Below are 113,052 nucleotides of genomic sequence, written 5' to 3' on the forward strand. Positions count from 1 at the left end.
ATCCCCGATGACGCCATACTCATCGAGAGCGCCGAGGATGGTGATCGGCAGCCCCCGCTCTTTGGCCTCGTTTAAAATCCTCTCTGCATCCGCACGCACCTTGGGAAGCCCCCGATCATCGAGATTGACAAGATACGTGATATCCGCATCCGGGGCGACCTCATGAAGCGCGAGGAGGGCATCAATGAACATATAAGCCGTCTCTTTCTTGGCATTCATCACCGCCATCCCCTTCTTCCCGCTCCGTGCAAGGGTGAGGAGAGCATTTGCGGCGATATGTTTGAGATCACCGCGCTCAGGCTCAATATACCGCTTTGAGGCGGCGCCCCTGAGTTTCTCGACCTGGTTTGCCCCTGCAAGCAGCACCTGCTGGCGTGCAAGCTCCTCCTCGGAGATCCAGCCGGCACGCGCAGCAGGCTCAAGTGCCGCGATGACCCCGTCGATATTCTCAGAGAAGCCTGCATGGATATCCATCGGTATCGTCGGTGTTGATACGTCGGATGCGTCGATTGCCGCCTGCATATCCTCACCGATGATCATCGAGACACAGGTCCCGATGACCGCCATACGACCGGGTTTGAAGGTCTCTTCGGCATACTTCAGGAGATCCTCAAGGATCGGCTGCCCGCCGAAGATAAATTCATCATCCGAGAGTGAGGTGGTGACGACACGCAGTCCATCCTCTTCGAGGAGGCGTGCATGTTTAAAGGAGCAGCCCGATGGGCCGTGTAATATTGCAACATCGACGCCGAGATCACGGGCTGTGTACAGGGCGGCGACGATGGAACTTGGTCGTGGCTGTATGTAGTGCACTTCTGTTACCTCCATGTCTTGACTGCAAGGAGAATGATGGTATCTGCTCTCTTTTCTGTAGTGGCGATTGCCGCCTCAAGAGATGCTGCCCTCCGGCACGCAGGATAGCGGGAGAGGAGGTCTGATGGCTCATCAGGGGTGACGAGGGTGAGATCATCCGGAGCAACAGCCTCGATGGCCGCGATGATAGCATCCTCAGCGAAGTTTTCGCAGACGGCATGTGCATCCTGGCCGATGATGAGATGAAGGTCTTTTCCGCTCTCTATCTTCCGTGCATACCGTGCCGCCTCGATGGTTGTATCTTTGGTTGTTCCGCTGTTTGCGGCATCAACGATGAGGCAGCCGTTCTCATATCTCGTCTGCATCCTGCCGGGGAGGGCCTCAAAACTCTGAAGCGGGGCGGGGTCGATCCCAAGGAGGCAGCCTGCGGCAGTTGCCATCAGGAGGGGGTGGCGGTACCCCTCCAGCAGAAGGAGGGGATGATCAAACGATCCCTCGATCCCGTCAAACGAGTAAGAGATGGTGGTCCCCCGGGAAGAGGCGATATCTCCAACAGTATGGGCATCCGGGTGATCGACGCAGATCCCCTCAGGGAGGAGGATCTGCGAACATGTACTGAGATGGCAAAGTTTCGCCTCAAGGGCCGACCGCTTCCCGGCGGCGATCCGGTAGTCGCCGGGCGAGGTGAGGATCCCGAGATCCCCCCTCCCGGAGACCCCAAGCGAGGACTCTGCAATACACCACCCATGCAGTCGCCGTGCCTCCTGTACCGGCCGAATAATGTTTGCCGGGGTGATACTGTATCTCCCAAGCAACGTCTTCTCAGGATACCGGATATCCCCGGATGATGTATGCAGGATACCCGCCCCCCCCATCAGGTGGGCGAGGGCATACGCCGTGGTCGTCTTCCCGCGCTCCCCGGTTATCTCGATAAAAGGTGTTGGAAGATCCCCTCCCAGAAGAAGTCCTGCCGCCTGGTGATGGGTGATCACAGGAAGGCCGCGATGGAGCAGCGGATATGCCGGATCAAGGTGGACAGGCGCAATACATGCGTTATACAATCGCGTGCGGGCTGCTTCGGAGGGGATGCCATCCCTCCCGTAATAGATATCCACGCAGTCCACGATATGCCCTTCTTCGGCAAGGGCGGTGGCGAGGGTCCCCCCGCCATGGGTGGTATCGAGCACCAGGAGGCGCATCGGAGGTTCAGAGGTGATCGCGGATCGCGTTCTCTGCATTCTTCAGCATCAGTTCGGCAAGGAGTGGATCTCCGCCGATGGGGTCGGCATACAGGAGCGGGATCTCCTTTCCGTTCATCCTGAAGACGCCCTTCTTCTCCCCTTCTCCAAGACCGAGGATGCCGGGGATATCCTTCAGGATATGCACACCCTTTGCAAGGAAGAGCGGGACGACGACGAGGAGATCGATATCCTCACTCTCAAAAGCCTTCAGCGACTCCTCGACCGTCGGTTCATTCAGGCTCATAAAACCGGATTTGACAATATACTGGTCGCTTTTTGCTGCCATGATGGTGGCGGTATTGTCGATGAGTGCCTTGTTATGGGGGAGTTTGCTGCCATGTCCAACAAGGAGTAATCCTTTCTTTGTCATAAGAAGAGTTGTACTTTTCTACCAGAAAAGTGTTATTAATTTGCTTCCGGACGAAGCGATCCAAAGTGCTATACGCTATCATTTCTAATTTATATGAATCTATGATGGAGGCTTATGAACGATTTGAGCTCCTGATGAACCAGCAGATCGTCAGGACGCCTATTGCACTTGCATCAATGGCAGGGGTTGTGGATGCCGGATATGTGCTACAACGGGCAGGACATGTGGGTGCTGCGTTCCTTGGGGGCTTCTCCATCGATGAAGAGACGATTCTTGCAAGCCATGATCTTGCCGAGGCCGGGAGAACCGAGTTCTTCTTTGATGATCCGGCAAAAGGGATACGCGCTGAAGTGGAGAAGCTGAAGGGATCGGATGTTGTCCCCGGCATCAATCTGCGGGGGCGAAAACCGGCCGCATTTGCTGCACTTGCAGATGAGATCGGCGATACCGTCATCTATGAGATCGATGCCCATTGCCGCCAGAAGCCGATGATCGATGCCGGGACCGGCGAACATCTCCTGACGCACCACCATGATCTCTGTGCTATCGTCCGGGCGCTCAAGACGATGGATACCTGCGTCTCGGTGAAGATGCGGGTGGGGCTTACCGATGAGCGGGCACTGGCACGAGCACTCTGGAAGGCGGGTGCGGACATCATCCATATCGACCTGATGGATCTGGGCCACCAGAAGATCCGCCAGATCCGCAATGCCGTCCCCCTCCAGATCATCGCCAATAACTCGATGCACTCCTATGATCGGGTGATGGACCAGTTCTCCCACGGAGCTGATCTCGTCTCCCTCGCCCGGCGGGCGGATCTCCATACCCTCAAGGGCCTTGATGCCGCTATCAGGCGGTATGCCGATGAGGTCGGGTGGTATAATGCACCGAAGCAGCTCTGCCGGGGGGGTGACCTCCGCTCCCTTGCCTTCTGCTGTATGCCGGTGAAGGAGTGCCCGCTTCTCCCTGCGATAAAAGGGCTTGATATGACTCGTGATGAGTATCTGACCCTGAAGAAGAGGGTGACGAAGGAGACGGTGCTGGAAGGGGGATCACATACCTGTTTTGGGAGCCTTGCCTGGTGCTGTAAGTCATCAACCCCCTGTATGTTCCGCGATATGACGCTGCAGAACCTCGGGATCTCGAAGGTGGCATACATGAAGGAGAAGCGGCATCTTGGCCAGAAGATCATGGAGGAGATATTTCATGAAGGACCCGGGGAGATCCCGTGCTGAGCGTGCCCAGCTCGCAATGATGCTTGAGGTGACGGCGTATCCAAAGCCGGGGAACGTCGACCGCTGCCACGATTACCATGATACCCGGCTTGAGCACTTCCTCGCATCCGTCCTTGCCGCCCGGCCCGCCCTTGATGACGCCGAGGCAGGCAGGACCGGGATCGGCGAGGCTATCCGGCAGGCGGTCATCCTGACAAACAGCCACTCCGGTGGAAATACGCATTTTGGCGCATATATCCTCCTCTTCCCCCTCATCATGGGAGGGGGGATTCCTGGCGCTCTCCGGCGGATCGAGGAGACGACCATCGATGATGCGGTTGCCTTCTATGAAGCCTTCTCGCTGACGGAGGTCCGTGTCCTCGAATCAGACGGGCTTGATGTGAAGGACCCGGAGTCGATCCGCCGCATCCGCGAGGAAGGGATGACACTCCGCGATGTGATGGCATACTCTGCCCCCCGCGACATGGTCTGCCGTGAATGGATCGACGGCTACCCTCTCACCCGGCAGTTCGCCGACCGGCTCCATGAGGCAAGGGGCGGCCCCGGTGTCATCAGCCGGCTCTTCATCGCGCTGATGGCAGAGGAGCCGGATACCTTCATCGCCAAGAAGTTCGGTGAGAAGGCCGCCCTCGAGGCGATGGCGATGGCGCAGGACGTCCTTGCCGGACGGCGGACGATCCAGGAGATGGATGAGGAGTGCATCCGCCGGGGCATCAACCCGGGATCGCTCGCCGACATCGCCATCGCCGGGATCTACCTTGCCCTGACCGAGGGGTGGCAGTGGGACTGAACCACCCCCCGCTCCTCCGGGAGGGTATCAACGAGGTGATCGGGACAACCCGGTTCAACGCCGCCCCGATGGGGGTCATCTCCCGCGGCGGCCGGTATACCCTTGCCCTCTTCAAGGGGAGCCATACCGCAGAGAATGTCGTCCGGGACGGCTGGTTCGTCGCCAATATCGTCCATGACCCCCTCCTCTTCGTCGAGACGACCTTTGGGGATCTCCCGGAAGAGGCATTCGTCTCCGAGCAGGTCGATGGGATTCCCATGCACCGGCTCGCCGCCGCCGATGCCTGGGCCGCCTTCTCTGCCCGCGTCATCGGGGAGAGCAGCGAGGCATACAGCATCGAGCTGATGCCTATTGAGGAGAGAGTCCTTGTGGATCCGATCCACCGCCCGGTGAACCGGGGGTTCAACGCCATCATCGAGGCGGCGGTCCATACGACCCGGTATCTCCGGAACCATGATCCTGAGCTGGAGTGGTTGATCAGGCATCACCTGGTGCTTGCGAGGAAGTGCGGGGGCGAGCGGGAGAGGGAAGCGGCGGGGGTTATTGAGGCGCTCATCCTGCAAGAATCTTTGTAGCAGAGAGATTATCTATACCCGATACAAAAACTATTATGGTGGAAAACCCGGGTGTCCCGCTACCATACCCCGGAGATGATCATGACATACAGGAATTATCGTATTCTGCTCCGTAAAGAACCCGAAGGTGGATTTACCGTCACTGTTCCGACACTACCCGGCTGTATTACCTTTGGCGAAACGATAGATGACGCAATAGATATGGCAAAAGAAGCAATAGAGCTCTATATTGAGCATCTTCTGGAGAAGGGAGAGGAGGTGCCGACAGATGGAGGACTCCTCGAATATACCATAACCATAGATGCATATGCCTAAATTACCGGTACTCACACCCCAAAAGGTTATCAAAATTATCCAGAAGAGAGGGTTTTTGCTGGATCGAATAAAGGGAAGCCATCAGATTTTTCAACCCTGAAACAAAGCGCAGGGTCATTATTCCTTTTCATAAACGTGAACTACCAACTGGCACTCTGATAGAGATACTGAAACAGGCTGGTATTGATCGTGATGAGATAGAAGACCCATCGTAATACCTTCTTAAACCGGGTATTCAACGCCATCATCGAGGCGGCGGTTCATATGACCCGGTACCTCCGGACCCATGATCCCGATCTGGGGTGGCTGATCCGCCATCACCTGGTGCTTGCGAGGAAGTGCGGGGGGAAATGGCTTGATAGAAAAAATGCAAATAAAAAAGGGTTTTAGTATTAGAACCGCCGGTCGTAGATGACCTGTGATGCACCATCTTCAAATGTTGCGGTTATAACGACCCTGTCGCCAGCCTTCATTTGTATTGGCCAAACAGACCCAACAGATGGGTCGCCTTCCTTACCAAGAATACCATCTTCCTCGAAATCATATTTTTCATTGAAATCATCATCTTGAGCAGGGCTGGTTACATTCCAATATGCAATATCCCGGATATCCGCTCCACCCTGCCATGTGATATTACCAATATTCTCACCTGTCTGTGCAACAGTCACACCAACAACCTTCGTCGCTGTCGTCCCGCCGACCAGCCCGAACACAAACGCCGCAATAATTGCAGCGAGGATCACCGTGATGGCGACCATCAGGATGACACCGATGACCGGTGAGACTGCATCGTCATTTCTCTTCATCGTCATAATCATTCACCTCACGTCCCCATCACCGGAATCTTTGGATCCTTGAAAGAGTCCCGCATCTTCCGGGCAGGGTGCGGATATACAATGATTGTGATAAGATCTACATATATATATTGGATGTGGATTACCAGGAGAAGAAAATGTAGACAAAACCCGGTTTATGAAATATCATTTCCTATTCAGATGGAAAAGACTTGTTTGTTTCCCTCTTCCGGCACCTAATCTCCTCGTCCGTCTCGATCCTCTCCCAGCTCTCAAGAACAGCGGCGAGGAAGCCGGTCAGGTACGAGGAGGCAATCAGGGGGCAGCAGAGGCCGCTATCGACCGATGCGGTGAAATCCTTTTTTATAATAATGGCATTATCGCCCTTCCTCTCATAGGGCACCCCCGCCGTCAGCAGGAAGCTCTCGACGATGAGGAGAACCTCCCCCTCGGGGACACGCCGCCGGAACCCTGCCCCCTCTTCAGCCCCGAGAGCCGAGGCATGCCGGGCGACCGCCTCCCGAACTGCTTCTGATGGATCTGCGGCAAGACGTTTAAGGAGGGGATCGGCAATTCTGTTCTTGCCAAAGAACCTCGATGTCTTGCTGATCGTCCAGTCGCGTGCGAATGAGGCGCCAAATCCCATAGCCTGTACCCTCCTACCGGAAGACCCCCGTGATCATACACCCGATTCCTGCAATCTGGAGGAGGCGGGCGGTGACGATGGACCAGTACGATATCACGCCCTCCCCGGAGATCATCGCGACGATATCCGAGAAGACGATCCCGATGACGAGGAGGAAGAGACCCAGATTGAAGAGGAGGAGTGTCTTGTCCTTCACCCGTTTATAGGAGAGGTACATCAGGACGATCAGTGCCGCCCCCATGATGAGGGTGATGATCGCGAGGATCCCATACAGCATCTCAAATGCCATTGCCGCCTCCATACACAGAACCATTATCCAACATATGTCTGCTCTTTGATCTTTCTGACTGCAAGGATTGTATTCACCTCACGGACGCCCGGCAATGCCGATATCGGGTGGATGAGCTCATTCTTCAGCTCAGAGATATCCGATGTCACCGCCTTGACCAGGTAGTCATTTGGTTCGAGTACTTCAAAGACCTCCCTGACGATCTGCCGCTCCCTGAGAAGAGTGATCAGATCGTCGGCCGCCTCGGGATCAACCTTGATCGAAAGAAATGAAACAAGGCGGCGCGGGAAAAATTCAGGATTCACGGCAATAGTAAACCGCGCGATCACACCTTCCTGTTTCAATCGCTCGATCCGTTTGAATACTGTCGAAGGGGCAATAGAGAGCCGCTTCCCGAGATCAGCCAGCGGTACTTTGGCATCACTCATCAACGCATCAAGGATGGCATGATCGGTCGCATCCATTACTCTGATGGTTGTATCACAAAGAGATATATCAATCGATCTCGATCCGGCGCATCTCCCAGAAGGGATCAGGGACCGCCCCACCGGAGTCAAACCTGATCGCATGCCGGATGGCGCCATCGATGAACCGTTTTGCATCAGGAAATGCGGATCGCAGGTCAGCACCAAGCGCAATCTCCGCCGCAATTGCGGAGGCGAAGGAACACCCGGATCCATGCACCTCGTACGGGTACCTCGGACGGGAGAGGGCGACCTCCCCCTCGCTATCCAGCAGAATATCGGTCGCCTCCGTATCTGTCCCATGCCCTCCCTTGATGATGACCGCCTCGGCCCCGAGCGAGCGGATCACCGCTGCCGCCTCCCGAACATCTTCAAGTGACAGGATCGGGGAGATCCCGGTGATCATCTCCGCCTCCGGGATATTCGGGGTGACGACGGTCGCAAGCGGTACCAACCCGTCGATGAGGAGCGTCAGGGCATCAGATGAGAGAAGGCGGTGACCGCTCGTTGAGACGATGACCGGATCAAGGACGAGCGATGCCCCGTCCGGAAGCGAATCGATGACCGCATCGATCACCTCCACATTCCCAAGCATCCCGGTCTTCCATGCGCCAATGGTAAACTCCTCGCAGAGCGTGGTGATCTGTGCCGCAACCGAATCTCCCGACTGTATCCAGGAACCGGCGACACGCCGGGTATTCTGTGCGGTCGTCGCGGTGATGACGGTGAGGCCGTAGACGCCATACGCTGAGAAGACCTTGAGATCAGCCTGGATGCCCGCCCCCGCGCTTGAGTCGGATCCCGCAATGGTGCATGCGGTCGGAATCGGATCGATGGCCATAGCAGATGATCACTCTTGCCATACCAGAACATCAGTCTTCTGGTTTTGCGCGTCATCGGATGGATGGGGAGAGATCTCCCCGGATCGTAGCGCAGTAGATCACGCATTTATTGCCGCACACGATCAACACCTCGGTATATGGATATTGAAGGATATGTGCGGAGGCATATGCATTCCGGTATCAGCGATGATGACCTTGCAGCCCGCCTCCGTGACCGGATCCTTGAGATTAAAGAGGTCCCGTCAGACTATGCAGAAGCATTCGCACGAGCGGCGATAGAAGAGGTCAGGATCACCAGCAACCTCAGCGGCGATCTCTTCACGTACGAGAAGGCCGGTATCTCCATGGGAGCATTCGGCGTCGGATCAAGGGGGACCGGTGATTTTTATGCGCACCGGAAGATTGCAGAGATCATCGGGGAGACCGGCGCATCCGTCGGGGTCTCCGAGATGGATGACGGCGGGGTTGTCCCGGCAGGCGGACAGTTCATCATCACAACCGTCGATGGGATGCACTCCCGCCTCTCCGACTACCCCTTCCTCGCAGGATTCCATGCGACCCGCGCCACCCTCCGTGATGTATATGTGATGGGCGCACGGCCGGTCGGGCTCATCTCCGACATCCATGTCGCAGATGACGGCGATGTCGCCAGGATCTTCGACTATACCGCAGGGATCACCGCCGTCGGAGAAGCACTTAATGTCCCCCTCATCGCCGGTTCCACCCTCAGAATCGGTGGCGATATGGTCATCGGCGACCGGATGACCGGATGTGTCGGGGTTGTCGGGGTTGCCGATCATATCACCGCCCGCCGCCAGATTCAGCCAGGCGACCTCTTTCTGATGACCGAAGGAGCTGGCGGAGGAACCATCGCTACCGCAGCGATCTACTCCGGCAATGCAGAAGTCGTCGAAGAGACGATCAACCTCCATTTCCTCCATGCCTGCGACGCCCTCATCCGGGATGCCGTATTCCCGGAGATCCATGCGATGACCGATGTCACCAACGGGGGTCTCCGTGGCGATGTCTTTGAGATGGCAGAGACCGCAGGATGCCGGATCATCATCGAAGAGGAGAAGCTCCGTAGTCTTGTCAATCCCCGTGTCCTCGCACTCCTCGACAAACTTGGTATCGACTATCTTGGCGTCTCGCTCGACTCGCTCCTTGTTGTTGTGCCACCTGACGCGGCAGACCGGGTGCTTGAGGTCATCAGGAACCAGGGTGTCGCTGTTGAGATCATCGGCATTGCAGAAGAGGGAGAGGCGGAATCTGTCCTTAAGAGCGGCGGGAAGGAGGTCGATTTCTCCCCGAAGTTCAGGGAGGCTCCCTATACCCCACTGAAAAAGGTCGTCGATACACGAACCGGGGACTTTGAGGCGATGAAGAAAGAGGTGGATCGTGCGGCTGCAGCGGCACGGATGAAGAAAGAGAGGATCCTGAAACGGTTGAGATAGACTCTCCCTACTCTTTTCTTCCACTCACACAGACATTGAAGGCGAGGGAGGGGAGATGCTCCTCGATGAACGGCTCTGCCCTCTGTGCCATCGAGAAGATCCGGGGGGAGAGGGTGTAGTGGGCAAATGAACACCGCCGGGACTCCACATCAACGAACCCGGCTTCCCTGAACATCGCCTCCATCTCACCGCCGGTATAGTAGTTCTCACCAAAATCCCCGACACCGATCTTCCTGTACCCGATCCGCTCGCCCATCCGGTAAAAGAAGGGGACAAGGAGGGTCATCATATTTCTGCCGAGCGTGCAGACTGCAATCTTCCCGCCCGGCTTCAGGATACGGTATGCCTCATCAAGCATCAGATCCGGTTCCCGCAGATAGGTAAATGCGAGCAGGCTTGCGATACTCTCAAAACTCTCATCCTCAAACGGGAGGATATCGGCGGTTCCGACAATAAAGTCGCTCTCAGGACACCGCAGGCGGCCCATCCTGACCATCCCGGGCGAGATGTCAAGGCCAACCGCCCGCCCGCCATTCTTCTGATAATGCTCAATAAAAAGTCCGGTTCCACATCCGAGATCGAGGAGAGGCCCGTCTGCCGAAACCCGATCAAGGACGGTCTGGCTTAAGTGGTGGTGATAGAGCCTCCCCTGCCGGAGATCATACCGCTGATCATAGACCTCTGCCACCTCATCATAATGTGCCTGTACCTTTATCCTGCTCATATCTTCATCTCCGCAAGCCTCGCAAGGAAAGCATTCACCTGGATATATTCATTCCCGGCCTTCCCAAGGAGCGAGTCGGTCTCAGCCAGAAGGAGTGAGAGTGCCGGAGTTGTGCAGCAGACCCCAAGGACCTTCCTCATCCTTGAGAGGAGATCACGCCCTGAGAGGCCATACTCGATCATCAGCGTCTCGGCACTCTTCTGGGCAGCGGTATGATCGCCGCGCCGGATCGCCTCAAGGATCACCTCTGCCACCCTGAGTGTCTCGGTATCGTCAATATCGCCCGGATCGATCATCTCCCCGGTCTCAACCCCGACCTGAAGGGTCATGATCGCCTTGCGGAGATCCCCACGGACAGAGAAGGCGAGGAGGTCGAGATCTTCATCCGATATGACTCCGGTCTTCCCTTCCATCGCAAGGATGGCACGAAGCCGCTCTCCGATGAGCGACGGTTCAACCGGGAGGAAGGAGAGGGGGAGACACCTGGACTGCAGGGGATCGATGAGCGCGGCAGGGCGGGTCGTCACAAAGATGAACCGGCAGGTAGCGCTGTACCGCTCCATCGTCCTCCTGAGGGCATTCTGTGCCTCCCTGGAGAGGGCGTCCGCCTCATCGAAGATGATTACCCGGAAGGCAGTATTCAATGGCTTGATCGAGGCATGCCACCGGACGATATGCTTGAAGTTCGCAAGGACCCCCAGTTCTTTCTTATACAGCGATGTAAACCGGGGATTGGACTCAAGATACGCCCTCCCCTGTGAGAAGAGGGGGCCGGACTGTATCACCGTCACATTCTCAGAGAAGCGATCCCCATAGAAACCCCGCATGAAGGCATCAAGCATCGTCGTCTTCCCGACACCCCGTGGACCGGATACGAGCATATGGGGGAATGATCCTTTATCTGCAAATGACCCAAGCTGCCGCCTGACATGATCCTGGCCGGCTATCTCATCCAGCTCCTGCGGCCGGTACTTCTCAATCCAGAGCATCTGCCAGCCTCCGTCTCATTGCTTCCTTCGCCTCTCTAAGAAACTTCGTGTTATCGATTAAAAGAGCCATCTCTTCGGGATCCCCCGGAGTCACCAAACGGCATGCCTCCGTCATCGCAGGCAATGCCCTCGTCAGCTCATCAACGATGGTGAGGGTCGCCATCCGGGCTGTCCGGGAGAGGGGGTTGAGATCGATGGTGATGACGATCTTCCCCATCCTCCGGAGCGCCTCACAACGGTCCCCATCCTCAAGCGGAACAAGAACGACATCTGCCGCACCGATACCCTTCGGAAGGCAGAGCCCCCGGCCATGCGAGAGGGGGACGAGCCTTTCGTACTCCCCGGAGAGGACCTCGATCCCATGGCCGGAGAGGTAGGTGGAGATCCGATGTATCCTCTCATCGGTTCTGTGGAAGAGGTTGACCTCAACAGCAGCGCCGGATGCCTCCTGGAGATCCCGGATGGCGGGTGCTGCAAGCGCGGCGGTATTCCCGTTCACCGAGATGACAGCCCGCCGTGCCGAGATGAGAAGACGGGCAGCAAGCTCTTCCGCTTCTGCCGCGGCCGGAGTCGTCCTCTCCCCGATGAGATAGTCGAATGCCTCACCCCGCCCGTGGGCCGTCAGCCCTTCAAGGGATGCGATCCCCTCCCGTGCAGCATCTGCAAGCCTCTCCCGTGCGACAAGGGAGCGGTATCGCGGGTGATCTGCGGGTATCATTCCCGGACCTCCAGAACCGCCGGTCCTGCTTCTGCAATCCCGGTCGGGTATACCTTCCCAAACCCGGAGAGGACCGCCTCTGCATCATCTCCGATGGCAAATACACCCTCGCCGAGCATCGTCATACTTGCCGGAACAGAAGCGTCATCACATGCCTGAAGTACCTCCCCGACGACGGGGGTGATCAGCCCGGACGCCTCGGCAAACCGGCGTGAGAGGGAGAGGAAGTCAGGGAGATCGACCGGGCACCTTCCGGGATAGGCACCGGCGATCTGATTCATCACCCCCGGTGACCCAAGGATACCGTCAGTCGGTATCGGGCCTGCACAGAGGCACCAGATAGTATCATCCAGCCCGACCATCCGGTGTACCTCGGTATCGATCCCCGGTCTGGTCCTGCAGACGAGCCCGCCCCCGACCTCGGCGGCCACATCTCCGAGCCCATGGCTGTACTTCACCTCGATCTCATGGGCGAGGAGGGCTATCTCATGGCAGCTCATCGAGAGGGCGAAGAGCTCATTGAGACCGGTCAGTGTCGCAAGCAGTGAGGCGGCCGAGAGGCCGAATCCTGATCCTATCGGGAGTTTTGACTCTGTGGTGATTGATGCAGTAAGATCAAGGCGCTCAAGGGCATATTCGATGGGGGGGGATCCGGTATTCTCGACACCATCCGAGAGGACAAAGATCTCCGTCTCGACAGCGTCGGCGACCGTGGCAGTGACACCCTGACTGGTGACGATCCCTGCACCGACACTTCCCGTGTCCCGGAAGGTCTCCCCGGTGATCCTCCGGAAATATCCGGATATATGGCCGGGTGCCCAGACTACGACAGATGGCGGCATATCGCCTGCGCGACCTCCTCTTTTGTATGAACCGTGTACTCCCTCTCCCCAGTCATCAGAAGAAATGGTGCCGTCTCCGATCCCATCGCTGACGGGGGATTGGCGACCACAAGTGATGCACCCCGTCTGATGAGATCCCGGCCTCCGATGGCGGCATCATCCCCGAGTTTAAACCCGATCGTCCTGATTGAGGGGATGGCAAGGGCGTACTCGATCACCTTCGGAAGGGGAAGGAGGTGGATATCCTGCTCTGTTCCGGATGGTATCTTTCCAAAGATCCGTTCAGGAGCATAGTCTGAGATGGCGGCTGCGCTGATATAGACGGTGATCCCCTTGTCTATCATCCCGATGACGGCATCTTTCATCTCTGCCGCCGTCTCTATCCGGATATTCCGGACCGCAGGAAAGTGATCGTTATGGATGACGGTGACATCCGCGCCAAGCCGGAAGGCTTCATACGCGATGGCGCGGCCCATCTGCCCGGTTGATCGGGTGGTGAGGACCCGGACATCATCGAGCGGCTCCCTGCAGGGGCCGCTTGTGATCACTATCTTCTCTCCGGCAAGGGGTCGTCCGAGGACCGCCCGCTCAGCATAGAGGACGATCTCATCGATGGTAGCGATCTTTGCCTTCCCCTCCTCGATACGGGGAGGGACGAGATCGACCCCAAACTCCTCGAGGGTTTTGAGATTCCGGGTGACAGCGGGGTGGCGGTACATCGAATGGTGCATGGCAGGGACGAGGACGACCGGCTGGCCGCTCCCCAGTGCGGTTGTGGCAAATGTCGTCACCGTGGTGTCATCGATCCCGGTCGCTATCTTTCCGATGGTATTTGCCGTACACGGTGCAATCAGGAGGAGGGAGGCCGCCATCTCATCACCGGAGTAGATGACATGCTCGACATGGCCGGAGATTGTAACAATCGTCTCACGCCCAGTCGCATAGGTGAGAGACGCAGGGTTCAGGATGCCCGCTGCCGCCTCCGACATCACCGCCTGGACGGTTGCACCTTTCCTCCTCAGTTCATGAGCAAGCTTCACCGTCTCGACAGCAGCGATACTCCCCGTCACCGCAAGGACGATCATCTTCCCTTCAAGTGTCCGCCTCATATCAGAACCACATCCAGAACACAATGGCAGATTTGTGGCGCATATTTCTTTACTCTATGCACGGTGACCTCGGCATCATACCCATGCGCTCCGATGATCTCCATAACCATCTCCTCATCAGGACTGAGGGTGTGCAGATGGATGACGGTCCCGGGAGCCGTATGGGGGAGGGCAGATGAGAGATACTCCCCTGAGTCGAAATGCCCCATCATGATACGATCATAGATACCGGAGAGGAGATCGCGGCAGTCTCCGCATTCTGCATGGACTGATGCTCCAAGATGATTGGAACCGATGTTCTTCTCCAGGTAAAAGAAAGAGTCGGGATTGATCTCCATCGCATGGACCACCCCCCCTGCAGTTGCAGCAGGGAGGGTGAAATACCCGATCCCGGCAAACATATCCGCAATCCGCTCACCAGGACGGATCAGGGAGGCAATCCGGCGTTTCTCTTCCCGGTTCCCCTGGGAGAACATCACCTTCGTCGGATCAAGATGATAGAGAATCCCGCTCTCCCGGTGCAGAACCTCCCGGGGAGTCCCGGAGAGGACCTCGTATGACGGAACCCTGCAATCCCCGGTATGTGTCGGAATAAAGAGGATGAACGCTGATGCTTCCCTGGTTGCCACATCATCGATCTCCTCTGCGGTAGGGCGCCTCCCATGGAAGATCACCCCGTCACCAAGCCGCTGGTATCCACGTCCCTTTCGGATGCGGACTGGAAGAACTGCATCACAGGGATACCCGTCCTTCACAGGAACATACACATGATCACCCTCCTTGAATACCCGGCGGCTCCGATCAACCCAGTCGAGGTGATTGAGTGCCCGGAGGGTTTCCAGGGGGACGATCCGTGCGCGCATCAGTATCCGACCACAAAGAGCGTATCGCCGTCCCGGAGGAGATGAACAATACCACCGGGAGGGACCCGGCACCCGTCCGGAGCAGCTATCTCAGCCGGCATCTGTGTCTCTGGATCAAGGACTCCGATGACGGCGCCCTCATGATGCGTCACCATCGCCTCCATCGCATCCCGGGCATGGGCGATGACCCGGACAGATGACTCGTCACGGAAGGTTCGCGGGCCTGAGGTGAGGAGATCCCGTGTCCTGAGGGTATGGCCATCAGATCCCGACACCTGGTAGTACCGCCCCTGGATCTCGACGATATCCCCCCGGATGATACGCGGCAGCCTGATCAGCCAGGTGACCCGGTATAGCCGCTTCCCTTCCTTCTCCCCGACCAGCTTTGGATGCGAGGTGGTCTTTGCACCAAAGAGTGATGTGATATCATTCACAATCGACTGGCCAAACCCGAGGGAGGAGACGATGATATCAAGTCCGTCACGTGATGTCTCCATCGACGAGACGAAGGCAAGCCGCTCACCCCCCTGCTGAGCCATATCCTCGGCCTGGTACGCGATCTCGGCACTCCTCCGGATCTCCCATTCTGACGGCTTTCTTCCCTCGGCCCTCACCTGGATGGTGCCTTCATAATAACTTCCGCTTATCCGGCAGCACCGGTCACACTGCTCCTTCCCCCAGACGATGAGAACTCTCTCCTCTCTGCTCACCGGAAGGCCATAACAGCGGGCAGTAATCGTCAGGATTGCCTGTGTCCGGTTGGAGCTGATATCACGGAGATCTATTTCAATTTCCGGACTTTTCACATCAGGATGGAGTGAAATCCCTGATAATACAAGTGAACGCCCAAGGTCTTCACGTTCCTCCAGACAGTCAGACCAGGTGCTCCCGACTTTTCGTGATCCGCAGGTCGGACAGAGGATCGTCTGAACCCGTGGCGAGATGGTCACCCATTCGATCTCATGAAGCTGGCAGACGCCGCAGAGCCCATCCTCTGATGGTTCACCGCAGCGTGGACAGATTGTCTGTTGTATACTCATAATTCCGGTTATACTATCTGGGCGTGTGGAATGGAATCGATCATCAGACACGAGGAGATCTCAACAAGTCCGAGGGAGATGGCTATATTCACGACCTTCCAGCCGATGATATTCGCATTCGTCGCATGCCTTAGGGCGGCCCTGACCTCATCTTCTGTTGCCGGTTCGCCCCCATAGAAGTCTTCTGTTATGGTGATCTCAAGATCACCCTCTCTAAGCGTCCTGCCAAGAAGTTCACGATCGCAGATTGCAACGACCTTCCCTCCCCCCGGCGCATCATGAATCCTGAGAAACATTTGAGTATAAATGGGTCGTCATGATGCAAAAAGGATCGTGTATCAGAGGGTGATCTCCACACCATAGACCCGTTCCGGGACCTCGGCATGGATGCGCCAGACCGCCTCTTCAGAGAGCCGGCCGGCCTCAAGGTGGCGGAGTGTGAACCGGGGGACGGAGCGTGGACCCAGAACCGAACCGGGGCGGTCCCGTTCATCAATATAGTCACTCTCCATCGTAAACACCTTCCCTTCCTCTGCAGCCTCCGGGATCGACTCATGATTTGCGATAAAGGAAGGGTGAAGCGGGGTGTCGGGGGTTGCAAAATGTTTCACAACCCTGTCGACGGGCATCCCGATACCTTCAGCCATTCCGACGACATCGGCGCAAGGCCCGCTCTCGGCATGCAGCTGGACAGCACAGCCACATTCGGCCGAGAACTGAAGGGCAGAAGCGAGGACCCGGTTGGATGCGGCCCAGACCTCAGCATCCACCTCATAATGCGGCCTGCCGCTTTTGAGGGCGACTGCCTCCCCATTCATCGCATACTCCGCCGCAACACGGAGTGCTCCGATCATCAGTGCCTCAGCATCAGCAAGGCTCATCCGTGCGGTAAGCCGCGAGATCTCCGCCGGATGGACGCCGAGGATGGGAAAGGCAGTTACGCCTGCCTCCCTGCACTCGACAGCAAGGGCAATCGTCTTCTCAAAGACCGGGCGAAAATCATCAGGCCTCACCGCATCAATGCCAAATGACCAGGACGGCTTCGTCACAAGGAAGATATGCGTCCCACCTGAGCGGGCAAACTCCTTCACTGCATTGATACCGATCCCGTTCACCGGGTCGATATGCATATGATCATCGGTGATCGGAAAACGCGGCTTCTGCATATTAATCGATGATGGACATCATGGGATACCCGTTCTCATACCGGAGGGCTGCTGTACAGGTGGCCTCCCCGACTTTCGTCGATATCGTGACATCAAACATCCGCCCCGAGACCTCGGAGTACCCGAAGGGGTTTTCAAGCATGACGGAGCGATCGAGCCGGACCGTTACATCGGTCACATACGGCTGAAGCCGGACAGCCGACTCGATTGCATCTTCAATCGTCTCTGCGGTCTCTGGTGAGACAGGGGTTCCGACGAACTGGTGGTAAAGTGCACCAAGTTTGATCGCCGCTTCAAATACTGCTTGTTCTCTCTCTGTTGGCATATAATCACCTAAATCAGTTTAATCAGACCATGTTTTGGCTCAAAGGCCTCGCCGCCCTGTCGAAGCTTCTCGACCGCCTTCTCGATGGCATCGCGTGAGAATCCTTTCTGGATGAGGGTCTCAACCACCTGATCAACACGGGCGGTGCCGGTATCATCACCGGACTGCCGGATCGTCTCTTTGATACTCCGGATAAGATCCCTGCTCTGCTTCGATACCCCGGTTGCGATCTTATCGATATCAAATGATCCGGTCTGCGGATCATATGCAACCTTCCGGAGGCAGTTGTCCACAATTTTGATCACCCGGATGGCATCATCACGTTCAATCGAGTTGCCAAGACGGGTTCGTGCACTCGCCTCTGCCAGTCGGACGAGCGCTTCAAGCTGCCGGGCGGTCACCGGGACCGGTTTGTCGGGGGAGGCGAGGTTTCTCAGTTTCATATAATAATCGACGAGCGCCTCCCGTGCCTCCTGGGTGATGATCGGAAACGAGTTCCGTTTTGCATATGCGATATATTTCCGAAACATCACCGGGTCAATCTCAGGGGTGACCGGGGCAAGCTCTTTTGTAATATACTCCTCATCAACCCCCTCGATGGGGTGTTTCCGGTGCTGCATGATCAGTTCACCGACCGAGTGCGCCTTGAGGATATGTTGTGCAATCGCCTCATCGCGCTGCTTCTCAGGCTTGTCTGTCATGATGAAGATGAGATCAAACCGGGAGAGGAGGGACGGGGGCATATTGATCTGTTCGGATATGCCGACATACTCATCGAATCGTCCAAGCTTCGGATTGGCCGCACCAAGGAGTGCGCATCGCGTCTTCAGGGTCGCTGTGATCCCTGCCTTGGCAATGGATATCGTCTGTTGCTCCATCGCTTCATGGAGAGAGGAGCGATCATCCTTCTGCATCTTATCCATCTCATCGACTGCGGCGATCCCCATATCCGCAAGGACGAGCGCCCCGGCCTCAAGGGTCCATCTCCCATCCCCGAATTCATCCTTGACGGCTGCGGCGGTGAGACCGGCGGATGTAGCGGACTTCCCCGATGTATAGATGCCGCGGGGTGAGAGTTTCACCACATACCGGAGGAGCTGGGACTTTGCAATACCGGGATCTCCGACCAGCAGAATATGAATATCCCCGCGGAGTGTACTGCCGTCCGGCATCTCCTTGGCAATACCACTGAAGAGCTGGAGCGAGACCGCCTCTTTCACATCATCGTTCCCATAGATCGTCGGTGCGATGGAATGGGCAATCTTTCGGTACAGGTTTGGATCCTTTGAGAGTTCGAGGATTGCCGCCTCATCCTCCTCGGTGATATTCACCTCCTCAAACTCCTTCTCACCAAACTCGATGGAGTTGCATTCAAGATAGATATCAAAGATGGTACTCTTTGCTCCCATCGTCACCCGCTGGATCGATTTCAGGATTCCGTTGATGACGACCCGGTCACCGGGTGCTGCAAGGCCTGCGAGATCATCAGTGACATCGACATCAAGGGTCTGGGGCTGTTCACCACCTCTGAGCCCTTCCGGCGTCTCCTGAATGCGGATCTTCTCGGCATCGATGAACTTTGACCGCATGGGGATAAGTTCCAGTTTCTTCTGGGTGCAGTCTGCCATCCCACAGGCATCAGGCTCGACGAATCGTCCATACGATTGTTCACGGATGGTCATATGCCCTGCCGGACACCGGAAGACCGCCTCAACGAGGCGTGGACGGACCTCTGTGGTCTTCCTGATGATCCCATCAACCGAGACGAAGGTGTTGAGCTGGTCGGATCTGATATCACGGACGAGGGTCTTTCGGGGGAGATTGATGAACCTGATGTTCATTCTGGGGATGATCTCATGTGCATCCTTCCTGGCAAGGAGATTATGCGTCCGAAGGGCATCCCGAACCTCTGCAAAGACCTTGTTCGGATAGCCGAGGAGCTCATCGGCCAGCTTTACACCGGACCTTCCAAACTTCTGGAGTGTCTCGTAATTGATGATAAGAGAGCGTTTATATGGAAACTCCCTCCCGATTGTACGAAGTTCCTGCTTATATTTTTTTGAGAGGAAATCGGCCCATTCCTTTGATTTATCAACGACTTCGATGTCGTATTCCTCATCAGAACTCAATGTTGATCCATCCCTCGTCTCTTCATCGCAGAGAGGACGAATCTGGCGATGAGCGCCTCCATCTGAAGATCACTGTGAGCCCCCTCCGAGATCCGGTAATCGGCTTCACCAAGGTGATCGATCAGCTCCACCTTCAGCATCCGGTCTATCTCCAACGTCAGAATATGTCGGTAGCACTGGCCAAGAAGTTCAGTCGGAGCAATCCCCCGATCGCGAAGGAGGGAGGAGAGATGGCGTTCGGCCCCTTCAAAATCCCCGTCAAGTGAGAGGGAGACGAGCGCCTCTATCTCTTCAGGCCGTGCATTCGAGGTGATCTCATAGATCCGCTCAGCAGTGATATCCGGGGTGATGATGGCAGCGCCCTGGAGTGCATTAATCGCTTTGCGCATATCTCCCTGGGCGATGTAGACGATGGCCGCCGTTGCCTCGGGTGTCACCGTGAGGCCCTCACGTGCGGCGATCCGCCTGACCTCCTCACCGACATCCTCTGCTGTGAGAGGGCGGAACCGGTAGATGGCACATCTGCTCTGGATAGGATCAATGATCTTTGATGAGTAGTTGCATGAAAGGATGAAACGACAGCTCTGGGCATAGTTCTCCATCGTCCTTCTCAGGGCGGCCTGCGCATCGGTCGTCAGTGCATCCGCCTCATCAAGGAAGAGAACCTTGAACGTCGATGCCCCCATCGGGGTCGTCCTGGCAAACTGTTTGATCTGATTGCGGACGACATCGATCCCCCGTTCATCCGAAGCATTCAGCTCACGGAAGTTCATCCCATAATCCTCGCCAAAGAGTTCGCGTGCAAGAGCGACTGCAGCCGTCGTCTTCCCGACACCAGGACTTCCTGTGAAGAGCAGATGCGGGAGGGTTCCCTGCCGGACATAGCTTGAGAGACGCTCAACGATATCCTTGTGGCCGACCATCTCTGAAAGCCGGGAAGGGCGGTACTTCTCGATCCAGATCCCGTGGATATCCTCCATACATGATCATTGGATCCGGAGGCTGAAAATGGATCTGTTCAATCGATACCATCTTGTCCGCCAGAAGCAAATATTTCTCTGATGGAACAAGCGGCCGAACCGATCAGCTGGGTCTTTGCCGGGGAATGTCATGCGGCGATCCGTAAGGGAGACCGCTTCATCACCCCGACGGGAGCACACATCCGCCGACTGTTTATGGTCGGTGTCCTGACCGGGCTGCATGTACTGAGCAGTCGTTCTGTTGAAGGCAGGATCAGCGATCCGACCGGGGGGATCAGCATAACCGTGAACAGATCCTACCCTCTGGTCGCAGATCACCTCGCATCCACCGAGCCCCCGGCATTCATCGCCGTTGCGGGTGAACTCTCCCAGAAAGGGTCCGATGAGATACGCCTGATCGTCGATGCATGCCGGACCGTCACACGGGAGGAGCGCGACCGTTTCCTGCAACTCTGTGCAGAAGATACACTCTGCCGGCTTGAAGAACAGGAGGACCTCTCACCATCCCAGAGAGAGATCGCCGGAATGGTGCAGACTGCTCTTGTGGTTATCAGTGATGCCGAAGAGCAGGAAACCCCTGATAGAAATGAGGCGATGATAGAGATCATCTCATCTGTCTCAGGGCCGAAAGGGGCATCGCTTGAGGATATTATGCGGTTGGCAGGAGATGCCGGGATTGGTGAGGATGAGGTGAAGGCGATTCTCACCACCCTTCTTGAGGAGGGGGAGTGTTATATGCCGACGAATGGAGTCATTCGTCTTTTATGAAGCCACGGTTCCTCCCCGAGGGGCCTGCAGTTCTGATCAGCCGCAGCCGCTCGATCCTTGTGATAGCAGATCTCCATCTCGGGGTCGAGAGCGCACTATCCCGGAAAGGGTGGCATTTCCGGAGCAGAACCGACGATCGCCTCTCCCGGATCATCACCTGCATTGATGATGCTGACCCCGATCTCCTCCTTATCCTTGGCGATCTGAAGCATTCGGTCCCGCAGGTGACATGGCAGGAAGCCCGCGAGCTCCCCCGCGTCCTCGATACAATACGGAGGCGGGTGGATCTCGCACTCCTCCCCGGCAACCACGACGTCGGGATCGAGCGGTATATGGAAGAGGGCGAGCTCCTCCCGAAGAATGGAGTCCTCATCGATGGGACGGGCTATCTTCACGGCCACACCTATCCGTCACCTGATCTTGCAGGCCATTTGATCCTTGCAGGCCATCACCACCCGGTCATCCATCTCTATGATGAGGTCGGCTGCTCCCTCCGGGGGAGCCCGGCGTACCTCCTCGGCGAGGTTGATGAAGAGATTCTCCAGATCCCATCGGTCGATCACCCGACCCGCCTCCTCCTTGTGCCAGCATTTTATGAGTATGCAGGGGGTATTGACATCAGGACGATCCCGGAGAGCGGGATATCCCCCCTCGCAAAGAGTGTCAGAATCGAGACCGCGGAGGTGTTTCTCTCAGATGGAACCTATATCGACACCCTCGGAGCCCTCAGATCCGAATGCAATTTTTGATCAGCTGGATGAAAGGGTACAACAGACCCTCCGGAGAAGAGGTTTCTCTGATTTATCAGAGATTCAGCTCCGGGCAATCCCTCCGCTCCTGAGAGGAGAAGACCAGATACTGATCGCACCGACCGGCACTGGGAAGACAGAGAGTGCCATGCTCCCGGTTTTTCATGCCATTCTGAGAGAAGGGAAATCCGGCGGCTTTCAGGCACTCTATATCACACCCCTCCGATCCTTAAATCGTGATATGCTCTCACGCCTCCGGTGGTGGTGTGGTGAGCTCGGGCTCTCCGTCGGTGTCCGGCATGGCGATACACCAATGGCCGAGCGGCGCAAACAGGCTCTCCATCCGCCGGATCTCCTGATCACAACACCGGAGACGATCCAGTCGATGCTGATGGGGTCACGGCTCAGAAAACACCTTGCCAATGTCAGGCATGTCGTCGTCGATGAGATTCATGAGCTTGCGGATGGAAAACGGGGTGCACAACTCTCAGTCGCACTCGAACGGATAGTTGAGTATGCAGGTGAGTTCCAGAGGATCGGGATATCCGCAACAGTCGGCAATCCAGTGGAGGTTGGTACGTTCCTCTGTGGATCACGATCGTTTGGTATCGTTGAAGTCCCGGTTGCCAGCAGGCTCTCACTCACGGTCCGGTTCGGCGGTGATCGGTTCGACTCCCAGGTGAAGCTGATCGAAGAGAGTATCGATGCTCACCAGGCCAGCCTCATCTTTGTCAATACCCGGTCGGTCGCCGAAGCGATAGGCCACCACCTCATCGGGCGGGGGGATGTCGAGATTCATCATGGCTCTCTCTCAAAAGAGGTACGGATCGATGCAGAGGAGCGCTTTGCACAGGGGGAGATCCGGGGGCTCGTCTGCACAAGCTCAATGGAGCTTGGGATCGATATCGGCCATATCGGGCATGTTGTCCAGTTCGGATCCCCGCGTGAGGTCGCCCGGCTGATACAGCGGGTCGGCAGGGCAGGACACCGGCTTGATCAGATCTCACGGGGCACGATCATCGCAACCGGATTTGATGATCTCCTCGAGTCGCTTGTCATTGCTCACCGGGCGCTTGATAACAGGACCGAGCCGGTCATCCCGCCACGCTGCTCTGCCGATGTGATGGCAAACCAGGTTGCCGCCATCGCAGTTGAACGTGGTGAGGTTGAGACAGAAACGATACAACGGATCCTCAACAAGGCATCCTCCTTCTCCGGATGTGACGATCTCCTTGATACCTGCATCAGCCAGATGGAGGAGCACCGGCTGATCCGCCGGGACGGCGATCTGGTGATCCGAACCGGACGCGCCCGGAAGTACCTCACCACGAACCTCTCGATGATCGTTGATGAGAGGAAGTTTCCGATCATCGATTATGTGACACGGAGGATAATCGGGACCCTTGATGAGTCCTTTGTCATTGGCTGGATCCATATCGGCGCTGTTTTTATTACACGCGGCCGCCTCTGGCGGGTGCTTGAGATCGAGGACGAGAAGATCACCGTCGAACCTGCGCCTAAGAGTGTCGGAGAGCTCCCGTCATGGGAGGGGGAACAGATCCCGGTCCCGTTTGAGGTTGCCAAAGAGGTCGGCCGGCTCCGACGACTCCGGAACTTCTCCGAGTACAATGCGGATGAAGCATCCCTGGCATATATTGGAAGGGTTCTCGGTGAGATGGAGAAGAACCGGACACCCGTTCCAACAGACAGACTGGTCATGGTCGAGCATACGAAAGAGGGGGTTATCATCAATATCTGTGGCGGCCATAAGGCGAACGAGGCACTTGGGCGGGCCCTCTCCATTCTTATATCCGCCAGGTTTGGAACAAGTGTCGGAATCGAGATTAATGCCTACCGGATCTTCCTTCGGCTCCCACGGAACGTCGGGGCGCGTGAGATAGCAGATCTCCTTCATTCTCTCGAAGGAGATCATATTGAGGGGATTCTGAGGATTGCAATGAAGCGGACCGCACTGTATAAATGGAAACTCGTAGCGGTTGCAAAGAAGTTTGGAGCAATCGATGCCGATGCAGAGTATGAAAAGATCAGCCTCCATCGCCTCAGTGAACAGTTTGACGACACCATCGTTGCACAGGAGGTGTACCGCGAGCTATTCAGCAGGTATATGGATGTCAGGGCCGCTGGTGAACTGATAGCAGGAATCAGAAACAATGAGATGGAGGTCCGGATCGGCCCCCTCTCAATTATCGGATCAGAGGGGCTCTTCACATCACAGGATCTCATCACTCCGGCTGAAGGCGACCAGGCGATCATCGGGGCGGTGAAGCGGCGGCTGGACGGACAGGAGATCATCCTCGCCTGCATGCATTGCAGGAACTGGAAACAGAGGACCATCCTCTCCAGAGTCCCGGAGCAGCCAGAATGCCCGAAGTGCAGGGCCCGCCTCATCGCCGCTCTGAAACCATATGAAGAGGAGAATTACCGGCTCGTCCGAAAGAAGAAGAAGTCGGCTGAAGAGAAGGAGATTGAGGCGAAGATGCTCAGGTCAGCCAACATCGTCCTTTCAAGCGGAAAGAAGGCGATGACTGCCCTTGCGGGCAGGGGGGTCGGTCCCGAGGTGGCTTCGCGCATCCTCGCAACCCACACAACCGGGGATGCCTTTTATAAGGAGATTCTCAAAGCCGAGAAGAAGTTCATCGCCACTCATCGTTTCTGGTAAATGATCAGAGAATATCTGCCAGATGCTGTTCAAGGACACCAAGACCGGCCCTGACATCATGGAGATTCTTTCCACCCGTCAGGATGATCTTTCCTGATGAAAAGAGGAGTGCGACGATCTTTGGATCTGCAATCCGGTACACAAGTCCCGGGAACTGTTCAGGTTCGTACTCAATATTTTCGAGTTGCAGGGTGATGACAACTTTATTCAGATTGATGGATTTTCCCATGTCATAGGAGCAGACGATATTCGTCACATTAACATCCGGGATCTCATGTGTCACCACACCGGCATCCTTCAGTGATGAGATGATGATCTCAAGACCACGGTCCATATCCTCCTCATTCTTGATCCCGGTGAGGACAACCTTGCCAGATGAGAAGATCAGTGATGCCATCTTCGGATCCTTGATCCGGTAGACCGCCCCTGGGAATCTCTTGGTATTGAGTTCGCACCCCTCGATATGGTCGGCAATTGCCAGGAGATCGATCGAATCGGCGATGACACCGGAAGCGACGATATTTTCGATCTTCAATGAGTCGTACTGTTGATCTGCCATCCTCGTATAATTGAAGCTTTCCAGACCATAATGGTGTTGGCGAAGATTTATGGGATCCGTGACGTAGAAGGTGATAGCTACCTTCAGTGAAGAGATGACCAGGTACGCGGGTCTTCGGTACCAGAGAAGAAGGAGAGGGTCGATGATACACGGCGATCAGGTTTTCGGAGGGCTACCACCCCTGCATATCTTCCCCCTTCTTCCGGTCAATGATCTTCTTCATCTTCTTAAGCCGGTAGAGATCCTCACGCTCACGCTCCTCGATGGCGATCTTAATGAATTTCGCCTGTTTTTTCAGGTCAGGGATCATTATCTGTTCAAGGGCATTGACTCTCCGCCTGTTCTTCTGAATCTCCTCACCGAGCCGGCGAAGTGCGGTCTCTGTCTCTGCCAGTTCGATGATCAGATCCAGCTCGGCCTCAAAATGTTCTGCAACCTCGTCAATCCTGCCGCTTACACCCAGAATACCATAGCCCCGTTCGAAAGAACGCCGTGAAAACTTACGTTTTTCAATGACCGGGACAGGAACGCCCATGATATTCTTTCCAGAGATATCAAGGGCGATGCCACTCCGTGTGGCAAGGGCAGCAGACTTGAGAGCAACCGAGTCATCGACTGCATGGGCAAGGTGTAAGGAGTGCCTGGCAGCCTCATCGACCCGCTCCAGCTTCTCCCGGGACTCGGATACACCCCGCATTATCTGAAAGAACTCTGCAATCAGGGCATCCATCTTCTGCCTGAGAAGCTCCTTTCCCTGTTCGGCAAGCTTAATCTGTGTCTTAATTCTGATGAGCTCCATCCTCGTCGGGTGAACCTGCTCCATCTACACGGCCTCCCTGTATGCGGGATGGTATCTGGTGATATAGTCAACAGGAATCCTCTTGAGCTCCTCCTCAGGCAGTATCGAGAGGAGATCCCAGCCGATCCCGAGGGTCGCTTCAATCGACCGATCCTCGTCGCCCTGGCTGATGAACCGCTTCTCAAATGCATCGGCCAGGGTAAGATACATCCTGTCAAGCTCGGTCAGTGCCTCCTCACCGACAATGGCAACGAGCCTTCTGAGATCCCGCCCGTACGCATACGAGGCGTAGAGCTGATCTGCAACATTGCGGTGATCCTCTCGTGTCTTCCCCTCACCGATCCCCGAGTTCATCAGCCGTGAGAGGCAGGGGAGGATATCTATCGGCGGATCACCTCCTCTCCGGAAGAGATCACGGGAGAGGACGATCTGGCCTTCGGTGATATATCCTGTAAGATCAGGGACAGGATGGGTGATATCATCGTCCGGCATGGTCAGGATAGGGATCTGGGTTATCGATCCCTTCCTCCCCTTGATCTTTCCTGCCCTCTCATAAATTGAGGAGAGATCGGTATACATGTACCCCGGATAGCCACGTCGTCCAGGCACCTCCTCGCGTGCAGTCGATATCTCCCTGAGGGCCTCGCAATAATTGATCATATCTGTCAGAATGACAAGGACATGGAGGCCGTGGGTATATGCAAGGTATTCTGCCACGGTAAGGGCACATCTTGGTGTTGCAAGACGTTCGATGATGGGATCATCAGTCAGGTTCATAAAGATGACAGCACGCCCCAGTGCCCCGGTCTTCTCAAAAGCCTTCATGAAGAATGACGCCTCCTTGAAGGTGATACCCATCGCCGCAAAGACGACGGCGAAATCCTCTCCCTCGCCAAGGACACGGGCCTGTCTCCCAATCTGGGCGGCAAGCTTGTTTGCCGGAAGACCGGCTCCGGAGAATATCGGAAGCTTCTGCCCACGAACCAGGGTATTTAAGCCATCAATTGCGGATATACCTGTCTGAATGAAATCGGATGGCTTATCCCGGGCAACCGGGTTGATCGGCATCCCATTGACATCAAGACTCAGCTCCTCGATCACATCGGGCCCTCCGTCACGCGGATGGCCGATTCCATTAAAGATCCGCCCCGTCATATCGGGGGCGAGTTTCATAAGGAGTGGTTCACCGGTGAACCTCACCCTGGTCCTGAGATTATCAATGCCACTCGTCCCTTCAAAGACCTGAACGACCGCAACATCCTTTGCTATTTCAAGGACCTGGCCGGATCGCTCCTCCCCATTCGGGAGGGTGATGCGGACAATCTCATTATATGAGACGTTTTTTACATTCCTGATGAATATCAGCGGACCTGACACATAGCTGATCGATGTGTACTCCCTGGTAACAAGATCTCCCGGCATCACTCTTCCTCCATCAGTTCTGAGATCCCCTGCTCTATCTCATCAATAAGATTCAGAATACTCCCGGTATCCGGCCGTTCTTTCATTCTTCCGATATCCTTTCTCGCCTGGATTTTCAGAATGGCATCGATTGGAACGCCAATGGTCATGGCACGGAGTGATCGGTCGTGATAAACGAGGATCGCCCGTAGCATCCAGTACTGTTTCTCAAGTGAGCAGAACGAATCGATATCATGGAACGCGCTCTGCTGCAGGTAGTCCTCACGTATCATCCGCGTCACCTCCAGTATGATCTTTTCGCTGTCCGGAAGTGCATCCGGGCCGACGAGCTGGACGATCTCCTGAAGTTCAACCTCCTTCTGAAGAAGGTACATTGCCCTGTCCCGGATCTCGCGCCAGTCCTCTGCCACATGTTCGGCAAACCACCCCCCGATACTGTCAAGGTAGAGCGAATAGCTCTTGATCCAGTTGACAGAGGGGTAGTGACGGCGGTATGCAAGGCTGGTGTCAAGCGCCCAGAAAGTTCCCGCAACACGGAGTGTGTTCTGGGTTATCGGCTCTGAGAAGTCCCCGCCAGGTGGAGATACCGCACCGATGACGGTGACGGATCCAATCCGATCTCCGGATCCGGCACAGATGACCCTGCCTGCCCGTTCATAAAATGCTGCGAGGCGCGTCGCAAGATACGCAGGATAGCCCTCCTCACCGGGCATCTCCTCAAGCCTTCCTGAGATCTCACGGAGCGCCTCGCCCCAGCGCGAGGTCGAGTCTGCCATAAGGGCGACATCATACCCCATGTCACGATAATATTCTGCGATGGTGATCCCGGTGTAGATGGATGCTTCCCTGGCGGCAACAGGCATATTGGATGTATTGGCGATGAGAACCGTCCGCTCGATGAGAGGGAGCCCGGTCACCGGATCGATCAGTTCAGGAAACTCATAGAGGACATCGGTCATCTCGTTTCCACGCTCCCCGCAACCAATGTAGATGACAACCTGAGTATCAGACCATCGTGCAAGCGTCTGCTCGGCGACGGTCTTGCCGGTTCCAAAGCCGCCGGGAATCATGGCTGTCCCCCCTTTTGCGACCGGGAAGAAGGTATCGAAGATGCGCTGGCCTGTTATAAGGAGGGTGTCAGGATCGAGCTTCTTCCTGTACGGGCGTGGTCTCCGTGCAGGCCATATCTGCATCAGGGGTATCTCAGTGCCGTTATCCAGTGTACAGACCGGTTCGGAGACGGTGAATGACCCTTCATGGATCTCCTTTATCGTGCCGGAAATATGTGGCGGCACCATCACCCGGTGCTCAAGATGAAACTCTGACACGGTCCCGATGAGATCGCCCGACATCACGTTCTGGCCCGGCAGGGCTGAAGGGTGAAACTCCCATCTCCGTGAGAGATCAAGACCTGGCGGGAAGACGCCCCGGGAGATGAGATCTCCGCTCATCTCATAGAGAACCGGGAGGGGGCGCTGAATACCATCATAAATCGATGACAAAAGACCTGGTCCAAGTGCCACGGAGTACGGAGATCCGGTACTCGCCACCCTCTCCCCGATCCGCAGGCCCGATGTATCCTCATATACCTGGATGACAGCTTCGTTGCGGTCAAGGCGGATGATCTCCCCGAACAGTTCGTCACTGCCGACCCGGACAACCTCATACATCTGTGATCCACGCAGGCCCTCTGCTGTAACAACAGGGCCTGAGATCCTTGAAATAACCCCTTCTGTCATCGTTTACTGCCTCACCACAATGTTGTAGCCGATGGCCTTGCGGAGAAGGCGATCGATATAATTCTCCTGCTCACCCGTACTCTTCCCTGAAGGAATGGGGAGAACGATCGGCCGGTACGTCTTCTCCACACGCTCCATGATCTTCCCGTCAAGTGCGGCGATAAAATCTTCATTGATGGCAATGATCCCGGTATCATCCCGGTACAGGAGTGATGAGAGGAGGGCGGAGGCTTCTCCCGGATCGGTGAGTTCTATCACCTCAAGACCGGCAAGCCGAAACCCGATGGCCGTCTCCGGATCGGTAACAACCATGCATTTATACATATGATAACGCCCTCCGCAGTTCGGACTCAGGAACATCCCCGATGATCGAATGGGCGATGATTCTGAGGTTAATCACCTCATTCTGCTTTGCCCATATATAAGCAACGGGGATCGCAATGCTGAGGGGTTCCCTGAGGAAATTCTTACAGCCCTTCTCTATCATGAACCGTTCAAGTTCCCGCTCTATCACGGAAATCCTTCCTGCAGATATACATTCAGGCTGGATCCCACCGAGAAACCCATATGGCGTGGTGCCAAGCTCCACAAGAATATCGGGAATGCTCCCCGATGATGCGAGGGATTCCAGCCGCTCGATACTGAGGTAACGGCCACCATCGATGAGATAGTCGCGTATCGTCTCATCCTGCATCTTCTCTCTGGTGATCCTGAGGAGGGTTCTGATGTTGGTGATATCAATCTCGGTGGTGATCATATCCAGTATGATCTGCTGATCATAGTGCTCAGGATTATCAAGGAGGGAAAGAGCCCGCTCATAATAGTACCGATCAAGGGGAAGCTCGAGTACAGCGAGATCCCGTGTATCAAGATATGCAGGCAGGTTGCGGGTGAGGGGACGGGAGTAGTCAATCCTCCATGTTGCAAGGAGATCAATGATAGCCCGGACATCCGGCTGTTTTGAGAGTTCGAGGAGGGCGGCCATATCCAGCTCGCCCGCCGGCAGAAGACAGTCACGGATCTCGTTTGTGGGGGCATTGATCTTCTTCCCGCGAAGGAGGGTCTTGATGTTCTGGATATCCCATCTGTTGAGGATAATCCTGATATAGACCTCCTCCCTCTCTCCGGCAAAGAGGGAGAGTACCTTCTGAAACGCCCGGATAAGATCCCGTCTCAGGGCAACCTCGATACGCTCCAGGCCTGCAGATTCTATACCGGCTTTCTGAAGCTCTTCACGATAGGCCGTCTCTTCAAGAGATGAGATGAAGGCATCAAGATCCGGCTTATTTGTAAGTTCATCGAGATCATGGGTGGTAAGGAGACGGCTCTTCATCCCCTTGATTCGTGCATTCACGTACCCGTACTCCATCCTAACCACCATTCAGTATTCGAAAGACCTCGGATCTGAGAGCCTCCTTTGATCGCTGTAGCCTGGATTCAAGGGTATTTTGTACTGTGAGGGATCCATCTGATGAGCGTGCGATAATCCCGCCCATACAGGTAATATCTGGAATAATGGAGATATCAAGCCCATGAGATGCGACAATATCCTCGCAGAGGTCAAGATCCCGCTCATCGATATGCAGGGTAAACGAACCCTCCATCTCCCCGGTGAGGCCGTTTATGGCCTTTTCGAGAAAACTCCGGTACCGTGGATCTTCCCTGATGGTTTCAAGCTCTCTCTCAGCCTCCAAAAACGCCGTATGAAAGATCTCATCCCTGGTCCGGAGAATATCAAGCTTGTTCTTCTCCCTGGCGGTAAGGATTGCAGATCGCTCCATAGCAATAGCTCTCTGTGCAGATGCAAGGTGCTGGTCACGTATCTTCTCTCCTTCGCGTCCCGCCTCTTCCCTGATCCGCTCTACCAGACCTTCGGCTGCCTGCTGTATCTCTCGAATCTTCTCCTCTGCACTCAGTTCTACCGTTTCGATCAGGTGCTCATACATACGCAGTCACATCCTCCTCTATCAGGCATAGGTGAACAGATCTCCTCTTCCCCGTATCCGGAGGGGAGAGGGTACGCAATGATACACCCTATATCATGACCAGGATCATTGCAGCAATCACAAATCCAAGGATTGCAATCGTCTCGGGAATAGCAAGAAATATCAGCATATACCCGAATGTCTCGGGCCGTTCTGCCACAGTTCCTGCTCCTGCAGAGCCTATTCGTGCCATCGCAATTCCGGCACCGAGCGCTCCGAGGCCAAATGCAATTGCCGCTCCGATTGGTATATACCAGTCCATATCCATTACCTGCATGTACCGCCGTTTTCGGCGTGTATTCTCAACTCGCTCTCCGGTATGATCTCTCTTCTCCGGTGACCGGCAACACCGGAAGAGTGATCTCCATCATATCATGCCACCAACCCCGAAACCATGAACTGCTGTTCTTCTCATCTTCGATCCCTCCTGCCAAAGGGCTTGTATAATTTTCCTCCTCCCTCCATGAATTTGGGACTGAACTCGACGATATGCAGACGAAATGAATGGAGGGAACCGATGAACATCTTCAGTCCGATGTTGAGGAGATGGATGATGGCTGCGATCAGAACACCTATCAGCGCAACCTCCATGGTTCCCCCAAGCTCGTTAGCCACCAGGGCGAGGATGACCGATGCCGTCCCGATCGCCATGATACGAGCATATGAGAGGATATTACCGACGATACTGATGACCTCAAGGCTTGCAATGAATCCGCCTCCATAGATGATCAGGGCAAGTGCGATGACCATCATCAGAAGGCCGGGATAGAGGACGATATCAGGAAGTATCCGGGTTGCCGCTCCGAGGAGGACCAGGATACTGATGATCACCACGATCATCCCAACCTTCTCACAGATATGCTTCCTGCTTGCACAGAGGTACTTTGAGCACCTCATCTTCGCTCTCTGGTTGACAATGCCGATGAAGAGTCCAAGGAGAACATGGAAGATTCCTATCGCGATTGCCAGGACGAGCATCGGTACCATCGCATCAACCCGGTGCCAGGTCACCCCCATTATCTCCATCGGATGGAGCCAGCCCATCTGCTCTCCGAAGTCGCCGAAGAACTCCCCGAAGATATACCCGAATATGATCGTCGGAAAGGCGGCGATGATCATCAGGTTCATCAGGGGTTTGAGCCAGTCAATATCAGGGAACTTCTTCTTCATGATGAGTGCAAACCCAAGAATAACCAGTCCATACCCGATATCTCCGACGATCAGCCCGAAGAAGATTGGAAAGAAGAGGGCGAGAAGCGGGGCTGGGTCCACCTCATTGTACTTCGGGGAGGTGATTAGCCGCACGAGGTACTCAAATGGCTTGATGAACTCAGGGCTGTCATAAAACGTCGGGGCCTCATCCATCGACTCGGGGGTCTCCGGCAGCTCGTTAATGATGACCGCCTCCCCATACTCCTTCAGGAGAAGATCGCGGGTGCGTGGGAGATATTTCCTTGGAATCCAGCCAAGAACGATGAAGGTGTAATCTGTCCGTGCAAACTTATTGTACTCCTTCAACTCCTCAAACCGATCATGGAGCAGTTGCCGAAGTACTGTCAGCTCATCATGCCACTCCGATGAGAGGGCGGCAAGTTCCTCATCAATTGATCTGGCTTCAGAGATTGCCTCCTTCTTCCTCTCGGCATTGAGTTTCAGAACTTCGGCAAGCGGACGGCCCATGTACTGGGCCGGCAGCCGTAGCTCATTGACATTCTGGGAATAGATGAACGAGTGAACCTGCTCGGAGTATTTTCTGTTGAATATGGCGACGGTAGCAATGCTCTTTTCATCAACTGCGGCTGATATCAGTTCACACTGATTATTGGTGATCTCCATGAGGGCATCTCTGATCACCGGAAGAGCGGTCTCAAACTCTTTTTCAATGAGGATGATGGTGATCTCAAACCTCTCAAGTGTTGGAATCTGGCTTTCAATAGGGAGGATCTTCTCGATGACCCCCTGATACCGGGTGAGGTTTGCAATTGTAAATTCGAGATCACTTCTTCGTGTTATAAGGGACCGGGTCCTCTGCTCAAGAGCTGATAGTGCCTCTGTTGCCCGGTTCAGGAGAACGTCATGTCCCTCTGCCCGAAATGATCGCATAAGCTCCTTCTGCTTCTGCTGATCAGGCGTGGTCTTTGGAAATATGAGCTGGATACCCTCAATCTTTGAGATGAGACCGGAGAGTGTATCACTCTCCCCGACCTCGACCCTGCTGAGTATGGCATCACCAATCGAGATATCCCTGGAATAGTCCTCAAGATGAATGGTGCCTGCAGTATAGAGGGTATCCACGATACGGTGGAGGTCTTTTGCAGGTCCGATGACCTGTACTTTCACCATTCTCTGAAGCATCGTTCCATCTCATCCCGATAGTACTTCCTCGATGATCCGGCAAACAGCCTGAGGGAGGTTTGCTTCCCAGCTCTTCCGGAGGTCTTCTTTTATCCTTAGGGTCTCCCGATGCATTTCTTCAATCTCAAACTGAATCGACTCCATCTCAGCTGTATAATACTTCCTTGCCTCCAGCTTCCCCTCAGCATCGAACCGCTCGATAATCTCCCCGGCTTCCTGCTGTGCCTGCTCGACACGTGCGTTGGACTGGGATCGGATCGCTTCAACTCGTGCGCTGATCTCCAGTTCCTTCTCCCGTATCTTCTGTAACACTGATTGTTCCGGGGACATGAGACACCATCCGGGGTTATAGTCCATGACTGGATCGCAATAGTGAGGTCAGGCCATGTGATGGTGGCCGGGGTGAGGCTCGCTTCTTCGGTCGCTTCGTCGCCTCCTCAATCCTGTCATTACACCGGGCCATGGCTATGAGTTTCAGCCGTTCGATCACACGTGACTCGCCGCCACACCCATATTCTGGTGCCTGGTGCATAAAGGATCAGATCCCATGTTGCGATATCCCTGAGTATACCGGATAATATACAGCCCGTTATTTATAGTTATCTCAGAATGATAATAGAGAGAAGAAGAGGGTGTTGCGTCAGGTTTGCAAGCCTGCTCATTTATGTGAAGAGAGGAGCCGTGAAATCTCTTCAATGGCCGCCTTCTCCTGTATCCTCCCCTCTAAGACAGATCTCCCCGTCTGGATGATGATCCCGATCTCATGGCACGTCAGCCTGGAGAAGGAGAACTGTTCCCAGGTGGTGCGATCGATATAGACCCAGAGATCACCAAGCATCCTTCGCATGTAATGGATATCTTCTTCAGTGAGCGATCGCCACTCCTGTGCGATACTATTTCGTATGATCGCAAGAGCCTCCTCGACGCTTTTTTCCTTCTTCAGTTGAAATACCCTCCGTCCGATCTCTCCCCTTGCAACATCCGGCATACACTCTCCTCGACACTTCGGGTATATGATAGTATTGTTATTCTGGCGATGGAACATTCTATGATGGATATAATTATTGCTTCCACTCCTTTTGGATCATGCAAGGATGGAGCTCCTGCAAACAGGAGGATTAGAGGCTCGTATACATTTCGGATCAAATAAATGGGTTGAAAGACTAACCTCCGATGTTTTATGATCGCAAGAGATAGTGCCATCCGGGTATATGAGGACGCCGGGGATGACTTCAGGATTGATCTTCCTGAGTTCTTCAACTTCGCCTTTGATGTCGTTGATGCCTGGGCTGAAAAGGATAGAAACAAGCTCGCTCTCATATGGGTGAACCAGAAGGGGGAAGAGAAGAAGTACAGTTTCTGGGATCTGAAGACCCTCTCAAATGAAGCGGCGAATATTCTCCTGAAGTTTGGGATCAACAAGGGTGACCGTGTCTTTGTGATGCTTCCGCGTATCCCCGAGTGGTGGATTCTGACACTTGCCCTGATGAAGCTTGGGGCGGTCTTTGCACCATCTCCGACGATGCTGACGAAAAAGGACATCATCTATCGGATTAATGAAGGCGACTTCAAGATGGTCATCACCGATATGGAGAATGCACCGAAGTTTGAGGGGCTGCAGGACTCCTGCCCGTCACTTGCCCAGAAGATGGTCGTTGACGGGGAACGGGAGGACTGGATCAGCTATCCATTCGAACTGGCATACCCTGCTCCCGTTGCACGGACGCTGGTCCATTTCAGGAGCCTCAGAAGGACAAAGCCGACCGATCCGCTCCTGATCTTCTTCACATCCGGCACGACCGGGGAGGCGAAGATGGTGCTGCATGAACAGAGCTATGCTCTGGGTCATATCATAACGGCACAATTCTGGCAAGATCTCAAGGAGAATGATCTCCATTTCACGGTCTCTGATACCGGGTGGGCAAAGGCGGCCTGGGGGAAGTACTTCGGCCAGTGGATCTGCGGTTCCGCCATCTTCGTCTATGATATACGGGGCCGGTTCAAGGCGACCGAGCTTCTCCCCCTGATCGAGCGGTACGGGATCACCACCTTCTGTGCCCCGCCGACGATCTACCGGATGCTGATCATCGCAGACCTCCGGAAGTTTGATTTCTCTGAACTCCGCCACTGTTGCTCTGCAGGGGAGCCGCTTAACCCTGAGGTTATCCGGATCTGGAGGGAAGGAACCGGGCACGATATTTATGAAGGGTACGGCCAGACCGAGACGGTCTGCTGCATTGCGACCTTCCCGGGGATGAAGTGCAAGTACGGCTCGATGGGGAAGCCATCGCCGGGCTGGCAGATTGAACTGCATGATGAGGAGGGGAAGCCGGTCCCTGATGGCGAGGCCGGCAGGATTGCCATAAGTCTCAATCCCCGCCCGGTCGGTCTCTTCCGGGAGTACCTCTATAATCCCGAGGCGAATGCCGAGTCATTCGTCGATGGGTTCTACTACACAGGTGATAAGGCATACAGGGATGATGACGGGTATCTTTGGTTCGTCGGCCGGGATGATGATGTCATCAAGAGCTCCGGCTATAGGATTGGTCCCTTCGAGGTCGAGTCGGCACTCCTTGAGCACCCGGCTGTCCAGGAGGCGGCGGTCATCGGGACACCGGATATGATCCGGGGGATGGTGGTGAAGGCATTCGTCGTCCTCCATGAGAAATGCACGCCATCAGAGAAGCTGATCAAGGAGATCCAGAACCACGTGAAGCAGACGACCGCTCCGTATAAGTATCCGAGGGCGATTGAGTTTGTGGCCGAGCTTCCAAAGACGATCTCAGGAAAGATCAAGCGGGCAGAGCTTCGGGAGCGAGAGATGGCAAAAGCGGCAGGCCAGAGTGGCGATGATGATGGCTCTGGCAGCAGGAGAGGTCTGAGGAGACCTGTTGAAGAGTAGATGGATGAGATCATGATGAAGGGTGTACCCCCTTTCGTGCATCCCCTTTTTCCCTGGTTTTTTGGAATCGAAGTGCACATATTTATACCTCAGAAGAGCAAAGATTAAAGAGCAACGGCGCGAGGGTTGCCGAGCCAGGTCAAAGGCGATAGGTTCAGGGCCTATTCATGTAGGTGTTCGCCGGTTCGAATCCGGTCCCTCGCATTTTCTTATTCTATTATTCTCTATCAATTGATAGTATTCTCGCCTTCGGGTCATTTCCTCATCAGGAGCATCTGATCAATAATCTCGTCTTGATGAATAGAAGGTTTTATAAATAAGTCCATTATATTTAGACATATTAGGGAATGATATGGATAAAAAGATTTTATTATCGCTTTTCAATAGGTCTTATCGAACTATTCGAGACTATATGGGATCCCTTTCCTTATATAAATTTTATAATTTCAAAAAAAAGACGAAATCATGTGATCAGGCAGACCTGCCGGATGTGATACGTCTTTATCAACAAAATTTTGATGGTGGTCACGAAGCCAGCATTGAGAGGTATCAGAGGTTATTCAAACATACTTTTTATATAATAAAAAATGAAGAGGGTGAAATGATGGGTTATTGTTTATATACCATCCATTTTTCCATTCAGAACCAAAATATCATTCGATATGCTACAATTTACTCCTTTGCGGTCGATGACAGGTTTCAAGGAGAGGGTATAGGCGGCACCTTATTATCAGAAAGTATTACTGAATTAAAGAATAATAATATATATGTCATTCGATTATTTGTGGATATGCTGAATTCTCCCGCGGTTCATTTATATAAAAAATTTAACTTCAATATACAGGGAACTATTGAGAATAGATGTGGGCAAGGAAAGAAATGTTATAGTATGGAATTATTACTCTAAATGAAACCCATGGAAAGAATGCTCTTTTATCATGAGTCATTTCTTCATAATAGCCAAATATTCACAGCGGGCTTTCTTATTCTGGTATCTCTCCTTATCTTCGTTCTTATAACCGCAATCTCGGTTCGCTGGCAGGGGGGCATTGATCCTGAGGCGCTGAAACGGGAGGATCTGCGGATCGAGTACAAAGACTGGATCAGCAACGGCCGCTATACGGGGCTGAGGAATACCGAAATGATCGAGCTTGCATCACTGGAAGATCTCGTTGCTGCGGCGGTCGATATGAACCAGCGTGTCATCTATGATGAGAAGAGCGGGATCTACTTCTTTGTTGTCAATAATCTGATGTATCAGTATTTGGAAAACTGATACCAGGGTATCCCCTTCCCAACTTTTTTACAAAACCCGACCCGATACCCTGATTCATTCCGGGTATTCAGCTCTCTTTTTCAGGATCGCCGCTCTTCTTCCCCCCACTTCCGGGAGCCAGGTACTCCCTGTACGCGGCAATAGCAAACTTCTCCAGCCGGTCGATCCGCTTCTCCTGCCTTTTGACCATCTCCCGCAACTCCTGCAGCTCTTTCTGTATTTCCTCTTCGTTCATCCTATCACTCTGTATATCATCTGCTCCGGGGTTTATTGATACCCACCCCGGAGAGTCGGTTCCCTCCCCCCTCCCCCCGGTATCCCGATGAGGAGAGCAGAGCGGGGTGAGGACGCATCCAATACCTTAAATACAATTCTTCCATAGTATCCCTATGCGCAGATGCATGCTGCTTCTTATCATTCCACTCCTCCTTTTCGCCGGGTGCCTCACGGCAGCTCCGCCCGAAGAGGAAGGGGGAGCGGAGATACTGGTGATCGAACCCATGGACCCCTTCCCCATCTTTGAAGGGCAGGCACTATATTCTCACCTTGTCACCACCGATACACCCATTCCCCCGATGAACTACAACCTTGGCCACGTCACCATCAGTCCGGGGAATGCAACCGATCCCCACCGTCTCCTCGGCACCAGCGAGATCGTTTTTGTGCTTGATGGAATCGCGGAAATACACTGCGACGAGACCATCATTACTGCCGGAAAAGGGGAACTCATCCTCCTGCCGGAGGGCGTCCTCCAGTCGATTGTCAGCGTTGGAGAGACCGACCTCCGGTACCTCTCGGCAAATCAGCCACCTTACCGGGACGCCATCGATATCCGGGGGGATGAACTCGCATCCTATGAGATGATGGCAAGTCAAACGCCGATAGTGATCTCTGATCCCGAGGAAGGGATCGAATGGGATTACGAGACGGGGACGATGATCTACACCCTCATCAACCCGGTTCTTATGCCGGAGCTGGATCTTCCAATCGATTACAGCGTCGCCTATGCCGAAATCCTCCCCGGCGGCCGGATCGTGAGCAACAAGGTGACAGGAGCAGTTGATCTCATTTATGTGATCGAAGGCAGTGTGGATTTTAGCACACCGGAGGGGGTAACGATCACCGTCCGGACAGGAGATGCCGCATACTTCCCACCAGGCCAGGCAAAGGAGATACGAAACTCCGGTGATACACCGGCAATACTCCTGAGTATCGTGGATCCGGCATGGAGACCAGCGTTCTTCGAGACCGGATAAATCAAAGGGATATCAGGAAAAAAGCAACTGATGGTGGAAAGAGCCACCAGTTCCACCTTTTCCCTTCCTAAACGACCGATCAGATCCGAATTACCTGCAAAAAGGGGAGAAGATAATACCCGATCAGCAGGATATGGACGGCGAGGAAGAGGTAGACGAGCTTGAACTTGATCTTCTGCGTCTTATGCCGTAACAATTTCATCGCGGCCATCGCCCCAAGCGGACCGATCATTGCATATATCAGAAGCCGCTTCTCGCTCGTCCTCCACTGGTTCGATTTTGCGTTTGCCTTATCGTCAGCAAACGTCAGGAACGAGAAGATATTCAGAATCAGGTAGAGAGCCCCGTGAATGAGGAGATCCTGAGGAAGAGGTACTGTCATATGGAAATATGTGCTCTCTTCAGAAATAAGGGGAGGTGATGGATCCTCCAATCATCTGTTCGGTTTTACGTCCTTCCCCAACCGGATCTTCCGATCAGAGCCGGTCAGAATCTTCGCTTTCTGAAGCTCGCTGACTATCATCTTTGTTACCAGCGGATCAAGAGCAATTGAGTATCCATCTGTCTCTCCGCCGGGTGGATCTGCATAGTCCTTCATCGCACGAACAAGCTCCTCCAGCGAGATGGGCGCTTTCGTCCCGATCACCTCCATCATCGCATTCAGGACCTTTCGCTTCGTCAGGTAGTTCTTATAAAACTGATCAAACGAATCCGGATCGAGATTCATCTCCTCAAGATCATCAATGAGATAGTCATAGGGATCACACAAGTAGAGGCGTGGATCGGTGACGACGACACATTCCGGTTCCAGATAGTAATGTGTCGAGAAGACCGGGTTATAAGCCGATCCCGACTCCCTGAATGCTATCTCTTCGGAGAGCGACCTGATCTCATAAAGAAGGGAGCCCGCATTCTCGACTTCCTTCTTCAACAGAAAGCCATTTTGAGTCTCTTCGACGATATCATTATCCTTCATGATGATCGTTATCGCAACCCAGGTGTCATCATAGGTTTCAGGATTTGGATCATCAGTATGCATCGCCTGAATCCTCCCGAAAAGGGAGAGCATCCCCTGCCTTGCTTCATCATGAGTATATATCAGATCACCCGGTTTTTTGCCATCCAGAAGAAGATGGAGTTTCTTCTGAATTCGGATCATCAGATCACGCTGAAATGCGAATTTTCCACGAATTGAGGATTCTTCAGACTCCGGATTATCATCAGACCCTTCCATGGCAAGATCAGAGAACCAGGCGATAAATCCATCAATACTGCAGGTGACAAGGTCTTCTGAGAAGGCCGAACTTCGGTATATCTTCTTCCCTGACGCACCGAGAATACGCAGGTTTTTCAGGAAGAGATCTGCTTCCTCCTCAGAGTTGAAGATGAGTGATTCTTGGAGGATCATACAGCACTATTGGCTGGTGCGACTATGAAGCTGGCGGTTTTGTTCGTAAAAAAAGGAAAAGCGGCGTCAGGTGAGAGATCCTACCTCCCACCAGCCCCACCACCGCCGAAACCGCCTCCGGCACCAAATCCACCCCCGCCCCCGCCCTGGGATGGAGGGCTGAAGGTACTGATGGAATAGAATCCTGCAAACCAGACGTATGTCGGGACATAGTACCCGGACTGTGAGATGTCCACTTTTAGTTCCTTCATCGCCTTCTGGACATTCTCCCCGACACCGAGTGCTGTTCCATAGATGAGCCAGATCCCCCACATATTCATGTCATCCGGGCTGTATTTTTTGATCATGCTCATATCTGTGAGGAACCGTCGGAACGAACTCCATTCAAGTTTCAGTCTGTAATAATCCTCCTTCCAGTGACCAAAGACCGTTGAGGGGAGAGCGACCGCGATGCCTGCCTGCACAGCAACGACCACAAAAAGGAGCATGGCAGCCAGAAGGGTCCGCTCGATATCAATCGTGAGGAGAAAGGCAAGTATGCCGACGAGAGTCAGGCTCATCGCTCCGGCAAGTATGATGGCGGGCTTCTCCCGTCCGCTTACAGCATATCTGCCGGATATCCGCTCATCAGACCAGCTCATCAGGTCGTTGAGATTATCCTTGAGCGCAATGGCAATCTGTTCATCAGCCGATGAGGTCTTCGCCCGTTTGGCAACCTCCTCAAAGTATCCGGTGTCAAGAATCCCCGACTCATCCGAGTTCAGATGAATGAAGTTGATCACCCTCTGCTCATACGGGTCATCCCCTTCCACCTTGAGGAGACGGATTGTCACACCCTTCTCATCCGGATTCTCGCGGATCTCGATCTTCTTCTTCCTGTGAAGATCAAGGAGTGTCGCATAGAAACCATTCTCATCGGCAGTAAACGCATCCTTATTGAAGACGAGGTTTACCTGCCAGGGCGGCATCGTCTCATCAGGAACGGTGCTGAGATATTCCGGGACGGTGAACTCCTTCTCTCTTCCATATAGATAATAAAGAAGGAGCAACAAGAACGGCGTTATAACAACAAGGATCTTCCCGATGATGAGAAGAAGATCGGCGATCAGAAACCCAAGAAGATACCTGTTGTTTGCAGACTCAGTCTTCTCCCGGACCCCCTCGACCTGCCGTTTAACTCCGGCGACCTGGTCGAGGGCATCAGGGGTCATCAGGAATTCGACCCCGATCCTCTCATTTGAAGGGGATCTCCCGGTAATAACAACCATCCCTTCCCGAGTCTCCACCTCATATGAGGGGGGATGGGTAAATACGTCCGTGATCCGGTCAGAGATGAGCGTGATGGTAACTGATTCATAGGGGATATGTTCATCTGCAAGCATCAGGTTGATATGCACCGCATCACGGTCATACTCAACCGGGGGAACCATCTGATAGACATACTCAACGGTATACAGACCCGGTGTAAAGTAATCGGGATTGATGATCCCGACCTCATTTGGATAGGCGAGATCAGAAACGAGCGACCGGGCCCGTGGATCATCGCCGTTGAAGAGGTGAACACCACCATCCTCAGTCTTCAGGTACGCAGTTGAACCTGCCGGAGCTGATGCAGAGATCAGGCGGATATGCGGCTCGCCGGAGATCATATCCCCGTGGATGAGGGGGGCTTTCCAGGCACGATACAGCATCCGGTATTCCCCGGCCGAGCGGACAGAGTAGATATACCGCTCGATAAGGTCGCCATCCTCCTGCCAGCTCACCTCATACGATGTGACGATAAGGTCCCCGCCATAATCGAGTGCCTCCCTGGGATAGATCTCCATCAGGCCGACGGCGGAGAGGCCAAGGATGAGGGTCCCCAGAACCAGGAGTCCGATCAGTCTCTTCTCTTCCATGCAGAAGACCTCAGAACTCTATCTTTGGAGCCTTTGCAAGGTTCTCATCTTCGAACTCAAGATACTCAAGTTTCTGCATCCCGATCATATTTCCGACGATATTTGAGGGGATCGTCTGGAGCATGGTATTGAACTGCTGGGAGATATTGTTGAATGTATACCGGTGGCGGGCGATCTCATCCTCAAGACCCTTGATCGAACCCATCAGATCCTTCACCGTCTCCGAGGTCTTCAGATCCGGATAATTCTCCATCACAGCAAAGAGGCGTCCAAGAACGCTGCGGGACTCCGCCTCAATTGCGTTAAGATCTCCCGCACCCGCAGACCCGACGCTCGCCCGCATCTTTGTGACAGATTCAAGTGTGCTCTTCTCAAATTCCGCATAACTCTTCACAGATCCGAGAAGCTGATCGATCATATCAAGCCGCTTCTTCATGGCGACCTTTATCTGGCCAAGTGTCGCCTCTGATCCGTTCTTCAGACGATAGTACCGGTTGTAGACACTGACAAACCAGAGAATAATCCCTATGACGAGAAGGAGAAGAATCCCGCCGATTATAAGATCCAGCATTGCTATTCACCAGGTACAGATAACGCTCACATGAGATAAAAACCTCTGATCCAGGAGAGCATCATCTGTTCCCGATCCTTTATCACCTGGCGTTCCCTTCTCATCTCTATGACAGAGATACCTGCAGGGCCGTTCTGCCAGAGTTGCGGGATGCCGATGCACCGTGATGAGCATTTCGGAACAGAATCTGATGGTTCACCCGCAGCTGACTACTGTGTCTACTGCTACCAGAACGGGGAGTTTCTGGATGGAGGGATCACCCTCGAGGAGATGATCGGGTTCTGTTCGCAGAAGATGGAGGAGCTTGGGGCAATGCCCTATGATGAGGCGAAGAAGATGAATGAACGATTCCTCCCGGAACTGAAGCGATGGAAGAGATAGTCATCATCAAAAGCCATTCATTTTTTCGACCGCCTCATCAATCCGGGCTGCCACCTCCCTCTCATCGATCCGGACCTCCACAAATGAATCAATCTCCGGGAGGTAGATATATGGTATCACCGGCTGACGAAGGATCGCTTCGGCAGCATGGCGATAGACCGCCATCTGGACGAGATATTCACTGATGAGTGCGGGGATATCCGATTCGGCGACTGACCCCGTCTTATAGTCGATGATGACCCACTGTTGATCAGATCGACGGACCACCCGGTCGATCGTCCCCCTGAAGAGAACCCCATGCACACGGGAGCGGAAGGGAACCTCACAATGATCCTCAAGACAGCCCTGCATCATCTCCGAGGCGAGGAACCGATCATAGAGATCCGAGAGGAGGGAGGCCTGCTCTGGATCCGGACACCCGTAGCTCCGGAGGACGGTGGCGGGATCCCTCCCCTGAAAGACCTCATGCAGGATAGATCCACGCACCCGGGCATCCTCTTTCTTCGGCCCAAGTCCTCTCTTCAATCTGAACCGTTCGCTTTTTGGATCAGATGATCGGAGCGCTTCAACCCGGCTTGGTGAGAGGAGGGGCTCGCCCGGAGGGGGAATAAGAGGCTGAACCGGGGTGCCCGGAGAGATGATTGATTCAGGGAGATCCCGCGGCAAAGGCTCACGCGATACCGGCTCAGCCAAAAGTGAGGTCGGATCCGGGATGATGCGCATCCTGATCGCTCCTGAGCCGCAGGGCGGGATTAATTCGAGGAAACCTGCAGCAACCACCTCATCGGTGATCCCGAGGATATGGCTGATCCAGTCCATTCTGCTCCTGCAAAGCGAGAGGTCAGCCGGAGGAGGTCCCTCCCGGCTGCCGGAGAGGATGAGGTGATCGCGTGCACGGGTCGTGGCAACATAGAGGAGCCGCCGCCGTTCAGCCGCCTCCTTCTGGCGATACCTCTCGTTCTGCATGACGAGGATGGGGGTCTGCCTCGGTGTGAAGCCATCATCCGGGTCAGGGATCGTCACTCCAAGAAGGAGATCATCCTCAACCCGGATCTTCTCCGCCGAATAATTGATCCGTCGGGACAGTTCCGGCAGAATAACAACCGGAAACTCAAGACCTTTTGATGCATGGACCGTCATGATGGAGACGGACTCATCAGATGAGAGATCAACCGATGCCTCACCAGCATCACTCATACCAGATATGGAGATCCGCATCATCTCAATAATGTGAGAGAGGCTCCTCCCGTCATTTCGAGCCATCGAAAGGAGCTTCTCCATATTCGCAATCGCCTGATTTCCGCCTTCAGTACCACTGTACACAGCATAGATTCCTGAGTCGGAAATGATCGTTTTGATGAGCGATGCCGGTTCGATCCTGTCAGCATAGGATCTCCAGGAGAGGAGGAGATCATATGCCCGTGAAGCATCGGTCCCTGGGTGCTCTTCTGCATAGATCTCAAGACGTCTCCAGAGACTCATCCATTCCGGCCCTGCCTCGTTGATATGAAAGAGCGTGCAGTCAGAGAGGCCAAAGAACGGGGATCGGAGTACTCCAAAGAGTGCAAGGGAGTCCTCATCGTTCTCCAGGAATGAGAGGAGCAGATGAAGATCAAGGACCTCCTGCTGCTCATAAAAGCCGCTTCCCGAATGAATATGGAGCGGAATGCCATACCTCCTGAGTGCCTGGCCAAAGACCGGAATATTCTTCCTCCTTTCAACCAGAATAGCGATATCACCATACCCCGCGGGCCTTGGATTCTCAAGAGGGGTTCCGTCAGGGGCATGGGAGAGCGGTATCTGCCCCTGCACCACAGCAGACTGAATATATCTGGCGACCATCTCCGCCTCCCCCCGGACCATCGTGTCAGCATCCCCTTCCCCATCAGAAAGGAGGAGGGTCACCGATCCCGTCTCACCAGCCCGTTCGGACTGGAGCATCTGGTAGGGGAACTCCCATGGTTTTCCTGCATCCTTCATGAGAGAGGAGAAGAGGTGATTGACAAAACCCATCACCTCCGGAGTACTCCGGAAATTCCGATCAAGTGCAATCTCCCGTCCTGAGAACTGGCGGCATATGAGATCACGGGTAACGGCAAACTGTGTCACATCCGCCCGCCGGAAGAGGTAGATCGACTGTTTGGGATCTCCCACAACAAAGAGGCGATCGGTCGCCTGCTCTGTATCACCGATGATCATCCTGATGATATCGCTCTGTGCAGGATCTGTATCCTGATACTCATCGACCAGAATATACCTAAACTGCCGACGAAAATGCTCTTCGACAAGGTCATCATTCCGGGTGAAGAGCTGATGGGTGATCCTGATGAGATCATTATAATCAAGCCCGTTCTGGCGTCGTTTTGCCGTATCGATCAGCCGGGTATACGCACCAAAGACCAATCCGAGATCCCGGAGGAAGGCAATCGTCCTCCGGGTAAAGGGATCATCCCGGGAGAAGGAAAGGATCAGGATCTCATGCTTTGCTTTCAGGCTGTCCCGCACTGTTTTAAAATTCTCTTTCAGCGTGTCAAGATCGCCCCCATGCCAGTTCTTCTTCGATCCCATATTGGCTGTGTAGGATGAATGAATCCGGATGAGGTGCCGGATACAGGAGAGGCGGGTATCAGCAGATGCACCGTCATCCGGATCGGGGATGGCCGCTTCCACCTCACGGAGGTACTCCATCGCCCGATCACTGCTGCCGGGGTACTGATTGGCTAAGTCATGAAGCCTTGTGAGGGCAGCGGCAAAAGATGGCTCTTTCAGAAGATCTTCTACCGCTTCTGATACAAATGTCGATACCGCACCCTCCCAGAAGGCAGGGATTGTATCATCATCCTTCTCAAGAGTCCAAAAGAAGCTCTCAGCATACTCCCTCTCATCATACAACGTGTCAAGGTATTCAGCAGAATCCTTCGGCCCGATTGCACGGAGGACCGGAATGACCGGAGATTCCTCCCCCTGCACCTCGCCATACAGAAGCTCCCGGATTGCATCCTCACGTATCATACGAAGGGCCGGATCATCAAGGACGATGAAACCCGGGCCGATACCCGACTCAATCGGGAACTCACGGAGTACCCGGGCGCAGAAGGAATGAAAGGTTGATATATGTGCTGAGAGGAGATCGTCCCATACAGCCTCCCAGCCCTCCCTCTTCATGACGGCTTTCCGGATCCTCTCCTTCATCTCTGCCGCCGCCTTCTCGGTGAAGGTGAGAGCCAGGATCTCACTGACACCGGCATGCCCCTCTTCGATGAGATCAAGGTACTTCTCCACCAGGAGATGCGTCTTGCCGGTTCCTGCACCTGCAACCACACAGAGGCTCTGATCATGGCAGCGTGCCGCCTCTGCCTGGCGTTCTGTTAGCCCCCTCATTCGTCACCTCCTGAAACGAGCCGGAGAGGATCCATCCGGCAGATGGAGCGATAATTGCAGTAATCTGAACATCTCTTCGGATTATCCGTGATCGGGAAATGACCGCTCCGGATACCTTCAAGATATCGCCTCACCCATCCGAGGGATTCGGAGATGAGATCGTCAAGTGGCCTCTTTCCGCCATCACGTGAACGTGCAAACAGCAGGAAGTAATCATCCACCGCCTGATCACGGATGAGCGCCTGACACTTCACATCAGCTTTCTTCAGGGTATAATACGCCCCTCCGGCAGCAGAAAGGCCCAGTGAGCTCTCGATAGCCCGGATGTACAGGGGGAGCTGGAGTGCGCGCCCGTTGGTAATATCCCCAAGCCCCGGGGATGATCCGGTCTTATAGTCAATGGCGCAGAACCTCCCGTCCGGTGTTGTGTCGATACGGTCCACCTTCCCTTTGAGAAGAAGGACCGATCCATCATCAAGAGCAATCCTGACCGGACCAGGGGTGGATGCCGGATCACTATCCCGATCTGAAGGTGGCATCCCAAACGAGTACTCACAATAGGCAGGAGTAAACGGAGACGCTGCCAGATGCATCTCATACCTGAGAAACTCTTCAAGCAGACCTGGCCGATCAGATCCGAGGAGGCCTTCTCCCTCCACGATCCATACCGGGTTGCTGCGGGCAGAGTCTTTCAGCTCATCCCGGCAGATGGAGCGGATGGCTTCGAGTGAATCGACCAGTGTTCCGGCAGTGGGTGGAGACCGTCCGTCGGCATAGAACCGGTATGCTATCCTGTGGATGAGGTTGCCCCGTTCAAGTGCCGTCAGATCCAGATCGATCTCGGGGAGCGGTTCGATCCCAAGGACATACCGGGCAAGGAATGAGAATGGACAGCGGCCATACGCCTCAAGGGGGGTCGCCGAGAAGACGGTCTCATCCCCGAACCTCTTCAGGAGGGAGGCGGTGATGGCGCCATCCCCACCAATGATACCGGCAAATTCTCTTCTGTTTTCACCGGTTCTCCGGCCTTCTTCAATGGAGATCCGATCGGCCACGAAGAGGATATCACAGCCGAGGAGTGATGAGGCCCTGGCCGCCTCCCCTTCTGCAAGGAGGCGACCCGCCGAGATACCTTGTGCAATCCGGGAGTATGCCGATCCATCAGTACTCCCTGCAGCTTCAGGGAGCCTTTCGATGAAACCCGATCTGAGCAGGATCCTATCTCCATCTGTTGCCGGATAACTCAGAGACAGGCTCTCTCCTGCCGAGAGGAGGGCGGCAAGGAGGTAATACCGTTCATTACGAATGATCTCCCTGCCTGACAGTGTTCCAAGCTTCTTCGTTTCGGCAGAGGTACAGAGCGGGAGACGGGGCGCGATCCGTGGCATCGCACCCTCGGTGAGTCCCGCGATGAAGAGATGCGGAATCCTCATGTGTTGTACTTCACGAATACCTGCCACCGTTACCCGATGCCGGTTGCTCCTCTCTGTCATCCTCCTCCTTCCTGCTGCCGACGAGAGGATTGAGAGGAATGATGAGAGAGAGATGCGGCGTTCTGGAAGGATGGCTGCTGCTCCCTCAAGCTCTTCAAGCATCGAGATAAACGCCCTGAGGATCTCTTCTTCTCTGCGTTGCATCACCTCATCACCATCGGACGGAAGATATGGCAGCCCGAGGGTGGTAAGAAGAGTCCGGTATCTCCTGAGATGGCCGGCGAGGGTCTCCTCGCCCTGAAGTGGGTTCAGCATTTCGATGAGCGATTCGATCCCCGCCAGTGTCTCCTGGGCATTCGTGATCATCCATTGACGTTTCTGCGCCTTCTCTTCAGGGAGGCGGGCAGCATACTCTTCCAGAGAACGAATATAGCGACCGATCCTCTCCCGCCACTCTCCCTCACCCCCCCTGATGCCGGCCTTTCGCGAGAGGAGATCCACATTTCCGCTCCTGAGGCGTACTCTTTCTCCATCCAGATCGTGAGAATACTGGAAATATGGAGATCTGAGAAGTGAGACGAGATCATCCCGGCGATATCCTGAGAGCGGGAGTGCAGGGAGCTGAAGGAGAGACTGGACAAGGGGGAACCGAGTCAGAACCTTTCCGGCCGATGTGGAGTATGGGATGCCATATTCGGAGAAGATCTCCTCCGTCATCTCAACCGTATCTGCAACCGCCGGGAAGACGAGGGTGATATCACCCGGATCTACCCCTTCATCAATCAGGGTCCGTATCCTGGTGGCAATTCCCCCAAGCTCCTCAACAGAATCACGGTACCGGGTGAGACGCAGAGGGGGATCTCCCTCTTCCGGAAGCGGATCATCAAAGAAACGGGCAAGAGCCGGAGGCTGAGAAGCCGGTTCCTCTTCCAAAAGGTTACCAAGCCATGAGCCGTCATCATAAAAGCAGCGGGAGTCATCCATCCAGGGGAGGGTATACACAAACGTTTCAGCCGACTGTTTCAATGCAAGCACCAGATCCTGCTCGATGGGGTGGGGCTCATAGAGGCCATAGATGAAGACATTTTTGCGGCCTCCATGACGCCTGATCCGGTCTGTTGCATGGATGATCGCCCCCTGCCTGTCAAGGAGGTTCTGGTCTGAAAGGTATCGCTGGTACTCCTGGTATACCATTCCGATCTCATCGCTTTTTTGGCCCTGGAGGTCAGAGAGAGCAGCAGGATATGCAGTCTTTCGGCTCTGCAGGACATCAAAGAGGACCCGGAGCTCCCCGGCGATGCCGGATATCGAATGCTTCTTTGGTGCAATGAGGGGATATGCCCCTTCCTCAAGGATAGTAGCGATGATGAGTTCCTTCTCATGATCGCTGATCCGCCTCATCACCCCGGCATCTGTTTCTATGACCGCGTCTGCATAACCAGATAAGGTTGTAACCGAAGACTCGATGAGCGAGAGCCCCTCATCCAGCAGTCTCTGGCGGACTTCCCCGACGAGGCGGCTCGTTGGAAGGATGAGTACGGTCTGAAACGGGGCATCGGCCAACGACACATTCATCATATCGATGATGCGGTCTATATGCTGGCCGGGAAGTATCCGGGTAATAGTATGGTGCGGGATCATGAGATGGAACTCCAATGCGGGAGGAGGTACGGATCTGCTCTTTCTGAATGTAGTGTTGTCCCTATTAGATTAGATATAATATTCAATAGTTAAATTTTAAGTATTATATATCTTCTCCCAGCGTGAGCCGGCGGTATATAGAACGACGCTGCCTCATACCTCCGACCAATACCTTTTTTAATCCCAAAAGATGATCAGAAACCTATGAATCTACGGGGCGTGGCCGGTTTCATCCTTTCGGCAGGGATCCTCTTCCTCTTCTGGATCATCCTCTCAGGCCACCCCGATCCTGTCCATCTCGGCATGGGGGTTATCGCATCACTCCTGATTGCATATCTCGCCCCGATCTATGATACAACTGACCCGGACACCACCGGGGCAAAGAGGAGCTTCCTCATCGTCTGCCTCCTCTCCATCCCGTATCTTATCCGGCTCCAGTCCCAGATCATACGGGCAAACATCGACCTGATCAGGATCATCTTTCATCCGGATCTCCCGATCTCCCCAACCATCCGGAGATTCGAGACTGATCTCACCTCAGATACCGCAAAAGCAACATTTGGAAACTCCCTGACGCTCACCCCCGGGACCCTGACGATGGATATGGCCGGTGATGGCACCTGTTTCATCCATTATCTGACCAGACCGGACAGGACGCAGCAGAAGACAGAGATGCTGCACAGGGCTGTGCAGAACCTCTTTGAAAGGAGGATTGTGTAATGGCAGCGACACCTCTGATCGATATGGCCCTCACAGGAACCGGGGTCATCCTTGGAATAGCAGCCTTCATCTGCCTCTATCGCGTTGCAAAAGGGCCAACCCTGCCTGATCGGATCATGGCAGTCAACATCATCGGAACGACGACAGCCGTCCTCCTCGTCATCGTCGCTACGCAGATCGGCCAGCCTTACATCATCGATATTGCACTCACGTATGCGATGCTCGGATTCCTTGTGACCCTCTGTGTATCACGGTACCTGACCACCGGGAGGATATTCACATGAATACCATCCTGTCGTTTGTTTCAATCGGCCTGCTCCTCGCCGGCGGCTTTTTTTTTTAGCTGGCTCCATCGGGGTGCTGCGGTTTCCGGATTTCTTCTGCCGGCTTCATGCCGCAACAAAATGCGATACCCTCGGCCAGACCTGCATCCTCCTTGGCATTGCACTCTTTGAAGGGTTCTCCCTTCTCTCACTCAAGGTCCTTGCAATCAGCTTCTTCTTCCTGATCGCAAGCCCCACTGCCGCACAGGCACTCGCCAAAGGTGCATACATATCCGGCGTGCGTCCTGAGCTGGAGGATGGCATTGATGAGTACAGAGAGCCGGCAGGGGACTATATCAGAGAGAAAGAAGAGAATGAGGCTCTCATCAGATCCAAGATGGAGGAGACGGTCAGGAGAGAGGAAGAGAAGGAGGGGGAGCGATGATCTGGCTCCTAAACGGCGTCCTCCTTGTCGCCCTGATCATCCTTGCAATCTGGGCTTTGAAGACCCGGGATCTCCTCGTCTCTGCGATGATACTCTCCGTCTACTCCTTCCTGATGGCGATCATCTATGCCCAGCTGAACTCTCCGGATGTCGCCCTCACTGAGGCGGCGGTTGGTGCAGGGATCACCACCGTCCTCTTCATCCTTGCCATCCAGAAGACGAGCAGGATGGAGGAGGATTCAGATGATGAGGGGATCCAGAAAGGGCCTCTTGCCATTGTACTCGTCATCGGGCTGATCCTTGCCCTCGCTGCCGGGGGGATGCCCTCCTTCGGCAGTCCGGATGCCCCGGCTGCGGTAGTGTCCGGAAACCTGTATCTCGAAGAAGCAAAGGACGTCACCGGTGTTGTGAACATCGTCACCGCCATCATCGCCTATTACCGATCATTTGATACCCTCGGTGAGGTGACCGTCGTCTTTGCCGTCGGGATTGGGATCATCGCACTCTTCCTGAAGAGAAGAGAGGAGGAAGGCGATGACGGGAGGTGATATCATCGTTCGGACGATAGCCCGGCTGATGGTCCCGTTTCTTCTCCTCTTTGGGGCATACATCCTCCTGCATGGCCACCTCGGGGCAGGGGGAGGGTTTCAGGCAGGGATCATCTTTACGAGCGCACTCATCCTTGCCGCGATTGGAAGAAGCCGTATCGAACTGCGGTCCCGGCTCGCCGGGTCAAAACTCTGGATCCTTGGCTCTGCAGGAGCGATCATCTTCGGGGCGATAGGCTTCCTTGGGATCGTATCAGGAGGATCATTCCTCCAGTACAGCCTCTTTCCGCTCCCCTTCCCTGATGATGCCATCCATGCGATCCTGATCACCATCGTTGAGATTGGGATCGGCATCGCCGTCTCCGGGATGATTTGCCTCGTATTCCTCACGATAACCGGGAGGGGAGAATGAACGCCCTCGATCCTGACTTTATCCTGGGCCATTACAACTACTGGGTCTCGATCGTCCTGATCATGATCGGGCTGTATACAATGATAGCGAAGAAGAACCTGATCAAGAAGTTCATCGGGTTAAATATCATCGAGACCGCGATCTTCCTCTTCTATATCTCTCTTGGCGACGTTGATGGGGGGGTCGCCCCTATTCTGCCGAAGGAGGGGGCGGAGACCGGGGCGATGCTCTATGCAAACCCACTCCCCTCTGCGATGATGCTCACGGCAATCGTCGTCACCCTCTGTATGACGGCACTTGCACTCAGTTTTGCGGTCCTCATCTACCGGCGGTACGGAACACTCGATGCAGGGAGGCTGATGGAGGAGCTATGACCCCGATCACCGACCACCTCCCCATCCTCGTTGTGATGATCCCGGTGATAGCGGCATATATCACACCGCTCGTCGGCATCCTCCTTGACAGAACAGTGAAAGGGATCGCTGTTGCAGCCGTGTCCGTCAATCTTGCCTGCTCCCTCCTCCTTACGCACCGTGTTCTCATCCACGGACCGGTATCCTACAATCTCTCAGGTGTTGCCCCGCCGCTGGGAATAGAATTTGTCGCGGATCATCTTGGTGCAGTCCTCTCTCTTCTCATATCAGCGATCACCCTTATCGCAATCATCTACCTCCAGGCGACGATCCCTGATCTGGGGAGGAAGAAGACGACCATCTTCTATACGCTCATTCTTCTTGCTGCCGGAGCCACGCAGGGGATCGTCCTGACAAATGATCTCTTCAATCTCTTCGTCCTCATTGAGATTCTGGCAATCGCCATGTATGGCCTGGTTGCCATCAGGGCTGATGGAAAGAGCCTCCTTGCCGGATATAAGTATCTCCTGATCGGATCAGCAGGGTCTGCCCTGATCCTCATCGGGACCGGCTTTCTCTTCATCAGCACCGGCACCCTGAATATGACACTAATGGGAGAGATACTTCCGGATATCATCCATTCATGGACGGTTCTTGCCGGCTTTGCCCTTCTCATAGCAGGTCTCTCAACAAAGATCGGCCTCTTTCCCCTGCATATCTGGATGCCGGATGCGTATGCTCATGCACCCTCCATCACCCCGGTCATCTCGACCCTTGCCCTGAAAGCCGGCCTGGTCGCCCTGATCAGGCTTGTGTACGTCATATTCGGCCCGTCACTATCCGGAGAGGCGGTTCCGCTTCCTTCCGTCCTTGCGCTCCTCGGTGCAGTTGCTATCGTCATCTGTTCCATCGTTGCGTTGCAGCAGTCGGATATCAGGAGGATGCTTGCATATTCAACGGGTGCAAATACAGGCTGTATCGTCCTTGGCATCAGCCTTGCGACATCAACCGGGCTTGAGGGTGCAATGCTGCATATGATCACCCATACCGTTGCAAAAGTCTGCCTCTTCATCGCAGCCGATGCCCTGCTGATTCAGGCGGGGATCAGGATGGTTGAGGATTTCCGGGGACTCGCCGATGAGATGCCATATACCATGGCAGGCTTCTCCCTTGGTGCCATCTCCATAATCGGGATTCCCTTAAGTGGCGGGTTCATGAGCAAGATATATGTGGCAAATGCAGCTATCGGAGCCGGCCTCCTGATCTATGCGGGCGTCATCCTCTTCTGGACCCTCCTGACCGCCCTGTACTTCTTCAGGATATTTCGTCTTGCATACTTTGAGCCATCGCATCGAAAACACCGGCTGGATGAGGGAAAGTGGCATATGATTCTGATTGTTCTTCTCCTCGGGGCGGCGTCCATCCTCCTTGGATTCTTTGTTGAGATCCCGATGGAGATGATACGGCCCGCCGCCGATACACTCCTTGGGGGTGGACTATGAGCGGGGAGGTGATCACGTCTGGTATCCCGGCAGTAGCACTCTGTATCTCGCTCTCCGCGGCAATACTCATCGCAGTATTTGGAAACAGAGTCCGCTATCTGAACGAGGGGGTCACGATGGCGGCGGCTCTCCTCAAGTTTGTGCTGGTTTTTTCGATATACCAGACCATTATGGATGGGGGGGTACTCCAGTTCACACCGGTCACCCTCCTGCCCGGGGTTCCGTTCTCCCTGACGGTCGATCTCTTTGGAATCTACTTCGCATTCCTCTCATCGTTCCTCTGGATTGTCACCTCGATCTTCTCGATCGGGTATATGCGATCCCTCAATGAAGATGCCCAGACACGCTACTACCTCTGCTTTGCCGTCTGTATCGCATCAACCGTCGGGATCGCCTTCTCCGGGAATCTCCTGACATTCTTCATCTTTTATGAGATCCTCACCTTTGCCACATACCCGCTCGTTGTTCACAATCAGACGAAGGAGGCGATGGACGCCGGGAAGAAGTACCTTGCCTACCTGATGACCGGGGGGATCGTCCTCCTCTTTGCAATTGTTCTCACGTACACGATGACGGGGACCCTTGACTTTGCCGAGGGGGGGATACTCAACGGAACCGGGAGTACAGATGTCCTCCGGCTTCTCTGCCTCCTCTTCATCGCCGGAGTCGGTGTTAAGACCGCAATCATGCCCCTTCATGGATGGCTGCCTGCTGCGATGGTCGCACCGACCCCGGTGAGCGCCCTGCTGCATGCAGTGGCAGTCGTCAAGGCAGGCGCCTTCGGCCTCCTGCGGATCATCTTCTACATCTTTGGGATGGAACTCTTCACCGAAATTGGCGCCGCACCGTTCCTTGCCGCCTTTGCCGGGTTGACGATCATCACCGCCTCATTCATCGCACTTGCACAGGATAACCTGAAGATGAGGCTTGCCTACTCCACGATCAGCCAGCTCTCCTATATCGTCCTCGGGGTCGCCCTTCTTGCACCTGCGGCCCTCGAGGGGGGAATTGCCCATATGATGCATCAGGCCTTCATGAAGATCACGCTCTTCTTCTGTGCGGGAGCCATCTATGTCACAACCGGGAAGACCCGCCTCTCCGAGATGCATGGGATGGCCGATGAGATGCCCTATACCTGGGCTGCTTTTACCATCGGAGGGCTTGGCCTCATCGGCATACCCCTGACCGCAGGGTTCATCACAAAATGGTTCATGATAACCGGTGCCCTTGATGCCGGAGCATCGATCTATGTCCTCCTCCTTCTCATCAGTGCCCTCCTCAATGCAGCCTACTTTCTGCCCCCGATCTACCATGCCTATTTCTCAGAACCATCAGAGACCGGCGACTTTGAGGAGCAGACGAGCTGGCTCATCAAGTTTCCCCTGATCCTCACCGCTGTGATGGTCATCCTCTTTGGAATAATTCCAAATGCGCCGTACTTCCCTCTGGAGGTGGCAACGGCAATCGTGAGGAGTATCACCGGGTTCTGATACTATCATCCGATGACCGGGGCGAGAATAATAATGATCAGGTAGATCCCAAGGACCAGTGTGATGAGGAGGATGCCGGTCCCGAATGTAGAGAGATTAAGCAGGGTTCGCCGGTGCCTGCGCGAAAAGATGAGCCAGCGCTCCTGAAAATGCTCATCTGCGGTCCGGGTCATCTCCTGTATTCCGGAGAGGAGATCGACTCCGACAAATCGCCCGGTCGATTGAAATGCCCCGGTAACCCGGTAATACCAGGCATCAGGGGAGATGAGGGAGGGGACCTTCTTCTCCCAATGGAACCATCCCCAGAAGACATAGGCGATGAAGAGGAGGACCCCGATACCTATCTCAAGGATCGCATAGCCGATATTGCCGGCAGAATAGATGCCTGCCCCTGCGTACCCGGCATATCCGGCAATATATGCGATTCCTGACTCGGAGAACGGGAAGACCATTGCTGCTGGCAGAATAAAGAAGATGGCAAGACCCGGGAGGATTCCAAGGAGTATGATCGCAACCGAGAGGGAGGCCATCGCTGCCTTCATCGGGAGGGGTGTTCTATCAAGCGGCAGTCTCTGAAGCTTTGACTCGCCAAAGAAGGTGAAGAGGAGGAGCTTTCCCGTGGAGGCGACGGTTCCTCCACAGACGATGAAGAAGATCGCCTCTGCAGGAAGGAGGGTCCACCCGCCAACAGCCTGTGCATCGATGAGGGCATGATGAATGAATGCCTTGCTGACGAACCCGTTGAACCCTGGTACGCCCGATATTGCACAGACACCGATTACCATTGCCAGGGCAGTAAACGGCATGGAGCGCCAGAGGCCTCCGATTTTATACATATTCAGCTCATCGGTTGCAAGAAAGACGGCACCTACTGCGAGGAAGAGGGAGGCCTTGAAGAGGGCATGGTTGATGAGATGATAGAGCCCCCCGGCAAAGCCGCTTGATCCCCCATCCCCAAGATACACCACACAGGAGATGCCAAGGAGGATGAACCCCATCTGGCTGATACTGTGATACGCAAGCATCCTCTTTGAGTTGGTCTGCATCAGGGCCAGGAAGACGGCAACGATCATTGTAATCAGAGAGATCCATATCAGGACGAGCCCGGCGGGAGAGCCGGAAGAGGAGAGAGGGCCTGAGATGATGGAGGGGAAGAGGATGAAGAGGCAGACGATGAAGATTCCGTAGGCGCCAACCTTGATGATCAGTCCGGAGAGTATAGCAGAAGCGGGTGTCGGGGCGGAGCTGTGGGCATCAGGAAGCCAGATATGAACGGGATACATCCCGGCCTTCACACCGAAGCCGAGGATCATCAGTCCGGCAATGAGGAGGATTTGGGAGCCGGTCAGGCCTGACCCGGCTGCAAGGGGGGCCACATCAATCGATCCTGTACCTGCAAAGAGGAGGGCGGCACCCGCAAGAATGAGGAAAGCACCGGATAATCCAAGGAAGAGATACTTCTTTGCAGCAGCAACCGCATCATCTGTCTGATAATGGATGATCAGCACAAATGCCGAGAGGGTCAGCAACTCAAAGAAGAGATACAGTGTGATGTAGTCGCCTGAGATGAGTACACCGAGATCCGCAAAGAGTGAGAAGAGCCAGAAGGTATAGAAGCGGTTCGTCCTCTCCTTCTCGCCAAGATATCCTGTGGCATAGACGGTGCCGAGCATCCAGACAAATGCAGTGATCAGGATGATGGCATACGAGAAGGGATTCATCTGGATGATCGGGGTATAAAAGAGATACTCACTCTCAATGGCAATCCGGAAGCTGAGATCAGAAGAGAGGAAGGGGATGCCAAGGCCGGCGATCAGAAGGACCAGGGCAGGGACAGAGACCGCAATCAGGTTGCGGAGAGGGGCGGAGTATCGACCTGCGAGGTAACAGAGGAGAGAGCCGATGAACGGAACCGCAAGTAGAGTAAGAACCGCATACTCTGGCTGGAATCCGATGATCTCCATTGGCAATATGGTTATTCTGCCTTGTGATAGATAAGTATACTGAAGGATCGATGTCGTTTCCCAATATCACTGCATTTTCAGGATAATTTCGTAACCCTTATTTGTTCGTAAATCTTAGAACATTCTATACCAAACGAACAGGTTATACCAATGAAAGCTGAAGCATATAAAATCGCTGATGGTGTCTACTGGGTAGGCACCCTGGACTGGGATATTCGGACATACCACGGCTATACGCTCGATGGGACGTCATACAATGCGTACCTCATCTTCGGAGAGAAGACCGTGCTGATCGACAACGTCTACCCCGGCCAGTCTGCACAGATGTGGGGGAGAATCCGGGATGCATGTGCTGCAGAGGGGAGGGATGAAACGATCGATATTATCATCCAGAATCATGCCGAAAAGGACCATTCCGGTGCCCTCCCTGAGATTCACAGGCGTTTCCCCGAGGCAGTAATCTATTGCACCGGGATCTGCGAGAAGGCACTCCATCGCCATTACCCATCGCTTAAGGATGCAGTATTTCATCACATCACAACCGGAGATACCCTTGATATCGGTGGGAAGACCCTTGCATTTGTCCAGGCTCCCCTCCTCCACTGGCCCGACTCGATGTTCACCCTCTATGCCGAGGAAGGGATCCTCTTTCCAAACGATGCATTCAGTCAGCACCTCTGCTGCACCGGAAGACTTGATACGGAGATCCCCGACCACACCCTGATGGATGCGGCACAGAAGTTCTATGCCAACCTCATCGTCCCCCTGACACCCCTCTTTCTGAAGAAGGCAGATGAGCTGACGGGCCTCAACCTCCTCGCACAAGTGAAGATGATCGCACCTGCCCATGGGCAGATCTGGACCGATCCCAAAAAGATCATCAACGCATATGTCGGATGGGCGACAGGCACCGCAATGAAGACGAAGGTGACGATCATCTACGATACGATGCATGGGTCCACACAGAAACTTGCCCATGCCCTTGCAGAAGGGGTGATGGCAGGGGGTGCGGATGTGAAGATCTTCAATCTCCACCAGGATGAGCGATCAGAGATCGTCAAGGATATTCTCGAGTCAAAAGCGATCATGGTCGGTGTTCCGGCGATCAATGATATGCCGTATCCGAGCATCGGCGATCTCCTCTATTATCTCAAGGGTCTTCGTTTCGATCGTACAGGCGAGCGGTTCGCACTCACCTTCGGCTCGATGGGGGGCCGGGGAGGTGCGGCAGCAATGGTGGCAGATGAACTGAAGAACTCAGGGTTTACGGTCACCGAGACGATGGAGGTCCAGTTCGTCCCCGATGGCGACGAACTTGATCAGGCGTTTGAAGCAGGGAAGAAGATGGCTGAAAGGATAACCGCCTGAGCCCCATCAGGCCGGGATCCCTGATCCCCTGCTATACAGTCATACGGCGTATCCAGGTGGTTTTATCGCCAAAATACCCTCTTTTATCAACTATTCGTATTCAAAAGGATCAAATCCAGAGAAATACCAGTCGTATACATACGATCCCAGCCAAAGACCAATTCGCCATCTTGATGTAGGGTTGGGTCAACCAATCACCCATGCGGATCCTCCTTATTACCGGCACCCAGACTGAGGACCTGGTCAGAAGGGCTGCCAGCGAGTCCGGCCATGACTGTGTTGTGGAGGTCATCGGCGAGGTGGCATCGTTCATCTCTCCCAGGCATCTCATCGACCTGATCCAGAGCTCGCATTATGATCAGGTGATAGTCTCCGGAATGTGTACTGCAGATTTCTCCGGAGTTGAGAAGGAGACAGGGGTTCCGGTCTTCCTCGGTCCCCGGCATGCGAGCGATCTGGCAATGATCCTGCCGGGGGTCGGCCAGATACAACTCTCACGCACCATACCGGCAGATGATCTCATCGCGGGAATGAAGAGGGAGCGTGCTCTTGAGCGGCTTGCTGAGATCGAAGAGGAGGCCGATCCTGCCTTTCTCATCAGGGGGCAGAAGATCGGTGGCAGCAGCAGGATGAAGGTCTGTGCGGAGATAATGGATGCCCATCGCCATCCGGATCTCAGGGTCGCGGTTGCCGGACTCTTCGCATCAGGCGCTGACATCGTTGATCTCGGTTTTGGATTTGATGCCACCCCGGAGGATCTCCGGAGAGTGTTCAATGATCTTGAAGGGATCGATGGACCGCTTGCAGTTGACACACAGGATCCGGATCTGATCAGGGCCGCCCTGGAGAGAGCTGATCTCATCCTCTCCCTCCAGGAAGCAAATATCCCGATCATCGGATCTGCGGTGGCTGACGCCGGGGTTGCGGCAGTCATCGTTCCCGGAGAGGCCGGGCTTGCTGCAAATATTGCTGCCGCCGAGGCCTGCGGCATCTCCTGCCTCATTACCGATCCCCTCCTCCCCCCTGCCGGTTCGGGGCTCATCAGGGCACTTGCAGGGTATGCTTCGGCAGGTACCGATCACCCCCTCTTCTTCGGTGCAGGAAATGTGGTAGAACTCCTGGATGCGGATTCCCCGGGGGCAAACGCCCTCCTCGCGGCGATGGCAAAGGAGGTTGGTGCCGCAGTCATCTTCTCAAGCGAGCACTCGGACAAGACGAAGGGGTCGGTTCGGGAGATGCGGCGGGCCACGATGATGATGGCACTGATGGATGAAAGGCCGTACCCGAAGGATCTCGGCATTGATCTCTTTGTCATCAAGGAGAAGCGGCGGCGGCATGAACCTCCAATCCGGTATGATACCCTGATTCAGCCGGAAAAGCAGGAGAGGAAGCTCATCTATGACCCATGCGGAAATTTCCGGATTGGCATCGATGAGGGAGAGATCATTGCCGAAAAAGGCGGCAGTGCGATCCGGGCCCGTGACTGGGCTTCCATATACCACGAGATTGAGGCCAGAGGGTGGGTCTCCCGGATGGATCATGCCGCCTACCTTGGAAAAGAGCTCTATAAAGCAGAGCTTGCCATCCGTTTTAACCGCAGTTTTGAACAGGATGGCAGATTCTGATCAATACTCAAAAGAGGCCGTACCAGATGATAAACGCAGAGACGATCAAAATGATCAGGACGATGATGAGGGCTTTTGAGAGGCAGGTGGTGCAGGAGCCGCCTGTCATCTGACCGATCTTTTTTGCTGAACAGAACCGGCAGCTCTGCACCCTCTCCATACGGGGATGAAGCTTCTGGTAAATGGATCGAATCTTCTCCTCCCTGTTCTCCGAGGCTCTGATACGGTTCCATTCCTCTTCGGAGAGCCCGATGAAGAGGTCACAGGTCCCGCATTTGATCCAGATCTCATTATCAGATGGCCGCTCTGCAACAACGGTCATCTCCCCACACTGTGGACAGTGCAGACCCGATAGTACCATGGGAATTACATAGCAGGTCAGCTATAAATAGATGTTTCAGGACGGGTTCACCAGGAGTCCGGAACAGGTACCAGGCTACACCAACTGTTTTATAGCATCTCCTGAGCATTATACCCTGAGACGGAATGATTAAGGATAAATATATTGAAAAACTCCTCGTCAAGCCCGGTAAGAGTGTGAAGATCAAAGACTTCTATACCGGATGGGCACAGGACGATGTCCTGAAAGAGCGGGGCAAGAATAATGTCAAGGCACGGGCCCTTGAGATCCTTGAAGAGAATCGCACCGCACTCGCAAGCGCCCAGGAACTTCTCTGGGCAGACAATCGTTACTCGATCCTCATTATTCTTCAGGGTATGGATACTGCCGGAAAGGACGGAACGATCAAGCATGTTATGTCAGGTGTCAATCCACAGGGGTGCCGTGTCACGAGCTTTGGGGTACCAACAAAATATGAACTTGACCACTCCTTCCTCTGGCGTTTCTGGAAGGCGATGCCACGCAGGGGAGAGATCGGGATCTTTAACAGATCCTATTATGAGGATGTGCTCGTCCCCAGGGTTCACCCAGGAATCATACGTGATCAACGACTTCCTGTTGTTGAACCGGATGAAGGGTTCTGGAATACCAGATACGAGGATATCCGGGCATTTGAGAGGCATCTGATCGCAAACGGAACGATCATTCTGAAGTTCTTCCTGAATATCTCAAAAGATGAACAGAAAGAGCGACTCCTCTCCCGGTTGAAGAACGAAGAGAAGAACTGGAAGTTCTCCCTCTCCGATCTGAGCGAGCGGAAGCGATGGGATGATTATCATAAAGCATATGAAGAGGCATTCTTCCAGACGAGCACAAAGGACGCCCCCTGGTACATCATCCCGGCCGATTACAAGTGGGCAGCACGAACACTTGTGGCGGATCTCATCGTCAAGGGGATCACCCAGCTCGACCTCAGGTATCCAACGACGACAGATGAGATGAAGCAGGAACTGAAGAAGGCACGGGAAAGTCTGGAGAACGAGTAGATCGTTTGCGCTGGAGACTGGCGATATCTGAAGACGAAAAGCCAGCCGTTCTGATGGAATCATCCCCGGAAGAGGGCAGGGATGATTTATATACCATATTATCCAAAATCACCCTGATTCATTATGTCTATCAGCACAATTGCATCCGAATCGTTCTCCTATGCCCAGGAGGCTGTCTGGGGAAAGTGGAAGCAGTGGATATTGCTTGTCATCGCCTACCTGATAACAAGCATCACACTCTATCTTGTACCGGTCTTCAATGGATATCTCGTCTCTGTCCTCTCAGGGAAAGAGCCGGCACCAGAGGTGGATGACTGGGGGAAGCTCTTTGTCGATGGCTGGAAGCTGAACATCGTCGCCCTCATCTACATGATCCCGATAATCCTCATCCTGGTGATCTTCGGTGCAGCAACGCTGCCGTTCATCATCGCCGGTGCCGCAATGGGCGAGATGACCGGTGTTGTTCCGGATGAGTTCATCCTTGGAGCAATCGCCGAGCTGCTTGCCGGTCTGCTTGTGGCCTTTGTTGTTGCGATCATCATCTCATTCATCGCATACACCGGTGTCGTCAGGTTTGCTAAAACCGGTAATATCATGGAGGCATTCAATTTTAGCGCGATCTTTGAGCATATTGGAAAGATCGGGTGGGTTGACTACATCATCACCATTATCGTTCTCTGGATCATCATCGCAGTCTTGGCCTTTATCATCGGGGCATTGTCGGCAATTCCCGTGCTCGGATGGCTCATTGCCCTCTTCCTCGGCCCGCCACTCTCACTCTTTACATGGCGTTATGTGACGATGCTCTATCAGAGCGTCCCTGCATAGAGAGAACCCGAACTCTCTTTTTTCTCTGGCCCCTCATCCATCCTGAGAGCCGCGACAACTCCTGGGGATCGGGCTCCGTTCTTTAGCATAATACCACAGTGCTTTGATCCGGAGAGAAGCTTTCGCAGTTCTGCATCATCGATCTCGATCCCGTCATGGCCGCTCCGATAGACTATCTCGTACCCGAGATCGTCGAGCCTGTCGAGTACCCAGAATGCATCCTCGGTGAAATGGATTGGGTGGATCTCAACGATGATGACCCGTGGACGCATCCGAAGATCCCGCAGGATAGCAACTTCAGCCCCTTCACAATCGAGTTCAAGGACATCACATGATGGGAGGTCACGGGGATGGATACGGGACGCGGAGGTGGTATCACCTCCATAGACATCGATATGCGGTCCGACGAGGGCATGATGAACCGTGCAGATGGATGAGAGCCCGTCTGACTGTATCCTCTCTGCTATCTCCCGGCAGGCTCGATCCCCAGCCTCATATATCACCACTGAGCCGTTCGTCCCGGTAATCCTTCCTGCTGTAACTGCAGTAACACCGTCTCCCCCTCCGACAATAACGATCTGATCGCCGGGAGAGGTCAGTCGTTCGTGTGCAACCATGATCCCCTTCTCAGGAATGCAGTATTGAGAGAGATACCGGTAGGTGCCACAGACGATATCCTTGAGATCATGGTGCCGGCATATGGCTCGGGCCTGTTGCAGAAGACGCATTGTTTTGTTCGTAATGGATCGTTGGAGAGAGGTAGTCCCCGTCTTCAGAAATAATTTGTTGTATTCCGTCACTGGCAATCCTATGGAAGATATCGCCTGATAACGGCAGACTGGAAGAGGATGGCGGCTGAGACGGCAAGGACGACGAGGAATATCACCGTGAACGCCGCTTCTCCCGGGTATAGTGTGAGTGCCGCACCGGCAACGATGGGACCAAGGGCACCTCCGATGCTCTGGATGGTGTGGAGGAACGCACTTGCGGTAGCGGTCTGGCCGGGGGGTGCTGAAGCGAGGGCGATCATGTTATCGATGGTCAGGAGGATCGACATGCCTGCTGAGAAACTCATCCAGATTGCGACAAGCAGAAGTGGCGTCAGCTCGAAGAGGAAGAAGATCCCGCTGCCGATGAGAAGCGTGATGCTGCCGATGAGAAACGGCAAAACAACTCCTTTTTTTGTGACCAGGTACCCCGCAAGAGGGCCTGAGACCATATCGGTGAGAGATCCGGGCATCAGAAGAATACCCACAAAGATGATCGGGAGAGCAAGTCCGGCAGGCTGTGAGATGATATAGGGCATCAGCTGAAGGAGCATGAAGAAGGCAAAGACGACGAGGAACGCATTGATCGTAATCGCAGGAAACGGTGCTTCCCGGATCATTTCGAGATCAATGAGCGGATCCGGAGTCTGTTTCTCATGGCGGAGGAAGAGGATCAGAAGGAGGAGCGAAAGGAGAAACCCTCCCCAGACGAGCGGATTTCTCATCCCGGTGAGACCACCCTGTGTCAGTGCGATCATCCCGGTGAGGATCGAGGCAGCAAAGAGTCCCATCCCGATCAGATCGATCTTCCCCTCCCGGAGGATGCCATGTCGGGGGAGGATGAACCATGCGGCGATGATGATGAGCAGAACCACGGGGATCATCAGCTGGAAGCAGGCACGCCACCCGATATGTTCGATGATGAATGCTCCAAACATGATCCCAAGGAAGCTCCCCGCCCCATAGGTGGCAGCAAGCACGCCAATTCCGGTTGCCACCCATTCCGGCGGGGTCTCCTCAGCAACGAGTGCATACGCAAGAGGGGCGATGGCAAGGCCGACCCCCTGAAGCATCCGTGACAGAAGGAGGGTCATCATATCCGGGGCATATCCACCAAGGACGATTCCTGCTCCATAGACACCCAGGCAGGCAAGGATGACACGGCGCTTCCCTATGATATCACCAAGCGATCCGATGGCAAGAAGGATGACGGCACCAACGAGCATCACCGTCGGGAGGATCCATGCGATGATAACCGATGCAACGCCAAACTCCGCCTCTATCGCAGGGAACCCGGCGATGATCATCGCTTCAGTCGCCATCACTGTCGCTATGATGACGCCAAGAAGGGCGAGGAGGTAATGGTAGCGTTGCAGACCAGACATAAGAAGGATCATATCATCCCGCAGCGCCATGAATCTATATGGGCAGACTCGATCCCGGGATCCTCAGGGAGGCATGGAACACCGATTACCGGAAGAGGGGCGCACTCTACGGGGGGGTCCCATTCCAACTGCCCGACCTCCCGCCAAAGACCCGTATCCTCGATCTTGGATGCGGGAATGGGAAACACCTTCCGGCGATGGAGGGGAGAGGCTGGGCGATCACCGGTCTCGATGCAGCAGAGGAGGCGGTCAGACTCTGCAGAAGACGAAATGTGGATCTCATCGTCGGGGATGGCTGTCATCTCCCCTTCAGGGAGGGGATATTTGGCGCAGTCATCGGAATCCATATCCTCGGTCATCTGACGGTACAAGGCCGGCCGCTCATGCTGGGGGAAGTTCAACGCGTTCTGGAAGCAGGTGGGGCATTTCACTGCACAGTTTTTTCGAGGAACGATATGCGGTGCGGGAAAGGTGAGGAGGTTGAACCCTTCACCTTCCTGCGCCAGGGTATTATCACCCACTACTTCACCGAAGAAGAGCTCAGAACTCTTGGAGAACCCTTTGAGGAGATTCGGATCACCAGGGAGAGCCATCAGGTGCGGCTTTCCGGGGAGTGCCATACACGGGAGTATCTCCATGCTGTCTTCAGCAGATGATCGCTTCCCCGGTCTCCGGAATAACAACCTGCTCCCATCGTTTTGAAAACCATTCCGGGGCGGTTGTATGGACCGGAATGATCAGATCGGGATCGATCCTGTCAACGATAGCCTCGAGATCACCGGGAGAGGCATGCCCGGATGCGTGGAACCCGGATGAACCGGGTGATCTGCCGGGGAGACCATGGCACCTGATTCCGAAGCGGTCGAGCCACTGATGGAGACGGGCCGCATCAAGAGCCATCTCCTCATTGAAGGCTTCGCATGTCGAATAGATATAGGTCCCGCCCTCTGGATCGATATCCGGGAGTGCAACGAGATCATACAGTGAGAAGCAGAGAATGTAGCCGCCGGGATCCCGCTTCACCTCTTCTGAAGAGACCGGGGAAATATGCTCAGATAACCCCTTCTTCCATCCAGCCATACGGGGATCGGAAAATCCCCCATGCATCATAAGCGAGGGGAGAAGGTTCAAGTGGCCGCAGGCTGCCATTGCCTGGAGGAGATAGGCATCCTTTGCTGTAACGACAAGCTGCCGTCCGCATCTCTCTGCGATCTCCTGAAATATCGCCAGCCTCTCGATATTCCGCGGAGAGAAGTCTGCAATAACCAGTCCATTCTCTTCTGCGACAACTGCCCGGCAGTTCCAGGCAACCTCCTCCTCCGAGACCTCTGAATACGAAGGCTCTTCTTCACGTGAGAGCCGGGTCCCTTCGATGATGAGGGTTCCCATGGCCCTTGCAGCATCCACAAACCGTGATGTGCCGGTATTCTCCCTGCCATGCGTCCTGATGTCCCCTGTATAGGCGATGGAGAGATCGCCACCCAGAAGAAACCCGGTTGCCCCGGGGATGGAGTGATCAACCGGACAGGCGTCGATGGAGAACGGAATCTTCGATTCATCCAAAGCTGAGACGGATGCAGTGATGGTGGCTCCCTTCCCCTGTGGGATGGTTGATATGAGGGAACTGAAGGAGTCGGTCATTGCATCTGTGACGATGAGATCGCGCCCGATGGCCTCCTTTCTCCCGGATATAAGGGTCCGTTCATCATGGGGGATCCGCTCTTTTGTGTAGATACAGTCAGAACCCATCCTGGCAGGTCCGGAGTCCTGCATCGCCTTGATGAGACCAAGGGTGGTTCCTGATGCCACAAGAGGAATTGCTGTATCAAGCATCCCGGCAAGGCCGACATGATCCATATGTGCATGAGAGAGGAGAAGGGCATCAATTGGGATCTCCGGCATCCCGTTCAGGGTGAGATCTGCCGGGGTGAGATCCTGCCGATAATTTGCAATTGGCGGGAGGAGGCCGAGATGGAGATAGTCATAGATTCCCCGGCCGCTCCTTGGGGTTAAGAAATCCCCATAGAATCGTGAGTATATTGAGAAGTCGATACCAAAGTCGAGGAGGAGACCGTATGATCCCTCCCTGATATGAATCTTGTTCCCACCAATGGAACCGGCCCCTCCAAAGATCGTCACCTGCGCCATACTACAGGATTGATCAACGATAAGAAAAAGTATTCGAAGAGAGCGTATCTCTTCTGGGATCAGCAGCTCCCTTATTCTTTCTGTCCTGATGAGAAGACCGGGGAGCGATAGACGATACCGGTCGCATTATCCCGTGTCACTGCGAGGACTCGATTCATGAGCCGTCTGAGGATCCCGGCCGGATCATCCCTGAGCGATTCACAGCTGAGGATCTGCTCATCAAGGTGTTCATAAAAACCATCCGATGCAAGGAGGAGAACATCACCTGGATGAAGGCTGATGCTCTTCATCGAAACGGTGAAGTCCCCACCAATACTCCGCGTGATATATGATCGCAGCGGGTGATGGATCACTTCGCTTGAGTCGAGGAGGCCACGCTGCACCATCTCGGCGACAAGCGAGTGGTCACGGGTGACGGAGACGACACGGCCGGAGAGATGGTATGCACGGGAATCTCCGGTATGTGCAATGATAGCTTTATTTCTCCTGATGAAGGCGGCGACGAGCGTCGTCCCCATCCCTTTTGCATTACCGGTCGCCGCAGTCTTGACGGCTCTATCTGCCGCTATAAATCCTTCTTCAAGTATACGGTGAAATTCCTCATTTTTGAGACCCCCTGTGTATGCCTCAGAAAAATGGTCACGCAGTGCCGTGATGGCTATTGATGAGGCCCGATCACCTGCAACCTGCCCACCGATACCATCTGCAACCGCAATAAGATAGCCATCCGGAAGAGGGAGGATCGTAAAAGAGTCCTCGTTTGCCGGCCTCCCCCCCCGACATGTGAGACCTGCTATCTCACTCCCGATCGTCATCATCCGCCCGATCATTGCTTTCCCCAAACCCCGAATTTCTCCCGGAGAGTCTTCATATGAATAACAATAGTAGCATCGCTGCCTACATTACTTCAACCTTTCCAATTATTCCCGATGCCGGTTGCTGCAATCACCCTTTTTACTATGGGTATTCCCCCGTCAATATAAAGGGCGCCAATCAGCGCCTCGAAGCATTCGGCAAGAACCCTCCCTGACTGCCATATCTCCTGGCTCTTCTCCCCCTTCCCCCAGAGGACATATGTACTGAGATCAAGAGATTCTGCGGCCATTCTGAGGCGAAGCATATTGACGGCATGTACCTTCCGGTTCGTAATAATACCTTTGTCAGACTCGCCAGATGCAATGATATCCTCGATAACAAGAAGATCAATCACCGCATCGCCAAGGACGGCGAGCGCATCCATATGCTGCCCATCCGGGAGGCCGGTTTCGCGTGCGTATGCTGAGCGGGTGAGGGCGCGGGTGAGGAGGGTGGGATCATTGAAGGTGTGGTTGATGCGGGATTCAAGCGGGGTTGTCATCCCGGAATATGGGTCAACCAATGGAATAAAATCATTGAAGCTGGAAAGCAGGTGACAACCCGTATAACTCTGAATCACCCGGCAATATATTCACAGAGCTTTTTAATAAACTATAATTACCTTAAATCAAGTACAATGACATGAATGAGCCTCCGGAATCCCCTCATCCTTATCGCCCTCTCTGTCACCCTCCTCCTGAGCATGGCAGCTGCCGTCCTGACCGGGCCGACCAGCATTCCGATCGGCTCCATCCTTACAAACCCAGTCTATTATCAGATCATCTCTGAGATACGGCTCCCGCGTGTCATCGCCGCCGTGCTTGTCGGGGCAGCGCTTGCAACTGCAGGAACAGCTATGCAGGGGCTCTTCAGGAATCCGATGGCCGATCCCTATATCATCGGAACATCCGCTGGAGGGTCACTGGGGGCAGCAATCTCCATCGTCTTCCTTGCAGGCCTTGGCCTCCCCGTCTTCGCCTTCATTGGTGCGATCGGAGCGACCTTCCTGGTCTATATGATTGCACGGAGGGGAGGGAAGGTCCCGGTTGAGACGCTTCTCCTGACCGGGGTTGCCCTCTCGATGTTCCTCTCGGCGATGCTCTCATTTCTCATGTATACCGCGGGAAAGAGCCTGCACCAGATCATCTTCTGGCTGATGGGGGGATTCTGGACGGTCTCCTGGAGCCAGGTTCATGTGGGTCTTCTGATTCCCATCGGATGTGTCGCAATCTACATCTTCGCCCGTGATATCAACATCATCTCCCTTGGAGAAGAGGAGGCGATGCATCTCGGTGTCAATGTGGAGCAGCTCAAAGTGATCCTCCTCTTCATCAGCTCATTGCTTGCAGGGATTGCCGTCTCCATCGCGGGTGCGATAGGGTTCATCGGGCTGATCACCCCGCATATCATGAGAAATATCGTGGGTCCTGATCACCGGGTGCTCCTCCCTGCCGCCATACTCGCCGGGAGCATCCTCCTTCTCTGGGCTGATACCTTTGCACGGACATTCGGCAACGAGATGCCGGTTGGGATCATCACCTCATTCTTCGGGGCACCCTTCTTCATGTATCTCCTCAGGAGGCGGATGCGGGCATGAAGGCAGTTGAGATCACCGGGCTGGATGTCCGTTATGGAGCAGCCAGAATCCTCGAAGAGATAGCATTCTCAGCAGAGCAGGGGGAGATGATAGGGATCGTCGGTCCGAACGGCTCAGGAAAGACAACCCTTCTCAAGGCGATGAGCCGGATCGTCACCCCTGAGTCCGGTGAGATCTACTATAATAATCAGGATATGGCGGATCTCACCTTCCGCCAGCTTGCCAGCGAGGTCGCCGTCGTTCCGCAGGAGATTGCCATCCAGTTCGATTATACCGTCAGGGAGATCGTAACGATGGGGAGGCACCCCTTCATCGGGAGATTTGCTTCCGAGAGCCGCGAGGATCATGCCATCTGCACCAGGGCGATGAAGCTGGCATCGGTTGATCATCTTGCCGAGACCTCAGTCAATGCCATCAGCGGGGGGGAGCGGCAGCGTGTCCTCATCGCCCGCGCACTTGCCCAGGAGCCAAAGGTTCTCCTCCTGGACGAAGCGACCTCAAACCTTGATATCAGCCACCAGATCGAGATCCTCAGCATTATCCGCCGCGAGACGGTCCGGGCATCGATCATCAGTGTCTTCCATGATCTCAACCTCGCTTCATCCTATTGTGACCGGATTCTGCTCCTGAAAGACCGGCAGATCCATGCGATGGGGCCGCCCGCAGAGGTGCTGACCAGGGAGAATATCCGGGCCGTCTATGGTGTGGATGTCATCGTCAGGAAGCACCCCCTCACCGGGAGACCCTATATCCTCCTGATGTATGATCATGAGAGGGGAGCTCCGCAATCCACAAGGATCCATATACTCTGTGGCGGAGGCACGGGATCGGAGCTGATGCAGACCCTCCATGCACAGGGGATACAGATCACAACAGGTGTCCTCAATATTCTTGATTCAGACTATCTGACAGCAAAGGAGCTTGGGATTATGGTCATCAGCGAGCCGCCATTCTCCCCGATATCAGAAGAGTCAGTATCCATACTGAAGAGATGCCTCACGGAGGCGGACCTCATCATCCTCCTGAATATGCCGATTGGGAGGGGCAATATAGAAAATATCAGGGTACTGAATGAATATAAAGAGAAGGTTGTGATGTATGGGATGGATACCGGTATCCAAGATTACTCCGGAGGAGAGGCGACCCGGCTCATCACTGATCTATGGGGGTGCGGAGCATTACGGATAGAAAGTCTCCAGGAGATACAGAACTTTCTTTCATCCAAACGATTCGATGAGAAAAATGATAAGTCCGGGGTGATCATATGAGATCGTCATATCGTATCTCTATCATCGGGGTGTTCCTCATTTTTTCGGTCGCAGTTGCCGGCTGTATGATCCTCCTCCATGGAAGGAGGGGGATCTGACATCCCCACTAAACAATATTTTTTTTGTTTACAACAGACAAGTAGATCATCTTATCTCCTCCCCTCTCACATAGAAGAGGCATGAAACCCAGTACAAGGATGATACTTCCTCTCCTCCTCCTTGTGACGCTGTCCGGACTCATCTCACCAGTCTGTGGTGCTGAGAACCCCGATCATGACCGGGTGATCAGAATCACCGATGATCAGGGGACTGTGATGACCTTCCAGGGGTATCCGCAACGCATCGTCTCTCTGGCACCCTCAAATACCGAGATCCTCTTTGCACTCGGACTTGGGGAGCGGGTTGTCGGGGTTGCCGATCTCTCGGATTACCCCCCTGAGGCGGCAGCGGTTCCACAGGTCGGCGGGTACAGCACCATCAGTGTCGAAAGGGTCGTTGCTCTTGAGCCTGATCTCATCGTCGGGGTGGAGGGCAACACCGAGGAGGTCCTCAGCCGTCTCCGTTCTATGGGGCATACCGTCATCGTCCTCAGTCCGGAGACGATGGATGAGATCCTCGATAATATCAATCTCATCGGTGAGATCACCGGGGTCCGGGAGAGCGCTCTGGCTCTTACAAATGAATTAGAGCTGCGGACCACGACGATAACCGACAGGACAGAGGCGATTCCCGGACGCCCCACCGTGGCCCATGTCGTCTGGCATGAGCCGGTCTGGGTCTCGGGGGACCGGACATTCCAGAATGAGGTGATACGGGCTGCCGGAGGCGAGAATGTCTTTGCTCATCTCGACGAGTGGGAGATCGTCGGTCTTGAGGAGTTCATCGTCACAAACCCCGATTACATCTTCGTCAGTTCAGGGACCGGGATGGGAACTGCAGGCCAGAATGTCATCTATCAGTATTTTATGACCGAACCGCGATTCCAGAACCTCAATGCAGTCAAGAACCATCAGGTGATCCTCGTCGATGCCGATATCATCAGCCGTGCAGGCCCCCGGATCGTCGATGCACTTGAGGAGGTTGCAGCCGCGATACACCCTGAACTCTTTGACGCTACAACCGGGAAGGAGCATCCCCCTGCCGAAGCCCCGGTATCTCTCTTCACTCCTGCCATGGCACTCCTCCTGGCCACCGGGCTCTTCCTGGGGAGACGGGTGTGACAGGGTCATCCACATACTGCCTCATCGATCATCCCCTTGATGAGGCACTCGCACTCCTCTCCGACTACACCAGCCGCGTTGAGATCCTCTCTGATGGCCTCCATTCGCTCTTCTATCATGAGGAGATCTGCTATTCATATGATCTCAAGTACAGCGTCCATGCGCCATGCGGGGATATCAACCCTGCATCGGTGAATGAACGGATGCGACGGGCCTCTATTGAAGCACTGTCAGGTCTCTCCCTGATCGCAGATCGGATCGGTGCCGATCGTCTGGTCGTCCATCCGGGCCATCTCTTTGAGAGTGGGATGCGGGATGCCGCAGAGACCGCCCTTGACCGGTCGCTCGTCGATCTCGCAGCAGTACAGGAGGAGCGGGGGGTCAGGTTCGCACTAGAGAATATGGGGAGCTGGGACCCCTATCTCTTTAAAACGCCGGATTGTGCAGAAAGGATCACCAGTCTCGGTCTTGGGATCACCCTGGATCTCGGTCATGCCCATCTCAATGGCCTCGCCGGGGCATTTCTTGAGACCGATGGGATCATCCACCTCCACCTCCATGACAACTGCGGGGTCTTTGACTCGCATAATGCCATTGGAAACGGAACGATCCCGTACCCGGATCTCATGCAGACATTTCCTGACGATGCAACGGCCGTCATTGAGACGCAGCGGATGGATCAGTTCATTCAGAGTCTTCATTATCTTGACGGGCTCAACTGACCCTCGCCAGCTCACCTCCCATACAGATTGATCATCCCGATAAGATCCGTAAAGCCGCAGAATTCCATCTCAAGCACCCCGTCACGGGTCATCCCCATACTCGTCTCGGCATCGGCGGTGAGCATCTCAGGCCCACGGATCACCTGCCGGTGAATGCCATCTGCCGAGAGGATCGCCTCGGCCTCGGGGAGGAAGACGAATGAACGGCCGGGGATGATGACCGTCCCGGCAAGGGTGCTCAGATCAAGCCCCCGGAGATCATCTGCGGTGATGAGGCAGGCGATCTCTTTTGCCACAGGGACGACATCGCCGCCGCCACAGGCATCAAGTATCTCCCGGATGAAGGGGGCGGCGACACTCCCGGTGATGACGGAGGCGGTACCTTCCACCCGCGGAAGGCGGGCGATGAGATCCGGCTCATGCCGGATCGCAAACGGGGATCCGATATCGGGATCGGCAAGCGGGGTCCCGGAGACCTTCATTGTACAGCATGCAGCCGCCGATGCGACCATGGCAGAGAACTCCTCCACCGTCTGAACCGGATGATCAGCGATGATGGGACCATTTTCAAGGATCAGACCCTGATCGGTCGCATTGGCAAACCGCATCAGGATATGGCCTTTCACCCCGATCTCCTCAAGCCAGCGGCAGGTCTCCTCAAGGACCGTACCATCGTTGACACCAGGGAGGATCACCGAGGCGGCATAGACATCGATCTCTGAGGCCAGCCGCCGGATGATCTCAAGAGAGACCTCCGGGGTCGGGTCATTCATGTATCGCTGCCTGAGCGCGGGATCGCTCGCAAAGACGGTGAATGAGATCTCGGTGAGCCCTGCTTCGATGAGAATATCGGCGATGCCGGGGTCGTCAAATCCTTTTCCGCTTGTATATCCGATATGCAGCGGAGCCTCCAGACTTGCAAGGAGATCAACAAGATCAAGGAACTCCGGGTAGCAGCTCGGGTCCCCGCCCCCGCTGATGGTGACGCGGGTGATATCTCCCCTGACAGACTGAATATCGGCAAGGACGGCATCTGCGATCTCGCGGAGGGGTTTGAAGCCCGGATACTCTTCTTTCACACCCTTCCTGCAATAATCGCATCCCTTCATGAACGGAAGGCAGTACCTGCATCCAAATGCCGGGATCTCCTTCTTTCCTGTATGCCGGAAGTAGCAGTATGCACAGAAACCACGGCAGTCGATCCCCGGCCGCCCACCGATATCGACCGTCAGCTGAACCATTGGGAAATATTCGGTTCGAGAGGTTATAATTACTGCCGGTTGCCGAAGAGGAGGCGGGAGAGGAGCGAGTCTCTGATCCCGATTGCCGCAGCCTCACAGGACTCATGGCAGCAATAGCAGCGGATGCAGAGGGAGAGATCGATCTCCGCAACCCGGTTTTTCAGGGTGACGGCATCGACCGGGCAGATCCGCTCGCATGCGCCGCAGCCGATGCAGGCAGACGGGATAACCTCTGGGTAGGGTGTGATGATCCGGCCGGAGTGCTGGAGGCGGGCAAGGATCTTTCTCATTATCTTCATCCGGAGGCCTGCCGGACGTTTCGTATCGGGAAGGCGGAACGGGGCGATACGAAGCGAGGCGGGATCATCCCCGATGATCAGGGGAGCCGTTGGGAGGAGCCCCCGCTCTTCTGCCGCCGTGATCGTCGGGATACTCTCCGGGGGTATCCCGATTGCTGAGGAAATGACATAATCGAGGGCATGGGGATCTCTGGATCCAAGGATCAGCCCGATATCACGGGGGATCCCCGACATCGGCCCGTTCCCTTCCATCCCGGTGACGGCATCCATCAGGTGCAGGACCGGGCAGACGGCGCCATGGAGATCGATCAGCATCTCGGAGAACCCTTCCGCTTCCGGGAAGCGGGTATGGAAAAGCGACTTCTCATGGCCGGGGATGAGGCCGAAGAGATTCTTGACCGCGCCTGTATAGGTCGTCAGGAGATGGGTCTTGGGCTTGGAGATGGTGATGATTGCATCCACAGTCGCCGCAGGGGAGATGATGAGGAACCGCTTCACCACGATGCCATCCGGGGATCCACGGGTGGTGTGTGAGACATCGTCGTTGAGGGAGACACCCGGTATCTCGCCGAGGGGTGTGATCCCGGATCGCCTGTAAGCCCGCCTGAGGGATGCCGGGGTGTAGCGGACCCCGGCACCCGGACTGTCCCCGATGAGAACAGTGCATCCCTGCGCAATCAGGATCCGTGCAACCGCCCCGATGACGGCGGGATGGGTCGTCACCGCCTTCTCCGGATCGGTTCCGGCAAGAAGGTTCGGCTTCAGAAGGACGGTCATACCGGGACGGACAAATGACCCGATCCCACCGAGGAGATCAAGTGTCCGCCGGACCGCGGCGTCCACCATCTTCTCATCATAGGAATCGCAGAAGACGGAGGCGACGGATGTATCCATAAAAAGTGGGTTAGATATATCGCGGCTTCCTTGAGAGGAGGCGCGGGGTATAGAGCGGACGGAATGGTTTGTCAGCAGTCTCGCTGCGAACAAGCGCGATGAGATCCTCTGCCTTCAGCTGCTCCTTATAGGGCTTCTTCGGCCCGGATTTTGACCGGATCGTCACCGTCAAAAGCCCTGACTCCTCTTCCTGGTCGCCAATGACAACAACGAATGGAACCCAGTCCATCCCGGCCTCCCGGATCTTCTTCCCGACCGACTCGTCACGGTCATCGAGGTCGCACCGGAGAGCGGCGGCATTCATCTGTTCCATCAGGACCTGTGCATATCCGATATGCCGCTCCGCAACCGGAAGGATACGGACCTGGGTCGGTGCAAGCCAGACCGGGAATGATGGCACCGCCATCCGGCCTGTCCCTTCAAGCATGGCACAGATGACCCGCTCGATTGATCCCGTCGGTGAGCAGTGGAGGATCGGGGGGTGGATCACCTGGCCCTCGCGGTCATGGTAGGAGATATCAAACCGGTGAGCGCTCTCAACATCGATCTGGACGGTCGGGTTTTCAATTGGTCTGCCCTGGCTGTCGATTGCGGCGAGATCGATCTTGGCAACCCAGTAATGCATCCTCTCCGAGATGATCTCGATGAGGAGTGGCCTGCCGGAGAGGTTCACAACCTTCCGGACCCAGTCTGCATTCTCATCATAGAAGTCACGGGTGCACCGGAATGCCCCCTCAAGCGGGGTCTCAAGATCCTCACCGCTCTTCCACCCCATCATCAGCTGCTCTTCAAAGCAGGAGAGGGCATCTGCCATATCTTTTGTGAGGGTATGCATATCCGGCATCGTGAAGGTACGGAGACGCTTCAGGCCGATCACCTCGCCCTTCTGCTCATGCCGGAAGGAGTACGTCGAGAGCTCGTACATCTTCAAAGGAAGGGTATTTGGGGAGATATGCATATCGTGCATGATCGAGAACATCCCGAAGCATGCGGCAAACCGGAGCATCATATTCCGGTTATTGGATTTAAACCGGTACTGGCGCTCCCCGAATTTGGCGGCATGCGCATAGATGGCGGGATCGCCGAGATCATACATCACCGGGGTCTCAACCGGTGATCCCCCGTAGTCGAGGACGGTATGAAGACAATAATCGGCCAGGAGATCCCGGATCAGTTTCCCGCGGGGGAGCCATCTGAGGTTACCGACATCGGATCTCGCCTCATAATCGACAAGCTCCTTTGCCCGCATCAGTTCGACATGGATGGGGTCGCCGCCGACGGAGCCCCCTGCCCCGGTCTCCCTTGCGACGAGACGGCCGAAGTTTGAGTCATCCATATATCCGCTGATATCCTTCTTCTCACCCTCCGGGGTCAGGACGAACCATTCACGGTTCACCTCTTTCTTTGCAGGTGCATCGGCACCGCCGGGCAGAATCGTCCGCGAGAGCTCAGAGAGGGGATGGCCCTTACAGGAGAGCTTAAAGGATTTATACCAGCCAAACGGTGCCCTCTTCACCTCAATGCTCCCGGAGAGCTCAGTTTCCAGTGCCTTGAGGGCAGCGACCGCCTGATCCGGTGATGCAAGGTCGTTTGAGAGATGGGCATACGGGTAGATCATTACCCGTTCTGCGTTGACCTTCCCGGCAGTGGCCAGGATCTCGGCTGCCGCCTGGGAGACGACATCGCCGGGATCCTCTTCATCGATCGATTCTACGGCACAAAAGGCGGTGATGGCATCATTGAGGGAGTCTTTTCCGATAATCTCCTCTTCAGCCATCGCCGTCTTCTTCTGTGCCTCATACTCAATATAATCCGAATGTATCAGAAGAAGCCGCATGATTGAACCATCCAAATCCTGTACACGTGCGTATTGATAATGTATAAAGTAACTCAGTCCTGCCGCTTATTCGCTGCATACCGGGAGAGGGTCGCCTGCCGCTGGTCCATGTATTTTGCATCCGGTTTCTTATCGTACGGGCATGCCGCGCGTTCTGTCGTGTAGAAGACGAGCTGGCCGATGGGCATCCCGGCATAGACACGGACAGGCCGGACATTCACATTACACATCTCAAGGGTGATCGTCCCCCGGAACCCTGCATCAATCCAGCCCCCGGTCTGATGAAGCTCAACACCGAACCGGGCGATGCTGCTCTTCCCTTCGATGCTTGCAACGATATTATCGGGAAGCCCGATCGTCTCCATCGTCTCTGCGAGGACAAACATACCCGGAGCAATATCAAAATACGGAGCATTCATCTCCTCGGTCTCAGATTCGATACTCGATCTGTCATAGGGGTCGATGACACCGTCTCCGGGCCGATACCAGACGAAATGGTCGCCAAGCCGGATGTCAAGGGAATTTGGCTGAACCAGCCCTGGGTCGTAGGGATCGATCAGGATATGGCCACGATTGACACGATCGATGATCTGCCAGTCAACAAGGATCATTCCTCTTCTTTAGCACTTACTCTGACTTATCGCTTCCTTCCGGATTGTCGAGATGCCACTCTGTCCTCCTCAGGAGGCCATGGAGCGTGCTCGCCTCTCGTGCGGTGAGGAGGGTCCTGCCGAGGAGACGCCGGACAAGGAGCAGGGTTGTTGCCCGTTTCTCCGGGGGATGTTCGATCCGATCCAGAAACGAGCTGATATGATCAAAGAGGCAGTCCATCTCGAGCCGGCTTGCAAGCAGATAATCCCCACGGGGAAGATTGGCGAGCTCATAACAGATGATTCCTATGGCATGGGAGATATTGATGATCGGATACTCCGGCGATGTCGGAATGGTGCAGATGATATCGGATCGCCGCACCTCGTCATTATTCAGTCCCCAGTTCTCCCGGCCAAAGAGGATCGAGACCCGGCCCTCTATCGGGGTGATGATATCACGGATCTCGGTCGGATCATAAAACGGCATCCTCATCGGGTTGGTCACCGACTTACCGAGCGTGCCGGTGGTTGCGATGGTGACGGCGCTTCGGGAGAAGACCTCTTCAAGGCTGATCCGTTCTGCAGATTCGAGAATGTCACGGGCATGAGAGGAGCGGGCGACTGCTTCGTCACCGAGCGGACAGGGGTTTACAAGAACGAGATTCCGAAACCCGAAATTCTTCATCACCCGTGCAGCAAACCCGACGTTCCCCTCATAAAGGGGCTCGACGAGGACGATATCTACCTCTGGCATCTCCTATCGAACCGCCCGGACCGTCGCCTTCAGCGCCTCGATACCAGCCTCATAGACGGCATTGCCGACGACGATGGTATCTGCATACGCACTCATCTCTGCGGCACGCTCTGCATTGTTGATCCCGCCGCCATAGAAGATGCGTGCATCAGAGACACTCTCCGAGACGGCCTTCACAACATTCGGATCCCCGTATGTCCCCGAATACTCGATATAGACCACAGGGAACCTGAAGTACCGGTCGGCGACCGTTGCATATGCTGATACCGCCTCGGCGGAGAGGCTGCAGTCGGATCCGGTCACCTTCGCAACCGATGATGCCGGATTGAGGACGATATAGGCCTCAGGAACAACCCTCTCCCAGTCGATGGCATAGTTCCGGACCCACCGCTGGTGCTGGCCGACGATCCAGAGGGGGTGGGATGCATTCAGAACACTTGGAACAAAGACGAGATCGATCCCCTCAAACCGTGCCCCACAGGGATCTGCCGGTTCGACGACGATCGGCATATCATAATCCCTCACGAGATCATAGAGTTCAGCCTGATTCTCCGGCGTTACATTCAGTGTCCCGGAGAGCATCAGCGCATCGGTTCCGCTTGTTGCGACGATCTCGATTGCATCCTTCTCAAGGTACCTGTCAGGATCTAATTTTGTAATATGAACCCAGTCTTTCCAGCTCATGCAGTTTCCGCCTTCTTCTTCATCTTCGAGATCACATCAGGAGAGATACCCGGTATATCGCCTCTGGCAGCAAGAAGCGTCTCCCTGTTATAGACGCCTGCATCTGCCAGCTTCTGGAGCGTCGCCTCCCCGACACCCGGGAGGTCGGTGAGTTCCTTCTGCCCTTTCTGAAATGCTCCCTTGGTGATCTTCTCCGGAGGTGGCCGGTTATACTGCTCAGAGATGAGTGCGAGGTGTCTGATGACCGTCTCGATCGAGACACCCGATGCAAGAGAGATACCTGCCGGATGCCTGCTCAGGAAGGCTTCAGGGGAGGTGATCCCGGCCTCACGATACTTCTTCAGTGATACGGCAGGAATACCTGTCTCTTTGAGGATACGGGCATCACCTGCCTCTTTTGCAGCCATGGTCACCTCCTGTGCCTCGGTCTCGGAGAGGCCTGCCTTCCTGAGGAGGCCGGGATCCGCCCTGCCGAGTGCCACGATATCACAGACACCCTCCTCGATCAATGCTCTGGCGATCTTCGCCGGGCTCCTTCCTTTTCGGGGAGTGATACTATCACGGATGAACTTCTTCATCTCAGTCCGGAGACGGAGTCTGTTGATGACATCGCCGGCACCCAGAATGATCTCTTCTGCTTTCTGTGCCGATATACCAAGGATTCCGGAGAGTTCAAGGGGAGTTTTTGATGTTATGTCCGTTATCGCATAGAGGTGCTGCTCGTGGAGGGAACGGATGATCGCCTCATCACATCCGGGAATCATGGCGAGCGCCTCTGTATTGGAGGCGATATGAGAGCAGAGGGGGCAGCCGAGATCCCAGGGGCGGGCACCCTTACGGACCAGGCGGATGTGATGTAAGGAGTGGGTCGGGCAGATATCCTTCGTCCTGACTGCGCCCCCCCAGGTCCCCGGCGGGAGGCTCATATTAAATGTGCAGTCAGGATAGTGCATACACCCGATGAACTGGGATGACCCCATCCTCCGGATACGAAGAGAATGGCCACATACCGGGCAGGGGCCGACGATCGACTCCTCGATGGTCATCTCCATGATATCATCGCCGATCAGGGTCTCGTTCTGTTCAAGTTGATCGAAGACCCGATCGAGCATCTCCCGCGACTCGGTGAGGACATCGTCGGATCGCTTCTCCCGGACCTTGATCATGTTCATATGATCCTCAAGGGCGCGTGTCATATCGGGCCGGGTGATGGTGTCAGCATACTGCTCCAGCGTATCGGTGACGGCACGTCCGACAAGGGTTGGACGGAGGGGGTTGCCTTCAACATACTTCCGGCTGATCAGCTTCTGGATCACCTCATGGCGGGTACTCTTCGTCCCCAGACCCAGCTCCTCCATCTTCTGGATCAGCCTGCTCTGGGTATATCTGGCCGGTGGCTGGGTCTCTTTCTCATCGAGATGGACCGCATTGATCGGGAGTGTATCTCCAACAGTAAACTTTGGTAAAATCCGCTCTTTCGCATCGGAGTACTGGTATACAGTCCGATAGCCGGGCTCCACAAGCCGCCCCCCTGTCGCTGTGTACGGCTCGGATCCTGCGGTCATATTCACCTTCAGGGTCTTCCACTTCGCATCAGGGGAGAGGGTGGCAAAGAATCGCCGGACAATGAACTCATAGAGCTTCCAGGCACCCTCCCCTATCTTCTCCGGGCTTCCATACCCGGCGGGGTGGATGGGCGGGTGATCGGTCGTCTCCTTCTTTCCACGGGTCGGTTTTTGCCGCATATTCCCTGTGACCCATCGTCCATCCTCTGCAAAGACCCCTTGTGAGAGATCCGAGACGATGGCATTGAGATTGAGACTTGGGGGATAGACCGTGTTATCGGTCCTCGGATACGAGATGTATCCGTTCATATAGAGGTCTTCAGCAACCCGCATCGCATTCGCCGCTGAGTAGCCCAGTCTCCCGGCGGCGACGATCAGCGATGTCGTATCAAGGGGTGTCGGGGCACGATCGGCCTTCTCCCCCTCGATCACCTCATCGACGGTGAGGGGAGGGAGAGAGCCGGCAACCGCAGCCTCAGCTTCTTCCTTCTCCCTGAACCGGCCATGGGTATGGCGTGCCTCGATCGGGAGCTGATCCTTCTCCGAGTCGAGCCGGACCATCCAGTACGTCTCCGGGACGAAGGCCTCGATCTCCTTCTCACGATCGACGATCATCGCAAGGGTGGGGCTCTGCACCCTCCCGACCGAGAGGATATTGCCGCCACCCCGCTTTGCCGCAATCGAGATGAACCGGGTAAGGGACGCCCCCCAGACGAGATCGACGATCTGCCGGGTCTCACCGGCAGCTGCCAGATGGAAGTCAAGCGGTTTGGTTTCCGCAAAAGCCCGGTGTATCTCATCCGGAGTGATCGCTGAGAAACGCGCCCGATCGATCTCGACGGTTGTATTGACGGCACGCACCAGTTCATATGCCTCCTTTCCGATCAGTTCACCTTCGGTATCATAGTCGGTGGCGATGGTGACAAGGTCGGCTTTTCGTGCCACCTTCTGCAGGATCGAGACGATCTTCTTCTCCGTCGGCCTCTTGATGATCCCGGCATCAATAAGGGTTCGCGGGGGATGGGTGGCACTCCGCCAGTTATCGTACCCGGGTTCAAAATCGACCTCGACGACATGACCCCGGAGCCCGATCACCTTTGTATCGCCGAATTCATAGAGATTCGCAGATCCGTCCTTTTTGGCGGATATCTTTGCTTTTCCTGCCAGTATCTCGGCAATACGCCGGGCGGCAATATTCTTCTCGGCTATGATCAGGTGCACTGCCATACGCTCCCACACTACTCTCTGAGGAGATCCTCAATGATCTCCCGGATCTCTTTTGGATCAGCCTTTCCTCTCGTCGCCTTCATCACCTGGCCAACGAGGAAGTTGATGGCCCCGTTCTTTCCGGCACGATGATCAGAGACGGCTGCATCATTATCGGCAAGGACCGACGCGACGACCTCCCGGAAGGATTCTCCGGACTCCTTTGCCAGTCCGAGACGGGATATGATCGCTTTTGGACTCTCGGGATCTGATCCTTCCATCACCTGGTTGAGGATGAGCCGGAGGATTTCTACGGCTGAGGTATCGGTGATCCGCCCGCTTCCGGCTTCATCAAGGAGCTCCCGGTACTGCTGTACAGGAACGCCGGATACCGGCATATCCCGGTAGTTCAGCTCACCAAGGAGGATATCCGCCGTCCATGGAGCGGCGATATCAGGACTGTCGCCGACGATCTCTTCGAAGAACTCGGCGAGCCGGAGATCACCGGTGAGCGTGCGGGCATGGTTTAGGGATATCCCGTACTGGTTCATGAACCGGTCACGGCGGGCATCGGGAAGTTCGGGAAGCTCGATCGCATCGAGCCAGGGGGTGACCCGCATCAGGGCAAGATCCGGCTCCGGGAAGTACCGGTAATCCTGCTCAAACTCCTTTGAACGGGCTGAGGTGGTAACACCCCGCGCCTCCTGGTAATGCCGGGTCTCCCTGACGATCCGGGCGTTTCTCCGGATCATCCCTTTCTGGCGGGTGATCTCAAAGGTGAGCGCTTTTTCGACTCCTTTGTAGCTGGTGATATTCTTCACCTCAACCCGTTCATACCCTTTGATCGAGATGTTCGCATCGACACGGAGCGATCCCTCCCGTTCTGAGTCATAGATCCCGAGGTACTCAAGCGTTGCCCTGAGTTTGTTCAGGAAACGGCGTGCCTCTTTCGGTGAGGAGAGCTGCGGTTCGGTGACGATCTCAATGAGCGGGATTCCGGATCGGTTATAATCGACGAGGGTATAGCGGCCTCGATCCCCGCTCCCCATATGGACGAGCCGACCGGGATCCTCTTCCATGTGAATCCGCGTCAGTTCAACCCGTTTCTCCCGGCCGTCCTCACCCTCGATATCGACATATCCGCCGAGGGCGAGTGGCTTGTCATACTGGGTGATCTGGTATGCCTTGGCAAGATCCGGATAGAAGTAATTCTTCCGGGCAAACTCCGAGACCTCCGGAACCTCACAATGAAGAGCCTTTGCAACTTTGAGAGCATAGATGACCGCCTGCCGGTTTGTGACCGGCAGCGATCCGGGCAGGCCGAGGCAGATCGGGCAGACATGGGTATTTGGCCCGTCATCCCGGTAATCGGTGGAGCAGCCACAGAAGAGCTTTGTGGCAGTATTCAGCTGACAGTGGATCTCAAGGCCGATGATGACGGTCATGCTGATCCCTCCTCGTATGCAAGGGCGGCAGCAAGGATCTCATCCTCGGCAAAGTGCCTGCCCATCAGCTGCAGACCGACGGGGAGACTGTGGGCCTCTCCGCAGGGTACCGAGATGGCTGGTATACCGGCAAGGTTTGCAGGGACGGTCAGGATATCGGCGAGGTACATCGAGAGGGGATCGGCTTCTTCACCGAGGCGGAAGGCGACGGTCGGCATCGTCGGCCCGGCGATGATATCAACCTCCGCAAAGAGCCTGGCAAAGTCATCCCTTACCATCTGCCGTGCCGCCTGTGCCTTCGCATAGTACTTCCCCTGATACCCGGCAGAGAGGGCGAAGCTCCCGAGCAGAATCCTCCGCCGGACCTCTTCACCAAACCCTGCGCGGCGGATAGCAGAAAAAGCCTCATGCCAGGGCTGGACCATCTCCGGGGCGGTTCCGTACCTGACACCATCATACCGCCCCAGGTTTGAACTCGCCTCGCTCATCGAGGTGACATAGTATGAAGCAAGGGCATACTTCATCGAGGGCATGGTGCAGGGAACGATCTCGGCACCGAGATCGGCGAACTTCTCAATCGCCTGTGTAACCGTTTCAGCAACTGCCGGGTCCACCCCTTCACCAAAGTACTCAGCAGGAACCCCGATCTTCTTTCCGGCGATCACCGGGGTGACGGGGGCCGGGGCAGGTTTGTCGATGCTTGTTCCATCCCGGGGATCGTAGCCTGCTATCACCGAATAGAGGAGTGCGCAGTCCCTGACATTGGCTGCCATCGGTCCGATCTGCTCCATCGAGTTGGCATAGGCGATCAGCCCGTACCTGGAGACACGGCCATAGGTCGGCTTCATCCCGACGATTCCGCAGAAGGAGGCGGGGCAGCGGACTGATCCGCCGGTATCTGTACCGAGCGCCATCCTCACCAGCCCGGATCCGACCGCCGCCGCAGATCCTCCTGAGGAGCCGCCCGGTGCACGGGTCGGATCGACCGGATTCTTCGTCGGGCCAAAGATAGATGATTCGGTGGTGGTTCCCATGCCAAATTCGTCCATATTCGTCTTTCCGACGATCGCCGCCCCGGCTGATTTGAGGAGGGTGATAACATGGGCGTTATATGGTGGAATATAGCCTTTGAGGATCTCTGAGCCGCAGGTCGTCTCAATCCCGGCGGTCGAGATATTGTCCTTGATACCGACAGGAATACCGGAGAGGGGGCCCTCACCATAGGTGATGTTCTCACAGATTTTGATGAAGGCGTTGCATGGGTCCGGGCGATCAAAGATGAAGGTCTTCTCCATCTCAGATCACCCGCGGGGCCCGGATAAACCCGTCTTCCGGATCGGTCGAGTTTCGGAGGACCTCCTCCTGGGACAGCGATTGGACGACAACATCCTCGCGGAATATGTTCGTCTGCCCGACGGGCTCGCCAGTACCACCCTCGACCGAGTCAAGGATATCAAAATATTCAAATATTGCATTGAACTGCCCTGTAAAGAGCTTCAGTTCGGATGCATCCACGCCGACATCTGAGATCACGGCGATATGTGCAACATCCTCTTCAGAAACCATGCTCTGCCTCACCTTCCTGCAACTGATTCATGTACCCTTGTACTGCCCTTTTAAAACCACTTTCCCGTGCGAGATCCCGGATGACCTTCCAGACACCGCTGCCATACTGCATCGCCTTCTTCTCATATGATGCGATATCAGCGGGAAGAAAGGCTCTGGCAGCCGAGCGGAGCGGACTTTTTCGCACCCCTGACTGGATCATCGCATCGATGGGGATCTCCCCGGCGGCGCGCATCACCCGCATATCCAGGTACGGGAGGGAGATCCAGATTCCGAAGAGTCCGGCGACCCCCTGATCCCTTGCCATCTGTCGCGGGAGATCGGCGATATCTGCGGCACGGTCTCTCCCAAGGTCACTGCTCTCAAGATACCTGCTGTATCCGCAGAAGATCTCATCTGCCCCCTGGCCGGAGATGATCCGATCATAGCCGAGGTCCGATGCCGCCCTGCAGAGGAAATATGCAGTCACCGCAATCGACGCATCAACCGGGCTGGTCGAGGGGAGAAGGGGGAGTATGCGTCTGAGTGCGTCCTCCACCTCATCCGGATCGATTGGCATGGGGGTGAAATCTGCTCCGATCACCCGTGCGACATCCCGGGCGCGGGCGAGATCATGAGACCCCTCGATCCCAACCCCGATGCAGGGTCTCTCTGCGATGGCGGCGATGAGGGAGGAGTCGACACCCCCGGAGAGGGCGACAACACTCCCTGGACTGCTCCGTAGTCGGACGGCGGTCTCGATCGCCTTCGCAAGCGGGAGGGGTGATGGGTCCGGGGAGATCCGGCAGATCATCTTCCCATTCTCTTCGAAGATGCCGGGGGGGGAATCACCCGGGACGATGCCGAGGTGATCGCGGAGCCGGTATCTGCCCCAAGTGATGGAGAACTCTCCACCCAGACGGGAGATCCGATCACATCCGCCTGAGATGATCGATCTGATCTCATCCTCTATGAGGACTCTTCCATCATCCTCGACCCATCCACGAATCCGGAGTTCATCACCCATGGCAAATCTATCCGTACACTCTTCACCAGTCAGAGATAAACCTGTGGTTTCGTCTACCCGCGATAGACGACCGACTCGATCTCATCCCTGACCGCATTTCTGATCATCCGTTCGATCTCTTTTGGATCATTCGAGGAGGATCCCTTCCCCCGGAGTTCACGGATGAGGGCATCCATCACCCGTATCCCCTCGCTGAGAGTGGGGGCATACCCGGTTGCGATCTCATAGGCGTCGTCAGCGATTCTCACCACTCTGGACATGGATAGTATATCGGGGCTCATAGAATGTTAATGTTACATTTTGTAACAGGTGTGGGGGACCAATGTTACAATTTGTAACAAAAGGAGGTTGGGGCGTTACAAAATGTAACAGGTACCGATGCATGCTCCGGTATCTATTATTAATCAGGTTACGCATTGAGAATAAAGATGAATCGAATCGTTTCATGGGTGGCTCTCTTCGCCGTTGCAACCGGCATCCTTGCAGGGACATGGGTAGCAATCATGATGGAGAACCTGAGGCTCCTTACCTATCTGCTCCTTGCCCTGGCACTCCTCCTCTTCTGGATCTGGCGACAGATGAATATCATCATCGACGAGCGGCGTGTGCTGATGTACGAGAAGGCGGCGGTCCGGACACTGGAGGTCTCGATCCTGATCCTCTTCCTCTTCTCGGCCTTCCTCCTGGGTGGCGGGTACCTGCAGGACGCACCGGCCCTCATCGATCAGGGCTTTGCCATGATCCAGAATATTCTTCTGATCATCTTCGTCTTCATCATCTTCGGGCTCTATTATTCCAGGAAGTTTGGAGTCTTCGATGAATAACAGAATCAGGATCTACCGGACAGAGCATACCCTGACCCAGGAGGAGCTGGCTGCGGCTCTTGGCGTCACCAGGCAGACGATCCTCGCCATCGAGAAGGGGAAGTATGATCCCTCGCTCGAGCTGGCGTTTAAGATCAGCCGGTACTTCGGAGTTCCAATGGAGGAGATCTTCCTTTTTGAAGGAGAGGTATGATAGTACCCGCTGCACCCAAAGAACCTCCCCGTTCCGATACGACCAACAACCCATATATAACAAAATGTACAATGTACTTTACATTATCATGCTGTCCTGCACCATGAACGGAGAGAAGAATGGAGATCTGTATCCGGCTTGAAGATGTCAAAAGGATCTACCCGATGGAGGCAGGGGATGTCTATGCATTAAACGGTGTCACCCTCGATATCGGTGTGGGGGAATTTGTTGCGATCATGGGTGCATCAGGCTCCGGGAAGACGACCCTCCTCAACCAGATCGGCTGCCTTGATCAACCCACCTCTGGAAACCTCTATATTGAGGGGAAGAATACCCGCGAACTCTCGGATCATGAGCTGACAGATCTCAGGAGGGACGCAATCGGGTTCATCTTCCAGAAGTTCAACCTGATCCCCCTCCTCACCGCATTTGAGAATGTTGAGTATCCGCTCATCCTCAAGACCGGTGCACGGGATAGAACCGGCCGGCCGGCCGAGCTCCTCAGGCTCGTCGGCCTTGACGGAGGGCATATGAAGCATACGCCAAACCAGCTCTCCGGGGGCCAGCAGCAGAGGGTGGCCATCGCACGGGCGCTGGCGAATGATCCACGAATCCTCCTCTGTGACGAGCCGACGGGGAACCTCGACTCAAAGACCGGGCAGCAGATTATGGATCTCCTGACCGATCTGAACAGGGAGGGGAAGACGATCGTCATGGTGACACACTCAGATGAGATTGCCGGCTATGCTGACCGGCTGATCACAATACGCGACGGGGTGATCCAGTGATCAACCTCGGAATGACATTTGAGCTTGCGCAGCGCAATGTCCGCCTCCATCTCTTCCGCTCGATCCTTGCAGCCATCGGGATCATCATCGGTGTTGTTGCAATCACCTCGATGGGCCTCCTCGGGGGGGCACTCGAACAGTCCGTCTCTGATGAACTGATGAATATGGGCAACACCATCATCATCACCCCGGCGGGCCCGTCGGTCGGGGACGAGAGGGCCGGGATCGATGAACGGGATATCAGGCAGATTAAGCTGATCGCGGGAAGAAATCCGACGATCGCCTTTTATAATACATTTGATCAGGTGAAGGTGGGGGACTCACAGGGGTACGCCTCGGTCTACGGCGTTGATCCCGGTGATCTCCCCCCGATCACAACGCTCATCTCCGGCCGGTATGTCTCAGGTACTGAGGGTGTGATGATCGGCCAGACCCTTGCCAGGAATTTTGGTATCAGGGAAGGCAACTTCATCACCGTCGGCATCGGCGCCAGAGAACAGCGGGTCAGGGTCGTCGGCATCCTCGAGAATACCGGCTTCTCAGGAGGAATCCAGACCGATAACGCCATCATCGGATCCGAGCGCTGGTATGAGGGGAAGTATGGGGGCAGAGGAAAATATGATCAGGTTGTAATCACGGTCAATAATCTGGATGATATCGATGGAATCAAGGATGCCATCGACGCCCGCCTGAACAGGCGCGAGGATGTCGTCAATATTATGGACTTCCGGTCCCTCATCTCCTCGATCCAGGAGGCCATCGGACAGATCTCCCTCTTTGTGATGGCAATCGGGGGGATTTCGCTTCTCGTTGCGGCAGTCAGCATCCTCAATGTGATGCTCATCTCGGTGAACGAACGGATCAAGGAGATCGGCATTCTCCGGAGTATCGGGACGCAGAAGGTGGATATCAGCAAGATGTTCCTCTATGAGGCGGCGATCCTCGGCCTCATCGGATCGTTCTTTGGCGGCCTCCTCAGCCTTGCTGGAGGGGGCCTGCTGATTCTGTTGATCATGCAGGATATCAGCTACCTCCTGACGATGCATACCGTCGTCACCGTCATCTACGGCATGATCATCGGGACGGTCATCTGTATCGCGGCAGGGGTCTATCCTGCCCACCGGGCAGCGCAGCTGAACCCGATCGAAGCACTCTCAAACGACTGAATCTTCCACACCAGGGAAGACTCATCTCCCTTTTTCTGCTCGGACGATGATGATCTGCGATGCTCAGTACACAGACGAAAGACCAGATAGACGATCACCTCGACCGGTTCACCGCTGCATGGGAGAGAAGGGATATCCCTGCCATCCTTGAACTCTCTGCCGACGATATCATGGGCTATGGTCCCGGGGAGGGAGAGGTGATCCGGAATAAGAGAGAATTTGACGCTCTTCTCAGGGAGAGGTATGCGGTGGCGGCGTCGTTCTCCCTCAGAAGGGGAGAGAGCACCATAAAAGCAGAGGGTACAATCGCATGGGTGATCGGGGATCTGGTTCTCACCATCGATGGAGACGTCCTTCCATGCCGATTCACCATGGTCCTCCGGGGCACCGGCCACCGGTGGGTGGTGGTGCAGTACCATATCTCCGGGTCTGCACCATCCAGCGATTGATATTATGAAGTAAGCGGGGCGAGTTTCTGGAGCACCAGCTCCACCTGCCGGACCGCAGTCCCGATGTACCGGTCAGGCAGGAGTGCATCCTCGATCTCCGCTTTGGATATGAGGTTTGTCACCTCCGGGACGGCAGAGAGGATCCCGGCAAGCGGCCTCTTCTCCTCAAGTGCCTGCATGCTCGTCGTCCGGATCACCTCATGGGCCTCCTGCCGGTCCATCCCCCGCCGGGTCAGCTCAATCATCACCGATTCAGCGAGGTTGACCCCATGCAGGATATCCAGATTCTTCCGGACATTCTCCTCCCTGATGATCAGCCCGATGAGTGCATCCGTCATCACCTTCAGGCAGTGGTCACAGAGGATCGTCGCCTCGGGGAAGATCACCCGTTCACAGGAGGAGTTGGTCAGATCCCGCTCATCCCAGAGGGTGTTGTTCTGAAGGGCGGGTTCGACGGCTGATCGGATCACCCGGGCAAGCCCCCCGACCTGCTCGCTCTTGATCGGGTTTCTCTTATGCGGCATCGTGCTCGATCCCACCTGCTTTTTGGCAAAAGCCTCCTCAACCTCAGCAATCTCCGTCCGCTGGAGGGAGCGGATCTCTATCCCGATCTTATCAAGGGTGGTTGCGATATTGGCGAGGAGGAAGAAGTATTCTGCATACCGGTCCCGGGCGATGACCTGGTTTGAGACATCCACAGACCCGATACCGAGGTGGCGCATCATCGCTGCCTGGACCTCGATTCCGTCCTCACCGAGGGCCGCCTGGGTCCCGACTGCGCCGGTCATCTGCCCGACGACGACACGGGGCCGGATCTCGCGGAGCCGTATGATATGCCTCCCGACTTCACTTGCCCAGATGGCAAACCGGAGTCCCCAGGTTGTCGGGACACCAATCTGGCCATGGGTTCTTGCCGCACAGACGAGCTCCTTTGTTTTCGCACTCCGTTCCATCAGGACAAGAAGGAGCCGCTGAAGCTTCTCCTCAATACAGTCGAGTGCATCCTTCAGCTGAAGGGCGGTCGCGGTATCGAGGATATCGTTTGAGGTTGCACCATAGTGTACCCAGCGGCCGGCGGGGCCGGCGACCTCGGCAAGCGCCTTGACAACAGCCATCATATCATGGTTGATCTCGGCCTCGATCTCGTTTGCGCGGCGGAGGGATGCCTTCGGAATCGCTGCCTGGATGGCTTCGGCCGCATCTGCAGGAATAAGGCCGATCTCGGCCTCCGCAACCGCAAGTGCTGCCTCGGCACGGATGATCGCGTTGAAACGTGCCTCTTCACTCCAGATACGGCGCATCTCCGGGGTGCCGTACCTGTAATCTATCGGATGGATCGCCATGGGTGTATATATGGGGGTGTGGTGGAATTAAACCGATCCATCCCCGGGAACCGGAGAAGAACTATCTCTTCCGGTTCCGATATATTCTCATGCATTCTTCGCATCTTCCGGTGAAAACCCTGAGAGTGAGCAGGAGCGGAGAGATCCATGCACCGGAGGGGGGAGGGATCCATGATCACCCCCTCTTCACCGGGATCAGCGATCAGATCCTAAGGACAGGAGAGGAAGTGTATCAGACCAGGAACCCGGCAGGGCTCTCCCTTCCATCCGGCCAGATCCTGCTGATCACACCCGGACAGGATGAGGATCTCATCTGGTATATCCTGCCAGCTGCAGATGCCTGTCCGGAGAGGGCAGAGCTGGAAGAGGCATATCAGCAGCTCCGGATCCTGCATGCGGTCGTCGAGTCGGCATCATCAAAACAGACATGCCAGGATATCCTGCATACCTGCCTCTGGGAGACGATCCGGCTCATCGATGTCGACTGCGGTGCGATCTACCTCCGGAGAGATCATTCTGAGAGCATGGAACGGCATGCGATGGCAGGATATATCGAATACTGCTTCGGGAATCAGCCCCGGATTGATGTATCAACACCGCCCTTCTCATCTGTCATGACTGGAAAGAAACCGATCTTCCTTGAAGAATATATGGACCTCGAACATGGAGACGGGGAGCTTGGGGTCTACTCGCTCGCAGTTCTTCCCATCCTCTCCCATGGGGAGGTAATCGGGGTGATCTGCTGTGCGCACAGCAAGCCGCGACGATACTCCCGGCAGGAGGAGGAGATTTTAACATCCATCGGGCGATCGATCGGTGGGGCGGTGCGGCGGGCGATCCTCCAGCAGCAGTACCATGATGCCATGGAGGAGAATACCCTCCTCCTCGATATTATGGAGCATGATATTCGCAATGCCAACATGATCACCGAAGGATATCTCGAGATGCTCGCCGAGGCACCGTCTGAAGAGTACGTCCGGAGGGCACAGGCGGGGATCCGGCAGTCAAACGGGATCATCAGGAATGTCAATACGATCCGACTGATCGGATCATCCGGGACGCGGCTTGGCCCGGTATCCCTTGACGAGGTCATCAGGAGTGAGGAGGGGCTCTTTCCAAAAGCCGGGATCCTATGGGAGAAGAGCGGGATCAGCGTCTATGCCGACGATCTCCTCCCCCGGATCTTCAATAATCTCATCGGCAACAGCCTCAAGTTCGGGGGTGCGGATACCCGGATCACCATCACCGTCAGGCCGGATGGTGATCGGGTCTGTATCACCGTCCGGGACGACGGGCCCGGCATCCCCCCGGATCTCAGGCCGATCCTCTTCTCACGATATACTCATGGTGACGAGCGGCGGAGCGGATCGGGCCTTGGTCTCTATATCGTCCGCCAGCTGGTACGCCGGTATGGAGGGGAGATTTCAGTCATCGATCAGGATGTCGGGGCGGGCATCTCATTCTGGCTTCGGAGGGTGAAGTAACTTTCACCACGCGGTCGCCATCCCTTTATAATCTCCGGATAAAAATGATCCAGAACCAACTGGTATTTTGTACTATACATTATGAGGTCTCCAAATGAGTGATATTAACGACTGGTTTCCCTATCCGACGTACCGTCCCAATCAGGAGGAGATGCTCAGCGCCGCTGCGGGGACCGCACGCCAGGGTGGGGTCCTCTTAATCGATGCACCGACTGGAAGTGGCAAATCGAGTGTCGTCTCCGCACTCCTTGCCGAATCGGGTGGAAAGACGATCCTTGTCGCCGTCAGGACGATCAGCCAGCTGAATATCTTCATCAGGGAGCTTGAACTGATCCGAAAGAAGAAGAAGGCGGGCCTGAAGTTCACCTACTTAATTGGAAAGAGGGGGATGTGCCCGCTCGGCGGCCTCGGGGATGTCTACCGGCGCTGCGAAGGGGTGAAGGCATTTACCCATGCACTGATGCGTGAACGGGCGGTGAAAGGCTCCCTTGTGCCGGCACAGGATCCCGAGATCATCAAACAGATCAAGCGGCAGGATCGGGACAATCCCCTCATCTGCCCCTACTTTGTGAAGAGCCGGGTCTTCCTTGAGGGGGATGAGGGGCTCAGGCTCGTCCCGTCCCAGGAGATCAGAAAGAGGGCAGAGAAGGCCGCAAGCTCTGTGGTGAACCCCGAAGATCTCCATAAGTATGCAGGGGCCCTCTGCCCGTATGATATGATGATCACCTCGGCAAAGAACGCCGATGTCGTCATTATAAACTATCATCATCTCTTCAACGATGATATCAGGGAACAGCTCCTCGTCTCACTAAATGTCGAGCCAAAAGACCTGATCATCCTCGTTGATGAGGCGCATAATGTCGGGGATGTCGTCCAGGGGATCCAGAGTATCTCACTGGATGAACGCGACATCCAGCAGGCCTCCCATGAACTCTCATCACTGAAGACGCAGGTGAAGGGGGTGGAGGCGGTCCGGCATGTTCTCCCGAGGATCCGTGACTTTATGGACGGACTCCGCCGCTCCACCGAGATCGAGGACTGGTTCGATCCTGCCATCTTTGACCGGATACTGACCAAAGGCTCCCTCTACCCTTCGATGGCCGCGATTGTTGAGGATATCATCGCCATCAGCGATGCCATCCGCGAGAAGAGCCTCCAGAATGCAGACTATCGGGAGTCTGCCATCGAGCGGCTCTGCGAGTTCCTCTTCCGGATACACTGCTCGGCGACCGATCCCGCCTACCTGACCCTCTTCAGGAAGGACGATGAATCGATCATCCTTGAGGTGAGGAATATTGATCCGGCAGGAAAGCTCCAGGAGATCGCAACCGAACACCATGCCCTCCTCTTCATCAGCGGAACACTCTCCCCGCTTGAGAGTTTCAGGCAGTATTACTTTGCGGATCTTCCAGTCATTACCCTCTCGATCCCAAACGCCTTCCCAAAGAAGAACCGGCTTCTCCTTGCATCCGAGGATATCACGACCGCCTACCGGATGCGGCAGGATAGGGGGAATATCGACCGGACCGTCAGGATGATCACCGCATTTTCAGGCCATCCCGGCAATCTCGCCGTCTACTTCCCCTCATACCAGATCATGACCGACTACGCCGCCCGCTGCAGGCAGATGAAGAAGAAGGTCTTCATCGAGCCGCGTGAGGCATCCGAGGCGAACGAACTGCTGGCAGAGTTCCTCAGCCTCCCGAAGAAGAAGAAGTCCGGGATACTCTTTGCCGTATGCGGCGGCAAGTGGAGCGAGGGGCTTGATTACCGGGGCGATCTCCTGGCAGGCGCGATGGTCGTCGGCCTCCCGCTCGCCCCGTATACCCAGGTCCGGGCGATGGCGATCCAGTACTTCAAACGGAAGTTCGGAAAGGAAGGAGAGTTCATCGCCTATACCCTCCCCGCCATCAATAAGGCGACGCAGGCACTCGGGAGGGTGCTCCGGACACCGGAGGATCATGGCCTCCTCATCCTTGGAGACAGCCGGTTTCTGGAAGAAGATGTAAAGGCAGGACTCCCGCCATGGATACAGCAGGAGATGAAGCCGGTGACGGCAGATACTGCGGAGGGGATCATTACACGATGGCGATAAGAGAGGGGAGCGGACGGTTCGGCCTCTGGCCGGTATCGGTTGCCTGGGATGGAACCTCTATTCACCGGGTCTGGTTTGGAGGATCCGGCGGGACGGACCCGATACCGCAGGAGATCACCGGATACCTCGCCGGCAGAAGGACGGATCTCTCCCACTTCTCCTCCCCGGCAGAGGAGGGGGACGGGGTCTCTGCCCGGATCTACCGGATCGTCAGGGAGATCCCGTACGGGGAGACGAGGACATACGGGGAGGTCGCAGCATCTGCCGGGACGCATGCCCGTGTCGTCGGGGGGGCTCTCTCGAGGAACCCGACCCCCATCATCATCCCCTGCCACCGGGTCGTCGGCAAAAAGGATATCGGCGGGTTTACCCCTGAGAGAGCGATAAAAAGAGAGCTTCTCGATCTCGAGGCACGGGCGGTACGAAAAGGCAGCCTTAACAGCAGGCAGTCCTAATACAAAGGAGCGATATGCGAGAGGGGAGAACGGCTCTGATCCTCGTCGGGGGCGAGGCCCGGCGATCAGGGGGGAAGGAGAAGTACTTCTTCAGTTACAAAGGGAGATCCTTCATCTCCCATCTTGTCGAGACGCTCTCAACGGTCGTCGATGAGATCATCATCGTCGCCCGGGACAGCGATCAATGTCAGCGCTTCTTGGATATCCCGGGCATCAAAACCGTTGCCGATGATATTCGGGGGATCGGCCCTCTCGGCGGGGTCGGAGCCGGAGTTGGGGCGGCGAGCCATGATCAGATCTTTATCACCGCCTGCGATATGCCCTGTATCAGATCTGATATTGTCAGATACCTTTTTGATGAACTCCATGATGCGGAGGCGGCAGTCCCATGCTGGAGTGAGGATATGTTTGAGCCGCTACATGCCGTCTATCGAAGAGAACCTCTCCTGCACTACCTGGCCTCACCATCATCCCACTCTCTCCGTGCGATGGTGAGGGGGCTGCATACCCGGTTCGTCCCGGTGGATAAGCTCCGGGCAATCGACCCGGATCTCGTCACCTTCACAAATATCAACGATCTCACCGAGCTTGAGGCGATCAACGGCTCCCTCTCCTGAAATCAGGGCCTCTTTCTTCTTCCGCTCGCATCCCGTGAGTAGACCCCGAACTCCGAGTCAAGAATCTGATCTCCGGTGAAGACAGGGCCGTCCTTGCATACCCGGAGCCCCGCCGGATCGATGGAGCAGGATCCACAGACCCCGACACCACACTTCATGTACCGGTGCAGCGAGAACTGGCCACGACCTGCAATCCCTGCTGCTATAAGCCGATCAAGGATCCCTTTCATCATCATCTCGGGTCCGCAGACGCAGATGGTATCATAGGAGGAGAGATCGATCTCCTCGTCAATGATCCCGGTGACAAAGCCATGATACCCGGCGGTTCCGTCATCGGTTGCTATCCTGAGATCCGCACAGGCGGCAAGAGGGGTGGCGAAGGTGAGTTCCGCTGCGGTCCGTGCACCAAGGATGAAGGTTTCAACCACCCCTGCCTCTGCGAGGGGAAGGAGCGGGGCGACACCAACACCGCCGGCGATGGCAAGGACCCGCCCCTCTGGTGAGAAGCCGTTGCCGAAGGGTCCCCGGATCCCAAGCTTGTCGCCGACCGCAAACGAGGTGAGGGCGGCGGTCGCCTCACCAACCCGCTGGACGGTGATGGTATCCGGGGATGAGAACCCCATCGGGACCTCATCGACCCCCGGCACCCAGACCATGCAGAACTGGCCCGGCCGGATAGTAAAGGGGTGATCGAACCGGATCGTCCGGATCGTCGGGGTCTCGTCGATGACCCCGGTCACCGTCACCACAACCGGCATCCCGTCATGCATGGGCGCACCCCACAATCTCATCTGCGGGAAGGCCGTCATCCCCGTACAGCGAGTCTGCGATCTGCTCAAAGATGGTGATATCATCGTAGACGGCACTTCCTATCTGGACAGCAGAGGCGCCTGCCATCATCATCTCGATGACATCCTCTGCCGAACCGATGCCGCCGCAGCCGATGATCGGGAGCGAGCAGGCGTTATAGAGATCATAGACGCAGCGGAGCGCGATGGGGAAGATCATCGGGCCGGAGATGCCGCCGAACCGGTTCCCAAGGACGGGGCGCCGGAGATCGATCGATATCCGCATCCCCCTGACCGTATTGACAGCAACGATGGCCGATGCTCCGCCCTCTTCTGCGGCACGGCCGATGGCGCCGATATCGGTGACATTTGGCGTCAGTTTCACCCACGTCGGGAGGCCGTAAGCCGCCACCTCCTCGGTACATGCCCTGACAATAGCGGGGTCCGCACCGATGGCGGCGCCGTACCCCTCGGCATGCGGGCAGGAGAGGTTCAGTTCAAATCCAACCGCGGTATCCGCAAACCAGGATGCAACCTCACCGAACTCCTGCGGGGTGCCGCCGAAGATGCTGATGATGACGGGGTCATCCCGGAGATGGGTGATCTCATCGATGTACTCCCTGGAGGGGTTTGGAAGGCCCATCGCATTGAGGAGGCCGCCGTTGAGCGGGATGAGGCAGGGGCCGGGATGCCCCTCCTTTGGTTCCGGGCCGATCGACTTGGTGACGACTCCCCCGGCACCGGACCCAAGCATCCGCCCAAGTGATGCCCCGGTCGTCCCGAGTACCCCGGCTGCAAGGATGAGATGGTTATGAAGGGTGATCCCGCCGATATCGACGGGACCTTTCTGAAGCGTGATCATCACTCTGAAATTGGTTCTGTTTAATAATGAGCATACCCCATAGTACCTCTGTTATGACGAGTCTCGCAGTGCTTGGTGTTGGCCGTATCGGGGGAGAATGTGCCTTTGCGGCATCTGCTCTTGGGATCATTGACGAACTGATCCTCGCAGATGTCTATGAGCCGCTCCTCCGCGCCCAGACCCTCGATCTCTCCCACACCCCACTGGATATACCGATCACAACCGACCGCTCCCGTATCAGGGAGGCTGATCTCTGCATCTTTGCGGCGGGCTCGCCCAGAAACCCGTCGGTGAAGACCAGGGCAGATCTCTTCGACGCCAACCTGCCGGTGGCAGAGGCCTGTATGAAGCACCTTGATGGCTTCACCGGGACGCTCATCGTCGTCTCCAATCCGATGGACGTCTTCACCTACTACTTCCAGAAAGAACTCGGGATCCCGCGGGAGCGGTGCATCGGATTTGGCGGACAGCTCGACTCCCGGAGGTTTGAGGTCGCACTCCGGAGCCGGGGAATCCAAGGAGACGGATGGGTGATCGGGGAGCATGGGGAACACCAGGTCCCCCTCTTCTCAAAGATAGGGATCCCTGTTCCAGATACTGAACGAGAGGCGATCCTCACAGAACTCCGGGGAGCAAGCATGGCTGTCATTCAGGGGAAAGGGGGGACGGCCTTTGGACCTGCGCTGCATATCACCGATCTCACCAGGATGCTCACCGGGGAGAAGGATGCGACGATCACCTGCTCGCTTGCCCTTGATGGTGAATACGGCTTCTCCGGATGCGCAATGGGGGTGCCTGCCCGGATCTCCCGAAACGGCGCAGAGGTGATCGGAGACTGGGAACTGGATGCATGGGAGGAGGAACAGCTCCAGCAGGCAGGCGGGTTCCTGCAGTCCCTCTGCCGGAGGCTTGATGCCTGACCACGAGATCGCCGTCATCCAGGTCGAGTACAGTACTGCACCTGGCGGTCCCCTGATCCATATCTTCGGGCGGGATTGGGACAGGAACCCTGTTGCCGTCGAGGTGAGCGGGTTCCGGCCGTACTTCTATGTGCCGGTCGATGAGGCACGCCGGGAACACCCTGATACCATCGAGGTTTCGGATATCAGGTCAGAGACGATCAAGGGGGAGGAGGTTGTACGCCTCTACACCGCCCGCCCAACAGATGTCCGTGAGGTCCGTGAGCGGTACCACCATTATGAGGCGGACATCCCCTTTGCCACCCGGTTCATGATCGACTGCGGGGTGACGGGGGGGGTGATCGTCCCGGGTACAACCGTTGATTACAGGGAGGTACGGCCTGCCGCAGTCGATGCCCCGGCCCGTGTCTGCTTCCTTGATATTGAGTGTGATGACTCGGATGGCTTCCCCGAGGCTGAGAAGCAGCCACTCTTCTGCATCACCTGCCACGACTCCTTTGATCAGAGGTACACCACCTTCCTCGTCTCATCCGGGGATGCGGAGACGGATCACCGGAGAGAGATGGCAAACGGTGGGTATCCAAACGGCTGCTTCACCGAGGGGATGCATACCATCTGCTCATATCCGGATGAGCGGTCGATGCTCGCCGCCTTCATCTCCCATATCCGGGATACAAATCCTGATATCATCAGCGGCTGGAATGTCCTCGACTTCGATGTTCCGTATATCATGAAACGGATCTCGGTCCTCGGCCTCGATCCAACGGATCTCTCACGCCTCCCCGGCCATACTGAGCGAAACGCCATCCGGGGGAGGGTCATCTTCGACCTCCTCCAGGCATACAAGAAGATGCAGGGGTCGCAGAAGGAGTCATACCGGCTCGATGCAATCGCAGAGGAGGAGCTGGGTGAACGCAAGGTCAGGTACACCGGGACGGTCTATGATCTCTGGAAGAAGGATCCGGTCAAGCTGATCGAGTACAATTATAAGGATGTCGAGCTCTGCGTCGGGATCGATGAGAAGAATACCATCATCCGGTTCTACCAGGAGATCGCACGGTATGTCGGCTGCCCCCTTGACCGGACACTCAACTCCTCAAATGTCATCGATATCTTCATCCTGAGGAAGGCGGCCGGCCAGTTCGTACTGCCATCGAAGGGAAACGCGGTTGCTGACGAGTTTGAGGGTGCGACGGTCTTTGCCCCCGCAAGCGGGCTTCGGGAGAATGTCATCGTCCTTGATCTGAAGTCCCTGTACCCGATGGCGATGATGACCCTCAACGCCTCCCCGGAGACGAAGGATCCAAAGGGGGAGATCCGGGCGCCAAACGGGATCCGGTTCAAACGATCCCCGGACGGCCTGACCCGGAGTATCATCTCCGAGCTGCTTCTGGAACGGGATGAGAAGAAGAGGATCAGAAATACTCATCCCTATGGCTCTGATGAGTATATCCTCTATGATCTCCAGCAGAATGTCCTGAAGGTGATCATGAACACCTACTATGGTGTCTCCGGATACTCCCGGTTCAGGCTCTATGATCGCGAGATCGGATCAGCCGTCACCTCGGTCGGGAGGGCGATCATCCAGCATACCCGGGATGTTATCGCCGGGATGGGATATCTCGTCCTCTACGGCGATACCGACTCCTGCTTTGTCCAGCTCCCGGAGAGCGATATGGCAACGACGGACAGGATCGCACGGGAGATTGAGGATGCCCTGAATATCAGTTTTGGATCCTTCTCCCGCGAGGTCCTCGGGGCAGAGACCCATTACTTCTCGATCAAGTTCGAGAAGGTGTACCGCCGGTTCTTCCAGGCAGGGAAGAAGAAACGGTATGCTGGCCATCTCGTCTGGAAGGAAGGGGCGGATGTCGATCAGATCGATATCGTCGGCTTTGAGATGCGGCGGTCAGACTCACCCCAGATCACAAAGATCGTCCAGAGGACGGTCATCGAGATGATCCTCCGTGGGGAGGGGTTCGATGCGGTGAAGGAGTATCTTGGAGAGGTGATCCGGCACTACCGGGCCGGGCGGTGTTCCCTTGAGGATGCCGGGATCCCCGGCGGCATCGGGAAGCATCTCGATGACTATGATACCAGGGATGCCCAGATCCGGGGTGCGATCTACTCAAATACCTACCTGAAGACCGATTTTAAGAAGGGGAGCAAGCCAAAGCGGGTCTATATCAGGAATGTGACGAGCACGTACCCAAAGACCGATGTCCTCTGTTTTGAATATGCAGACCAGGTCCCCCCCGAGTTTGTCATCGACTGGGAGACGATGCTTGAGAAGACGGTGAAGGGGCCGATATCCCGGATCCTTGAGGGGCTCGGCTGGGAGTGGTCGGATATCGATCCATCCAACACAACACTTGCGATGTTTGGGATCTCATAATCTCCTTCTTCTGATCGCCCGGAGGGAGAGATAGCCGGCGATCATGATGCCTGCAAGAATTATGATGATGGCGATCCCAAGGACGATATTGCCGATGAGGAGCAGCCGCAGGGCATCGGATCCGAGTGCCATCCCAAAGGAGCCCGCCAGGGATCCGATGACAATGATCAGAAAGACCCGCCAGGGATCGATGCCAAGGAACCTCCCGATCACCGATCCCATCAAAGCCCCGGCGCCCTGTATCGGGAGGGTGACATAGAGGAGGAGGGCGGCTTCGGTGAATCGTTCCAGCCAGGGGTGTGTACCGAGGATATCCTCGATCCGCTGGATGACCCGCTCCACAAACGGGCCGAGTCGGGGGAGGGAGAAGAGGTATCCGAAGTTCCATGCCATGAAGAGGGCGCCGAGGATGTCAAGGAGCCAGATGGTGAGTCCTGCATACCACCAGGGAAATCCAAGGGCGATGGCCATCGGGATGATCCATCGGCCGACCGGGGAGAGGATGTAGGTGATGATGATCGAGAGGAGCGCGACGAAGAGGACCGGGGGGAGGAGGAGGGAAGAGACTGCTATATAGATGAGAAGAAGAATAAACGGCAGGATCACCCTGATGATCTCATATTCGTCGGCTCTTTCCACAGTATCAGGGTTGCTAGTGCGGGATGATAAACCTGGGGGAAAAAAGATTAGATGGAGCGGAAGAAGACCGTGGTCCTGATCTCCTCTGCTCCGAAGAATTTTTTGCAGAACTCGGCGGTGATCTGCGGCGGATATTCTTTGCAGCTGAATATATCGATGTAGGCACTGCTGGTATCATTGGCGAAGTGGCCGGAGATGCAGGAGGTCTCGATGAGCTGGACAAGTGAATATCCGGCGACACGGTCATTTGCACCGAAGTTGACGATTAACGGTTCACCGAAACGCTTCATCTCGATGAGGTCGCAGACTTCAACAACGAACTGGTGAATCTTCTGCGGGTCGCGGATGGTGTCGGGGTTGCAGTTCTTCAGATCAATTGCAGTGCAGAGGCCCCACATATTCTCTTCTCTGAACTGGTTCATGATCTCGATGTCGGTCATCTCTTTTGTTATCTGAATGCTCTGGGTCAATGTGGCATCTCCTGTTTGGATACTATTAGGTTGCTGAGTTAGTTATTTAAACTTTATTGTCATAAAAAACGATTATACTACGCCATTTAGGCTGCAGGAGCGTTTTTTTCGATTAAATCCGGCTAATTTGCGTTTTTTATGATTGAAATTACAATCTGGCATTTTTTAATGATTTATTTTGAAAAATCTCAATTTTGCCATCGATAAAAAAACAGGGGTATTTCTGGTCATGCGCTCTCTTTGGAGGGGATCCCTTTATAAACCGGATCACTCTATGCCGGGGATGGGGCCATGCACCCCTATATATGAGGCTCTGGCAGCGGGATTGCCTGCGATGAGCCGCTGAAGCGTCTGCCGTATGGCTGATGATTCCGTCTCCTGAAGGAGGGAGGCAAGGATGCCGATGAGGGGAAGATGGTGTTCTGCATCCATCCTGTCGATATGGGCAAAGACGGCGAGGATGTTGGCTGTTGAGTACTCATTTACGGACTGGAGCCGGGAGAGGATCTCTCCCAGATAGATCCGCCCCTCCTCAGTCTCAAGAGATATCTTTCTGTTCCGGGCAAACCTGCCATAGAGTGCCCGCTGATCATTTGCCTGATCGATCCGGAAGTACGGAGATGCCTCGATCTCCCGGAGGATCTGGACGAGATTGGCAGCATCTGATGAGGCGGTCGCGGCAAGGAACTGCTCCCATGCGACGAGATTATGGCGTGCCTCCTCCATCATCTCACAGAAGATCTGGTGCCGCTCCGGGTCATCCGAGTTGAGGAGGAGGAGGTATGCGGTCATCCGATCGGTTGCAGATTGGCTCTTGCTGAACTGCTCCCTGATGAGTGTATGGATCTCGGGCGTATTGATCCGTGCGAGGAGGCGGAGGCAGAGGTTTTTGACCTGCCTGGTTTTGATCTCCCGTGCCATCCTCCCGATGGATCGCCATCTCCCATCGCTGCCCTGATACGCACGGTACAGGGAACGGAGGATCGCCCCCTCTGCATGGGCGATCCCGCGTTCGAGCCGGACCCTGAGCTGATATACCTCGCGGTACCGGTGGGCGGCAGCGGGATCGCCACCCCCCTCAAAGATGGTGAGGAGCGGGGCACCTGCCCCTGACATCAGTTCGGTGTCGGAGAGGAGCTCGATGAAGAGGGCGATGAATGCCCGGGAGGGGGTGGCAGCCGGATCTGCGGCAAGGAACTGCATCTCACACCGGAGGAGGGCCTGGAGTGCACCGAACCGGGCGATGATATCGGGATCGGTCCTCGCCTGGATGAAGAGGGCGGCGGCATCTGCATTATATTCGACCGTGCCGTAGAAGGAGAGCCCCCGGTTGAATGAATAGTAGGCAGGGGGCTGGCAGGGGGTGATGGTGATCTCTTCTCTCCGTTTGGTGATGAGATGATGGAACTTCTCGATCTCCCTGCCATCGGCATGCATCAGTGCGCCGTCAAAGGGGAACTCCCAGGGGATCCCGTCTCCGGACTGGAGGAGGGTGATATGGCAGGACTGATCCTTCTCATCATACCTGGTGGTTATCGAAAGGGTTGGATACCCGGCCCGTTTCAGCCACCCCTCTGCCATCGGACCGAGATCCATACCGGCGATACTGCTCATCAGGGTGATGAAGTCGTTTCGTCCTGCGTTTCCATGGGCATACTTCCGATGATAGACGGAGAGTGCCCAGGCAAAGGCCTCCTTCCCGAGGATCGACTCGATCATCCTGATGAATTCGGGGGCCTTGACGTAGGTGACCGGGGTGATGAGATCATTTGGATCATTGAACCCGTCCGGCTCTATCGGCATAGCGGCGGCGCCGGTTTCGCGGGAGAAGGTGCCGTCCACCGGGTCCATGAGGGCGATTGCCCGCTGGAGGCGTGTGTACGCCTCCCCGAAATGGAAGGCATGGTACTGATCCTCGATATGGACGGTTGCCGCCTCATTGAGCCAGATCTCAAACGGGCTCTCGCCGGTCACCTCGGAGCCGTTGAGATTATGGTAGAACTCATGCACCTTCACCCGGAGGAGGTATTCAAAGCCGGCGTCGGTCATCTCGGGAAACGGCATCAGCCGGTTTGTTGATATGGTGGTGTTCCCGACATTCTCCATCCCCCCGAAGTCCGAGTTCTGCATCCCGATCTCGCGGTACACCGAGCCGGTGTAGGCATATCCGCAGACGATCTGGTCGTCGAGCTTCTTCATCTGATGCGTCAGTTGTTCGAGATCGCTCTCCTGGGCACCGCCACGCCGGAGATAGGCACGTTTCTTATAGAGCCGGTAGATCTCGTAGCGGATCTCCAGCTGATCATACTGGTGCGGTCCGGTGAAGAGATAGACCCAGATGATGCTGTCCTCGAGGATATCAAGGGCCTCTTCCGCACGTTCGGGATCTGATCCCGGCGGGCAGAGGAGTTCGAGGAGGAAGGTTCTGCCGGAGGGGTATTCGAAGGTTCTCTGGAAGGAGTCGTAGGTCCCCGCCCCGAGGAAGAAGAGGTACGGTGCCATCGGGGTGGTGGTGTTCTCGTATGTTATTTCGTCCCTGGTCGGGGAGACCTGGTGCCGGGGGATGGCGACATCCCCGTTTGAGATGAGATGGGTGTACCGGGCGTCGGCGATGATGGTCGTCCGGTAGGTGCATTTGGCGGTCATCTCATCGATGCAGGGGACGAGCCGCTGGAAGCCCCATTGCTGGCACTGGGTGATCTGGGTCGGGGGGGCACCTGGCGGGGTCTCGTCATAGTAGAGCCCTTCAAGGAGGGTGGATGAGGGGCGGCAGATCGTCTCGCTTGCGATGAGGAACTCTGTCCGCCCCGGAATCTCCCGGAGGAAGGTGATGAGGATACCATCCTCGTCCTGCGTGAGATCGATGGAGTGGCCGGGGGAGGAGAACTCAAGGATATCGAGATTCCGTGCATTGAGCCGGAGGGTCCGGATCGGGTGATCCCGGGATCGGAACCGGGTGACTGCGGCCACCCGGGTCTGATCATCCTCGATCCGGAAGGTGAGATCCATATGGATGACATCGACGGGGGACGGGGTGATGTCTGAACGGTAATACCGGAATCTCGCGGGCATGGAGATGTATTCGATCCGGAAGGGGTAAAGCATGCTGGTGGATGAATGCCATTGAATACCCCGGTCGCCCATATTCGAGGATGGTACCACCAATCCAGCTTCGGCCGGAGACAAAAGTACGGCTGGATGAGGCGAAAGTGCATCCAGCAGAGACCGATGATGAGGCACTAAGTCGCATCCTCGATGAGGTAGGTGATACCGAGCCGATACGCGAAGTGACGCTGGTCAGGATCGAAAAGGTCATTGCTGATCTGCGGAAAGGAAGGTGTCGCCCATTTGAGGAGGTTGTCCTGGAGCATGGGCTTCGATGATCCGGGGGCTGAAGGCGATCTTATCAGGCTCTCAGGTTCCAAAAGGCATCAGACCGGAATACTCACTCCCTTCATCGGGCAGAGAGAACGCATATGATCGAATTGATGGATGAATGTGGCAACTCTGAATCCCACGTGAAAAGAATTGCAGGCGTATTTGTCTTCGGGGATGTTGAGACGATAGATGAGATGGCTGATTCTGAAGTATTTTGTTTATGGCTATACTAATCCCCGAACATCCTCCGGGGGGGGCACTGCCATCCCCCCTTCGGAGTTCGGTGAAGGCGACCTGAAGGTCACCAAGCGGGGCTGGCCGCCCCGCAAATGAGGATAGGTGGCGCTTCGCGCCCACCTCTTGTTCCTGGTCGCTCACCCTCTCAAAGACAGTGTATCTTCAACTGCTGTTTGTGGAGAAAGGGTTCTGCCGTGAGGACAACCCCGGAATATCACTATCAAACAGGCAGGAAGCCCACGACTTTAGTCGTGGGGGGAATGCCATTAAATCCACATATTCAGTAGGCGATGCTATTGTGTGCAAGGCACTTCCTCCGGGGAGACAACGGTTATTATGCACATATCTACGGGCTGTCTATCAACCAGCCTATCGCACTCCGCTCTGATCCAACCCGGATCAGAGAGATGGAAGGGCAAACCAACGACTTTTGTCGTTGGTAGTTGATGTTGGTATCTGCTCAGGGATCAGCGATCCCGCCGATCAGATATTTGGAGAAAAATCAGAGTTTTATTGAATAGTCATGGAAAAGGGATGGTATGCAACCGCCCCGTGTGCAACCGGCATCCAGAAATACTCCCATCTGCCAATACTCGAGCCATGAGATACTATCCTGATGCCAGTGCCCACCTCACCTGGCCGGAGGTCAATACCGCGATTGAGGAGGTCTTTGCAGAACATGGCCGGGGGAACGTCCGGATGCCGTCGAAGGTCTATATCACCTTCCCGGACGGCGACTTCAGGACGATGCCCGCCGCCATCCCCTCCATGGACCTCGCCGGGGTGAAGATTGTGAACGTCCATCCTAAAAACCGGGAGCGGGGCCTCCCGACGGTGATGGCAACGACGCTCCTGCTGGACCCGGCGTCCGGGCTGCCGACGGCATTTCTCAATGCAACCGCCCTCACCGATATGCGGACCGGGGCTGCCGGGGCGGTGGCGGCGAAGCACCTGGCGCAGAAGAAGCCCCTGACCGTCGGACTCATCGGGAGCGGGCGGCAGGCGTATGCCCAGCTTGCCGCCACCGCCGCCGCATGCACTATTTCGGAGGTCTTCGTCTGGAGCAGGAGCATGGCACGGGCAGAGGCATTTGCCGCCGCTCATCCGGAGTATGCCATCACCCCGGTTGCACGCATTCAGGATGCCTGTGCCTGCGATCTCCTCGTCACCACCACCCCCTCCCGCGAGCCGCTCATCAGGTCGGAGTGGGTCGCCCCCGGCACCCATATCAATGCCATCGGTGCCGACGCCCCCGGTAAGCAGGAGCTGGATGTCGCCCTCCTCCGCCGGGCAGAGGTCTTCATCGACGACTATGAGCAGGCGACCCACTCGGGCGAGGTGAATGTCCCGATCAGCCGGGGGGAGTATCCGGCTTCAGCAATCGCCGGCACCCTCGGCGAGGTGGTCCTCGGAGCGAAGGGGCGGTCCTCCCCGGATGCGGTCACCATCTTCGACTCGACCGGGCTTGCGGTGCAGGATCTGGCGATTGCGAGGATTGCCGTCGGACGGGTGGACGGGACGGAGCTCCCGTTTCCGTGATGGGGGAGGAAAAAGAGTGTCAGGAGGGGGCAGAACCCACCGAAGGAAGGTAATTCAATCCAATTTATGGTTAACTTCACCTGTTCGTGTTCTTTGCAACAGCATCAACTATTGGCATGATCGGGGCGGGTTCGGTCTTTAAGGATGTTCTTGTTGATACCTGTTGTATCGATCCGGATTCTTTTTGAGATAGGATCACGCCAAAGACGAAAGTCGTGATCGGAGCGCATAACTATGGCCAGCCCTGAGATGCATTTGTGCTGGGAGAGAACAGACAGATTATCAGTGCATTTGACAAAGATTAAGAGAGACAGTACTATCCATAAAATCTGAGGAGACGACCATGACAGACCAGCACCCAGAGAATCATCTTGCAGCACTTTTCAAGGAAAGCGGCCCGATCAGGACCTTCGGCGTCATCGGCATGGGCTATTTCGGGTTGCCAGCCACCGTCAACGGGAGCGTCACTCTCCCATGAAAACCCTCATACTCGCCGGCGGAAGTGGAACACGGCTCTTTCCGCTCAGCCGTGAGCAGTTCCCGAAACAGTTCATCAAGCTCTTTAACGGGGAGTCGCTCTTCCAGAAGACGGTGAAGCGGCAGCTGCTTCTGTCTGCTGCTTCGGATATCACCATCATCACGAACCGGGATCACAAGTTCCTGATCCGCGACCAGCTTGCCGAGATCGGGTGCGACTGCCCGGTTCTCACCGAACCTGTTGGAAAGAATACGCTTCCTGCCATCTATTATGGGGTGATGATGCTTGCTGAGAGTGGTGCAGACACAAGCGATGATCGGATCGCAGTCGTCTCCTCCGATCACCTGATCGAACCGGATGATGCATTTCTTGCTGCATTCAAGGCAGCCGAACGCCTGGCAGACCGGTATCTCGTCGTCTTTGGGATACGGCCCACTGCCCCCCATACCGGGTACGGATACATTCGGCCCGGTTCATTACTTGGAGATGACGGGTATCTCGTCGATTGCTTTGTGGAGAAGCCGGACCAGGAGACCGCAGAGGAGTACTGTGCATTGGGATACCTCTGGAACAGCGGGATGTTCGTCTTCTCCCCCTCCCTTTTTCTCTCCGAGGCAGAGAAGTATGCCGGGGAGATAGTCGCCGCGTTCTCCAATCTTTCGGTTGAAGAGGCATATGCGAAGGTGCCGAAGATCTCAATTGACTATGGAATCATGGAGAGGACAGACCGTGCCGCAGTTGTTCCCTTCTCATCAGGATGGAATGATCTCGGCACCTTCGATGCCCTCTATGACACCTTTCCGAAGAATGAAGATGCAAACGCCATCCGAGGCGAGCATATCGGGATCAACTCAGAAAAGAACCTGATCATTGGCAACCGGCTGATCGCGACGGTCGGCGTCTCCAATCTCGCGATCATCGAGACAAAAGACGCGATCCTTGTTGCCTCACGAGACCAGGCGCAGCGTATCGGCGAGATCGCAAAAGAGCTGAAGGAACAGGGGGACGAACGCGCCATCCATCACATGGAGGTTCACCGCCCCTGGGGATCCTACACGATGCTTGAAGGCGGCGATGCATACCGGATAAAGCGGGTCTCGGTCCCCCCCGGCCGCCGCCTCTCGCTCCAGATGCACCATCACCGAAGCGAGCACTGGATTGTTGTCCGGGGCACTGCCGAGGTGACGATCGGCGAAGAGAGATACCTCCTGACGAACGGCCAGAGCACCTATGTGCCTGCCGGCACCGTCCACCGGCTTGCAAACCCCGGCCTCCTGCCGCTTGAGCTGATCGAAGTGCAGATAGGGGAGTATACGGGAGAGGACGATATTGTGAGGATCGAGGATGATTACCGGAGGGTGTGAAAGGAGGGGCTACAGTTCACTGGTGTGATATTGTTGGGGTATTTCTCTGAAAAAATCAATAGAAAGAAAACCTGACCACGTTTAATTCCTGTTAAAGGAAAGCAAAACATTTTTCCTATCTCGAAAGAATATAATATTATGCAACAAAAATCCCTAGTAATTCTTTTGTTGAGTTTATTTTCAGTTGGGTTATTGGTCACCCCGGCATCAGCTTATCTTGATCCCGGTACTGCAAGTATTCTATTCCAGATGATGATTGCTACCGTTCTTGGGGTTGGGTTTGCAGTTAAGATATATTGGATGAAAATAAAAAATTACTTTGGAAAAAAAGCTCGTGGTGAGGGCGATAGTGAATAATCCTCAAGGTCAAATTCCCGCGTCATTCCGTGATCCCAGTGGTTTTTTATTTAGACGCGATGGAATGCTCTATCGTCAGATAAATACATGTTTCCGAAAAGATTTCGAAGCATTCATCTCTTCTGGTCTTTATGAAACACTCGTATCCAAAAAACTTCTCATTCCTCATCAGGAGACAGATATACAACCTGAAATTCCAGGTATTGCTTACAAGGTTATCCAGCCGAAGACAATCCCATTCATCTCCTATCCCTATGAGTGGTGTTTTAGTCAATTGAAGGATGCAGCTCTGATAACATTACAGATGGAAAAGCTTGCATTGGAACACAGTATGACCCTAAAGGATGCAAGTGCATATAATATTCAATTCCTTGATGGAAGACCTGTTTTTATCGATACCCTCTCATTTGAGCAGTATATCGAGGGAGAACCCTGGGTGGCATACCGGCAGTTTTGCCAGCATTTTCTTGCACCGCTCCTCCTGATGCAACAGACCGATATCAGGCTGAATCAATTGCTCAGAGTTTATATTGATGGAGTACCGCTTGACCTGGCAAGTGCACTCCTTCCGAAACGATCCTGGCTGAAGAAGCACAGCCTGCTTCATATCCATCTTCATGCACGAAGCCAGAAGAAGTATGCAGATACATCAGGCTCTGTACAAAGGCCTGCCCATACAAATGTTAGCAGAATTGGGCACCTTGGTCTTCTCGACAGTCTCATGAATGCGGTCAGGGATCTCAAATGGCTTCCGGAGAATACCGAATGGCGTGATTACTATGCTGACAACTCGTATTCTGATGAGGGGTTTGCAGATAAACAGGAACTCGTCAAAAATTACCTGTATATTCTCAAGCCGTCATCTGTCTGGGATTTTGGTGCAAATACGGGAGAGTTCAGCCGTCTGGCAGGCACTCGCGGCATTCCGACTGTTGCGTTTGATATCGATCCTGCCTGTGTCGAGCTCAATTATCAGGATCTTCAGCGGCAGGAGCAGCCATGTATTCTTCCTCTTCTCCTTGATCTCACCAACCCGAGTCCGGGAATCGGATGGGAGAACCGGGAGCGTGACTCGCTTGCCGATCGCGGTCCGGTGGATACTATCCTCGCCCTTGCTCTTGTTCACCACCTTGCCATCTCGAATAACGTGCCCCTTGATATGATTGCCAGATTCTTCTCCGGACTTGGTAGATCTCTCATCATCGAATTTATTCCAAAAGATGATGTACAGGTGCAGCGGCTACTTTCTGGTAGAAAGGATATCTTTGATAACTATTCACAGGAAGAATTTGAGCACGCCTTCAGCCAGTATTTCACCATTGAGCAGACTGGCGCGATCAGGGATTCGGGAAGGATTATGTACTTAATGAGGAGGAAGGAATGACGATACAAGATAAAATAAAAAATAACAAAGATTACATCCGTGGCAGATTCAGCGACACAGATACGGTGAAGGCAGCCGTTGGAGCATCATTTCTGTTATCAGTCACCCTCCTGTTCTTCGGCCCGTCATACCTATATTATACAAATCTCCTGCAGATCCCCTATTACTATACTGACCTTGTCTGGCTCTTTGTTGCATACTCTCTTGCAGCGGGAGCCATCCTCGCCATCGTCCTGATCCTGCTCAAAGGCACCGTGCACCAGCGGGCGGTTGCCATTGTGTTTGCACTCGGCCTGCTCTTCTGGATACAGGGGCATATCCTGGTCTGGGATTATGGCATCCTCGATGGAAGAGCGATCATCTGGGAAGATTACCTCATCAACGGGATCATCGACTCGGCCATCTGGATCGCTCTCCTCGCTCTCGCCCTCTTCAAAGGCCCCTCCTTCTACAAGTACATCGCACTTGCCAGCGTCCTCCTTCTCGTCATCCAGGGAGGAGGGCTCGCTGCCGAGGTGTACCAGGCACCCGACGAGCCGGAGTGGAAGAGCTATGCAATCGGCTATGATGATGAAGCGATGTTTGAGTTCTCATCTGAACAGAATGTCATTATCCTGGTGCTGGATGCTTTCAGATCAGATGTCTTCCAGGAGATAATTGAGGAAGAACCTGAATATCGCGATATGTTTGATGGTTTTACGTATTATCGGAATGCGGTGAGTGGATTTCCACATACTGATCTTGTACCTACGCTAATATTAACAGGGGAATATTATGATAATTCAGTTCCTCGATCAGAGTATGTTAAGAGTGCTTTTTTAGATGCATCTATACCCCTGATGTTGAAAGATCACGGTTATTATGTTGGTTTATATCCTCTGATGGCAAGAACTGTATTTCATTCCGAACAAACAAGTTCAAACATTGGTTCTCCACATCATGAACAGAAAGATCGGTTAATTGATAAACATGAGGAATTTGTGGAATTGCACTACATCTCTCTCTTCAGACATGTTCCACATTTTATAAAGCGTCATTTCCACTTTATGCCATTTATCGGATCAGGAAGAGATGGTGACACCCCTCGCGATCTTGTATTCTATAATACACTGGTTTCCGACTTCCGTGTCTCAAATGAAAAGAAAGTATTCATGTTTTATCATAATTTAGGACCACATCCACCATTGACACTGAATGCCAATTTACAGTTTGAAGAACTCCCCTTTAATCATTCTGGATACAAGGAGCAGGCAAAGGCATCCTTGAGAATATCATATGAATTAATTAAAAAAATGAAAGAGAGTGATATTTATGACAAATCAATGATTTTTATTGTTGCAGATCATGGAGCTTTTAGCTCAGGACATGGTGCCCGAGATGAAATAAATATTTCTTTATTGGGATATCACACTCCTTCAGATTCATACGATTTTTTTAATCAAGGCGTTGTCAGCCAAGGAATCCCACTTATACTCGTAAAACCGTTTAATAATAGTGGAGACATGGTAATTTCTGATGCACCAGTTGCACTTGGCGATATTCCACAAACAATAGCTGACGAATTAGAATTGTCACAAGAATTTACTGGCCAATCTATTTTCTCAATAAATGAATCTGATGTTAGAGAGCGATATTTTTTTAGATATATCGGTACTAGAGAGGAATATGATAGCGGCTATCTTCCTACCTTAAGAAAATATAAGATTGTTGGTCATAGCTGGCTCATCAATTCATGGGAACCAACAACACACAGGTATGAACCGGGAAAAGGCCATATACCTTTAACATCTTACCAACTTAACACCCCCATCATTTTCGGAGTAAACGGTACTGCACAACAATACCAGCTCACTGGCTGGTCAGGTCCGGAAGAAGGATTCACCTGGACAAGCGGGTACCAGGCTGGTTTGGCACTGCAAATGGAAGATACGGATACTGACCTCACCCTGACAATTCTGGCTTCTCCTTACTTTGGCGGAGGGGCGCTGGATCAACAGCATGTCATAATACAGGTTAATGGGCAGAAAATCGGAGAATGGGTGTACGACACACCAGGCCTTCAGGAAAAGAGTATCCTCATCCCACAATGGGCGTTGTCGGATGACGAGATCCAGTATATCACTTTTGAGCTGCCGGATGCTATGTCGCCGAGGGAATTAGGGCAATCTGAAGATGGAAGAGATTTGGCGCTGGCTGTACGGTCGATGGTAATAGTAGTAGATTGTTGTGGAAATCAATGAAAAATGCAATGAATCTTAATATCATACCTTTTAGAGACATTATAAAATTTTTATCAATAAATTTACAATCACTTTTTTATTATCCAAAACGAACCTCCATGTGTCTCAATAATCTCACTAGATGGATCATCCCAAAATTGCGAGAGAATCCGATGTAATTGTGGTTTATTCGATATATAAAAATTTGGAAGAAGGATATCAATGTCTTTTCCGCCACCAAGAAGATATGCACCTAATATATATTGTTCAGAATAATATCTCTTACTCCACTCCTCTGGATAATCAAATGGAAGAAAAATATCATGAAATTGAACAAGAACTCCTTTCTTTAAAATCGGTAAAATGTCAAGAAATATTGTTGTCACATCAGAGTTCGTAAATACTCTATGTGAATTATCAACGAAGAGGATATCCCCCGCATCAAGTACCTCTGTCAACGTCGGTCTAGAAATCCCCAACTTCGTCGGAATAATTCTCCCCACCCCACTTAAACCTATCGTCAATTCTCTGTCATATATTAGGAAACCTCTATTCTGCCGATTCATGCTTGTTCACCCATAATTTGTGGCTCTTTCTGTCTTTCATACGATAACTCTCTCCCCGGATATTCACTGTTCTACAATGATGCAGGATTCGATCCAGAAGTGCTGCGGCAATTACCTGATCCTGGAAGATCTCCCCCCAGTTACCAAACGATTTGTTCGAGGTGAAGATCGTT

115 protein-coding genes, 1 tRNA gene and 2 pseudogenes (1 of these 118 cut by a window edge) are annotated in these 113,052 nt (G+C 54.9%); 52 read left to right on the plus strand and 66 right to left on the minus strand.

What is annotated here, in order from left to right; genetic code table 11:
* The 3 genes in view from cfbD to cfbA are tightly spaced (at most 5 nt apart) and all read right to left on the minus strand, a layout consistent with a single transcriptional unit that may run on beyond the window.
* Positions 1–813, minus strand: partial view of a Ni-sirohydrochlorin a,c-diamide reductive cyclase catalytic subunit gene (gene cfbD, locus J2T58_RS02260; RefSeq protein WP_253487110.1) — the 5' portion only. The gene continues 249 nt to the left of window position 1, outside the view; the window shows 813 of its 1,062 coding nt (coding positions 1–813); it begins with the start codon at positions 811–813; the stop codon falls past the left edge of the window.
* 5 nt (positions 814–818) lie between these two features.
* Positions 819–2,051: a coenzyme F430 synthase gene (gene cfbE / locus J2T58_RS02265; RefSeq protein ID WP_253487112.1), complete on the minus strand. Its 1,233-nt coding sequence runs from the start codon at positions 2,049–2,051 to the stop codon at positions 819–821.
* Complete coding sequence (gene cfbA / locus J2T58_RS02270) at positions 2,020–2,424, minus strand: sirohydrochlorin nickelochelatase (RefSeq protein WP_253487113.1); 405 nt, start codon at positions 2,422–2,424, stop codon at positions 2,020–2,022. The genes cfbE and cfbA overlap by 32 nt, the downstream gene beginning before the upstream one ends.
* Before the next feature lie 101 nt (positions 2,425–2,525).
* On the opposite strand from cfbA, the gene J2T58_RS02275 reads away from it, so the two are divergent.
* The 6 genes and pseudogenes from J2T58_RS02275 to J2T58_RS02300 all read left to right on the plus strand — a co-directional run.
* Complete coding sequence (locus tag J2T58_RS02275) at positions 2,526–3,659, plus strand: methanogenesis marker 9 domain-containing protein (protein ID WP_253487114.1); 1,134 nt, start codon at positions 2,526–2,528, stop codon at positions 3,657–3,659.
* Complete coding sequence (locus J2T58_RS02280) at positions 3,631–4,449, plus strand: triphosphoribosyl-dephospho-CoA synthase (RefSeq protein WP_253487115.1); 819 nt, start codon at positions 3,631–3,633, stop codon at positions 4,447–4,449. The genes J2T58_RS02275 and J2T58_RS02280 overlap by 29 nt, the downstream gene beginning before the upstream one ends.
* Complete coding sequence (locus tag J2T58_RS02285; protein ID WP_253487116.1) at positions 4,434–5,024, plus strand: DUF447 domain-containing protein; 591 nt, start codon at positions 4,434–4,436, stop codon at positions 5,022–5,024. The genes J2T58_RS02280 and J2T58_RS02285 overlap by 16 nt, the downstream gene beginning before the upstream one ends.
* 81 nt (positions 5,025–5,105) lie before the next feature.
* On the plus strand, positions 5,106–5,339 hold the full coding sequence (locus tag J2T58_RS02290; protein WP_253487117.1) for a type II toxin-antitoxin system HicB family antitoxin: 234 nt from the start codon (positions 5,106–5,108) through the stop codon (positions 5,337–5,339).
* A 119-nt stretch (positions 5,340–5,458) separates the two neighbouring features.
* The gene (locus J2T58_RS02295) at positions 5,459–5,554 is read left to right on the plus strand and encodes a type II toxin-antitoxin system HicA family toxin (RefSeq protein WP_253487284.1); all 96 of its coding nucleotides are present in this window, start codon (positions 5,459–5,461) and stop codon (positions 5,552–5,554) included.
* A 22-nt stretch (positions 5,555–5,576) separates the two neighbouring features.
* Positions 5,577–5,729: pseudogene (locus tag J2T58_RS02300) on the plus strand (DUF447 family spectrin-like domain-containing protein); the annotation flags it as partial.
* Positions 5,730–5,731: 2 nt separating this feature from the next.
* On the opposite strand, the gene J2T58_RS02305 reads toward J2T58_RS02300, so the two are convergent.
* From J2T58_RS02305 to thiD, 5 genes are all read right to left on the minus strand, one after another.
* Positions 5,732–6,151, minus strand: a complete 420-nt coding sequence (locus J2T58_RS02305) for a type IV pilin domain-containing protein (RefSeq protein WP_253487120.1) — start codon at positions 6,149–6,151, stop codon at positions 5,732–5,734.
* A 175-nt stretch (positions 6,152–6,326) separates the two neighbouring features.
* Positions 6,327–6,779, minus strand: coding sequence for a hypothetical protein (locus J2T58_RS02310; RefSeq protein ID WP_253487121.1), 453 nt, complete (start codon positions 6,777–6,779; stop codon positions 6,327–6,329).
* A gap of 13 nt (positions 6,780–6,792) precedes the next feature.
* Positions 6,793–7,068: a hypothetical protein gene (locus J2T58_RS02315; RefSeq protein WP_253487122.1), complete on the minus strand. Its 276-nt coding sequence runs from the start codon at positions 7,066–7,068 to the stop codon at positions 6,793–6,795.
* Between the two features lie 23 nt (positions 7,069–7,091).
* Complete coding sequence (locus J2T58_RS02320; protein ID WP_253487123.1) at positions 7,092–7,532, minus strand: Lrp/AsnC family transcriptional regulator; 441 nt, start codon at positions 7,530–7,532, stop codon at positions 7,092–7,094.
* A gap of 31 nt (positions 7,533–7,563) precedes the next feature.
* The gene (thiD, locus tag J2T58_RS02325; protein WP_253487124.1) at positions 7,564–8,373 is read right to left on the minus strand and encodes a bifunctional hydroxymethylpyrimidine kinase/phosphomethylpyrimidine kinase; all 810 of its coding nucleotides are present in this window, start codon (positions 8,371–8,373) and stop codon (positions 7,564–7,566) included.
* A gap of 138 nt (positions 8,374–8,511) precedes the next feature.
* Here thiD and J2T58_RS02330 point away from each other — a divergent pair, with 138 nt between their 5' ends.
* Entirely contained in the window at positions 8,512–9,828 is a 1,317-nt protein-coding gene (locus J2T58_RS02330) for an AIR synthase-related protein (protein WP_253487125.1), read from the plus strand.
* 7 nt (positions 9,829–9,835) lie between these two features.
* On the opposite strand, the gene J2T58_RS02335 is transcribed toward J2T58_RS02330, so the two are convergent.
* The 12 genes from J2T58_RS02335 to J2T58_RS02390 are packed head-to-tail and all read right to left on the minus strand — an operon-like array spanning position 9,836 to position 20,713.
* On the minus strand, positions 9,836–10,552 hold the full coding sequence (locus J2T58_RS02335) for a class I SAM-dependent methyltransferase (RefSeq protein ID WP_253487126.1): 717 nt from the start codon (positions 10,550–10,552) through the stop codon (positions 9,836–9,838).
* The gene (locus tag J2T58_RS02340) at positions 10,549–11,541 is read right to left on the minus strand and encodes an AAA family ATPase (RefSeq protein ID WP_253487128.1); all 993 of its coding nucleotides are present in this window, start codon (positions 11,539–11,541) and stop codon (positions 10,549–10,551) included. Before J2T58_RS02340 ends, J2T58_RS02335 begins: the two co-directional genes overlap by 4 nt.
* Positions 11,528–12,259 (minus strand): 4-phosphopantoate--beta-alanine ligase, encoded by a 732-nt coding sequence (locus J2T58_RS02345; RefSeq protein ID WP_253487131.1) that lies wholly within the window; start codon positions 12,257–12,259, stop codon positions 11,528–11,530. Before J2T58_RS02345 ends, J2T58_RS02340 begins: the two co-directional genes overlap by 14 nt.
* Positions 12,256–13,101, minus strand: a complete 846-nt coding sequence (locus J2T58_RS02350; RefSeq protein ID WP_253487133.1) for a pantoate kinase — start codon at positions 13,099–13,101, stop codon at positions 12,256–12,258. Before J2T58_RS02350 ends, J2T58_RS02345 begins: the two co-directional genes overlap by 4 nt.
* On the minus strand, positions 13,083–14,210 hold the full coding sequence (gene coaBC / locus J2T58_RS02355) for a bifunctional phosphopantothenoylcysteine decarboxylase/phosphopantothenate--cysteine ligase CoaBC (RefSeq protein ID WP_253487134.1): 1,128 nt from the start codon (positions 14,208–14,210) through the stop codon (positions 13,083–13,085). The genes J2T58_RS02350 and coaBC overlap by 19 nt, the downstream gene beginning before the upstream one ends.
* Positions 14,207–15,073, minus strand: coding sequence for a class I SAM-dependent methyltransferase (locus J2T58_RS02360; RefSeq protein ID WP_253487135.1), 867 nt, complete (start codon positions 15,071–15,073; stop codon positions 14,207–14,209). Before J2T58_RS02360 ends, coaBC begins: the two co-directional genes overlap by 4 nt.
* Complete coding sequence (locus tag J2T58_RS02365) at positions 15,073–16,113, minus strand: 60S ribosomal export protein NMD3 (RefSeq protein ID WP_253487136.1); 1,041 nt, start codon at positions 16,111–16,113, stop codon at positions 15,073–15,075. The genes J2T58_RS02360 and J2T58_RS02365 overlap by 1 nt, the downstream gene beginning before the upstream one ends.
* A gap of 8 nt (positions 16,114–16,121) precedes the next feature.
* On the minus strand, positions 16,122–16,409 hold the full coding sequence (locus J2T58_RS02370; protein WP_253487137.1) for a DUF424 domain-containing protein: 288 nt from the start codon (positions 16,407–16,409) through the stop codon (positions 16,122–16,124).
* A 42-nt stretch (positions 16,410–16,451) separates the two neighbouring features.
* Positions 16,452–17,279: a TatD family hydrolase gene (locus tag J2T58_RS02375; RefSeq protein WP_253487138.1), complete on the minus strand. Its 828-nt coding sequence runs from the start codon at positions 17,277–17,279 to the stop codon at positions 16,452–16,454.
* A 1-nt stretch (position 17,280) separates the two neighbouring features.
* The gene (locus J2T58_RS02380; RefSeq protein ID WP_253487139.1) at positions 17,281–17,604 is read right to left on the minus strand and encodes a dihydroneopterin aldolase family protein; all 324 of its coding nucleotides are present in this window, start codon (positions 17,602–17,604) and stop codon (positions 17,281–17,283) included.
* 8 nt (positions 17,605–17,612) lie between these two features.
* Positions 17,613–19,733, minus strand: coding sequence for a minichromosome maintenance protein MCM (locus J2T58_RS02385; RefSeq protein WP_253487141.1), 2,121 nt, complete (start codon positions 19,731–19,733; stop codon positions 17,613–17,615).
* A complete protein-coding gene (locus J2T58_RS02390; RefSeq protein ID WP_253487143.1) occupies positions 19,730–20,713 on the minus strand; it encodes a replication factor C small subunit in 984 nt (327 codons plus the stop codon). The genes J2T58_RS02385 and J2T58_RS02390 overlap by 4 nt, the downstream gene beginning before the upstream one ends.
* A gap of 81 nt (positions 20,714–20,794) precedes the next feature.
* Between J2T58_RS02390 and J2T58_RS02395 the strand changes: the two genes are divergently transcribed.
* From J2T58_RS02395 to J2T58_RS02405, 3 genes are read left to right on the plus strand one after another with little or no spacing between them, the layout of a single operon-like run.
* Positions 20,795–21,481, plus strand: coding sequence for a hypothetical protein (locus J2T58_RS02395; protein WP_253487145.1), 687 nt, complete (start codon positions 20,795–20,797; stop codon positions 21,479–21,481).
* Positions 21,478–22,230 carry a metallophosphoesterase gene (locus J2T58_RS02400; protein ID WP_253487147.1) on the plus strand — a complete coding sequence of 251 codons (753 nt, stop codon included), beginning with the start codon at positions 21,478–21,480 and terminating at the stop codon, positions 22,228–22,230. Before J2T58_RS02395 ends, J2T58_RS02400 begins: the two co-directional genes overlap by 4 nt.
* Positions 22,178–24,910, plus strand: a complete 2,733-nt coding sequence (locus tag J2T58_RS02405) for a DEAD/DEAH box helicase (RefSeq protein ID WP_253487149.1) — start codon at positions 22,178–22,180, stop codon at positions 24,908–24,910. The genes J2T58_RS02400 and J2T58_RS02405 overlap by 53 nt, the downstream gene beginning before the upstream one ends.
* A 4-nt stretch (positions 24,911–24,914) precedes the next feature.
* Here J2T58_RS02405 and J2T58_RS02410 read toward each other — a convergent pair whose 3' ends face one another.
* From J2T58_RS02410 to J2T58_RS02465, 12 genes are all read right to left on the minus strand, one after another.
* Positions 24,915–25,469: a TATA-box-binding protein gene (locus J2T58_RS02410; protein ID WP_253487150.1), complete on the minus strand. Its 555-nt coding sequence runs from the start codon at positions 25,467–25,469 to the stop codon at positions 24,915–24,917.
* 172 nt (positions 25,470–25,641) lie between these two features.
* Entirely contained in the window at positions 25,642–26,292 is a 651-nt protein-coding gene (locus J2T58_RS02415; RefSeq protein WP_253487151.1) for a V-type ATP synthase subunit D, read from the minus strand.
* Complete coding sequence (locus tag J2T58_RS02420; RefSeq protein WP_253487152.1) at positions 26,293–27,690, minus strand: V-type ATP synthase subunit B; 1,398 nt, start codon at positions 27,688–27,690, stop codon at positions 26,293–26,295.
* On the minus strand, positions 27,690–29,429 hold the full coding sequence (locus J2T58_RS02425; RefSeq protein WP_253487153.1) for a V-type ATP synthase subunit A: 1,740 nt from the start codon (positions 29,427–29,429) through the stop codon (positions 27,690–27,692). The genes J2T58_RS02420 and J2T58_RS02425 overlap by 1 nt, the downstream gene beginning before the upstream one ends.
* Positions 29,430–29,432: 3 nt before the next feature.
* Positions 29,433–29,753 carry a V-type ATP synthase subunit F gene (locus J2T58_RS02430; RefSeq protein ID WP_253487154.1) on the minus strand — a complete coding sequence of 107 codons (321 nt, stop codon included), beginning with the start codon at positions 29,751–29,753 and terminating at the stop codon, positions 29,433–29,435.
* Positions 29,746–30,798, minus strand: coding sequence for an ATP synthase A1 subunit C (ahaC, locus tag J2T58_RS02435; RefSeq protein ID WP_253487155.1), 1,053 nt, complete (start codon positions 30,796–30,798; stop codon positions 29,746–29,748). Before ahaC ends, J2T58_RS02430 begins: the two co-directional genes overlap by 8 nt.
* Before the next feature lies 1 nt (position 30,799).
* Positions 30,800–31,375: a V-type ATP synthase subunit E gene (locus tag J2T58_RS02440; RefSeq protein ID WP_253487156.1), complete on the minus strand. Its 576-nt coding sequence runs from the start codon at positions 31,373–31,375 to the stop codon at positions 30,800–30,802.
* Between the two features lie 88 nt (positions 31,376–31,463).
* A complete protein-coding gene (locus J2T58_RS02445) occupies positions 31,464–31,676 on the minus strand; it encodes an ATP synthase subunit C-like protein (RefSeq protein ID WP_253487158.1) in 213 nt (70 codons plus the stop codon).
* A 149-nt stretch (positions 31,677–31,825) separates the two neighbouring features.
* A complete protein-coding gene (locus tag J2T58_RS02450; RefSeq protein WP_253487160.1) occupies positions 31,826–33,769 on the minus strand; it encodes a V-type ATP synthase subunit I in 1,944 nt (647 codons plus the stop codon).
* Positions 33,770–33,778: 9 nt separating this feature from the next.
* A complete protein-coding gene (locus J2T58_RS02455; RefSeq protein ID WP_253487161.1) occupies positions 33,779–34,099 on the minus strand; it encodes a V-type ATPase subunit subunit G family protein in 321 nt (106 codons plus the stop codon).
* Positions 34,100–34,115: 16 nt separating this feature from the next.
* On the minus strand, positions 34,116–34,301 hold the full coding sequence (locus J2T58_RS02460; protein ID WP_253487162.1) for a hypothetical protein: 186 nt from the start codon (positions 34,299–34,301) through the stop codon (positions 34,116–34,118).
* A 126-nt stretch (positions 34,302–34,427) separates the two neighbouring features.
* The gene (locus J2T58_RS02465) at positions 34,428–34,757 is read right to left on the minus strand and encodes a hypothetical protein (RefSeq protein WP_253487163.1); all 330 of its coding nucleotides are present in this window, start codon (positions 34,755–34,757) and stop codon (positions 34,428–34,430) included.
* Positions 34,758–34,949: 192 nt separating this feature from the next.
* Between J2T58_RS02465 and J2T58_RS02470 the strand changes: the two genes are divergently transcribed.
* From J2T58_RS02470 to J2T58_RS02485, 4 genes are all read left to right on the plus strand, one after another.
* Entirely contained in the window at positions 34,950–36,671 is a 1,722-nt protein-coding gene (locus tag J2T58_RS02470; RefSeq protein WP_253487164.1) for an AMP-binding protein, read from the plus strand.
* Between the two features lie 119 nt (positions 36,672–36,790).
* Positions 36,791–36,875, plus strand: a tRNA-Leu gene (locus J2T58_RS02475).
* Between the two features lie 148 nt (positions 36,876–37,023).
* Positions 37,024–37,578 carry a GNAT family N-acetyltransferase gene (locus tag J2T58_RS02480; RefSeq protein ID WP_253487165.1) on the plus strand — a complete coding sequence of 185 codons (555 nt, stop codon included), beginning with the start codon at positions 37,024–37,026 and terminating at the stop codon, positions 37,576–37,578.
* On the plus strand, positions 37,579–37,947 hold the full coding sequence (locus J2T58_RS02485) for a DUF5305 family protein (protein WP_253487166.1): 369 nt from the start codon (positions 37,579–37,581) through the stop codon (positions 37,945–37,947). It abuts the gene before it with no gap.
* 67 nt (positions 37,948–38,014) lie between these two features.
* Here J2T58_RS02485 and J2T58_RS02490 read toward each other — a convergent pair whose 3' ends face one another.
* Positions 38,015–38,182, minus strand: coding sequence for a hypothetical protein (locus J2T58_RS02490; RefSeq protein ID WP_253487168.1), 168 nt, complete (start codon positions 38,180–38,182; stop codon positions 38,015–38,017).
* A gap of 166 nt (positions 38,183–38,348) precedes the next feature.
* On the opposite strand from J2T58_RS02490, the gene J2T58_RS02495 reads away from it, so the two are divergent.
* The gene (locus tag J2T58_RS02495) at positions 38,349–39,203 is read left to right on the plus strand and encodes a cupin domain-containing protein (RefSeq protein WP_253487170.1); all 855 of its coding nucleotides are present in this window, start codon (positions 38,349–38,351) and stop codon (positions 39,201–39,203) included.
* 79 nt (positions 39,204–39,282) lie between these two features.
* On the opposite strand, the gene J2T58_RS02500 is transcribed toward J2T58_RS02495, so the two are convergent.
* The 4 genes from J2T58_RS02500 to J2T58_RS02515 form a co-directional block, all read right to left on the minus strand.
* On the minus strand, positions 39,283–39,585 hold the full coding sequence (locus tag J2T58_RS02500) for a DUF1294 domain-containing protein (RefSeq protein ID WP_253487171.1): 303 nt from the start codon (positions 39,583–39,585) through the stop codon (positions 39,283–39,285).
* Between the two features lie 51 nt (positions 39,586–39,636).
* The gene (locus tag J2T58_RS02505) at positions 39,637–40,611 is read right to left on the minus strand and encodes a hypothetical protein (RefSeq protein WP_253487172.1); all 975 of its coding nucleotides are present in this window, start codon (positions 40,609–40,611) and stop codon (positions 39,637–39,639) included.
* 80 nt (positions 40,612–40,691) lie between these two features.
* Positions 40,692–42,509, minus strand: coding sequence for a DUF2207 domain-containing protein (locus tag J2T58_RS02510; protein WP_253487173.1), 1,818 nt, complete (start codon positions 42,507–42,509; stop codon positions 40,692–40,694).
* A 10-nt stretch (positions 42,510–42,519) separates the two neighbouring features.
* The gene (locus tag J2T58_RS02515; RefSeq protein ID WP_253487174.1) at positions 42,520–43,080 is read right to left on the minus strand and encodes a LemA family protein; all 561 of its coding nucleotides are present in this window, start codon (positions 43,078–43,080) and stop codon (positions 42,520–42,522) included.
* A gap of 108 nt (positions 43,081–43,188) precedes the next feature.
* Here J2T58_RS02515 and J2T58_RS02520 point away from each other — a divergent pair, with 108 nt between their 5' ends.
* Positions 43,189–43,461 carry a zinc ribbon domain-containing protein gene (locus tag J2T58_RS02520; protein WP_253487175.1) on the plus strand — a complete coding sequence of 91 codons (273 nt, stop codon included), beginning with the start codon at positions 43,189–43,191 and terminating at the stop codon, positions 43,459–43,461.
* Positions 43,462–43,467: 6 nt separating this feature from the next.
* On the opposite strand, the gene J2T58_RS02525 is transcribed toward J2T58_RS02520, so the two are convergent.
* Positions 43,468–46,842: a UvrD-helicase domain-containing protein gene (locus tag J2T58_RS02525; RefSeq protein WP_253487176.1), complete on the minus strand. Its 3,375-nt coding sequence runs from the start codon at positions 46,840–46,842 to the stop codon at positions 43,468–43,470.
* Positions 46,839–49,916, minus strand: coding sequence for a PD-(D/E)XK nuclease family protein (locus J2T58_RS02530; protein WP_253487177.1), 3,078 nt, complete (start codon positions 49,914–49,916; stop codon positions 46,839–46,841). Before J2T58_RS02530 ends, J2T58_RS02525 begins: the two co-directional genes overlap by 4 nt.
* Before the next feature lie 204 nt (positions 49,917–50,120).
* Here J2T58_RS02530 and J2T58_RS02535 point away from each other — a divergent pair, with 204 nt between their 5' ends.
* The 8 genes and pseudogenes from J2T58_RS02535 (at position 50,121) to J2T58_RS02570 (ending at position 55,649) form a co-directional block, all read left to right on the plus strand.
* Entirely contained in the window at positions 50,121–50,636 is a 516-nt protein-coding gene (locus J2T58_RS02535; RefSeq protein WP_253487179.1) for a Na+/H+ antiporter subunit E, read from the plus strand.
* On the plus strand, positions 50,636–50,920 hold the full coding sequence (locus J2T58_RS02540) for a monovalent cation/H+ antiporter complex subunit F (protein WP_253487182.1): 285 nt from the start codon (positions 50,636–50,638) through the stop codon (positions 50,918–50,920). Before J2T58_RS02535 ends, J2T58_RS02540 begins: the two co-directional genes overlap by 1 nt.
* 58 nt (positions 50,921–50,978) lie before the next feature.
* Positions 50,979–51,344: pseudogene (gene mnhG / locus J2T58_RS02545) on the plus strand (monovalent cation/H(+) antiporter subunit G); the annotation flags it as partial.
* A complete protein-coding gene (locus J2T58_RS02550) occupies positions 51,341–51,892 on the plus strand; it encodes a DUF4040 domain-containing protein (RefSeq protein ID WP_253487186.1) in 552 nt (183 codons plus the stop codon). The pseudogene mnhG and the gene J2T58_RS02550, both read left to right, overlap by 4 nt.
* Positions 51,879–52,304, plus strand: coding sequence for an MnhB domain-containing protein (locus J2T58_RS02555; RefSeq protein WP_253487188.1), 426 nt, complete (start codon positions 51,879–51,881; stop codon positions 52,302–52,304). The genes J2T58_RS02550 and J2T58_RS02555 overlap by 14 nt, the downstream gene beginning before the upstream one ends.
* The gene (locus tag J2T58_RS02560) at positions 52,301–52,678 is read left to right on the plus strand and encodes a cation:proton antiporter subunit C (RefSeq protein WP_253487190.1); all 378 of its coding nucleotides are present in this window, start codon (positions 52,301–52,303) and stop codon (positions 52,676–52,678) included. The genes J2T58_RS02555 and J2T58_RS02560 overlap by 4 nt, the downstream gene beginning before the upstream one ends.
* On the plus strand, positions 52,675–54,159 hold the full coding sequence (locus J2T58_RS02565) for a complex I subunit 5 family protein (protein ID WP_253487192.1): 1,485 nt from the start codon (positions 52,675–52,677) through the stop codon (positions 54,157–54,159). Before J2T58_RS02560 ends, J2T58_RS02565 begins: the two co-directional genes overlap by 4 nt.
* Positions 54,156–55,649, plus strand: coding sequence for a monovalent cation/H+ antiporter subunit D family protein (locus J2T58_RS02570; protein WP_253487194.1), 1,494 nt, complete (start codon positions 54,156–54,158; stop codon positions 55,647–55,649). The genes J2T58_RS02565 and J2T58_RS02570 overlap by 4 nt, the downstream gene beginning before the upstream one ends.
* 5 nt (positions 55,650–55,654) lie before the next feature.
* Here J2T58_RS02570 and J2T58_RS02575 read toward each other — a convergent pair whose 3' ends face one another.
* Positions 55,655–57,613, minus strand: coding sequence for a complex I subunit 5 family protein (locus tag J2T58_RS02575; protein ID WP_253487196.1), 1,959 nt, complete (start codon positions 57,611–57,613; stop codon positions 55,655–55,657).
* Between the two features lie 150 nt (positions 57,614–57,763).
* Here J2T58_RS02575 and J2T58_RS02580 point away from each other — a divergent pair, with 150 nt between their 5' ends.
* Both J2T58_RS02580 and J2T58_RS02585 read left to right on the plus strand, forming a co-directional pair.
* Positions 57,764–58,981 (plus strand): FprA family A-type flavoprotein, encoded by a 1,218-nt coding sequence (locus J2T58_RS02580; RefSeq protein ID WP_253487198.1) that lies wholly within the window; start codon positions 57,764–57,766, stop codon positions 58,979–58,981.
* A 200-nt stretch (positions 58,982–59,181) separates the two neighbouring features.
* The gene (locus J2T58_RS02585) at positions 59,182–60,606 is read left to right on the plus strand and encodes a dihydropteroate synthase-like protein (protein WP_253487200.1); all 1,425 of its coding nucleotides are present in this window, start codon (positions 59,182–59,184) and stop codon (positions 60,604–60,606) included.
* 7 nt (positions 60,607–60,613) lie between these two features.
* Here the strand turns inward: J2T58_RS02585 and J2T58_RS02590 are convergent, their stop codons facing one another.
* Entirely contained in the window at positions 60,614–60,967 is a 354-nt protein-coding gene (locus tag J2T58_RS02590; RefSeq protein ID WP_253487202.1) for a hypothetical protein, read from the minus strand.
* A 125-nt stretch (positions 60,968–61,092) separates the two neighbouring features.
* Here J2T58_RS02590 and J2T58_RS02595 point away from each other — a divergent pair, with 125 nt between their 5' ends.
* Complete coding sequence (locus tag J2T58_RS02595; protein ID WP_253487204.1) at positions 61,093–61,992, plus strand: PPK2 family polyphosphate kinase; 900 nt, start codon at positions 61,093–61,095, stop codon at positions 61,990–61,992.
* Between the two features lie 123 nt (positions 61,993–62,115).
* Entirely contained in the window at positions 62,116–62,820 is a 705-nt protein-coding gene (locus J2T58_RS02600) for a DUF4013 domain-containing protein (RefSeq protein ID WP_253487206.1), read from the plus strand.
* On the opposite strand, the gene J2T58_RS02605 is transcribed toward J2T58_RS02600, so the two are convergent.
* Together J2T58_RS02605 and J2T58_RS02610 are read right to left on the minus strand one after the other, a co-directional pair.
* Complete coding sequence (locus tag J2T58_RS02605) at positions 62,802–63,548, minus strand: FkbM family methyltransferase (RefSeq protein WP_253487208.1); 747 nt, start codon at positions 63,546–63,548, stop codon at positions 62,802–62,804. The genes J2T58_RS02600 and J2T58_RS02605 overlap by 19 nt on opposite strands.
* 80 nt (positions 63,549–63,628) lie before the next feature.
* Positions 63,629–64,984 carry an MFS transporter gene (locus J2T58_RS02610; RefSeq protein WP_253487210.1) on the minus strand — a complete coding sequence of 452 codons (1,356 nt, stop codon included), beginning with the start codon at positions 64,982–64,984 and terminating at the stop codon, positions 63,629–63,631.
* A gap of 26 nt (positions 64,985–65,010) precedes the next feature.
* Between J2T58_RS02610 and J2T58_RS02615 the strand changes: the two genes are divergently transcribed.
* Entirely contained in the window at positions 65,011–65,628 is a 618-nt protein-coding gene (locus J2T58_RS02615) for a class I SAM-dependent methyltransferase (RefSeq protein WP_253487211.1), read from the plus strand.
* On the opposite strand, the gene J2T58_RS02620 is transcribed toward J2T58_RS02615, so the two are convergent.
* The 3 genes from J2T58_RS02620 to J2T58_RS02630 all read right to left on the minus strand — a co-directional run bounded on the left by J2T58_RS02620 (position 65,618) and on the right by J2T58_RS02630 (position 68,477).
* Positions 65,618–67,120 (minus strand): MBL fold metallo-hydrolase, encoded by a 1,503-nt coding sequence (locus J2T58_RS02620; protein WP_253487212.1) that lies wholly within the window; start codon positions 67,118–67,120, stop codon positions 65,618–65,620. The two genes, J2T58_RS02615 and J2T58_RS02620, sit on opposite strands and share 11 nt — an antisense overlap.
* A gap of 71 nt (positions 67,121–67,191) precedes the next feature.
* Positions 67,192–67,962, minus strand: coding sequence for a PP2C family protein-serine/threonine phosphatase (locus J2T58_RS02625; RefSeq protein ID WP_253487213.1), 771 nt, complete (start codon positions 67,960–67,962; stop codon positions 67,192–67,194).
* Positions 67,963–68,027: 65 nt separating this feature from the next.
* The gene (locus tag J2T58_RS02630; protein WP_253487214.1) at positions 68,028–68,477 is read right to left on the minus strand and encodes a ribonuclease III domain-containing protein; all 450 of its coding nucleotides are present in this window, start codon (positions 68,475–68,477) and stop codon (positions 68,028–68,030) included.
* A gap of 144 nt (positions 68,478–68,621) precedes the next feature.
* On the opposite strand from J2T58_RS02630, the gene J2T58_RS02635 reads away from it, so the two are divergent.
* From J2T58_RS02635 to J2T58_RS02650, 4 genes are all read left to right on the plus strand, one after another.
* The gene (locus tag J2T58_RS02635) at positions 68,622–69,572 is read left to right on the plus strand and encodes a FecCD family ABC transporter permease (protein WP_253487215.1); all 951 of its coding nucleotides are present in this window, start codon (positions 68,622–68,624) and stop codon (positions 69,570–69,572) included.
* Positions 69,569–70,840, plus strand: coding sequence for an ABC transporter ATP-binding protein (locus J2T58_RS02640; protein WP_253487216.1), 1,272 nt, complete (start codon positions 69,569–69,571; stop codon positions 70,838–70,840). The genes J2T58_RS02635 and J2T58_RS02640 overlap by 4 nt, the downstream gene beginning before the upstream one ends.
* A gap of 179 nt (positions 70,841–71,019) precedes the next feature.
* Positions 71,020–72,060 (plus strand): ABC transporter substrate-binding protein, encoded by a 1,041-nt coding sequence (locus tag J2T58_RS02645; RefSeq protein WP_253487217.1) that lies wholly within the window; start codon positions 71,020–71,022, stop codon positions 72,058–72,060.
* Positions 72,057–72,782, plus strand: coding sequence for a sugar phosphate isomerase/epimerase family protein (locus J2T58_RS02650; protein WP_253487220.1), 726 nt, complete (start codon positions 72,057–72,059; stop codon positions 72,780–72,782). Before J2T58_RS02645 ends, J2T58_RS02650 begins: the two co-directional genes overlap by 4 nt.
* 11 nt (positions 72,783–72,793) lie before the next feature.
* On the opposite strand, the gene mmp10 is transcribed toward J2T58_RS02650, so the two are convergent.
* Genes mmp10 through J2T58_RS02710 form a run of 12 tightly spaced genes read right to left on the minus strand, consistent with a single transcriptional unit; the run spans position 72,794 to position 86,129 of the window.
* Complete coding sequence (mmp10, locus tag J2T58_RS02655; protein ID WP_253487223.1) at positions 72,794–74,023, minus strand: methyl coenzyme M reductase-arginine methyltransferase Mmp10; 1,230 nt, start codon at positions 74,021–74,023, stop codon at positions 72,794–72,796.
* Positions 74,024–74,052: 29 nt separating this feature from the next.
* Entirely contained in the window at positions 74,053–75,216 is a 1,164-nt protein-coding gene (locus tag J2T58_RS02660) for a DUF362 domain-containing protein (protein WP_253487224.1), read from the minus strand.
* Positions 75,217–75,226: 10 nt separating this feature from the next.
* Positions 75,227–77,053, minus strand: a complete 1,827-nt coding sequence (locus tag J2T58_RS02665) for a threonine--tRNA ligase (RefSeq protein WP_253487285.1) — start codon at positions 77,051–77,053, stop codon at positions 75,227–75,229.
* A 53-nt stretch (positions 77,054–77,106) separates the two neighbouring features.
* Entirely contained in the window at positions 77,107–77,664 is a 558-nt protein-coding gene (gene dcd / locus J2T58_RS02670; protein WP_253487225.1) for a dCTP deaminase, read from the minus strand.
* 16 nt (positions 77,665–77,680) lie between these two features.
* Positions 77,681–78,397, minus strand: coding sequence for an RNA methyltransferase (locus J2T58_RS02675; protein ID WP_253487226.1), 717 nt, complete (start codon positions 78,395–78,397; stop codon positions 77,681–77,683).
* 3 nt (positions 78,398–78,400) lie between these two features.
* Positions 78,401–79,081, minus strand: a complete 681-nt coding sequence (locus J2T58_RS02680) for a phosphoglycerol geranylgeranyltransferase (protein WP_253487227.1) — start codon at positions 79,079–79,081, stop codon at positions 78,401–78,403.
* Positions 79,078–81,873: a DNA topoisomerase I gene (locus J2T58_RS02685; RefSeq protein ID WP_253487228.1), complete on the minus strand. Its 2,796-nt coding sequence runs from the start codon at positions 81,871–81,873 to the stop codon at positions 79,078–79,080. The genes J2T58_RS02680 and J2T58_RS02685 overlap by 4 nt, the downstream gene beginning before the upstream one ends.
* Positions 81,874–81,884: 11 nt before the next feature.
* Entirely contained in the window at positions 81,885–83,297 is a 1,413-nt protein-coding gene (gene gatB, locus J2T58_RS02690; RefSeq protein ID WP_253487229.1) for an Asp-tRNA(Asn)/Glu-tRNA(Gln) amidotransferase subunit GatB, read from the minus strand.
* The gene (gene gatA / locus J2T58_RS02695) at positions 83,294–84,592 is read right to left on the minus strand and encodes an Asp-tRNA(Asn)/Glu-tRNA(Gln) amidotransferase subunit GatA (RefSeq protein ID WP_253487231.1); all 1,299 of its coding nucleotides are present in this window, start codon (positions 84,590–84,592) and stop codon (positions 83,294–83,296) included. The genes gatB and gatA overlap by 4 nt, the downstream gene beginning before the upstream one ends.
* Before the next feature lies 1 nt (position 84,593).
* Complete coding sequence (gatC, locus tag J2T58_RS02700) at positions 84,594–84,863, minus strand: Asp-tRNA(Asn)/Glu-tRNA(Gln) amidotransferase subunit GatC (protein ID WP_253487233.1); 270 nt, start codon at positions 84,861–84,863, stop codon at positions 84,594–84,596.
* Positions 84,853–85,869 carry an asparagine synthase C-terminal domain-containing protein gene (locus J2T58_RS02705; RefSeq protein WP_253487236.1) on the minus strand — a complete coding sequence of 339 codons (1,017 nt, stop codon included), beginning with the start codon at positions 85,867–85,869 and terminating at the stop codon, positions 84,853–84,855. The genes gatC and J2T58_RS02705 overlap by 11 nt, the downstream gene beginning before the upstream one ends.
* A gap of 53 nt (positions 85,870–85,922) precedes the next feature.
* On the minus strand, positions 85,923–86,129 hold the full coding sequence (locus J2T58_RS02710; protein ID WP_253487238.1) for a hypothetical protein: 207 nt from the start codon (positions 86,127–86,129) through the stop codon (positions 85,923–85,925).
* A gap of 168 nt (positions 86,130–86,297) precedes the next feature.
* On the opposite strand from J2T58_RS02710, the gene J2T58_RS02715 reads away from it, so the two are divergent.
* The 5 genes from J2T58_RS02715 to J2T58_RS02735 all read left to right on the plus strand — a co-directional run bounded on the left by J2T58_RS02715 (position 86,298) and on the right by J2T58_RS02735 (position 89,289).
* The gene (locus J2T58_RS02715; protein ID WP_253487240.1) at positions 86,298–86,693 is read left to right on the plus strand and encodes a DUF2178 domain-containing protein; all 396 of its coding nucleotides are present in this window, start codon (positions 86,298–86,300) and stop codon (positions 86,691–86,693) included.
* Complete coding sequence (locus J2T58_RS02720; protein WP_253487242.1) at positions 86,686–86,886, plus strand: helix-turn-helix transcriptional regulator; 201 nt, start codon at positions 86,686–86,688, stop codon at positions 86,884–86,886. The genes J2T58_RS02715 and J2T58_RS02720 overlap by 8 nt, the downstream gene beginning before the upstream one ends.
* A 119-nt stretch (positions 86,887–87,005) precedes the next feature.
* Entirely contained in the window at positions 87,006–87,674 is a 669-nt protein-coding gene (locus tag J2T58_RS02725) for an ABC transporter ATP-binding protein (RefSeq protein WP_301287444.1), read from the plus strand.
* Positions 87,671–88,840, plus strand: coding sequence for an ABC transporter permease (locus J2T58_RS02730; RefSeq protein ID WP_253487244.1), 1,170 nt, complete (start codon positions 87,671–87,673; stop codon positions 88,838–88,840). The genes J2T58_RS02725 and J2T58_RS02730 overlap by 4 nt, the downstream gene beginning before the upstream one ends.
* Before the next feature lie 59 nt (positions 88,841–88,899).
* Positions 88,900–89,289, plus strand: coding sequence for a nuclear transport factor 2 family protein (locus tag J2T58_RS02735; RefSeq protein ID WP_253487245.1), 390 nt, complete (start codon positions 88,900–88,902; stop codon positions 89,287–89,289).
* Between the two features lie 2 nt (positions 89,290–89,291).
* Here J2T58_RS02735 and purB read toward each other — a convergent pair whose 3' ends face one another.
* Positions 89,292–90,632: an adenylosuccinate lyase gene (gene purB / locus J2T58_RS02740; protein WP_253487246.1), complete on the minus strand. Its 1,341-nt coding sequence runs from the start codon at positions 90,630–90,632 to the stop codon at positions 89,292–89,294.
* An 89-nt stretch (positions 90,633–90,721) separates the two neighbouring features.
* Between purB and J2T58_RS02745 the strand changes: the two genes are divergently transcribed.
* From J2T58_RS02745 to mobA, 4 genes are all read left to right on the plus strand, one after another.
* The gene (locus tag J2T58_RS02745) at positions 90,722–92,116 is read left to right on the plus strand and encodes a GAF domain-containing sensor histidine kinase (protein ID WP_253487247.1); all 1,395 of its coding nucleotides are present in this window, start codon (positions 90,722–90,724) and stop codon (positions 92,114–92,116) included.
* 94 nt (positions 92,117–92,210) lie between these two features.
* Positions 92,211–94,211, plus strand: coding sequence for an ATP-dependent DNA helicase (locus J2T58_RS02750; protein ID WP_253487248.1), 2,001 nt, complete (start codon positions 92,211–92,213; stop codon positions 94,209–94,211).
* On the plus strand, positions 94,202–94,666 hold the full coding sequence (locus J2T58_RS02755) for a methylated-DNA--[protein]-cysteine S-methyltransferase (protein WP_253487249.1): 465 nt from the start codon (positions 94,202–94,204) through the stop codon (positions 94,664–94,666). The genes J2T58_RS02750 and J2T58_RS02755 overlap by 10 nt, the downstream gene beginning before the upstream one ends.
* 14 nt (positions 94,667–94,680) lie before the next feature.
* Positions 94,681–95,283, plus strand: a complete 603-nt coding sequence (mobA, locus tag J2T58_RS02760) for a molybdenum cofactor guanylyltransferase (RefSeq protein WP_253487250.1) — start codon at positions 94,681–94,683, stop codon at positions 95,281–95,283.
* A gap of 2 nt (positions 95,284–95,285) precedes the next feature.
* On the opposite strand, the gene J2T58_RS02765 is transcribed toward mobA, so the two are convergent.
* Positions 95,286–96,053 carry a dihydroorotate dehydrogenase electron transfer subunit gene (locus J2T58_RS02765; protein WP_253487252.1) on the minus strand — a complete coding sequence of 256 codons (768 nt, stop codon included), beginning with the start codon at positions 96,051–96,053 and terminating at the stop codon, positions 95,286–95,288.
* A complete protein-coding gene (locus J2T58_RS02770; RefSeq protein ID WP_253487253.1) occupies positions 96,046–96,933 on the minus strand; it encodes a dihydroorotate dehydrogenase in 888 nt (295 codons plus the stop codon). The genes J2T58_RS02765 and J2T58_RS02770 overlap by 8 nt, the downstream gene beginning before the upstream one ends.
* A gap of 53 nt (positions 96,934–96,986) precedes the next feature.
* Between J2T58_RS02770 and J2T58_RS02775 the strand changes: the two genes are divergently transcribed.
* A complete protein-coding gene (locus J2T58_RS02775; protein ID WP_253487254.1) occupies positions 96,987–97,853 on the plus strand; it encodes a malate dehydrogenase in 867 nt (288 codons plus the stop codon).
* Positions 97,846–100,248 (plus strand): DNA-directed DNA polymerase, encoded by a 2,403-nt coding sequence (locus J2T58_RS02780; protein WP_253487255.1) that lies wholly within the window; start codon positions 97,846–97,848, stop codon positions 100,246–100,248. The genes J2T58_RS02775 and J2T58_RS02780 overlap by 8 nt, the downstream gene beginning before the upstream one ends.
* On the opposite strand, the gene J2T58_RS02785 is transcribed toward J2T58_RS02780, so the two are convergent.
* From J2T58_RS02785 to J2T58_RS02795, 3 genes are all read right to left on the minus strand, one after another.
* Positions 100,243–100,887: a small multi-drug export protein gene (locus J2T58_RS02785; protein WP_253487256.1), complete on the minus strand. Its 645-nt coding sequence runs from the start codon at positions 100,885–100,887 to the stop codon at positions 100,243–100,245. The genes J2T58_RS02780 and J2T58_RS02785 overlap by 6 nt on opposite strands.
* 47 nt (positions 100,888–100,934) lie before the next feature.
* Complete coding sequence (gene speD / locus J2T58_RS02790) at positions 100,935–101,357, minus strand: S-adenosylmethionine decarboxylase (protein WP_366518429.1); 423 nt, start codon at positions 101,355–101,357, stop codon at positions 100,935–100,937.
* Between the two features lie 267 nt (positions 101,358–101,624).
* Positions 101,625–104,462 (minus strand): M1 family metallopeptidase, encoded by a 2,838-nt coding sequence (locus tag J2T58_RS02795; protein WP_253487257.1) that lies wholly within the window; start codon positions 104,460–104,462, stop codon positions 101,625–101,627.
* A 47-nt stretch (positions 104,463–104,509) separates the two neighbouring features.
* Here J2T58_RS02795 and J2T58_RS02800 point away from each other — a divergent pair, with 47 nt between their 5' ends.
* The 8 genes from J2T58_RS02800 (at position 104,510) to J2T58_RS02825 (ending at position 112,334) form a co-directional block, all read left to right on the plus strand.
* Positions 104,510–104,740 carry a hypothetical protein gene (locus tag J2T58_RS02800; RefSeq protein WP_253487258.1) on the plus strand — a complete coding sequence of 77 codons (231 nt, stop codon included), beginning with the start codon at positions 104,510–104,512 and terminating at the stop codon, positions 104,738–104,740.
* A gap of 93 nt (positions 104,741–104,833) precedes the next feature.
* The gene (locus J2T58_RS11080; RefSeq protein WP_301287445.1) at positions 104,834–104,968 is read left to right on the plus strand and encodes a hypothetical protein; all 135 of its coding nucleotides are present in this window, start codon (positions 104,834–104,836) and stop codon (positions 104,966–104,968) included.
* 604 nt (positions 104,969–105,572) lie between these two features.
* Positions 105,573–106,511, plus strand: coding sequence for an ornithine cyclodeaminase family protein (locus J2T58_RS02805; protein ID WP_253487259.1), 939 nt, complete (start codon positions 105,573–105,575; stop codon positions 106,509–106,511).
* A gap of 343 nt (positions 106,512–106,854) precedes the next feature.
* On the plus strand, positions 106,855–106,989 hold the full coding sequence (locus J2T58_RS11085; protein ID WP_301287446.1) for a hypothetical protein: 135 nt from the start codon (positions 106,855–106,857) through the stop codon (positions 106,987–106,989).
* Entirely contained in the window at positions 106,986–108,353 is a 1,368-nt protein-coding gene (locus J2T58_RS02810) for a mannose-1-phosphate guanylyltransferase/mannose-6-phosphate isomerase (RefSeq protein ID WP_253487261.1), read from the plus strand. The genes J2T58_RS11085 and J2T58_RS02810 overlap by 4 nt, the downstream gene beginning before the upstream one ends.
* A 138-nt stretch (positions 108,354–108,491) precedes the next feature.
* On the plus strand, positions 108,492–108,710 hold the full coding sequence (locus tag J2T58_RS02815) for a hypothetical protein (protein WP_253487263.1): 219 nt from the start codon (positions 108,492–108,494) through the stop codon (positions 108,708–108,710).
* A 331-nt stretch (positions 108,711–109,041) separates the two neighbouring features.
* Positions 109,042–110,094, plus strand: coding sequence for a class I SAM-dependent methyltransferase (locus J2T58_RS02820; RefSeq protein ID WP_253487266.1), 1,053 nt, complete (start codon positions 109,042–109,044; stop codon positions 110,092–110,094).
* Entirely contained in the window at positions 110,091–112,334 is a 2,244-nt protein-coding gene (locus tag J2T58_RS02825) for a sulfatase-like hydrolase/transferase (RefSeq protein WP_253487268.1), read from the plus strand. Before J2T58_RS02820 ends, J2T58_RS02825 begins: the two co-directional genes overlap by 4 nt.
* A gap of 68 nt (positions 112,335–112,402) precedes the next feature.
* Here the strand turns inward: J2T58_RS02825 and J2T58_RS02830 are convergent, their stop codons facing one another.
* Complete coding sequence (locus J2T58_RS02830) at positions 112,403–112,879, minus strand: class I SAM-dependent methyltransferase (protein ID WP_253487270.1); 477 nt, start codon at positions 112,877–112,879, stop codon at positions 112,403–112,405.
* Positions 112,863–113,052: ATP-binding protein (locus J2T58_RS02835; RefSeq protein WP_253487273.1), on the minus strand; the 190-nt coding region annotated here is incomplete at its 5' end. The genes J2T58_RS02835 and J2T58_RS02830, both read right to left, overlap by 17 nt.

Origin of the sequence: Methanocalculus alkaliphilus, assembly GCF_024170505.1 — an archaeon.
Taxonomy (GTDB): domain Archaea; phylum Halobacteriota; class Methanomicrobia; order Methanomicrobiales; family Methanocorpusculaceae; genus Methanocalculus; species Methanocalculus alkaliphilus.

What these genes read in the sequence shown, in the direction of transcription:
- J2T58_RS02335 (WP_253487126.1), bottom strand. Translation starts at nt 10,552, where the DNA reads ATGAGCAGGATAAAGGTACAGGCACATTATGATGAGGTGGCAGAGGTC.
- J2T58_RS02555 (WP_253487188.1), top strand. Translation starts at nt 51,879, where the DNA reads ATGACGGGAGGTGATATCATCGTTCGGACGATAGCCCGGCTGATGGTC.
- J2T58_RS02640 (WP_253487216.1), top strand. Translation starts at nt 69,569, where the DNA reads ATGAAGGCAGTTGAGATCACCGGGCTGGATGTCCGTTATGGAGCAGCC.
- J2T58_RS02350 (WP_253487133.1), bottom strand. Translation starts at nt 13,101, where the DNA reads ATGCCGCCATCTGTCGTAGTCTGGGCACCCGGCCATATATCCGGATAT.
- J2T58_RS02310 (WP_253487121.1), bottom strand. Translation starts at nt 6,779, where the DNA reads ATGGGATTTGGCGCCTCATTCGCACGCGACTGGACGATCAGCAAGACA.
- J2T58_RS02605 (WP_253487208.1), bottom strand. Translation starts at nt 63,548, where the DNA reads ATGCGTCTTCTGCAACAGGCCCGAGCCATATGCCGGCACCATGATCTC.
- J2T58_RS02500 (WP_253487171.1), bottom strand. Translation starts at nt 39,585, where the DNA reads ATGACAGTACCTCTTCCTCAGGATCTCCTCATTCACGGGGCTCTCTAC.
- J2T58_RS02365 (WP_253487136.1), bottom strand. Translation starts at nt 16,113, where the DNA reads ATGAGTATACAACAGACAATCTGTCCACGCTGCGGTGAACCATCAGAG.
- J2T58_RS02720 (WP_253487242.1), top strand. Translation starts at nt 86,686, where the DNA reads ATGAATAACAGAATCAGGATCTACCGGACAGAGCATACCCTGACCCAG.
- purB (WP_253487246.1), bottom strand. Translation starts at nt 90,632, where the DNA reads ATGGCGATCCATCCGATAGATTACAGGTACGGCACCCCGGAGATGCGC.
- J2T58_RS02520 (WP_253487175.1), top strand. Translation starts at nt 43,189, where the DNA reads ATGACAGAGATACCTGCAGGGCCGTTCTGCCAGAGTTGCGGGATGCCG.
- J2T58_RS02525 (WP_253487176.1), bottom strand. Translation starts at nt 46,842, where the DNA reads ATGAGGGGGCTAACAGAACGCCAGGCAGAGGCGGCACGCTGCCATGAT.
- J2T58_RS02410 (WP_253487150.1), bottom strand. Translation starts at nt 25,469, where the DNA reads ATGGCAGATCAACAGTACGACTCATTGAAGATCGAAAATATCGTCGCT.
- J2T58_RS02675 (WP_253487226.1), bottom strand. Translation starts at nt 78,397, where the DNA reads ATGCCAGAGGTAGATATCGTCCTCGTCGAGCCCCTTTATGAGGGGAAC.
- J2T58_RS02755 (WP_253487249.1), top strand. Translation starts at nt 94,202, where the DNA reads ATGGCGATAAGAGAGGGGAGCGGACGGTTCGGCCTCTGGCCGGTATCG.
- J2T58_RS02765 (WP_253487252.1), bottom strand. Translation starts at nt 96,053, where the DNA reads ATGCATGACGGGATGCCGGTTGTGGTGACGGTGACCGGGGTCATCGAC.
- J2T58_RS02445 (WP_253487158.1), bottom strand. Translation starts at nt 31,676, where the DNA reads ATGGACTGGTATATACCAATCGGAGCGGCAATTGCATTTGGCCTCGGA.
- J2T58_RS02370 (WP_253487137.1), bottom strand. Translation starts at nt 16,409, where the DNA reads ATGTTTCTCAGGATTCATGATGCGCCGGGGGGAGGGAAGGTCGTTGCA.
- J2T58_RS02465 (WP_253487163.1), bottom strand. Translation starts at nt 34,757, where the DNA reads ATGCCGGATGTTGCAAGGGGAGAGATCGGACGGAGGGTATTTCAACTG.
- J2T58_RS02825 (WP_253487268.1), top strand. Translation starts at nt 110,091, where the DNA reads ATGACGATACAAGATAAAATAAAAAATAACAAAGATTACATCCGTGGC.
- J2T58_RS02610 (WP_253487210.1), bottom strand. Translation starts at nt 64,984, where the DNA reads ATGATCCTTCTTATGTCTGGTCTGCAACGCTACCATTACCTCCTCGCC.
- J2T58_RS02540 (WP_253487182.1), top strand. Translation starts at nt 50,636, where the DNA reads ATGGCAGCGACACCTCTGATCGATATGGCCCTCACAGGAACCGGGGTC.
- J2T58_RS02470 (WP_253487164.1), top strand. Translation starts at nt 34,950, where the DNA reads ATGATCGCAAGAGATAGTGCCATCCGGGTATATGAGGACGCCGGGGAT.
- gatB (WP_253487229.1), bottom strand. Translation starts at nt 83,297, where the DNA reads ATGACCGTCATCATCGGCCTTGAGATCCACTGTCAGCTGAATACTGCC.
- J2T58_RS02710 (WP_253487238.1), bottom strand. Translation starts at nt 86,129, where the DNA reads ATGTCCAGAGTGGTGAGAATCGCTGACGACGCCTATGAGATCGCAACC.
- J2T58_RS11085 (WP_301287446.1), top strand. Translation starts at nt 106,855, where the DNA reads ATGACAGACCAGCACCCAGAGAATCATCTTGCAGCACTTTTCAAGGAA.
- J2T58_RS02535 (WP_253487179.1), top strand. Translation starts at nt 50,121, where the DNA reads ATGAATCTACGGGGCGTGGCCGGTTTCATCCTTTCGGCAGGGATCCTC.
- J2T58_RS02290 (WP_253487117.1), top strand. Translation starts at nt 5,106, where the DNA reads ATGACATACAGGAATTATCGTATTCTGCTCCGTAAAGAACCCGAAGGT.
- J2T58_RS02585 (WP_253487200.1), top strand. Translation starts at nt 59,182, where the DNA reads ATGCGGATCCTCCTTATTACCGGCACCCAGACTGAGGACCTGGTCAGA.
- J2T58_RS02485 (WP_253487166.1), top strand. Translation starts at nt 37,579, where the DNA reads ATGAAACCCATGGAAAGAATGCTCTTTTATCATGAGTCATTTCTTCAT.
- J2T58_RS02455 (WP_253487161.1), bottom strand. Translation starts at nt 34,099, where the DNA reads ATGTCCCCGGAACAATCAGTGTTACAGAAGATACGGGAGAAGGAACTG.
- J2T58_RS02630 (WP_253487214.1), bottom strand. Translation starts at nt 68,477, where the DNA reads ATGACAACCCCGCTTGAATCCCGCATCAACCACACCTTCAATGATCCC.
- J2T58_RS02725 (WP_301287444.1), top strand. Translation starts at nt 87,006, where the DNA reads ATGGAGATCTGTATCCGGCTTGAAGATGTCAAAAGGATCTACCCGATG.
- J2T58_RS02395 (WP_253487145.1), top strand. Translation starts at nt 20,795, where the DNA reads ATGGAACAAGCGGCCGAACCGATCAGCTGGGTCTTTGCCGGGGAATGT.
- J2T58_RS02550 (WP_253487186.1), top strand. Translation starts at nt 51,341, where the DNA reads ATGATCTGGCTCCTAAACGGCGTCCTCCTTGTCGCCCTGATCATCCTT.
- J2T58_RS02440 (WP_253487156.1), bottom strand. Translation starts at nt 31,375, where the DNA reads ATGTATGAGCACCTGATCGAAACGGTAGAACTGAGTGCAGAGGAGAAG.
- J2T58_RS02615 (WP_253487211.1), top strand. Translation starts at nt 65,011, where the DNA reads ATGGGCAGACTCGATCCCGGGATCCTCAGGGAGGCATGGAACACCGAT.
- cfbA (WP_253487113.1), bottom strand. Translation starts at nt 2,424, where the DNA reads ATGACAAAGAAAGGATTACTCCTTGTTGGACATGGCAGCAAACTCCCC.
- J2T58_RS02405 (WP_253487149.1), top strand. Translation starts at nt 22,178, where the DNA reads ATGGAACCTATATCGACACCCTCGGAGCCCTCAGATCCGAATGCAATT.
- mmp10 (WP_253487223.1), bottom strand. Translation starts at nt 74,023, where the DNA reads ATGGTTCAGCTGACGGTCGATATCGGTGGGCGGCCGGGGATCGACTGC.
- J2T58_RS02360 (WP_253487135.1), bottom strand. Translation starts at nt 15,073, where the DNA reads ATGCGCGCACGGATCGTCCCCCTGGAAACCCTCCGGGCACTCAATCAC.
- J2T58_RS02460 (WP_253487162.1), bottom strand. Translation starts at nt 34,301, where the DNA reads ATGCACCAGGCACCAGAATATGGGTGTGGCGGCGAGTCACGTGTGATC.
- J2T58_RS02495 (WP_253487170.1), top strand. Translation starts at nt 38,349, where the DNA reads ATGCTGCTTCTTATCATTCCACTCCTCCTTTTCGCCGGGTGCCTCACG.
- J2T58_RS02745 (WP_253487247.1), top strand. Translation starts at nt 90,722, where the DNA reads ATGCATTCTTCGCATCTTCCGGTGAAAACCCTGAGAGTGAGCAGGAGC.
- J2T58_RS02770 (WP_253487253.1), bottom strand. Translation starts at nt 96,933, where the DNA reads ATGATCACGCTTCAGAAAGGTCCCGTCGATATCGGCGGGATCACCCTT.
- J2T58_RS02305 (WP_253487120.1), bottom strand. Translation starts at nt 6,151, where the DNA reads ATGACGATGAAGAGAAATGACGATGCAGTCTCACCGGTCATCGGTGTC.
- J2T58_RS02805 (WP_253487259.1), top strand. Translation starts at nt 105,573, where the DNA reads ATGAGATACTATCCTGATGCCAGTGCCCACCTCACCTGGCCGGAGGTC.
- mobA (WP_253487250.1), top strand. Translation starts at nt 94,681, where the DNA reads ATGCGAGAGGGGAGAACGGCTCTGATCCTCGTCGGGGGCGAGGCCCGG.
- cfbE (WP_253487112.1), bottom strand. Translation starts at nt 2,051, where the DNA reads ATGCAGAGAACGCGATCCGCGATCACCTCTGAACCTCCGATGCGCCTC.
- J2T58_RS02590 (WP_253487202.1), bottom strand. Translation starts at nt 60,967, where the DNA reads ATGGTACTATCGGGTCTGCACTGTCCACAGTGTGGGGAGATGACCGTT.
- J2T58_RS02600 (WP_253487206.1), top strand. Translation starts at nt 62,116, where the DNA reads ATGTCTATCAGCACAATTGCATCCGAATCGTTCTCCTATGCCCAGGAG.
- J2T58_RS02750 (WP_253487248.1), top strand. Translation starts at nt 92,211, where the DNA reads ATGAGTGATATTAACGACTGGTTTCCCTATCCGACGTACCGTCCCAAT.
- J2T58_RS02510 (WP_253487173.1), bottom strand. Translation starts at nt 42,509, where the DNA reads ATGGAAGAGAAGAGACTGATCGGACTCCTGGTTCTGGGGACCCTCATC.
- J2T58_RS02490 (WP_253487168.1), bottom strand. Translation starts at nt 38,182, where the DNA reads ATGAACGAAGAGGAAATACAGAAAGAGCTGCAGGAGTTGCGGGAGATG.
- J2T58_RS02780 (WP_253487255.1), top strand. Translation starts at nt 97,846, where the DNA reads ATGCCTGACCACGAGATCGCCGTCATCCAGGTCGAGTACAGTACTGCA.
- J2T58_RS02315 (WP_253487122.1), bottom strand. Translation starts at nt 7,068, where the DNA reads ATGGCATTTGAGATGCTGTATGGGATCCTCGCGATCATCACCCTCATC.
- J2T58_RS02400 (WP_253487147.1), top strand. Translation starts at nt 21,478, where the DNA reads ATGAAGCCACGGTTCCTCCCCGAGGGGCCTGCAGTTCTGATCAGCCGC.
- J2T58_RS02810 (WP_253487261.1), top strand. Translation starts at nt 106,986, where the DNA reads ATGAAAACCCTCATACTCGCCGGCGGAAGTGGAACACGGCTCTTTCCG.
- J2T58_RS02560 (WP_253487190.1), top strand. Translation starts at nt 52,301, where the DNA reads ATGAACGCCCTCGATCCTGACTTTATCCTGGGCCATTACAACTACTGG.
- J2T58_RS02280 (WP_253487115.1), top strand. Translation starts at nt 3,631, where the DNA reads ATGAAGGACCCGGGGAGATCCCGTGCTGAGCGTGCCCAGCTCGCAATG.
- J2T58_RS02480 (WP_253487165.1), top strand. Translation starts at nt 37,024, where the DNA reads ATGGATAAAAAGATTTTATTATCGCTTTTCAATAGGTCTTATCGAACT.
- J2T58_RS02775 (WP_253487254.1), top strand. Translation starts at nt 96,987, where the DNA reads ATGACGAGTCTCGCAGTGCTTGGTGTTGGCCGTATCGGGGGAGAATGT.
- J2T58_RS02680 (WP_253487227.1), bottom strand. Translation starts at nt 79,081, where the DNA reads ATGAGCTGGAAAGACTGGGTTCATATTACAAAATTAGATCCTGACAGG.
- J2T58_RS02530 (WP_253487177.1), bottom strand. Translation starts at nt 49,916, where the DNA reads ATGATCCCGCACCATACTATTACCCGGATACTTCCCGGCCAGCATATA.
- J2T58_RS02580 (WP_253487198.1), top strand. Translation starts at nt 57,764, where the DNA reads ATGAAAGCTGAAGCATATAAAATCGCTGATGGTGTCTACTGGGTAGGC.
- J2T58_RS02415 (WP_253487151.1), bottom strand. Translation starts at nt 26,292, where the DNA reads ATGGAGCAGGTTCACCCGACGAGGATGGAGCTCATCAGAATTAAGACA.
- J2T58_RS02715 (WP_253487240.1), top strand. Translation starts at nt 86,298, where the DNA reads ATGAATCGAATCGTTTCATGGGTGGCTCTCTTCGCCGTTGCAACCGGC.
- gatC (WP_253487233.1), bottom strand. Translation starts at nt 84,863, where the DNA reads ATGGTTTCTGAAGAGGATGTTGCACATATCGCCGTGATCTCAGATGTC.
- J2T58_RS02575 (WP_253487196.1), bottom strand. Translation starts at nt 57,613, where the DNA reads ATGGAGATCATCGGATTCCAGCCAGAGTATGCGGTTCTTACTCTACTT.
- J2T58_RS02380 (WP_253487139.1), bottom strand. Translation starts at nt 17,604, where the DNA reads ATGCCAACAGAGAGAGAACAAGCAGTATTTGAAGCGGCGATCAAACTT.
- J2T58_RS02685 (WP_253487228.1), bottom strand. Translation starts at nt 81,873, where the DNA reads ATGGCAGTGCACCTGATCATAGCCGAGAAGAATATTGCCGCCCGGCGT.
- J2T58_RS02375 (WP_253487138.1), bottom strand. Translation starts at nt 17,279, where the DNA reads ATGCAGAAGCCGCGTTTTCCGATCACCGATGATCATATGCATATCGAC.
- J2T58_RS02645 (WP_253487217.1), top strand. Translation starts at nt 71,020, where the DNA reads ATGAAACCCAGTACAAGGATGATACTTCCTCTCCTCCTCCTTGTGACG.
- J2T58_RS02830 (WP_253487270.1), bottom strand. Translation starts at nt 112,879, where the DNA reads ATGAATCGGCAGAATAGAGGTTTCCTAATATATGACAGAGAATTGACG.
- J2T58_RS02450 (WP_253487160.1), bottom strand. Translation starts at nt 33,769, where the DNA reads ATGCTTCAGAGAATGGTGAAAGTACAGGTCATCGGACCTGCAAAAGAC.
- J2T58_RS02815 (WP_253487263.1), top strand. Translation starts at nt 108,492, where the DNA reads ATGCAACAAAAATCCCTAGTAATTCTTTTGTTGAGTTTATTTTCAGTT.
- J2T58_RS02635 (WP_253487215.1), top strand. Translation starts at nt 68,622, where the DNA reads ATGAGCCTCCGGAATCCCCTCATCCTTATCGCCCTCTCTGTCACCCTC.
- J2T58_RS02515 (WP_253487174.1), bottom strand. Translation starts at nt 43,080, where the DNA reads ATGCTGGATCTTATAATCGGCGGGATTCTTCTCCTTCTCGTCATAGGG.
- J2T58_RS02340 (WP_253487128.1), bottom strand. Translation starts at nt 11,541, where the DNA reads ATGCTCTGGATTGAGAAGTACCGGCCGCAGGAGCTGGATGAGATAGCC.
- gatA (WP_253487231.1), bottom strand. Translation starts at nt 84,592, where the DNA reads ATGGAGAAGACCTTCATCTTTGATCGCCCGGACCCATGCAACGCCTTC.
- J2T58_RS02390 (WP_253487143.1), bottom strand. Translation starts at nt 20,713, where the DNA reads ATGGAGGATATCCACGGGATCTGGATCGAGAAGTACCGCCCTTCCCGG.
- J2T58_RS02320 (WP_253487123.1), bottom strand. Translation starts at nt 7,532, where the DNA reads ATGGATGCGACCGATCATGCCATCCTTGATGCGTTGATGAGTGATGCC.
- J2T58_RS02665 (WP_253487285.1), bottom strand. Translation starts at nt 77,053, where the DNA reads ATGCGGCTTCTTCTGATACATTCGGATTATATTGAGTATGAGGCACAG.
- J2T58_RS02330 (WP_253487125.1), top strand. Translation starts at nt 8,512, where the DNA reads ATGGATATTGAAGGATATGTGCGGAGGCATATGCATTCCGGTATCAGC.
- J2T58_RS02275 (WP_253487114.1), top strand. Translation starts at nt 2,526, where the DNA reads ATGATGGAGGCTTATGAACGATTTGAGCTCCTGATGAACCAGCAGATC.
- J2T58_RS02420 (WP_253487152.1), bottom strand. Translation starts at nt 27,690, where the DNA reads ATGCCGGGAGATCTTGTTACCAGGGAGTACACATCGATCAGCTATGTG.
- J2T58_RS02505 (WP_253487172.1), bottom strand. Translation starts at nt 40,611, where the DNA reads ATGATCCTCCAAGAATCACTCATCTTCAACTCTGAGGAGGAAGCAGAT.
- J2T58_RS02565 (WP_253487192.1), top strand. Translation starts at nt 52,675, where the DNA reads ATGACCCCGATCACCGACCACCTCCCCATCCTCGTTGTGATGATCCCG.
- J2T58_RS02800 (WP_253487258.1), top strand. Translation starts at nt 104,510, where the DNA reads ATGGTACCACCAATCCAGCTTCGGCCGGAGACAAAAGTACGGCTGGAT.
- J2T58_RS02705 (WP_253487236.1), bottom strand. Translation starts at nt 85,869, where the DNA reads ATGGGTGATGAACTCCGGATTCGTGGATGGGTCGAGGATGATGGAAGA.
- J2T58_RS02570 (WP_253487194.1), top strand. Translation starts at nt 54,156, where the DNA reads ATGAGCGGGGAGGTGATCACGTCTGGTATCCCGGCAGTAGCACTCTGT.
- thiD (WP_253487124.1), bottom strand. Translation starts at nt 8,373, where the DNA reads ATGGCCATCGATCCGATTCCGACCGCATGCACCATTGCGGGATCCGAC.
- coaBC (WP_253487134.1), bottom strand. Translation starts at nt 14,210, where the DNA reads ATGAGGCGGACACTTGAAGGGAAGATGATCGTCCTTGCGGTGACGGGG.
- J2T58_RS02345 (WP_253487131.1), bottom strand. Translation starts at nt 12,259, where the DNA reads ATGATACCCGCAGATCACCCGCGATACCGCTCCCTTGTCGCACGGGAG.
- J2T58_RS02660 (WP_253487224.1), bottom strand. Translation starts at nt 75,216, where the DNA reads ATGGATACATCCGTCGCCTCCGTCTTCTGCGATTCCTATGATGAGAAG.
- J2T58_RS02820 (WP_253487266.1), top strand. Translation starts at nt 109,042, where the DNA reads ATGACCCTAAAGGATGCAAGTGCATATAATATTCAATTCCTTGATGGA.
- J2T58_RS02595 (WP_253487204.1), top strand. Translation starts at nt 61,093, where the DNA reads ATGATTAAGGATAAATATATTGAAAAACTCCTCGTCAAGCCCGGTAAG.
- J2T58_RS02735 (WP_253487245.1), top strand. Translation starts at nt 88,900, where the DNA reads ATGCTCAGTACACAGACGAAAGACCAGATAGACGATCACCTCGACCGG.
- J2T58_RS02620 (WP_253487212.1), bottom strand. Translation starts at nt 67,120, where the DNA reads ATGGCGCAGGTGACGATCTTTGGAGGGGCCGGTTCCATTGGTGGGAAC.
- ahaC (WP_253487155.1), bottom strand. Translation starts at nt 30,798, where the DNA reads ATGGAGTACGGGTACGTGAATGCACGAATCAAGGGGATGAAGAGCCGT.
- J2T58_RS02425 (WP_253487153.1), bottom strand. Translation starts at nt 29,429, where the DNA reads ATGACAGAAGGGGTTATTTCAAGGATCTCAGGCCCTGTTGTTACAGCA.
- dcd (WP_253487225.1), bottom strand. Translation starts at nt 77,664, where the DNA reads ATGATCCTTGTTGACTGGCAGATCATCGATCGTGTCAATCGTGGCCAT.
- J2T58_RS02795 (WP_253487257.1), bottom strand. Translation starts at nt 104,462, where the DNA reads ATGCTTTACCCCTTCCGGATCGAATACATCTCCATGCCCGCGAGATTC.
- J2T58_RS02430 (WP_253487154.1), bottom strand. Translation starts at nt 29,753, where the DNA reads ATGTATAAATGCATGGTTGTTACCGATCCGGAGACGGCCATCGGGTTT.
- J2T58_RS11080 (WP_301287445.1), top strand. Translation starts at nt 104,834, where the DNA reads ATGATCGAATTGATGGATGAATGTGGCAACTCTGAATCCCACGTGAAA.